Here is a 113,555-nt window from a genome sequence, read left to right on the forward strand (position 1 = left end):
CTTCCTGCACCTCCGCTGGTATCGCCTGCTCGACGACCGGAACGACCAGGACCTCGCCGCGATCTATCTCCGCACCGCTCGCGAGTTCTTCCGGCCGGGGGTACCCTCGCGTTTCGGCACGCACGAACCCTTCCAGGGGCGGTTCCCCCGCGACGACGACGCCCTGTTCGACACGATGTACCGCGAGTCCTGCTACATCGGCACCCTCATCCTCGCCGGCAAGCCGATCGAGCACGGGACCATCGACGGCTGGACCAACGACCTGAGCCGGCGCACGCAGACGATCGGGCTGAAGTTCGAGCTCGATCGGCTCGTGAAGCTCAAGGCTCTCGGCGCCGTCGAGTCGTTCGTGGTCGCCCTCGCCGAACGCACCGGCTCCTTCTTCGCTTTCGCCGAGGTCAGCACGAGGCGATACGGGACCGCGCAGCCGTCCATGGACGTGAACCTCGACGACCCGTGGAGCGGGCTGCCGACCGACCCGCAGTGGCTGACCTGGTTCGGGCCGGAGTACGCCGAGCTCGTCGCGCCGCACCTCGACCCCGCGCGAACGACGGCCACGGCGCGGGGAACCCTGTTGCGCTGGACCGAACACCCCGCCGAGGCGGAGGAGTTGCGCGCACTGAGCGGCGACCCCTGGATTCCCGCCGACTACCGGGGAGTGTTCGACCCCGCCGTCGACGAGCGATGCCGCAGGGCGGCCGCCGTCATGCCGGCGTCTCTGCGCTATCCCGCCGCGGGCTCGCCCCAGGCCCTGCGCATCGAGGCGCACTATGCGCGGGCGCGCGACGTGCAAGCCAGGTCGGGCGCGCGGCCGGGGGAGGGACGCCGATGACGCTCGAACAATCGGGTGCAGGTCCCTCGTCGACCGCGCGGGACTTCCTCTGGACGACGGGCGGCCCGTGGGTGTACGTCGGTCACGGCGAGCCAGGTCGCGAGAAATGGATCCCCTCGTGGTTCTACGCGGAGCCAGGACGGGACGACGTGTGCGTGCGCACCCTGCGCGGATGGAAGATGCGGTCCTACGAAGGACTCATGAACGAGTTCGGTGCCGCTCTCCAGTTCTTCGACGGCTTCGGCGAGAACTGGCCGGCGCTGAGCGATTGCCTCCGCTCCCTGGACGAATGGCTGCCGGCGAGTGCCTACGTCCTCGTCGTCGAGCGCGCGGAAGAGGTCCTGGTCGACGATCCGCTCGACCTGGAAGCGTTCTTGCGGACGCTGCACTTCGCAGGTGAATCCTGGTCGGAGCCGGTGGACGGTCCTGCGGTCCACGCTCGGCCGCCGACCCCGTTCCATGCACTGCTGAACGTCAGTGACGCGCATCCGGAGGGCATCGACCGCTTCGTCCGCGTCGCAGCCGGCGCACGCACCGACATCCCCCTGCGTGAGGGCGGCACCCGATGACGACAGTGGTCTCCGAGGGGTGGCACTGACGCCCCCGGGTCCGGCGACGGCACGGCGGTACGTCAGGATGGGGAGACGCGCACGGGAGGGGATGCACGGTGTCGTACGACGTTGAGGTTTACGGGAAGCGCTCGCTGCGACCGCGTGACCTGGTCTCTGTGATCACGGAGGACGCCGCGCTCCATGCCGACGTGACCGCGGAACCCGCGGGGATCTCGGCGGTGGTGCGCGCGCAGGGGGGCTCCCACTGCTTCCTCGTCGACGGACCGAGCCGCCGGGATCGCGAGGAGATGCCGGAGGGGCGGGCCGACCTCGCCGGGCGACGCGTGCACTACAGCATCTCCGTGGCGTACAACGAGGAGGTCGAGGCCAACACGGCCCTCGCCCTCGCGTTCGCGGCGCGGCTGGCCACACGGGTCGACGGCGTGGTGGTCGACGCGCAGACCGAGGATCCGCCCCCGCCCGCCGCACGTCCCGCGGAGCCTGAGCTGTTCCTGCACCTGGAGTGGTTCCGCGTCATCGACGAGCACAGTGCCGACTTCGCCGCGCACTACGTCGGGGCGGCCGAGGAGTTGTTCCCGCGGGCGCTGCCCCGGGCGTTCGGCCACTGGTCGCCGACGCTGAAGTTCGCGAAGGAAGGCGCAGCGGGGTTCGACCGGTTCTACCGGGAGGAGTGCGCCACGGACCGGATGCGGATCGCCGGACGCAAGCCGCTGGAGTACGGGTACCTCGAGGAGTGGTCGCATCAGCAGATCGGGGAGCGCCAGCGTCTCGGGCTGGTGCTCGACGCGACGACACTGGTGAAGCCACGTCCGGCCGCGGCCGTCGAGGCGTTCTTCGTTGACCTGGCCGCGCGCTGCGGCAGCTTCTACGCGTGCGCGGACGTGCGGCCGTCGAGATACCAGCCGCCGGTGGCGGGCGCGAAGTGGGGCGAGTGGACCGGGCTCCCCGTCGAGGCGCCCTGGTTGAGCTGGTTCGCTCCCGACTACGCCGAACTCGTGCGCCCGCATCTCGTCGACGGCGAGTTGCGTGAGTCCGCCAACGGCCTCCTCCACATCTCCCGCATGTCGCCGGCTCCGGAACCTTCGGAGGACCGGGATTCCTGGCTTCCCGAGGATTTCGTGCCCCTTCTCGGCGACCCCGACGATCGCAGGCTGGCGACGGCGACGGCGCGTGTGATGCCGGAGCGGCTCCGCTCGTCGAACCGCCTCGTACGGACGCGCTGAGCGTCCATCCCCACCGAAAGGCCAGCCATGCTGTCGGACTACAACCGCTCGGTCCTCGCGGAGATGACGCACGCGATGCAGCGGCTCGAGCGGGGCGAGTCGTCGCTGGTCGACGCGCAGTCGTCGCTGTCCGCGCGAGGGCCCCTGTTCGAGAACGACGGGTCGGGGATCCGCGATCTCGCCAGATCGATGACCGCCCGGATCGAGGACATCGCGGACCTCGACGGCGAGGATGGCCGCGACAGCGCGATCGAGTGCTTCGCGCGCTTCCGTCGTGAGGTCGAGTGACGCCGCCCTCAGCCGCATCCACCGCCGGAGGGGTGTCGGAGGCCGCCCGATAGGATGGGGACGCCCGAAGAGGGCCAGCTCATCGGCCGGTGCAAACCCGGCGAAAGCAGGGGAGAACCCATGCCAGGAATCGTGATCGTCGGCGTGCAGTGGGGCGACGAAGGAAAGGGCAAGGCCACCGATCTTCTCGGTGAGCGCACCGACTGGGTGGTGAAGTTCAACGGCGGCAACAACGCCGGGCACACCGTGGTCGTCGGCGACGAGAAGTACGCGCTGCACCTGCTGCCCTCCGGCATCCTGTCGCCCGGGGTCACCCCGGTCATCGGCAACGGCGTGGTCATCGACCTGGAGGTGCTGTTCTCGGAGCTCGAGGCCCTGTCGGCCCGCGGCATCGACGTGTCGCGCCTCAAGGTCAGCGCGAACGCGCACATCATCACGCAGTATCACCGCACGCTCGACAAGGTCACCGAGCGCTTCCTCGGCAAGCGCAACATCGGCACGACGGGCCGCGGCATCGGTCCCGCGTACGCCGACAAGATCAACCGCGTCGGCATCCGGGTGCAGGACCTGTTCGACGAGAACATCCTGCGCCAGAAGGTGGAGGGCGCGCTCGACCAGAAGAACCACCTGCTGGTGAAGGTCTTCAACCGCCGCGCCGTCACGTGCGACGAGATCGTCGACGACCTGCTGTCGTACGCCGAGCGGCTGCGCCCGATGGTCGCCGACACCGGCTACCTCATCGACCAGGCCCTGAACCGCGGCGAGGTCGTGGTGTTCGAGGGCGGCCAGGCCACCATGCTCGACATCGACCACGGCACCTACCCGTTCGTCACGTCGTCGTCGGCGACGGCCGGTGGGGCCTCGACGGGTTCCGGTGTCGGTCCCGGTGCGCTCGACCGCATCGTCGGCATCGTCAAGGCGTACACGACGCGCGTGGGCTCCGGCCCGTTCCCGACCGAGCTGTTCGACGAGCAGGGCGAGTGGCTGCGCAAGCAGGGCTTCGAGTTCGGCACCACGACCGGGCGGCCGCGCCGCGTCGGCTGGTACGACGCGCCGATCACCCGCTACGCCACGCGCATCAACGGCATCACCGACCTCGTGCTGACCAAGCTCGACATCCTCACCGGGCTCGAGCAGATCCCGGTGTGCGTCGCCTACGACGTCGACGGAGAGCGCTTCGACGAGGTGCCGGTGAACCAGACCGACTTCCACCACGCGAAGCCGATCCTGGAGTACTTCCCCGGCTGGAGCGAGGACATCTCGACCGCGCGCACCTTCGAGGACCTGCCGCAGACGGCGCAGGACTACGTGCTGGCGCTGGAGCAGATGAGCAACACGCGCATCTCGGTGATCGGCGTGGGCCCCGAGCGCGACCAGGTGATCGTGCGCCACGATCTGCTCGACTGATCGAGGGGAGACGACCGTGACGCGCTTCTGGCTCGGCGGCTACGGCCCCGCGATGGACGGCTCCGCCGAGGGCATCGGCGTGCTCGCGGGCGACGAGGGTCGCGAGGCGAGCACTCTCGCGTATCGCGGGGCGGTGACGGCGACCCCGTCGCCGTCGTGGCTCGCGCAGCACCCGGGTCTCGACGTGGTGTACGCGGCGCTGGAGGGTGATGCGGCCGTGCAGGCGTTCGCGCGCACGGGTGACACGGCCCTCGCGCCCCTGGGCGATCCGGTGGCGACGGGCGACGGCGTGTGCCACGTCGCGGTGTCTCCGAACGGGCAGACCCTCATCGCGAGCTGCTACGGCGACGGACGCGTGGTGCGGTTCGGCATCGCGGCGGACGGACGGCTCGTGCCGGCGAAGGAGGATGCGGCGGCGGCACTGCGCGCGGCGCTGTTTGGCGAGGGCGACCCCGACGCGGCCCCCGCGACCCCCGCGGGCGACGGTGTGGCCGCGACCGACCCCTACGGCGGACCGGACCGCGCCTCGCACGCGCACTCGGCCGCGTTCCTGCCCGACGGCCGCGTGGTCACGACCGATCTCGGCTTCGACCTGGTGCGGTTCTGGCGGTTGACCGGCAGCGGGCTGACGCTCGACCAGGAGGTCGTGCTGCCGCAGGGCACGGGACCGCGTCATATGGTCGTGCATCCGAGCGGGCACCTGCACGTGGTCACGGAGTACTCGTGCGAGGTGTTCACCCTGGCGGCGGCGGCCGACGGCACCTGGAGCGTGGTGTCGGCGACGACCGCGAGCCCGGTGGCGCAGGTCGGCAGTGACTTCCCCGCCGAGCTCGCCCGCACGCGCGACGGGCAGTTCCTGTACACGGCGCTGCGCGGCAGCAACACGATCGCGGCGCTGCGTGTGCGCGGCAGCGGGGAGGCGCTGGAGCCGGTGGCGCTCGCCGATTCCGGAGTCGACTGGCCGCGCCATCACCTCGTGTATCAGGGCAAGCTGCTCGTCGCCGGGCAGCGCTCCGACACGGTGACGCTGCTCGACCTCGACGAGCGCACGGGTGCGCCGCTCGGCGTGCGGCATGAGGCGCAGGCCCCGGCGCCCACGAGCATCCTCCCGCTGCGCTGAGCCGATGCGTCGCGGATGCGCGTCATCCGCTTGACCTCAAGGAAACTTGAGGTTCTACGGTCGACCTCATGACCACCGAGACCGGGCGCGCCGCGCCGTCCACGCCACCCACGCCACCCACCCCCCGCATCCTCGGCGGCGAGTACGTGTGGATCACGATCGGCGCGTGCGCCCTGGTGTTCCTCGGCGCGTTCGAGTCGCTGGCGGTGACGACGGTGATGCCCGCCGTGAGCGCCGACCTCGACGGCGGGCGGCTGTACGCGCTCGCCTTCGCCGGACCGCTCGCCACGAGCGTGATCGGCATGGTGGCGGCGGGCAACTGGGCGGATCGACGCGGTCCGGTCGCCCCGCTGTACTCCTCGATCGCGCTGTTCGTGGTCGGCCTCCTGATCGCGGGACTCGCGCCGAGCATGGAGGTGCTGGTGGCCGGCCGGTTCGCGCAGGGCCTGGGCAGCGGCGGGCTCATGGTGGCGCTGTACGTGGTGGTCGCCCGGGTCTATCCGCAGGCGCTGCACCCCGCGATCTTCGCCGGGTTCGCCGCCGCGTGGGTGATCCCCTCGCTGATCGGCCCCACGATCGCGGGCGCGGTGACCGAGCTGTGGAGCTGGCACTGGGTCTTCCTCGGCGTCGTCGTGCTGGTGCTCGTCGCGCTGCTGATGATCGTGCCGGCGCTGCGGGGGCTGTCGAACGAGGGTGACGCGGCGACGCCGTGGGCGGTCGCCCGGCTCGGCTGGTCGGTGCTGGCGGCGGTCGCGGTGCTCGCCCTGAACCTGGTGGGCGACGTGCCCGGCGTCGGCCCGGCGCTGGCCGTCGTCGCGGTCGTCGTGGCGCTCATCGCCGTGCGACCGCTGGTCCCGCGCGGCACCTTGCGGGCCGTGCGCGGCCTGCCGTCGGTGATCCTGGTGCGCGGTCTCGCCGCTGCCGCGTTCTTCGGTGCGCAGATCTATCTGCCGTATCTGCTCACCGACCGCTACGCCATGACGCCGACGGTCGCCGGGCTCGCGCTCACCGGCGGCGCCCTCGCGTGGTCGCTCGCCGCGACCGTGCAGGGGCGGATGGGCATGCGGCTGTCGAGCGTGACCGCGGTGCGCCTCGGGACGGCTCTCGTGCTCGGGGGGATCCTGCTGACGGTCGCGATCACCGCGTTCGAGGCGGACGCGGTGCTGATCGCGGCCGCGTGGGTGGTGGCGGGGGCCGGCATGGGCCTGATGAGCCCGCGGTCGAGCGCGCTCACCCTCGCCCTGTCGACCCCGGAGACGCAGGGGTTCAACAGCGGTGCGATGACGGTGGCCGACTCGTTCGGCAGCGCGCTGGCCCTCGCGGTGACGAGCATGGTCTTCCTCGCGCTGGCCGCCGCCGATCCCTTCCTCGGTGTGTTCGCGCTGGCGGCGCTGCTCGCGCTGGCGGCCGCCGTGCTCGCGCCGAGGGTTCGCGCCGGGGGTGCCAGCACGGAGGCGCGCGCGTGATCTGGCGACCCGGATCCTCCGCACGGCGGATCCGGGGAGCGCGGGATCGAGGAGAGCGGGAGAAGCGATGGCAGGCGGAAGCGGGAGGAGTGCGGACATGACGGGTACGGGCACGACGGGCACGGATGTGAGGGGCGGGAACGTGACGGGTGTGGAGACGACGGCCGCTCGGCGGGGTGGAGACGGCGCGGCGCCGGTGGCGACGATGGCGGCGATCGTGCAGCGCGAGTTCGGCGAGTCCGACGTGCTGCGGATCGAACGGGTGCCGGTACCGGAGCCCGGCGAGGGCGAGGTGCGCATCCGCGTCGCGGCGGCGGGCGTGCACGCGGTCGACCTCGATATCCGGCGCGACGCGGCGCCCCCGTCGATGCCGCGCCCCGTGCTGCCGATGACCCCGGGGCGCGAGGTCGCGGGGATCGTCGATGCGGTGGGTGCGGGCGTCGACGCCGACCTTCTCGGCGCGCGGGTGGTCGCGCACGTCGGCTTCCGCAGCGGCGGGTATGCGCAGTTCGCCCTCGCGGCGGCTGCTGCGCTCCACCCGGTGCCCGCGCACGTGCCGTTCCCGCAGGCGGTCGCGGCGATCGGCAGCGGGCGCACGGCGCAGCTCGTGTGGCAGGCGGCGCAGATCGGCGCGGACGACGTGGTCCTGGTCACCGGTGCCTCGGGCGGACTGGGCAGCCAGGTCGCGCAGCTCGCGCTCTCGGTCGGGGCGACCGTGGTCGCGCTCTACGGTGGCGAGGCGAAGCGCGCGGTGGTGGCGCAGCTCGGGCGTCGGGTCGAGCACTCCGCCGCGCGCCTGCTGCCGCTCGATGCGACCGACGACGCGTGGCCGGATCGTCTGACCGGCCTCCTGGACGGCGCGGTGCCGACGGTCCTGCTGGACGGGGTCGGGGGTCCGACGGGACGCGCGGCGCTCGAGTCGCTCGGGCGCGGCTCCCGCGTCGTGATCATCGGATGGTCGAGCGGCGAACTCCTCCGTGTCGACGGCGACGACATCGTGCAGAACTCGCTCACCGTGACCGTGCCGCTGGGCCGGGCCATCGCCGACCTCCGGGCGCTCGAGACGGCGGCCCTCGCGGCCGTGGCCGACGGGCGGGTCGACCCGCCCGCCGACGTGTTCCGGTTGACCGATGCCGCCGCCGCGCACGACGCCATCCAGCATCGCCGTCAGCGCGGAAAGGTCGTGCTCGTTCCCGACGCGGAGTGATTTGCGCGGAGGGCATCGGCCTCCCTACTCTGTTGAACGGTGTTCAGGTGAACACCGTTCAGGAAGGACACCCGATGACCCCCACCTCCCGCGACACCGGTGCGACGCTCGGCCGCATCGCCGTCTTCGCCGCCCTCATCATCGTGCTCGGCACGGTCGTCGTGCCGCTGCCCGGCGGGGTGCCGATCACCGCGCAGACCCTCGGCGTCATGCTCGCCGGACTCGTCCTCGGGCCGCGCGTCGCCCCGCTGTCGATCCTGGTCGTGCTCGCGCTCGCCGCGATCGGCCTGCCGGTGCTCGCGGGCGGGCGCGGCGGCGTCGGCGTGTTCGTGGGGCCGACCGCGGGGTACATGCTCGGCTGGATCGCGGGCGTCGTCGTGATCGGGCTCGTCCTGCGCACCGGTCGCCCGGCGTGGTGGCGGGTCGCGCTCTCCGCGCTCGTCGGTGGCGTGCTCGTGGTGTACGCGTTCGGCATCCCCGTGCAGGCCCTCGTCACGGGAGTGCCGCTCGACCTCACCGCGCTGTCGGCCCTCGCGTTCCTCCCCGGCGATCTGATCAAGGTCGCCGCGGCCACGCTGATCGTGGTGGCGCTGCGCCGGGCGTACCCGCGGGCGTTCGCGGACACGCGCGAGCGCGCCGCCGTCGCCTGACGTCGTCCGCCGCTCCGGTCGCCGTCGCGCGCCGACGCGACCGGAGCGTCTCGTCTCCGAGCAGTTTCGGCGCGGCGGGAACAACGCGCCCGTGACTCGACGTTCGTCATGAGCAAGACTTGCCTGACACGGGCGACGGAGAGGTGCGACGCATGACTGCCGACAAGACCGACGAGTACGACCTGATCGTGGTGGGTGCGGGGCCGGTGGGCGAGAACGTCGCCGACCGGGCCGTGCAGGGCGGGCTCACCGCCATCATCGTGGAGAGCGAACTGGTGGGCGGCGAGTGCTCCTACTGGGCGTGCATGCCGTCGAAGGCGCTGCTGCGCTCGGCGCAGGCGCTGCGGGCGGCGCAGCACGTGGCCGGGGCGTCGCAGGCGGTGACCGGCACGCTCGACGTGCGGGCCGTGTTCGAGCGCCGCGACAGCTTCACGAGCAACTGGTCGGACGACGGGCAGGTGTCGTGGCTGCAGTCGGCCGGCATCGACCTGGCGCGCGGCCACGGGCGTCTCACGGGCGAGCGCGAGGTCACCGTGACCGACGCCGACGGCGCCACCCGGGTGCTGCGGGCCCGGCACGCGGTCGCGATCAGCACGGGCTCCGACGCCGTGATCCCGCCGATCGACGGGCTCCGCGAGGCCTCCCCGTGGACCAGTCGCGAGGCCACCAGCGCCGAAGAGCTGCCGGAGAGCCTCGCGGTGATCGGCGGCGGTGTCGTCGCGGTCGAGATGGCCACGGCGTACGCCGCCCTCGGCTCGCGCGTGACCCTGCTCGCGCGCAGCGGGCTGCTGGGCGGCATGGAGCCGTTCGCGGGGCAGCGCGTGACGGCCGGCCTCGAAGAGCTCGGCGTCGACGTGCGCACGAACACCGGCACCACGGCGGTGCGCCGCGGCGACGACGGCGTGACCATCACGCTCGACAGCGGCGAGGAGGTCACGGCCGCCGAGGTGCTCGTCGCGACCGGCCGTTCGCCGCGCAGCGCCGATATCGGCCTGGAGGTCGTGGGGCTCGAACCCGGACGCTGGATCGAGACCGACGACACGCTGCGGGTGCCCGGGGTGGACTGGCTGTACGCGGTCGGCGACGTGAACGGGCGGGTGCTGCTGACCCACCAGGGCAAGTACCAGGCGCGGGCGGCGGGCGACGTGATCGCGGCCAGGGCGAACGGCGGCGAGGTCGACGACGCCCCGTGGGGCCGGCACGCCGCGACGGCCGATCACGCCGCGGTCCCCCAGGTCACCTTCTCCATCCCGGAGGTCGGCTCCGTCGGACTCACCGAGGCCGCGGCGCGCGAGGCGGGCACGGCCGTGCAGGTCGTGGACTACGACCTCGGGTGGGTCGCCGGCGCGAGCCTGTACGAGGACGGGTTCGCCGGGCAGGCGCGACTCGTGATCGACACCGACCGCGACGTCGTGATCGGGGCGACCTTTGTCGGCCCGGAGGTGGCGGAGCTCGTGCAGGCCGCGACCGTCGCGATCGTGGGCGAGGTGCCCATCGCGCGCCTGTGGCACGCGGTGCCCTCGTACCCGACCATCAGCGAGATCTGGCTGCGACTCTTGGAGGGCTACGGGCGCGACTCGGCGTGAGCCGGGCAATCCGATCCCGCGACCGCACCGAACACGATCCGGATTGTTTCTCATATTGACGACCCCGCGCGCAAGGCATCACCCGATGTCGGACGCGTCTTATACGCTCGAACCCACATCCGAGGAGGCAGGACCATGAAGGCTGTACTCGCAGGAACCGTGATCGCCGAGGCCGCACAGGACGACCTCATCCGCATCGAGGGCAATTGGTACTTCCCGCCCGCATCCGTCTCGCCCGACGTGCTCGTCGAGAGCCCCACGCCGTACACGTGTCCGTGGAAGGGCGAGTGCCAGTACTACTCCATCGAGGCCGACGGAGAGCTGCACAAGGATCTCGCCTGGTCGTACCCGCACCCGTACCCGTCGGCGTTCGACCGCGTCGGAAAAGACTTCTCGGGCTACGTCGCCTTCGCCCCGGGCGTCGAGGTGTCGGCCTGAGCCGCGCCCTCGCCCGCACGACCGTCGGAGAGAACCCCTCATGATCGAGTTCCGCAACGTCACCAAGCGCTTCCCCGACGGGACGCTCGCGGTGAACGACTTCAGCCTGGTGCTGCCGTCGCGCAAGACCACCGTGTTCGTCGGTTCGTCCGGCTGCGGCAAGACCACGCTGCTGCGCATGATCAACCGCATGGTCGAGCCCACGTCGGGCGAGGTCGAGATCGACGGGGAGAGCGTGCTCGCCGGCGACCCGGTGGCCCTGCGCCGCCGCATCGGCTACGTCATGCAGAACTCCGGCCTCATGCCGCACTTCAGCGTGATCGACAACGTCTCCACCGTGCTGCGCCTGAACGGCGTGAAGCGCAAGGAGGCGCACGAGCGGGCGCGCGAGCTGATGACCACGGTCGGCCTCGACCACGCTCTGGCCGACCGCTACCCGAGCCAGCTCTCGGGCGGGCAGCAGCAGCGCGTCGGCGTGGCCCGCGGTCTCGCCGCCGACCCGAACATCCTCCTGATGGACGAGCCCTTCGGCGCGGTCGATCCCATCGTGCGCGCCGACCTCCAGCAGGAGACGCTGCGGCTGCAGCACGAGCTCGACAAGACGGTCGTGTTCGTCACGCACGACATCGACGAGGCGTTCCTGCTGGGCGACCAGGTGGTCATCCTCGACAAGGGCGCCAGGGTCGTGCAGGTGGGCAGCCCGAGCGAGATCATCGAGAATCCGGCCGACGAGTTCGTCTCCGCGTTCATCGGCGCCGACCGTGGCCGCCGGGCGCTGCACCTCAAGCAGACGCCGCGGGGCACGGTCGTGGTCGACTCCGAGGGCCGCACCCAGGGCGCGATCGTCGATGCCCCGGACGACGTGGTCGACGAGGCGGCCGCGGCGAAGGCGGCCCCGTGAACTGGGCGGTCGACAACCTCGGCCTGATCCTCGACCTCACCGTCGCGCATCTGCGGCAGAGCGTCGTGCCGATCGTGCTCGGTTTCGTGCTGTCGCTGCCGCTCGGGTGGGTGGCCTGGCGCTACCGCCTGGTGCGCGGCCCGATCATCGCGCTCACGGGCCTGCTGTACACGATCCCCTCGCTCGCGCTGCTGATCCTCCTGCCCGCGGTGCTGGGCTACTCCGCGATCAGCGAGCCGAACCTCGTGATCGCCCTCACGATCTACGCGGTCGCCATCCTGGTGCGCGCGGTCGCCGACGGCCTCGACTCGGTGGACGACGACGTGCGGCAGGCCGCCACGGCGACCGGTTTCGCACCGTTCCGCCGCTTCTGGGCTGTCGAGTTCCCGCTCGCCGGCCCGGTGATCCTGGCGGGGCTGCGGGTCACGGCCGTCAGCACGATCTCGCTCGCTACGGTCGGCATCCTGATCGGCGTGCGCAACCTCGGGTACCTGTTCACCGACGGTCTGCAGCGCCGCATCATCGAGGAGGTCTTCGCGGGCGTGGTCGCGGTCGTCGTGATCGCCCTGATCGTCGACCTGCTGCTCCTCCTGGTCGGCAGGGCGCTCATGCCCTGGACGAGAGCGGTCACCAAGACGGCGACGAAGGCGGCGGTCGGCCGCACGGCGGCGATCGGATCGGCCGCATGAACCTGTTCGCGGAGGCCTTCGCGTGGCTGTTCTCGCCCGACCGCTGGCAGGGCGCGTACTCGCTGCCGGTGCTGTTCGGGCAGCACATCTACTACACGGTCGTCTCGGTGGTGATCGCCGCGGTGATCGCCGTGCCGCTCGGGTGGCTGATCGGGCACACGGGTCGCGGTCGGGAGATCGCCGTCGCGGTCTCGGGGGCGGCGCGCGCCATCCCGTCGTTCGGCCTCATGGTGCTCCTGGTGCTGCTGCTGGGCGTGCTGCGCACCCCGCTCGCGGCGATCATCACGTTCGTGCTGCTCGCGATCCCGTCGCTGCTGGCGGGCGCGTACACCGGACTCGAGGCCATCGACCGCCGGGTGCTCGACGCGGCGCGGGCCATGGGCATGACCGAGTGGCAGGTGTTCTGGAAGGTCGAGGTGCCGCTCGGGCTCTCGCTGCTCGTCGGCGGCCTGCGCTCGGCGCTCCTGCAGGTCATCGCCACGGTCACGATCGCCGCCTACGTGAACCTGGGCGGTCTCGGCTGGCCGATCATCCAGGGCATCCCCCTGCGCCGCTTCGATCAGGTGCTCGGCGGCGCGATCCTCGTCGCGGTGCTCGCCCTCATCGTCGACCTCCTGCTCGCCCTCGCGCAGCACGCCGCCGTCCCGCGCGGCGTGCGCACCCGTCCGCAGCGTCGCCGGGCCAAGGCGCCCGTCGCCGCGCCCGCTCCGGCGACCGCCTGAACCACAGCGCCACCGAGGCCGCAGCATCCGTCCGAACCACAGCATCCGTCCGAACCACAGCATCCGTCCGAACCACAGCATCCGCAGGTCCCAGAGAAGAGGAAGTCCCATGTTCACCGCACGCACGTCCCGCTTCGCCCTCGCCGGCGGCGCCGCGATCGCCGCAGCGCTCGTCCTCGCCGGCTGCACCAGCAGCAACCCGCTCGACACCCCCACGGAGGACTCCGGTTCGGGTGGCAGCGACACCATCGTGATCGGCTCGCAGGCGTACTACTCGAACGAGATCATCGCCGAGATCTACGCCCAGGCGCTGGAGGCGGCCGACTTCACCGTCGAGCGCAAGTTCAGCATCGGTCAGCGCGACGCCTACATGCCCGACGTGGAGTCCGGCGCGATCGACCTGTTCCCGGAGTACACGGGCAACCTGCTCGAGTACCTCGACAAGGACGCCACCGCCACCAGCCCGGAAGACGTCTACGCCGCACTGCAGGAGACCCTGCCCGACGGCCTCACCGCCCTCGACTACGCCGAGGCGACCGATCAGGACACCTACACGGTGCTGAAGAGCTTCGCGGAGGAGAACGGCCTCACCACGATCGCCGACCTGTCGAAGGTCACCACCCCGGTCACGATCGGCGCGGCGCCGGAGTTCGAGCAGCGCCCCTACGGCCCCGCGAAGGCCAAGGAGGTCTACGGCGTGGACCTGGCGTTCTCGGCCACGGGCCCGACCACGCTCGAGTCGCTGCTGGCCGGTGAGATCCAGGTGGCCGACATCTACTCGGCCGACCCGGCGTTCCAGACCGAGGACATCGTGTCGCTGGAAGACCCGGAGAACATCATCCTGGCGTCCAACGTCGTGCCGATCGCGTCGAGCGATGTGGCCGACGAGATCGCCGACGTGATCAACGGCATCAGCGAGAAGCTGACGGCCGAGGAGCTCGTGGCCCTCAACGTGCAGAGCACGGTCGACAAGAAGTCGGCGGAGGAGATCGCGAAGCAGTGGCTGGCCGACAACGACCTCGCCTGAGCTGAGCTCGACGGAAGCGCCCGGTCCCTCGCGGGGCCGGGCGCTTCCGTGTGCGTGCCGAGGCTAGGTGCGGGCGTCCTGGCGGGGAACCAGGACCTGCTTGATGATGATGAGGATCGACGCGGTCACGGGCACAGCGACCAGGGCGCCGAGCAGACCGAGCAGCGTGCCGCCGGCCAGCGCCCCGATGACCACGAGCGAGCCGGGCACGGCCACGGCGCGGTTCATGACCCGCGGGGTGAGCACATACGCCTCGATCTGCATGTAGACGAGGTAGATCGCGGCGAAGATCAGCGCCGCGATCGGGTTGGTGAACAGTGCGAGTCCCGTGCCGATGATCCAGAAGAGCACAGAGCCGACGAGGGGGATCAGCGTCACGCAGAACGCGATCGCGGCCATGAGCGGCGGGAACGGCAGGCCGAGCACCGCGTACAGGATGAGGGCGAGGGTCGCGTTGCAGAACGCCAGCACGACCATGCCCATCACGTAGCCGCCCACGGAGTCGGTGATCTGCTCGCTGATGTCGCTCGCGCGGTCCCGGTCGCGCGCGGGCGCCAGGCGCAGCAGACCCTGCTTCATGGCCGGGAGCGTCGCGAGGAAGTAGAGCGTCAGCACCAGCACCACGATCGCGCCGGAGATGCCGGAGGCGATCGAGGCGCCCACCGCGAGGGCTCCGCCGCCGATGGTGGCGAGGTTGCCGATGTCGGACAGGAAGCTCTGCACCTCGCCGACGAGGTCTTGGAACTGGTCGCCGAACTGGTTGTTGAGGGTCTTGTAGAGGTCGGTTCCGCTGAAGTCCTGGACCATGCCGGGGACGGACCGGACGAACTCGGCGATCTGGTCGACGACGATCGGGATGATCATCCACAGCACCAGACCGAAGACCACGATGAGGGCGACGATCGTGATGACGACGGCGATGGCCCGGGAGAGGCCGCGCCGTTCCAGGAAGCGCACCGCCGGATCGAGGCCGAGCGCGCCGAACAGGGCGAGCGCGATGTAGATGAGCACGGTGGACAGGTTCCACAGGGCGAGGCCGATCACGAACGCGCCGAGACCGCCCAGGGTCACCAGGAAGCCGAACACGAACGGCCGGTCGATGCGCGTCCAGAACGAGCGGCTGGGTGTGGTCGGCTCGATCACCACCGGACGCGGCGGGGTCGTGGTGGTCGCGGGAGCCGCGGCGTCGGGCGGTCCGGGGAGCGCGGCATCGACGGGTGCCGGGGCCGCGTCCGAGGGCTGCGGGAGCGCGTCGTCGTGGGAGGCGGGGGCCGGCGACTCGTCGTTGCTCATGTGCACACGATAGCGCTGGGCCCCCGCCGGTCAGGGGTGCCCCTCGCCCCTAGAGTGGGGGGATGACCGCCGTAGAGGATCCGAAGGCCGAGCTGCTCCGTCTGCGCGCCACCATCGACAACATCGATGCGGCGCTGATCTTCATGCTGGCCGAGCGGTTCCGCGCCACGCAGCAGGTGGGGCACCTCAAGGCCGAGCACGCGATGCCCCCGTCCGACCCGAAGCGCGAGGAGCAGCAGGTCGCCCGGCTGCGCGCGCTCGCCGAAGAGGCGCACCTCGACCCCGAGTTCGCGGAGAAGTGGTTCAACTTCGTGGTCGCCGAGGTCATCCGCCACCACACCGAGGCCGCCGAGAGCCGCTGACCTCAGCGGTCCCGCAGCATCCGGTCGCGCACCTCGCGCCGCAGCACCTTGCCGATGAGGGACCGCGGGAGCTCATCCACCGCGACGATCCGGCGCGGCACCTTGTAGGCGGTCAGCCGGGTGCGGCAGAAGTCGCGCAGCGCCTCGACGTCCGGCACCGCACCCTCACGGAACACCACGGCCGCCGCGACCTCCTCACCGCCGCTCGACCGCGGCAGGCCCACGACCGCGGCCGCCACGACATCGGGGTGGGCGTCGAGCGCATCCTCCACCTCGCTGGGCGACACGTTGAAGCCGCCCGTGATGATGAGCTCCTTGCGGCGGTCCACGATCGTCACGAACCCGTCGGGCGAGACCTCGGCGATGTCGCCCGAGCGCAGCCAACCGCCGGGGAGCAGCGCCTCGGCCGTCTCGCCGGGGCGCTGCCAGTACCCCTGGAACACCTGGGGACCGCGGATCAAGAGCTCCCCGCGCTCGCCGGCGGGGACGTCCTTCTCCGGGTCGTCGGGGTCGACGAGCCGGATCTCGGTGCTGGGGAACGGCACGCCGACGGTGCCCGGTCGTCGCGTGGGCCCCATGGGGTTGCCGAGCGCGACGGGAGACGCCTCGGTCATGCCGTACCCCTCCACGAGCAGTCCGCCGGTCGCGTCCTCCCAGCGCCGCACGGTCGCGACGGGCAGGCTCATCGCCCCGGAGATCGCGAAGCGCACGCGGGACAGGTCGATGGTGCCGCGTCCGGCCGCCCGGGCGAGCTGGTCGTAGATGGGCGGCACGGCCGGCAGGAACGTGGGCGGGCGCGTGCGGGCGGCCGTCGTCACCAGGCCCAGGTCGAACGTGGGGAACAGCACCACGGTCGCGCCGATGCTGAGCGCGAAGGTGAGGCACAGCGTCATGCCGTAGGCGTGGAACAGCGGCAGCACGGCGTAGAACGTCTCCTCCCCGTCACGCAGTCCCGGCACCCAGGCGCGACCCTGCATCGCGTTCGCGCGGAGGTTCGCATGACTGAGGATCGCCCCCTTCGGGGTGCCCGTCGTCCCGCTCGTGTACTGCAGCAGCGCGGTGTCGCCGAGTGCGGGCGCCGGCACGCGGCGGGAGATGCGGCCGTGACCGAGGAGCCCCTTCCACGGCCGTACGTGGCGTGCGCGCGGTGCGCCGGTGAGCTTGGCCCGCGACTCCCTGGCCTTCGGAAGGGGCAGTCGGAGCAGGAACCGCTTCGACCACGGCATCGCGGTCGTGATGTCGACGCTCACGATGTGGTCGACGCGCACGTCGTCGGGGAAGCCGTCGATCGTGTCGGCGACCTTGTCCCACACGATCGCGACGCGGGCACCGTGGTCCTCGAACTGGTGGCGCAGCTCGCGGGCGGTGTAGAGCGGGTTGTGCTCGACGACGATGGCGCCCAGGCGGAGCGCGGCGTAGAACGCGACCACATGCTGCGGGCAGTTGGGCAGCACGAGGGCGACCCGGTCGCCGGCGCTCACCCCGAGGCGCCGCAGACCCTCCGCCGCGTGGTCGATCTGCGCGCCGAGCTCGCGGTAGGTCGTCACCGCGCCGAAGAACTCCAGCGCGGGACGGCGGCCGTACCGGCGGACGCTCGCCGCCATCATCTGCGGCAGCGTCTGGGTCGGCTCGTCGATCTCGGCGGGGACGCCCTCCGCGTACGCGGCGAGCCAGGGGCGGGTCGAGAGACGGGAGTCGGTCATGTTCTCATCCTGCGTCACGGACGCGCATGGCGCGGCCCCCTTGACGGGGGTCAGACCGCGAGCACACGTCCGGTGATGACGCCCTCGACGGCGCGCACGTAGGCGCGACCCACCTCCTCGTCGGTGACGGGGCGGTGGCCGGGGAAGCTGTCGAAGTAGCCGGGGGAGTTGGCGAGCACGTCGGGGGAGACGGCGTTGATGCGGATGCCGCGCGGCGCCTCGGCGGCGGCGGTGAGCACGAACGACTCCAGGGCGCCGTTGGCCATCGCGGCGGCGGCGCCGGTGGCGAGGGGCTCCCGGGCGAGCACCCCGCTGGTCAGCGTGATCGAGCCGCCGTCGGCGACGACGGGAAGGGCCTCGCGCACCACGTCGAGCTGGGCGAGCGTCTTGCCCGTGAACGCCGCGAGGTAGTCGTCGCGGCTCAGGTCGCCGAGCGGCCGGAAGGGCACCGAGCCGACGGCCACCACGACCGCGTCGAGGCGTCCGGTGCGCGCGAACAGCTCGCGGATCGACGACGGGTCGGTCACGTCCACGCGCTCATCGCCGTTGCGGGAGGCTCGGATCACCTGGTGGCCGCGGGTCTCCAGGGTCGCGGCCACCACGCCGCCGATGCTGCCGGTCGCGCCGATCACCAGTGCCTTCATGGGTGCCTCCGTGGGGTCGCTTGCTTCCGCGCGCAGACGCGCACCGCTCGAGTCTTGCACCCTTCGCGACGGGAGGGTCCGCGAGGGCCAGGGTGTCGGCGGGACGGGCTCAGCGGGGGCTGAACGCTGCAGCGACCACGCGGGCGGCGGCCCCGCGCAGCACCGCGTCGTCGAGCGTGCTGGAGGCGACCGCGGGCCCGAGCGAGGGGTGCGACGCCGCGCGGACCGCGGTCGCCGTGGCCTCGACGAACGCGGGTGTGGCGATGTCGGACGGTCCGCTCAGCAGGATCGACGGAAGGTCGACGGCCGCGGCGATCACGGAGAGCGAGGTGCCCAGTCGCGCCCCGGCCTCGGCGAGCACCGCGTCTCGGTCTGCGCCGGGCTCGTCGAGACGGCGGCGCAGCGCGGGCGTCGACGCCCACGCGTGCACGCAGCCGTCGCGTCCGCACAGGCAGCGGTCGCCGGGGTCTCCGCCGGCGACGACGTGGGCGAGCTCGCGGGCGCCGATCGACCGCTCGACGGGCGCGCCGTCGTCGCCCACCACCCGGATCGCGGTGCCGATGCGACCGCCGAGGCGCACGAGCAGGAAGTCGGTGCCGACCGCGCCGAACCGCAGCTCCGCGTCGGCGACCAGGTCGGCGTCGTCGAACACGTGCACGGGCAGGGCGAGGTCGTCGGCCAGACGCGGCCCGAGGCCGAGGAGAGCGGGCGATCCGGACGGGGCGCCGATGCCGATGCCGAGCGGGGCGCTGCTCGCACGCCCGGCCAGGTCGACGGCGAGGGCGGCGATCGCGGTGGCTGGATCCGCGTCGTCCAGCGCGACGTCGGCACGGTGGTCGATGCGGCCGTCGGGGGTCGCGAGGGCGCCGGTGATCCGTCCGGGAGTGCTGAGGTCGAGGGCGATCACCTGCACGGCGCGCTGGTCGAACTCGAGCATGACGGCCGGCTTCCCCGGACGGGCGTCCTGGCTCATGCCGCTCTCGCGGATCACGCCGTCGTCGAGCAGGTCGCGCACGACCTCGGAGATCGTGGGCCGGGCGAGCCCGGTGAGGCGGGACAGGTCGGCGCGGCTCGCCGCCGCGTGCTCCATGAGGGTGCGCAGCACGAGGGCGCGGTTGCGCTCACGGATGGCGCGCGCGTGGGTGGGTGCCGAGACTCGTGCCCGGTCGCCGGGGCGCTCTAGGATCTGGGGGTAGTGCACGTCGTTCCTCCCCGCTCCGCCCGGACGACTAAGTTTAATGAATAAACTAACTGGGTCGAGCGTACGGAGCGCCGTGCGCGCTGTCAATCACCGCACCCACCCCCGGGGGACCGTGAGCATGTTCACCACCGACGACGCGCTGGACACCCAGGCCGCCGTCCGCCGTGCGAACCTGCGCCGAGCCCTGCAGCTCGTGTTCCAGGCGTCTGGCACCCAGACCCGCGCCGGCATCGCCCGGGCGACCGGGCTCACCGCCGCCACCTCCTCCTCGCTCGTCGCCGAGCTGATCGACAGCCGGCTGGTGGTCGAGGGCGAGCAGGCCGTCAGCACCGGCGGCAAACGCGCCACCACCCTGAGCGTCGACGGCGCCCACCACCTGATCCTCGTGCTCGTCGTGCAGCCCACCAGCGCGCACGTCGCCCTCGTCGCGCTCGACGGGACCGCGCTCGACGCACGCACGGTCGCCTACACCCCCGCGACGCGCGACCGCGTGCTCGACGACACGGTGGCCGAGGCGGCGGCCCGCTTCGGCGCCCGGCTCCTCGCCGTCGGCGTGCAGCTGCCCGGCACCACCGACGGGCGGACGGTGCTGGAGAGCGTGCAGCTGGAGTGGCAGGACGTGCCGCTGGCCGAGCGGTTCGAGGCCATCGCGGGCGCGCCCGTGCTGCTGCTCAACGACGTCGACGCGGAAGCCATCGCCGAGGCCGGGATGGACGAGACGCCGTCCGGATACCGGCTGTTCGTGCACCTCGGCGGCGGAGTCGGTGCAGCGGTCACCCTCGACGGCGAGCTCGCCCCGGGGCCGCGCGACCGTGCGGGCGAGATCGGGCACGTGCAGGTCGTGTTCGGAGACGCCGCGCGCCCGTGCCGGTGCGGCCAGCGCGGGTGCCTGGAGTCCGCCGCCGCGCTCGGGCCGATGCTGGGCGAGGACTTCACCGACGAGCTCGACCTCCCGGCCGTGCGCGCCCTCGTCGCCCGCGCCGACCAGGGGCAGATCGACGAGGGTGCCCGTGCGCTCGCCCGTGCGGTCAAGCTGATCAGCGCCCTGCTCGACCCGATCGAGGTCGTGATCGGCGGTCCGGCGACCGAGCTGGGACCCCGGTTCCTGGAGCGCGTGCGGGAGGAGTCCGGCTATCCGGCGCGGGGCACCCAGCAGCCGCCCATCCGCTACGCCGACCCCCGGGTCCCGCTCTCCGCCGGTGCCGCGCAGGCCGCGCTCACCGCCGCGCTCGGGGTGCGCTGGAGTCCGCAGCAGCTGCGCGCCGCCGCGGCCCCCCGCCCCTGAACCCGCCCGCGTGGGCTACTTCACGCTGCCCGCGGTGAGGCCGCCGACCAGGCGCTTCTCGATCAGCATGAACAGGATGATCACCGGCAGGATCGCGACGATCGAGACGCCGAACACGTACTGCCAGCTGGTCTCGTACTGACCCACGAACTTCGTCAGCGCCACCGACAGCGGCTGGTTCTTGTCGGTCGACAGGATCACGAGCGACGCGGCGAACTCGTTCCAGCAGGCCACGAAGGTGAACACGATCGCGGTGACGATGCCCGGCCACACGAGCGGCAGGTTGATGCGGAAGAGCACCGTCAGGCGTCCTGCGCCGTCGATCTGCGCCGCCTCATCGACCTCCTTGGGGATGCCCGCGAAGAAGGAGTGCATGATCCACACCGCGAACGACAGGTTGAACGCGGCGTTGATGAAGATCATCGCGGCCCACGTGTCGCCGAGGCCGAGCGTGGTGAACTGCCGGAACAGACCCGACGTGAGCACGGCCGGCTGCAGCATCTGCGTGACGATCACGAGGAACAGGAACACCATGCGGCCGGGGAACGTGAACCGGGCCGTGTAGTACGCGGCCGGGAGCGACACCAGCAGCACGAGCAGCGTCGCGAACACCGAGATGACGATCGTCGACACCAGGTTGTACGGCAGCGGCGTCTCGGGCGTCGACCACATCGTGAGGTAGTTCTCCCAGTGCCACTCGGTCGGGAGGTAGGTCGGGTCGACCGAGCGGATCTGCGCCTTGGTCTTCACCGAGCCGAAGAACATCACGAGGTACGGCAGCACGAAGATCGCCAGCACGAGGAATCCCGCGGCTGTGCGCAGGATCACGCGCGGCAGCGACACCTGGTCGGCGGTGTAGCGGCGCCGACGGCCGGGGATCGGCGGGGTGCGGCGACCACGGGAGTCGGCGGTGGTCACGAGGGCGGTCTCGGTCACGGTCATGATCAGACCTCCTTCATGGGCTTGACGATCTTCACGTACGCCGCGACGATCACGATCACGATGAGGAAGGCGACGACGGACAGGGCGCTGGCGACGTCGACCTTCTTCTGCAGCTCGATGTACTTGAAGATCAGGGTCATGATCGTGTCGGCGCCGTAGCCGGGGATCGACCCGGTCATCACCTTGAGGATCGGCAGCGAGTTGAACACGTTGATGATGTTGATGAGGATCGCCACGGCGAGGGCGCTGCGCAGCTGCGGCAGCACGATCGACCAGTAGGTGCGGGCGGGACCGGCGCCGTCCATCTTCGCGGCCTCGATCGCGTCGGCGGGCACGGCCTGCAACCCGGCGAGGATCGTGTACGTGGTGAACGGCAGCGACACGAACACGGCGATCACGATCGACCAGGTGAACGCGGTCGCGGGGTTCTTCGTCCACCCGTAGCCGACCGCGTCGTCGGAGAGACCGATGTCGTAGAGGAACTTGTTGAAGATGCCGAAGTACGGCTCGAGGCTGTAGTAGAACACCATGGTCGTCATCACGACCGAGGCCGCCCACGGCACGATGACGGCCATGCGCACGAGCTGGCGCCCGGGGAACGCCTTGTTGAGGATCTGCGCGAGCCCGAGCGAGATCACCACGGTGAGCGCGACCACCGACACGACCCACACGATCGTGCGGAAGAAGATGGGCCAGAACTCCGCGAACGTGAACACGGTGACGAAGTTGTCGAAGCCGACCGAGCCCTTGTCGAGCCCGGAGAGGGAGATGTCGCGCGTCGAGTTGAAGAACATGACGCCGGCGGGGAACAGCACCACGCCGATGATGAGCACCAGTGCCGGTGCGATCCAGGGCAGCGCCTGGAGGAGGTCCCGTCCGCCGGGGCGGCCGCGACCGGCGGCCCCGGCGTCGGGGGTGCGGGGGCGGCCGGTCGCCGCCCCCGCGAGGTTCGAGGATTCTGTGGTCTGGCTCATGGGATACCCGAACCTCTCCGTTCTGCGGGTCAGCCCGCGTCGACCTGCGCCTGGATCTCGGTCAGCACGTCCTGTGCCGGCTTCGACTGGAGCTGACCGAACAGCGACTTGAACGCACCGTCGGCGGCCGACCACTTCGGGTTCGTCGACGGGTAGAACTGCGCGTCGGGCAGCACGTCGAGGAACGGCTTGAGCGCCTCCTCGCCGGACAGCTTCTCGGCGCCGGACTTGGTGACGGGCAGGAAGCCCTCGGCCTGCACCCACGGCACGTACACGTCGGGAGCGTAGTAGTAGTCGAAGAACTTGGTGATCGCGTCCTTCTTGTCGTCGTCGTTCTGGAACGCCATCAGCTGGTCCATGACGCCGAGCGTGAACGGCGAGCCGTCCTTGGTCGGGATCGGGACGATCGAGTAGTCCAGCTCGGGGTTGCTGTCGGCGATCTGCCCGACCGTGGGCGGCAGGCCGACCTGCATGCCGATCTTGCCCTGGATGAAGATGTCCATCAGCGGGGAGCGCTGCGTGGAGCCCGGGTCGGCCTGGGTCGCACCGGCGTCGATCATCTTCTTGATCTGCTCGGCACCGACGAGGTTCTCGGGGGTGTCGATCGTGATCTCGGACGCGTCACCGAACGATCCGCCGCCGCCCCACAGCCACACGGCCGCCTCGGCCTGTGCCTCTTCCGAGCCGAGGGGCATGCCGTATCCGGCGACCCCGCCGCCGAGCGCGGAGACCTTGGTGGCCGCGTCGAGCAGCTCGTCCCAGTTGGTGGGCGCCTCGACGCCCGCCTGCTGCAGCAGGGTGTTGTTGACGAAGAGGGCGCGCGCGGAGGCGATGAGCGGCAGGGCGTAGGCCGTGCCGTCGATCTCGGCGTTCTTGATGAAGGAGTCCTGGAAGTCGGAGTAGACCTCGTCCGACACGACGTCTTTGACCGGGTAGAGCAGCTCGTCGCCGACGAACCCGGCGAACGGCCCGCCGTTGTAGATGTCGGGAGCCTCGCCCGCCTGGATCTTGGTGGAGATGACCTTCTCGAGGTTGTCCCACGACTGCACTTCGAGCTTCACGTCGATGTCGGGGTTCTCCTTCTCGAACCCGTCGATCACGTCTTCCCACAGCCCTTTCGTTGCGTCGGAGTAGCTGGGGACGAGCAGGTCGAGCGTGGTCTTGCCGTCGGCGTCCCCGCCGCTGTCGCCGCCCGAACCGCCGAATCCGCACGAGGCGAGCGACAGCGTGGCGACGGCCGCGACGGCAGCCGCCCCGAACCGCAGTGACTTCTTCATGGGCATTGCATTCCTCACTGTGTGTGCCGTGGTCGGTGGGCGGGCGAGCCGCCGTCCGACGGAGCGGGGGTGGTGCACAGTCGCAGAACACTCTTCACGCGACGGTGCGTGGTGATCGATCGCGGTGAGGGCGACCTCTCGGGTCAAGCCGAAGCTTGGGTGGAACGTACAGATTATTTGTCAGGCAAACAAACAAAATCAAGCATTCGCCCGATCTTGCTCGATGGTGGTGACATACTATGATCGAAACGCACCCGAAAGAATCACAAATACGCAACTACTCGTCTGAAAGGGTCGACCGATGACCGAAAACCTGCCCGGCGCGCACATGCGCGAAGAACTCCTCTCGCAGCCGGAGATGTGGCAGCGCGCCGCCGATCTCACCGCCGAGCAGGGGCGGCTGCCCGCCCGCGGGGCCAGGGTCGCGGTCGTCGGATGCGGCACCTCCTGGTTCATGGCGCAGTCCTACGCCGCGCTGCGCGAGTCCACGGGACACGGGGAGACCGACGCGTTCGCCGCCTCCGAGGCCTTCGTCGACCGCGGCTACGACGCCATCGTCGCCCTCACGCGGTCCGGCACCACGAGCGAGGTCCTCGACCTGGTCGAGCGCGTGCGCGGACGCGTGCGCACGGTGGGCGTGATCGGCGACCCCGACTCCCCGCTGGTCTCGCTCGTCGACGACGCCGTGCTGCTGCCGTTCGCCGACGAGCAGTCGGTCGTGCAGACCCGCTTCGCCACCACGGCCCTCGCCCTCTTCCGCGCCTCGCTCGGGGAAGACCTGAGCGGGGCGATCGCCGACGCGACCGCCGTGCTCGCCGAGCCCGAGGTCGACGCCGAGCTGCGTGACGCGGAGCAGTACACGTTCCTCGGACGGGGCTGGACCATCGGGCTCGCGCACGAGGCCGCCCTCAAACTGCGCGAGTCGTCGCAGTCGTGGACCGAGGCCTACCCGTCGATGGACTATCGCCACGGCCCGATCGCGATCGCCGCCCCCGGCCGCGTCACCTGGCAGTTCGGCGACGCCCCCGACGGGCTCGCCGACGAGGTGCGTGCCACGGGCGCCCGCTTCGAGCACCGCGCCATCGACCCCCTCGCCGACCTCGTGCGCCTGCACCGCACGGCCCTCGACCGTGCCCTCGCGCGGGGACTCGACCCCGATCAGCCGCGCAACCTCACGCGATCCGTCATCCTGGATGCATGACCCGCGCACGCACCGGAGCCGAACGATGACCCCGATCGACGGAGCGGACGCGATCCCCGACGTCGAGAAGGACGCCTCCGGCGAGACCCTCGCCGCGGTACGCTCGCTCGGCCCCGGTGCCCCGGCGCTCGCGTTCGACGTGGGCGGCACCGACATCAAGTCGGCCCTCTTCGACGCCGACGGCACGGCGCTCGGGCTGCGGCGCACCCCGACGCCCGTCGTCGCCGGCGACCGCACGCACGCGATCCTCGACCGGCTGGACGCGCTCGCCGCCGAGCTCCGCGACGCACACCCCGAGGTCGTGCCGCAGGCGGTCGGCCTCGTGGTGCCCGGCATCGTCGACGCCGACGCGGGCGTCGGGGTGTTCGCCAGCAACATGGGCTGGCGCGACGCCCCGCTGCGGGACCTCGCCCGCGAACGCCTCGGCCTGCCCGTCGCGTTCGACCATGACGTGCGCGCGGCCAGCTGGGCCGAGCACCGCCTCGGTGGAGCACGCGCCTACGACGACGCCGTGATCCTCGTCATCGGCACGGGCATCGCGGGCGCCCTCCTGGTGGGCGGACGGCCGTACACCGCGGGCGGTTACGCCGGCGAGATCGGCCACTCGCCCATCGCCGACGGCCCGGCCTGCCCGTGCGGCGCGCGCGGCTGCCTGGAGGCCGTCGCCTCGGCCGGTGCGATCGCCCGGCGCTATCGGGAGGCCACCGGGGTCGTGCCCGACGGCGCGAAAGACGTGATCGCCAGGGCGGCCGCGGGTGACGAGGTCGCCGCCGCGATCTGGGACTCCGCGCTCGACGCGCTCACGATGTCGCTCGCGCAGCTCACCGCGGTGGTCGCCCCCGAGGCCGTGGTGATCGGCGGGGGGCTCTCGCGCGCCGGAGGAGCACTGTTCGACGAGCTGCGGCGCCGCCTGGCCGCGCGGCTCAGCTTCCACCGGCTGCCGGTGCTCGTGCCCGCCGAGCTCTCCGGCAACGCGGGTCTGATCGGTGCGGCCCTGCGGGCCAGGGAGCTGACGTGATCCTCACCGTCACGCCCAACCCCGCGCTCGACCTGACCTGGCGCGTCGACCGGCTCGTGGAGGGCGGCACCCACCGCGCCGACGCGGGGGCCGCGCGGGCGGGCGGCAAGGGCCTCAACGTGGCCAGGGTCGCGCATGCGCAGGGCGCGCCCGTGCTCGCCGTCACGACCGCGGGCGGCCGCGTGGGCGCCGAGTTCGCGGACGAGCTGAGCGCCAGCGGCGTCCCGCACGTGCTCGTGCCCGTCGCGGCGGAGACCCGGCGCAGCATCGCCCTCGTCGACGAATCCGCGGGCGACACCACCATCGTGAACGAGCGCGGCGTCAGCCCCTCCGACGCGGAATGGGGGGCGGTGCTGGCCGAGGTGGTCGAGCGGCTCCCCGCGGCGGGCGTGCTCGTGATCTCGGGCAGCGTGCCGCCGGGCACCCCCGAGGCGCTGCTGCCGATGCTGATCGCCGTGGCGCGTGACGCCGGCGTGCCCGTGATCGTCGACACCTCGGGCCCCGCGCTGCTGCGGGCCGCCGACGCCGGGGCCACCGTGCTCAAGCCCAACGCCGCCGAGCTCGCCGAAGCCACCGGCATCGACGACCCGGTGCACGCCGCCCGCACCCTGCTGGAGCGCGGTGCCGAGCTCGTGCTGCTCTCGCTGGGCGCCGACGGCATGCTCGCGGTGACCGACGACGAGCTCGTGCACGCGCGACTCGACGAGCCCCTCGCGGGGAACCCGACCGGTGCGGGCGACGCCGGGGTCGCCGCCTGCGCCGTGCTGTACGCCGAGGGCGAGCGCGACCCCGAGACGGTGCTCCGCCGCGCGACGGCCTGGTCGGCGGCGGCCGTGCTCATGCCGCTCGCCGGCGACATCTCGCCCCGCTGGACCGCGCTCGCGCAGCACCTGCGCGTGACCCGCCCCGACCCCGCCCTGTTTCGAAAGGACCCCTCGTGACCCTCGTCTCCGCCAGAGAACTCGTCACCGCCGCCTCGGACGCCGGAACCGGCATCGGCGCGTTCAACGTGATCCACCTCGAGACCGCGGAGGGCCTGGTGCGCGCCGCCGCCCTCGCGGGACTCCCGGTGATCCTTCAGATCTCGCAGAACTGCGCCGACTATCACGGCGGCCTGGAGCCCATCGCGCTCGCCTCGCTCGCGCTGGCCCGCCGGGCGGAGACACCGGTCGCGGTGCACCTCGACCACGCCGAACGACCGGAGCTGGTCGACGAGGCCGTCGCGCTCGGCTTCGGCTCCGTCATGTTCGACGGCGGCGCGCTGCCCTACGACGAGAACGTCGCGCTGACGGCCGAGGTCGCCGCGCGCGCACACCGGGCTGGCGTGTTCGTGGAGGGCGAGCTGGGCGAGGTGGGCGGCAAGGACGGCGCGCACGCACCCGGAGTGCGCACCGACCCCGACGAGGCCAGGGCCTTCGTGGCCGCGACCGGGGTGGACGCCCTCGCGGTGGCGGTCGGCTCGTCGCACGCCATGACCGACCGCACGGCGTCGCTCGACCTCGACCTCATCGCGCGGCTGCGGGCGGCACTGCGCGGCGCCGGGGCGGCCGGGGCGGACGTGCCCCTCGTGCTGCACGGCTCGTCCGGGGTGGCCGACGCCGTGATCGCCGACGCGGTGCGGGCGGGCATGACCAAGATCAACGTCTCGACCCATCTGAACGGCTTCTTCACGCGGGCCGTGCGCGATGTGCTGGACCGCGACGAGCGGCTGGTCGACTCCCGGAAGTACCTCGCACCCGCCCGCGACGCGCTGGCGCAGGAGGCGGCGCGGATGCTGCGGCTGTTCGCGCTGCAGACCGACACGGCGGCCGCGGGATGAGCGTGGCGGCGACAGGGCCGCAGGCGCTCGCGGTCGGCCGTCACCACGGAGGTCGCGGGTTCCCGCCGCAGCACCCCTCCGGGAGCACGCGGTGAAGCGGGCGGCACGGCTGAACGCGATCCTCGACCTGCTCGCCGCCAGCGGTGAGGTCACGGTGGACGAGCTCGTCGACCGGTTCGGCGCCTCGCCGGCCACCACCCGCCGCGACCTCGACACCCTGGCCGAGCAGCGCCTGCTCACGCGCACGCACGGCGGTGCGGTGGCGCAGACGGTCGCCTACGAGCTGCCCATCCGCTACAAGAGCCACCTGCGCACGCACGAGAAGGCGAGCATCGCCCAGGCCGCGGCCGACCTGGTGTCGCCCGGCATGGTGGTGGGTCTCTCCGGGGGCACCACGACGACCGCGATCGCGGCCGCCCTCGCCGCCAGGGAGGACCTGGCCGCCGACGGCGGGGTCACGGTCGTCACGAACGCGGTCAATATCGCGGCACAGCTCGCTACGCGGCCCGACATCAAGGTCGTGGTCACCGGCGGCGTCATCCACTCCCGCACGTACGAGCTCGTGGGGCCGTTCGTGGAACAGCTGCTGCGCGGGGTGCGGCTCGACATCGCGTTCCTGGGCGTGAACGGCATGGACGCCGCGGCGGGTGCCACCACGCAGGACGAGCGCGAGGCCGCCGTGAACCGCATGATGGCCGAGCGTGCCCGGCGCGCGGTCGTGGTGACCGACGGCAGCAAGCTCGGCGTCGAGGCGTTCTCCGCGGTGGGCGGACCCGAGCTGTTCCACACCGTCATCACCGACCGCGGGGCCGAGCCCGCGCTGGTCGAGGCGCTGCGCAACGCCGGGTACGTCGTGCTCCTCGCCTGAGCCCGCGCGGCGGGGGCTCAGTATACTGAAAGTATGACCACGACGATCAAGGTGAGTGACGAGCTCCGCGATCGGCTGAAGGATCAGGCGGCTCGCGACGGGCTGACACTGGGCGCTCACCTCGCCCATCTCGCCGACGCCGAGGATCGCCGCCGACGCCTCGAGTCGCTGCGCACGGCGGTCGCCCTCTCCTCTCCCGAGGACGCCGCTTCGCATGCGGCCGAGACGGCGGCGTGGGAGCGGGTCGAATCGGCAGACGCCTCCTGATGGCAGACCCTGATCTCGCCCCCGGAGTGATCGTCTGGGTGTCGTTGGAACCGGTGCGCGGCCGCGAACGGGGCGGACACCGACCCGTCCTCCTCGTCGCCTCCGCCGGGTATCTGGACGCCGTCACCACCCTGGTGATCGGCTTGCCGATCACCACGACCGACCGTGGGTGGCCCAATCACATCCGCATCGACGGGCCGAGCGGACTGGACCGTCCGTCCTGGGTCATGACCGAGCAGCCGCGCACGCTCACGCGGGAACGGATCACGGGCGTCGCGGGGAGGGTGTCCGCGGACTGTCTCGCCTCCGTCCGGCTGTGGCTGGGAGACTTCCTCGACCTGTGACGGTGCTCCTCGCCTGAGCCCGCGCGGGCGCACCCCAAGGGCCCCGGCGTCCCCAGATCGCCGAGGCCCTGTGAGGTGTCGCGGCTGCATCCGCGGCTCCCCAGAGCAGTTGGTGTCCCTGTCGTGCGCGCTCCCCAGTGCGCTGTTTCCCCAGATCCGACGGCGCCTCCCTCGCGCCTCCTCCTTCGAGGCCCTTCGCCTGCGACACCTTCCGAAGAACAGGAGTCACCGCCTGCGGTTCTGATACACCGATTGGAGAAAAAGGTCAGAATCCGTCGCCGTGGCACTGGAACGGCGCGATCACGCCCGTCGTGACGGCCGCGGAGGCCAGGGCGTCCGCCGGTGCAGCGCCCTCGGTGAGCCCGGCGTGCACGGCCGCCAGCAGCTCGCACGCATCGTCGTCGGGCACCGCGACGGGTGCCGCGATCACGCACTCGGTGCCCGCGTGCAACCACACCCGCGTCATGCCCAGCGCCTCCTCCCCCCAGCGCACCGACGAGCGCCCCAGCTCACACGCCGACAGGATGACGGTGCGCGGCGCCCGCGGGATCAGGTCCACGTCGTAGCCGAACAGCGTGCCGTCGCTCAGCTCGAACCCGGAGAACAGGGGGTTGTCGACCGCGTGCCGTCCGTGCGCCGCGATGTGCAGCAGCTCCGCGTCGCCCGCGAGGGCCGTCACCGCACCCACCGTCGCCTCCGCACCCTCGTACACGCGCGTCGAGGCACGGTCCGTCCAGGCCGAGGCCGCACGCTGCACCTCCTCGCCCGCGCGGCGCACGCGAGGACCGGCGGCGAAGCCCACGACGGGCGACGCGGCGCGCGGTGCCCGGTCGGCTCCGAGCCACCGCGACACCGACGTGACGAGAGTGAACGGCAACCCGCGCATGCCGGGCAGCATGGCCCACGGCACGCCCCCGAGGATGCCGGGCACCGTGATCGCCACGCGCGACGCCCGCGGCACGGCCCGCCGCAGCGGTGCGAGCAGCCCCGCGTCGAGCAGCTCCAGCCGCGCGACGAGGGACCGCTGCGTGACCGCACCCATCGCACCGCCGCGGGTGAGAGCGGCCATGTCGAGGTCGGCCCGCAGCCCGTCGAGCGCCGCCCGCACCCGCGGCCAGTCCAGCTCCACGATGCGCGCCCGGCCCTCGGTCACCGCCACGGCGTGCAGCTCGGAGCCGGTGAAGACGTAGGAGAACACCGCGGTGTCGTGCGGGAGGAGTGCAGACGCCGCCGCCAGGCCGAGCCGCTCGCGCGCGGCGCCGGAGCCGGTCGCCGTCCACTGCCTCTCGCGCACCCGGTCGCGCAGCATCCGCACCCGCGCGTCGGTCGTCCAGTCGGCACCCGCGAGCTCTGCCCGCAGCATCCGCAGCTCCGCCAGGTCCGCCGCCAGGTCCGCGTCGTGCGGGGGCCGCACCGGCGCGACCTGCTGGCTGAGGTGACGGGCCCGCTCCGACCACTCGAACAGGGTCTCCGGGTCGCCGAGGCGCGCCGCCGCCGTGAGCCCGGTGAACACGAGGTCGCTCGCGTGCATCGCGACCGAGGCCTGCAGGTCGAGCGCGCCGAACGACTGCTGCCACGACGACAGCAGGTCGAGGCCCTCGCCCGCGGCCCGCAGCGCCGCCCGGTCGCGGCCTCGGTGCAGGGCCCTCGCTGCCCGCACCTCGTGGACGCGCAGCCGCAGGGGCGTGGGGGCGGACGCGGCGATGCGGGGCAGCCGCCCGGCTCCGTCGCGCCGTGCGGTCAGGCGCAGCGCCGTCGCCTCGGTGCGGAATCCGCTGCGGTCGAGGTCACGGGCGACACGCTCGAACTCCTCGGCCGGGATCGCCCGGTCGGGGTGGGCGCGCTGCCGTGCCTCCAGTCGCACGGCCTCGGCCCGCGCCGTCCACCCCGGTGTCGCGAGGGCGGTGAACCGTCGGGCGGCCAGACGTGCCGCGCGTTCGGCGGCCGCGGGATCATGGCGCAGCAGTGACCGCGCCAGGTGGAACTCCGCCTCGCCGCGCGCCTGCCGCATGCGCTGCGCCCCGAACTGCACGGCCACCCGCCCGAGCAGCACCTCCGCCTCGGTCGTCAGGCCCGCGTCGCGGAGCACCTCGGCCCGATCGAGGTCGGCGATCGCGGCGGCCAGGTCGCTCGCCTCCGCCAGGGCGGGGCGGGAGCGGGTCATGAGCGCGAGGGCGCCCACGAGGTCGCCGCCCAGCAGCGCCGCGTAGCCCAGGTTGTGCGTGGCCTCGGCGACCGGGCCGCGGGCGTCATGCGCCTGATACACGGCGAGGGCGCGGCGGAGGTCGGCGACGCACGCGTCGAGCTCGTGGCGCTGCATGCGCACGACCGAGCGGTTCATCAGGCAGTTCGCGAGCTCGGTGCTCTCGGTCCCCGCGGCGGAGAGCGCGTCGATGGCGCGGGAGAGCTCGGCCTCGGCCTCGGGCAGTCGTCCGCGGTGCATGAGCAGGGTGCCGAGCTGGCCGCCGAGCAGCGCCACCGTCTCGGGCTGCAGTCCCGCGCGCGCGAGGGCCGCCCGGCACAGTTCCTCGGCGGCCGCGGGGTCACCGGTCTGCGTCAGCACGTAGGCGCGGGTGCCGTCGATCCGGGCGCGCAACTCGGGGTCGTCGGTGCGCGCGGCCGCGGCGTCGAGGGCACGGCGGGCCTGCGCGAACCGTCGCGTGTTCGCCGCGTCGACGCCGCGCCGATGCAGCTCGCTCGCGGACAGGGGCATCCGTCCAGGATGCCGTGCCGCGACCCCGGTGGGGAAGAGTGCGGGTCAGCCGCGGTCGTGCGGATCGGGGAGCTCGGCGAGCACGGCGGACACGGCCTTCGCCGCCGCCGCCGGGGTCGCGCCCGCCACCGGGACGGCCCCGAGCTCCGCCGCGATGCGACCGGCGAGGTACGGCGCTGCGAACGACGTGCCGCTCCAGACCGCGAAGCCGCCCCGGTAGTCGTCGGGGTCGAGGGTCTCACGCACCAGTCCGTCGACGTCGGCCCTGGTCGCCGCCTGGGCACCGCCGACGAACGCGGGCGAGGTGCTGACGACCGCCGCGCCCGGGGCGTACACGTGCACCCAGGGCCCGACGTTGGAGAACAGCGCGACCGAGCGCGACGACGGGTTGAGGGCGCCGACGGCCACGTGCGGTGCGCCCTTGTCGGCGGGCAGCCCGTTGTCGGCTCCCGGCCACGGCCACAGCGACGCCGGGAAGGACGGCCGGTCGATCGCGTCGTTGCCGGCCGAGCACACGACCACGCAGCCGAGCTCGCGCGCCTTCGCCAGCAGCTCGTACAGCGTGCGGCTGAACAGCCCGTCGGTCGGGGTCTCGTGGTAGTAGCTGAGCGACAGGTTGAGCACGTCGATGGGGAAGCCCGTCTTCGGGTCCTCCCGGTGCCGGCGCAGCAGCTCCACCACCTGCGCCACGGTCTCCAGCAGGGTACTCTCGTCGACCACTCCGAGCGCGCCGGCCACCCGGATCGACAGGATGTCGGCGTCGGGTGCGGTCTGCCGCACGATCCCGGAGATGAACGTGCCGTGCCCGGCCACCGCGTCGATCTCGCCGTCGAGCTGCCCGTACAGGTCGGGGTAGCGTTCGGGGTCGGCGTCGTCGGTGAGCCCGACCGGGACGCCGTCGAGCTCGATGTGCCGCGTGACGATGTCGGACGGCAGCCAGGCGTGCTCGCCGCAGCCCGTGTCGAGCACCGCGACGACCGGGCGTCGTCCGCGCTTCGGCGCGGCGGCGCGCACCGGGGCGGGCCCCAGCCACGAGACGGGCTGCCGCGCCCCGCGGCCCGGCTCCAGGTAGTCGTCGCTGCCGCCGGTGCCCGCACCGGCGCCGCGCACGGGGTTGGTGCGGGTGAACGGGTTGGTGCGTGTGAACGGGTTCGTGCGCGTGAAGGGGTTGAGGCCGACCGGGTCGATCGACAGCACGTGCTCGAGGCTCGTGCGCGGCATGGTCGACCGCGACAGGCGCCGTGCCCGCTGCAGCACCCGCCAGGCGTCCGGCGCGACGGGCGACTCGCCCCTGGCCGGCTCGTCGGGCGTGGTCAGGCGCGCGCGCAGGAACCCGGCGACGCCCGGTACCAGCTCGTCGCCGCCGACCTCGCGCTCCGCCGATTCGATCTCGAGCCGCCAGCCGAAGGTGTCGGCGGCGTCGCGCAGCGTGCGCACCTCGCGGTCGTACGCCTCCTGGTCACCGACGGTGCGCGTGATCAGCAGGCGTTCGGGCAGGTACGCGGTGGGGAAGGCGCGGATGCCGTCCACGGGTTCCGTGCTTGGGTCGAGAGCGGTGCCGCGGCGGATCGATCCCTCCGCGCGGTCCTGCCACGTCCATCCCTGGGGCTGCTCCATCGGTCATCCTCTCCGTGCGGGCTCCATCGCCCGCCGTCACAGCTCGAACTGCGGGGTCTCCAGCGTGCGTTCCTCGTCGCCGTCGAGCGTGGTCAGCCGCACGCGGCTGAGCCCGGGCGGGACGTCGTCGAACTGGAAGCGCCCGGTCTCCGCGGGCGTCGTGGTGCGCGTGCGGTCGCCCTGGGCCAGCACGATCCGCGCGGCGGTGGTGTCGACCCAGCCGTCGACGCGGCGCCGTCCGGACGCGGTGGTGGTCACGTGCAGCAGGATGCTCGTGGTGCCGTCGCTGAACTGCAGCGTGAGCGCGTCGGCGTCTCCCCGCACGGCGCCGAGCTGCCCCTCCACGAGGGTCAGCAGCGCGTACTCGCGGTTGAGCCCGTCGGCGGCGACCGCGGCGACCATGCGGTCGATCAGTCCGGCCGGCACCGGGTCGACCTCGTCCCACACGGTGCGCAGGCGCGCGAACAGGCGGGCGTCGTCGTGATCGCTCATGAGCGTCCCCCTCCGGTGTGCGGCGCCGGGGCGTCGAGCAGGTCGCGCAGCTTGGCGAGGCACCGGCTGCGGGTCGGCCCGATGCTGCCGACGGGCATGCCGAGGTCGGTCGCGAGGCGGGCGTAGTCGGGGCGGTCGTCGAAGGCGATCACGCGGAGCAGGCGCTGGCACCGCTCGGTCAGGCGGCGCACGGCGAGCCAGAGTCGGCGGTTCTCGTCGCCGAGCGTCGCGTGGTCCTCGGCCGAGGCCTGTTCGGGCAGGAGGGTGTCGAGGTCGTCGGCCTCGGTCGTGTCGATGCGGCCGTTGGCCTTCGCGGCCTTCCACGCCTCGCGGCGGGCGGTCGTGGTGAGCCAGGCCGACACGGCGCGCGGGTCGGCGATCGAGCCGTGACCGCGGACGAGCCGCAGCCACGTGGTCTGCACCACGTCTTCCGCGAGGGTGCGTTCGAGCCCGTAGGCGCGGACGACGTGCCAGAGCACGGGCGACAGCAGTCGCACGAGCTCATCCATCGCGCGGCCGTCGCCTTCGCGCCATGCGCCGAACAGGTCAGCGGCACGTTCCCACCGTGCCCGGCCGTCGTCGGATGCAGGATCGAGGGGGGCGGCGCCGGAGGCACCGTCGATCATGAAGCCCATTGTGATCACACCTACCAGGAGCACGGCAAGAGCCCGGTGATACATGAGGGCGGGCTTTCCACAGCCGGATCGTGGATGGTATCGTTATTGATACCATCCACGATCATGGGATCTGTGGAAGGCCTCGTTGCACGCATGCGGGCGCAACCGAAAGGCGTGCGATTCGCCGACCTCGTGAAGGTTTGCAATCATCACTTCGGAGAGCCGCGGCAGCGCGGCACCTCCCACCGCGTGTATCGAATGCCTCGGGCAGGAGACCCGCGGGTGAACATCCAGAGCGATCACGGAACGGCGAAGGCCTACCAGGTCCGGCAGGTCCTGGCGGCGATCGACAGACTGAAGGGAGCGGGACATGTCGACAGTGAAGCCTGACCACTACGCATACCGCGTTCGATGGTCCCCGGAGGACGCCGCGTATGTCGGCACGGTTGCCGAGTTGCCTTCGCTGTCCTGGGTGTCGGAGGACCAGGGCGACGCGTTCCGGGGTATCCGACAGCTCGTCGCCGATGTGCTCGACGACATGACGGCGAACGGGGAGGAGCCGCCCGTGGCCATCTCCGACCGCTCCTACTCCGGCAAGTTCCTGGTTCGGCTCACACCGGAGGCGCACCGTCGGCTGGCGATCGACGCGGCGGAGCAGCACGTGTCGCTCAACCGCTTGGCCGTCAGTCGACTGATCGGCGCCTGACTCCCGCCCGCCCTCGCGCTACTCGGCCGCGAAGGTGGCCGCGTGCTCGGCCCACCGCGCCTCGACCGGGAGGGCACGCAGCGCGCGATTGCCGAGCGCGAGCGCGGCCGCGACCAGGCACAGGCCGGCGCAGACGAGGATCGTGCCCTCGCGGCCGAGCCAGGAGAGCCCGAACCCGGCGATCAGCGGGGCCAGGGGCATCGCCCCCATCGCGAGCACCCCGATGGCACTGTTCGCGCGGCCGAGCAGCCGCGAGGGTGTCGCGACCATGAAGTAGCCGAGGAGGGCGGCGTTCAGGGCGGGGAGCAGCAGGACCGACACGCCGAGCACCACCGCGATCGCCCAGGGCTCGCGCACCGTGGTCAGGGCGACCGCGCCGAGCGCGACGACGGCGAGGCCGCCCACCGTGAGGATGCCCGCGGGGACGCGTGGCACGAGCAGCGGCGCCAGCACGGCCCCCACCAGCATGACCGCGCCGATCACCGCGCTCAGGGTGCCGATCAGCAGCTCGGAGTGCCCCGCCTGCTGCAGCGCGTAGACGACGGTCGTGATGGCCGCGTTGAACCCGAGGTTCACGATGGTGAGGATGATCATCACGCCACCGAGGTCGCGGCGGGAGAGCAGCCAGGTGAAGCCTTCCCGCAGCTCGCGCCCCGCGTGGGGACGCAGGGCCGGCTCGTCCGCCGGCACGTCGTCGTCCTCGGCTCCGGTGTCGGCGATCCCCGCCCGTCGCGTCTGCCGGCGCAGCATCCAGGCGGTCACCGCGGCGACGGCGTGGCACAGCGTCATGACCGCACCGACCACCCAGCCGCCGAGGCCGAGGAGCAGTCCGCCGAGCGGGCCGCCGGCGAGCTGGAGCGCCGCGTCCCTGCCCTGGTTCGCGGCCTGGGCGCGGCCCATCGCCTCGTCGGGCACGATCTCCTTGAGCGCGCTCTCGCCGGCCACGTCGAACAGGCCGCTGCGGGCGGCGAGCAGCACGTCGATCACGAGCAGTGACGTGAAGGTGAGGGCGTCGCCGATCGCGAGCAGAGTGAAGGCGCCCGCGAGGACGATGCCCAGCAGGGAGCCGAGCAGCATGAGGGCGATGCGTCGGTGGCGGTCGGCGAGCACGCCCCCGGCGAGCGTGAGCAGCACGCGGGCGACGAGTCCGGCGGCGCCGATGATGCCCGCCTGCGCGGGGTCGTTCGTGATGAGGAGCGCCAGGAGCGGGACGGCGAAGCCGAACAGGGAGGCGGCGAGCCCCTTGCTGGTGTCGCTCACGAGCCAGGTGAGGTAGCGGGTGTTGCGCCACAGGCGGTGGGGGGTGGTGGCGGTGGTCATGGCTCGACCATAGATGCGCAACATAAATTGCGCAACTAGAGGTGCGCAATTGTCCGCCGATAGGATCGGGGCATGGCCGACGACGCGGGGACGAGCGCGGGCGACGACGCCGTCTTCATGACCTCGGCGATGCTGAAGGCGTACTCGCATCCGCTGCGCCGCCGGATCCTGCGCCTCATCGCGCGCCGCGAGCACCTGCGGGCCGCCGACATCGCCGCCGAGCTCGGCGTTCCCGCGAACAGCGCGAGCTTCCACCTCCGGGTGCTCGCCGACGCCGGACTCATCGAGGAGGCTCCCGACCGCGCGCGCGACCGCCGCGACCGGGTCTGGACCGGACGCAAGCGCGCCCTCAACCTCGGCGACCCGCAGAACCCGGTGGCCGATGAGGCGCTCGGCGGCGCGGTGGTCGCCGCCCTGGCGGAGGAGCACGGCGAGCTGGTGCGCCGCGTACTCGCCTGGAGCCCCGAGTACGTCGCCGGCCGCACGACCGAGGTACACGCGTCGTTCGTGCAGCGCACGATCCGCCTGACCGAGGCCGAGTTCGAAGGCGTGATGCGCCAGGTCAACGACGTGCTGTCGGCGGCCGACGACGCGCACGACGCCACAGACCCCGACGGTCGCTACTGGCAACTCGACATCGTCGTCGCCGACGACACCATCTAACTCACCCGTCGCCCTGGCTCACCCGTCGCGCTGACTCACGCGTCGCCGTCCGGGCGCTCGCCGCTGAGGATCAGGATCCGCCGCAGGTGCATCGCCGTCAGCACGCCGGGACCCATCGTGCTGCGCGCGTCGAACGTGCGGTCGTCCACACGCTCCAGCAGCAGGCGGGTCGCCCGCGCGGCCTCACCCCGCCGGCGGTGCGCCTCGCTCGAGCCGGGATCGGGTTCGGCGATCACGTCGGCCACCGCGTGACAGGCCGCCGACAGGGGCTCGGGCAGCGCGGGGTCGAGCGGGATGGCGGCGGGCCGGTCCCAGATGGTGTCGGCGGTCGCATCGGCGATGTCGCGGATCAGGTGGGCGATCCGGTCGAGCGTCGAGAGGTCCTCGTGGATGTGCGCTGTCCCCACGTGCCGGCGTCGCGCGCGTGGGTTGTACCGCACGCTCTCGTCGGCCTCGGCCAGCGCCGCCCGCAGATCGGCGGTGGTCTCGGCGAGGGACGCCGCGTCCTCCGCCCACTGCGCGGTCTCCGGCGGCCACGACTCCGACACCGCGTACCCGATGTCGTGCAGGTGCTCGCCCAGCTGCGTGCGGAAGGACTCCACTCTCGACGCAGCCGCCGCGGCGAGGGGAGCGGGCGCGATCAACAGGTTCACCAGGAGCCCGATCACCACGCCGACGGCCATCTGCGCCAGGTACCCCACCGAGTAGTCGTCGGCGTTCTGTCCCCCGATGATCAGCACGAACAGCGCGGCCATCGGCACGTACTCGCGTCCGGCGCCGAACCACCCCGTGCCTGACAGCAGCACGCCCAGACCCACCACGAGCGGGATGGTCCACCACGTCGGACCGACGGTGAGCACGATCAGGGCAGCCAGGCCGATGCCCGCGGCGAGCCCGAACAGCGTCTGCAGGCTCGAGCGCATCGAGCCCATCAGCGTCGGGTACATGCTCACCAGAGCACCGAGCGGCGCGTAGTACGGATACTCGTCGGTGACGCCCGGCATGTGCGGCGCGACGGCCCACGCGAGCCCGACCGCGAGCGCCGTCTTCGCCACGAGCAGCAGCCGCGGCGGTCGCACGGCGTCGCGCAGGGTGCGCGAGAGGTACGACCGGCGTTCGCGCAGGCGCAGGCGCGGGTGGTCGCGGAGGCGGCGTTCCTCGGGCGTCACGGCATCCTCTCTCCTCGGACGGGCGGGTTCTGCTCCTGGACGTTACGCGCGAACGGACGGCGGAGGAGTGGGGTTGCCTCCGCTGCGGTCTGCGGGTAGTGCCCCGGACGCCCGGATGCCGCGGCCCGCACCGAGTGCGCGGCCGCGGCATCCCTCGTGCCGGGTGGCCCGATCAGGGGATGGTCCGCCGGAAGGCGAGGAACGAGACGACGGTCAGGACGGCGGTGATCACCAGGCCCCACACGGCCAGGCCGAGGGCGCCGAGGTCCATGATCGTCGCGCCGACGTGGTTCCACAGGTCGAGCCGTGTCGCGAGGAACACCAGCCCCACCAGGATGAGCCCCAGGCCGATGCTCACGATCAGCAGCACCAGCTGACCCCAGCTCTTGTAGATCGTCGCGCCGGTGAAGCCGACCACGAAGAAGAACAGGGCGAGCGTGAAGAACACCACGAAGGCGCCCAGGGGTCCCGCGTCCCACAGCCACGGCAGGTAGAACAGGTAGCCGTTGACCCCCCAGCCGTCGGTGAGCATCTCGATGCCGCCGCCGATCAGGAAGAGCACGCCCATGATCGCGCTGCCGAGGATGGCCGTCAGCATCGTGCCGAAGAAGAACTCCCGGCGCGTGATGCTCATCGCCTGCGAGAACGGGAACGTGAGGGTCATCGCCGACATGCCCACCGCGAAGAAGTACCAGAGCGGCGCCTGGCCGCCCCCGCCGTACTTGGGGGTGTCGACGGGGATCATCGCGTAGATCAGGATCGAGATGATCGTGGCCGCGCCGAGGATCATGAGCGGGTACCAGATGAAGGTGCCCTTGTTGATCAGCTGCAGGCGGATGACGTTGAACGTGCGCATCAGCGGACCTCCTCCTTCACCGCACCGGCTCTGTCGGCGGCGGCGTCGTTCTTCTGGGTGAGCCGGACGACGAGCTGCTGCAGCGACACCGGCGTGAGGTCGAGGCCCGCGGCGACGACCGCGGAGCGCTCCTCGGGCGAGAGCCGGCCCATGACGGTGACCGAGGCCACCCGGCCGAGCTCGTCGCGGTGCAGGATCTCGCGGCCCTCCGCCCAGGCGTCGACCTTCGCGGCCTCGCCCACCACAGTCACCGCGCGGTCACGCACGGCATCGGTGTCCTCGTTCAGCAGGATCCGTCCGTTGTCGATCACGATGACCTTCTCGATGAGGTTCGACACCTCGTCGATCAGGTGCGAGGACAGGATGATGGTGCGCGGGTGCTCGGAGTAGTCCTCCACCAGGCGGTCGTAGAAGATCTGCCGGGCGACTGCGTCGAGCCCGAGGTACGGCTCGTCGAAGAAGGTGATCTCGGCGCGCGAGGCGAGTCCGATGATCACGCCGACCGCCGAGAGCTGTCCGCGCGACAGCTTCTTGATGGTCTGCTTCATCGGCAGCTGGAACTCCGCGATCAGCTCATCGGCGAACGCCTGGTCCCAGTTCGGGAAGAACAGGCTCGCGGCCTTGAACGCGTGCTTGGGGTAGGCGTCGTCCGGGTACTTCTGGCTCTCGCGCACGAAGCAGATGCGGCCGAGCACGTGTGCGTTCTCGTACGGGTGCTCGCCGAACACCTTCACGGTGCCGGACGATTCGAAGTTCTGGGCCGTGAGGATCGACATGAGGGTCGTCTTCCCGGCACCGTTGCGGCCGAGGAGCCCGTAGATCGAGCCCGCTTCGAGGGCGAGCGAGACGTTGTCGAGCGCCCTCTTCTCCTTGTAGCGCTTGGTGAGGTTCTGCACCTCGATGACGGCGGTCATGCGGGGTTCTTCCCTTCTGGGGTGGGGGTGTGTGCGGCGCGCTGCCGGAGCAGGTCCGCGAGGTCTTCCGCGCCGAGGCCCAGCGTGCGGGCCTCCGCGAGGAGCGGGTCGATGTAGCGGTCGGCGAAGGCCGCGCGGCGCTCGCCGAGGAGCAGGTCCCTGGCGCCTTCCGAGACGAACATGCCGATGCCTCGGCGCTTGTGGAGCACTCCCTTTTCGGTGAGCATCGCGACTCCCTTCGCCGCCGTGGCGGGGTTGATGCGGTAGAACGCGGCGAGCTCGTTCGTGGAAGGGGCCTGCGCCTCCTCGGCGAGTGAGCCGTCGAGGATCGAGTCCTCGATCTGCTCGGCGATCTGGAGGAAGAGCGGCTTGCCTTCTTCGATCACGAGTCCTCCGCTGGGTTGGTGGGTTACTTACTCGACTAAGTAACCATGTAACCCGCGCGTATGTCAACCCTCCGGATCGCGACGATCAGCTCCGGTCGTGCCGCGACTCGTGCCACTCCTCCACGATCTGCCGCATGCGCGCGGACAGGAACCGGAAGAACGCGGCCAGCTCGACCGCCCGCGCCTGCGCGTCGGGATCGTCGCCGTGCGCGCCCGCGATGTCGTCGATGTACTCCGCGAGCCGCGCGTACACGGGAAGGTTGCCCACGATCGAGCGGTAGAAGGGATCGTGCACGAACGCGTACCGGTCACGGCGCTCACCCGGCCGCGGGCGCCGCTGGATGAAATGCAGCTGCTGCAGGTAGCGCACCGCCCCCGACACCGCCGCGGGGGAGACGCCGAGCCGCTCGGCCAGCTCGGCCGCGGTGTACCCGCCCTCGGGCGCCGCGACCAGGGCCATCATCACGCGCGCCGGCATCCGCGGCATCCCCGCCGCCGTGAGCATCGCCGCCGCCTGCTCCGCCGGTTCCACGCCCCGGTGCTCGCGCTGCTGCTCGGCATCGCCCGCCGTCGCGTCCGACCCGTCGTCGGCGTTCGCGGCCTCCCCGCCCGGTGCCCGCGTCATCGCACTACCCGCCCGTCGCGAGCTCGCGCCGACGCATGAGGGCCAGGGCGCCCGCCGTGGCCCCGGCGACCACGAGCACGAGCCACCACAGCCCGCGCACGTCGACGCCGTCGCCGTCGACCACCGGGGTCACCGCGAACGGGGAGAGGTTCGCGCTCCAGTCCGGCAGCCCGAACAGCGGGCCGAACATGCCGAGCAGCGCCGCGAGCAGGACCAGGATCCACGCCACGGGGATGGTCGCGCGCGCCAGCACCACGAACACGAGGGCCGTGAGCGCCACGAACACCACCGCCGCGACCGCCTGTCCCGCGCCCGCCACGGCCACGATGCGATACAACTCGCTGTCGCCGTCGCGCGACCACACGCCGAGCCAGCCACCCAGCACGGCGGCGGCGACCACGATGAGCACCGCGCCCACGCCGACGATCACATGGTCGGCCAGCCACCGCACCCGTCCGGTGGGGGTCGAGAGCACGAGCTCGACCGTGCTCCGCGCCTCCTCCTGCCGCGCGCGCACCACGGTCTGCACCGCGCAGCAGGCCGCGAGGATGCCCAGCAGCGTGAAGAACACGGTCACCACGACCTCGTCGAGCCCGCCGGTCGCGCCGCCGATCTTCTCCAGGATGTCGGTCACGGCGGGATTCTCGCCCGCGATCTGGTCGACCACGCCGCCCAGGGTCGTGGCGAGCAGCCCGGTGAGCAGTCCGCCGACCGCCCACCCCACGACCGCGCCCGAGGTGAGTCGCCACACCAGCGCGTGCGGCGACGAGAGGGCGGGCCGCGCCGCGGAACGGCCGGGGCGTTCGGCCACGAAGCCCGCGTCCACATCGCGCAGGCCCTGCAGTGCCAGGGCCCCGGCGGCCAGGACGAGGCCGAGCGCCAGTCCCAGGACCGCGGGCCAGGCCGCATCGACGTCGTACGGGCGCGTCTGCTCCGCCCAGCCGAACGGCGACAGCCACGCAGGCCAGGCGCTCGCGATCGCGGTCAGCTCGTCGTTCGGGGTCCCGGCGGCGTTGCCGATGCCCCGGAGCAGGAAGGCGGCCACGAGCACCCACACAGCCGCGGAGTTCGCGCCGCGCGACGTGCGCAGCAGCTGCGCCGCGAGCAGGGCGATCCCGAGGAAGGCGACGCCGCAGGAGGCGGCCGCGGCGCCGGAGAGCAGCGAACCGGCGACGGGCAGCCCGGTCGCGAGCAGGGCGACCGCGGTCAGTGCACCCAGCACGACGTTGGCGAGGAGGCCGTGCACGATCGTCGCGACGGTGGGAAGGTGTCGTCCGGCGGGTGTCGCCCACACGAGCTCGGCGCGCCCCGACTCCTCGTCGCCCCGGGTGTGCCGCACCGCGAGGAACGTGCTCATGAGGGCCGCCAGCATCGCCAGCCACGGCAGGATCTCGAAGGCCAGGAACGCGCCCTCCGAGGTGCCGGACGGCAGGCCGCGGAACATCAGGATCACCGGGTTCGCGAGCGCCGCGGCCAGGATGTTCTTCCGGTCGGCCAGGGTCGAGTACGACTGCGTGACGCCCGCATACCCCGCGAACGCCATGAGCGCCGTCCCGAGGATCCACAGCGGCACCTGCACCCGGTCGCGGCGGATGCGCTGGCGCAGCAGCACCCCGAAGCGGTCCATCACGCACGACCCTTCGCGTGGCGGGAGCGCCGGGTGGACGGCTCCCCGTCGGACCCGCCGTCCTCCGCCGCCTCGAGCGTCGCGAGGTCGTCGCCGTAGTGCCGCAGGAACAGCTCCTCGAGCGAGGGCGGAGCCACGCGGAGGTCGGAGATCCCGAGCGTGGCGAGGGCGGGCAGCACCGCGGCGGTGCGGTCGCTGTCGACGGTGAGGCGGAAGCGGTCGTCGTGCACCGTGGCGTCGTGCACCTCGGGGATCGCGGCGACGCGGTCGAGCGGGACACCCGGGGCCGTGAACGACACGTCGCTGCGGGTGAGGTGCCGCAGGTCGGCGAGCGTGCCGGTCTCGACGATGCGCCCGGCGCGGATGATCGACACGCGGTCGCACAGCTGCTCGACCTCGCTCATGATGTGGCTCGACAGCAGCACGGTCGCGCCGTTCTCGTGGGCCCGCGCGACCTCGCGCTGGAAGATCACCGCCATGAGGGGGTCGAGCCCGCTGGTCGGCTCGTCGAGGATGAGCAGGTCGGCCGGCACGGCGAAGGCCGCGATCAGCGCCACCTTCTGGCGGTTGCCCTTCGAGTACGCGCGGCCCTTCTTCCGCGGGTCGAACTGGAAGGCCTCCAGCAACCGGGCCTTCTCGCGCCGGTAGGCGGCGTCGTGCGTGCGGGCTCCGCGCAGCCGGGCGAGCAGGTCGATGGCCTCGCCCCCGGAGAGGTTGGGCCACAGGCTCACGTCGCCCGGCACGGAGGCGATGCGCCGGTGCAGCTCGACGGCCCGACGCCACGGGTCCTCGCCGAACACGGTCACCGCGCCCCCGGTGCGGCGGGCGAGGCCCAGGAGGATGCGGATCGTGGTGGACTTGCCGGCGCCGTTCGGCCCGAGGAATCCGTGCACCTGACCGGACTCGACGCTCAGGTCGAGACCGTCGAGGGCGTGCACGTGCCCGTAGTGCTTGGTGAGGCTCTGGGTGGCGATCACGGTGCTCATGCGCGGGAGCGTACGCCCGCTTCACGAACTTGTGAATCCGGTGAAGCGGACGCATGCGGAATCCTTACGGCGCCCGCGTACAGTGGGCTGGTGCCGGAGTTCCCCTACGCCCGCCTGCGCCGCTGGCCCGACGTCGAGGCCGAGAACCTCCAGGCGCACGACGCCACCGACCTGCTGCTCGCGTCGCGGGCGCTCGACAGCGGGATCACCGGTGCCGAGATCGCCGTGATCGGGGACGACTACGGCGCGATCACCCTGCCGCTCGTGGCGTCCGGGCTCCGGGGGATCCGGGTGCACCAGGACCTCGCGACCGGGCGCCGCGCCCTCGCCCGCAACGCGGAGGAGCTGGGACTCGACGGCTTCACGACGCACGAGCTCGACGAGACGCTGCTGCGCGGGGCACGGCTCGTGCTGCTGCAGCTGCCCAAGGTCCTCGCGGAACTGGAGCAGATCGCAGATGCGGTCGCCCGCTGGGCCGCGCCCGACGCGGTGCTCGTGGCCGGGGGTCGCGTCAAGCACATGACCCTGGCGCAGAACGAGGTGCTGCGGCGGAGCTTCGGGGAGGTGCAGCCGCAGCGGGCCGAGCGCAAGTCGCGGCTGCTCGTGGCGTCGCAGCCGCTGGCCGTCCCCGCGCAGCCGCCCTTCCCCGTGCGGGCCGCGCACGACGGCCTCGCCCTGGTCGCGCACGGCGGCGCGTTCGCCGGACCCCGCCTCGACATCGGCACGCGCGTGCTGCTCGAGGCGCTCGCGCTCGACGGTTCACAACGCCGGAGAACCGCTCGCCCCGGGGCTGCATCCCCGCCGGAACTGCCGGAGAACGAGGGTTTCTCCGGAGTCGTGAACGCCGAGGATCCGCGCCGTGTGCTCGACCTCGGCTGCGGCACGGGCGCGCTCGCGGTGTCCTGGGCCCTCGCGCACCCCGGGGACGCGGTGACCGCGACCGATCGCTCGGCCGCGGCCGTGGCCTCGACCCGGGCGACCGCGGCCGCGAACGGCGTCGCCGACCGCGTCACCGTGACCCACGACGACGCCGGATCCGACCTGCCCGACGGGGCGTTCGACGTGGTGCTGCTGAACCCGCCGTTCCACCTCGGCAGCAGCGTGCACACGGGGGCCGCGACCCGGCTGTTCGAGGCCGCCGCGCGACTGCTCCGGCCGGGCGGCGAGCTGTTCACGGTGTACAACTCCGGCCTCGCGTACCGCCCCGAGCTGACGCGACTGATCGGGCGGACGGAGCAGCTCCGACGCACCCCGAAGTTCACCGTGACGCGCAGTGTGCGACGCCCGTGAACCCCCGTCGCCGAGATTGCTAGACGCTCGTACTATCCCCCGGTCAGCACCGGAAACCCGGGCCCGTTCCCGGCCCAGGATTTGTCCCTGACCGGCCATTTCGTTACGTTGGTCTGTGGGCCTGACGGCCCGAAGACCAGTCCGCGACCACGTCCTTCTTTCGATGAGCTGTGCTGCGAAGAGGCGTGGGCGTACGGTCGGTCCTCTCTGCGGCGGATCCGAAATCCACCGCCCGCGCCGCCACAGCGATGATGTCGAACGGCCTCGTGAGGATCACCCGGACGTGACCGAAGCAGGCTCAGCCACCCGAGGCCGAGCCGCAGGGGAAACGTGTCCGACATCGCACTCGAAGCGCGCCATCTGTACAAGGTGTTCGGGAGGAATCCGAACGCCGCCGTCCGCCGACTGAAGGCGGGTGAGAGCCGCGCGGCCGTCGCCGACGCGGGCACCGCCGCCGTCATCGACGCCAGCTTCACCGTGAACCGCGGTGAGATCTTCGTCATCATGGGCCTGTCCGGATCGGGCAAGTCCACCATCATCCGCATGCTCAACGGCCTGCACGACATCACCGACGGCACCGTCACGGTCGGCGGCGACACCATCACGGGCATCCCCGCGGGTCGTCTGCGTGAGATCCGCCGCGACCGCATCTCGATGGTCTTCCAGCACTTCGCCCTGCTGCCGCACCGCACGGTGGCCGCGAACGTGGCCTACCCGCTCGAGCTCAAGGGCGTCGCGGCGGCCGAGCGGCAGGCGAAGGCCGAGGAGATCCTCGCGCTCGTGGGCCTCGAGGGCCAGGGCGACAAGCTGCCGTCCGAGCTCTCCGGCGGCATGCAGCAGCGCGTCGGCATCGCCCGCGCGCTCGCCGCCGACAGCGACATCCTGCTGATGGACGAGGCGTTCAGCGCGCTCGACCCGCTGATCCGCCGCGAGATGCAGGAGCAGCTGCTGGAGCTCCAGCAGAAGCTGCACAAGACCATCGTCTTCATCACGCACGACCTCAACGAGGCCATGTTCCTCGGCGACCGGATCGCCGTGATGCGCGACGGGCGCATCGTGCAGATCGGCACGCCGGAGGACATCCTGATGGACCCCGCGAACGACTACGTCGAGCAGTTCGTGCAGGATGTGGACCGTGCCCGCGTGCTCACCGCCGCGAACGTCATGGAGCGCCCGCGCCCCGTGGTCGCCGAGACCGCCGGCCCGCGCACGGCCCTGCGCCAGATGCGCGACGCCTACATGTCGGCCACCTACGTGGTCGGCAAGGACCGCCAGCTGCTCGGTGTGGTCACCGACCGCGATGCGGTGAAGCTCGTGCGGCAGGGGGTGACGCGACTCGACTCCGTGATCAAGCCCGTGCTGCAGAGCGTGCGCGAGGACGACGTGCTCATGAACCTGTTCGTGCCCGCGGTGGAGTCGCCGCTGCCCCTGGCCGTGACCGACGCCGACGGGCGACTGGCGGGCGTGATCCCCCGCGTGACCCTGCTCGCCGCCCTCGGCCCCGGCCCCGGCTCGACCGAGGAGATTCTGCTGCCGATGACGCCCATGCCGCAGGCGGAGATCGACGCGGTGCTCGACGACGGGTGGACGGCCGAGCCGCTGCCCACGACACCGGAGACGGAGGAGGTGCGCTGATGGACGGATTCCGCATCCCCCTGGGCGACTGGGTCGCCGCCGGAGTCGACTGGATCACCGCGAACCTCGACGGTCTGCTCGACGTGGTGTCGTTCGTGGTGAGCTTCCTCGTGGACGGCCTCACCCGGCTGCTGCTCACCCCGCACTTCGCCGTGATCATCGTGATCGCCGCCCTGCTCGCCTGGGTCGTGCGGTCGTGGAAGCTCGCGATCGGCACGGCCGTGTCGTTCCTGCTGATCGTGGCGATGGACCTGTGGGTGCCCGCGATGCAGACCCTCGCCCTGGTGCTCGTCGCGGCGATCGTGGCGGTGCTGATCGCGGTGCCGCTGGGCATCTGGTCGGCGCGCAACGCCACGGTTCGGGCGGCCCTGAAGCCGGTGCTCGACTTCATGCAGACCATGCCCGCGTTCGTGTACCTGATCCCCGCGATCGTGTTCTTCGGCATCGGCGTGGTGCCGGGACTCGTGGCGACCGTGATCTTCGCGCTGCCTCCCGGCGTGCGCCTGACCGAGCTGGGCATCCGCGGCGTCGACTCCGAGACCGTGGAGGCCGGGCATGCGTTCGGCGCCACCCCCGGCCAGATCCTCCGCGGCATCCAGCTGCCCCTGGCGATGCCGACCATCATGGCCGGCGTCAACCAGGTGATCATGCTCGCGCTGTCGATGGCCGTGATCGCCGGTATGGCGGGAGCGGACGGCCTCGGGAAGATGGTGGTCGAGGCGATCTCGACGATCAACATCCCGAAGGGCGTCGAGGCCGGTCTGGGCGTCGTGCTGATCGCGGTCTTCCTCGACCGGGTCACCGCCGCGCTGGGGGCCCCGGGCGAGAACCGCTCGTCGCTGTGGGGCCTGTGGAAGCGCCGCCGGTCGGGCGCGGGACCGGGCGCTGCGCCCGCCGCCGCCGCGACCTCCACCGCCGCGACCCCCGCGTCGTCCGACGCCGTCGAGCCCGAGCTCACTCGCGCCTGACCCCACCCCACCGCGACGTCCCGCCCCGCCCCCGCCCACGCGCGGGTGCGGGGTGGGAAGGGGCCCGATCGGGGCGGGTTCCGGCCCGTTCTCCATCCCGCACGCCGCCCACCCGCTGTCCCGCGGCTCGTCCGCACTCCTGAAATCACATACGGAACGCAAGAGAGAGAAGCACATGAAGAAGAAGATCCTGACCCTCACCGCCCTGGGCGCCGCAGCAGCGCTCACCCTCGCCGGATGCAGCGGCGACGGAGCCGGTGGCACCAGCGCGGGCGGCGGCGACGCCGACGACAAGGGCACCATCACGCTCGGCTTCCTGCCCTCCTGGACCGACGGCCTCAGCACCGCGTACCTCCTGCAGGACCAGCTGGAGAAGATCGGTTACACGGTCGAGATGAAGACGCTCACCGAGGCGGGTCCCCTCTACACGGGTCTCGCGCAGGGCGACGTCGACATGTATCCGTCGGCCTGGCCCGAGCTCACGCACGCCGAGTACATGAAGAAGTACGGCGACGACATCGAAGACCTCGGCGCGTACTACGACAACGCCAAGCTCACCCTGGCGGTGCCGGAGTACTCCGATCTCACCTCCATCGAAGACCTGGCGGGCAAGGGGGCGGACTTCGACGGCAAGATCTACGGCATCGAGCCGGGCGCCGGCCTCACCGCGCAGACGCAGAAGATGATGCCCGAGTACGGGCTCGACGGCGAGTACGAGCTGGTGACCTCGTCGACCGCGGCGATGCTGACCGAGCTGAAGACCGCGACCGACAAGCAGGAGGACATCGTCGTCACGCTGTGGCGTCCGTTCTGGGCCAACGACGCCTTCCCCGTGAAGGACCTCGAAGACCCGAAGGGCGCGATGGGCGAGGCCGAGGGCCTGCACTTCCTCGGCACCAAGGGCTTCGCCGGGGAGTTCCCGGAGGCGGCCGAGCTGATCGAGAAGATCAAGCTCGACGACGAGCAGTACGGTGCGCTCGAAGACCTCGTGGTCAACGAGTACGGCGAGGGCAAGGAAGCCGACGCGGTCGACGCGTGGCTGGAGAAGTACGGCGACCAGTTCGACTGGACTGTCAGCTGAGCTGACCCGTCTCTGCACGAAGGGAGGGCTCCCGTCCGGGGGCCCTCCCTTCGAAGTCTCCCCCGGGCGGGGCTTGCCTTCGCGATTGCGGTGGCGGGTCGGCGTGCGCTTCACTGAACCCGAACCCCACCCGGCACGCGACACCCGAGGATGAGATGGCCACCGAGAGCACCACACCCCTCCGCGTCCGGCCGCGGATCTGGATCGGCCTCGTCATCTACCTGGCGTACGTCGCTGTCGTCTTCACCGTGCAGCAGGCGACCGGCATTCCCTACACGTCCCTCGGCGACAGCGGACGCGACCTCTTCCTGGGCGCCGGCCTGTCCCTCATCGTCGGAGCGGTGCTCCTGGCGATCACGACGAGCCTGCTCGGGTGGTGGCGTCCCGCCCTGTTCGAGCGGACGCGCGCCGCGCATCGCTGGCCGATCATCGCCCCGGTGCTGATGGCGGTGGCCCTGGGCGTGAACCTCGCCTCCACCGACTGGGCCTCCTACGACGGCGCCTTCTTCGCCGCGTCGATCGTCCTGCTGCTGGTCGGCTTCACCGAGGAGCTGACCACGCGCGGACTGCTGCTCGTCGGGCTGCGCAGCCGCCTGTCCGAGGTGTGGGTGTGGCTGCTGACCTCCGCGCTGTTCGGACTCATGCACCTCATCAACGCGCTCAGCGGGCAGCCCCTCGTCCCCACGCTGCAGCAGGTGTTCCTCGCCTTCGGCGCCGGCACCATCTTCTACGTCCTGCGCCGCGTGACCGGCAGCCTGATCTGGGCCATGGTGCTGCACGGGTTCTGGGACTTCTCGACGTTCGCGGTCGGGCACGGCGCCGCAGGACCGCTGGCCGGGCTGGGCCCTGTGCTGGAGATCGTCGCGGTGGTGGTGGCGCTGGTGGGCGTCGCGTTCGTGATCCGCGACGCCGACGAGCGCACCGCGACACCGTAGAGCACTCGTCCGCCGCGGGTGGCACCCCCCTTACGCTCCGCGGGGGAAGGTGCGACCATGACCGTTCGCGGACCCGGCCGGGCCCCGGCAACGGGAGAGGGAACCATGTGCACAGGACTGAGCTTCACCACCGCCGACCACTACTTCGGGCGCAACCTCGATCTGGAGTTCTCGTACCACGAGACCGTCACCGTGACACCACGGAACTTCCCCTTCGAGTTCCGACGGATCCCGCCCCTGTCGACCCACCACGCGATCATCGGCATCGCGACCGTCTCCGACGGCTACCCGCTGTACTACGACGGCACGAACGAGAAGGGCCTGAGCATGGCCGGACTCAACTTCCCCGACAACGCCTTCTACCCCGCGGAGGGAGCGGGCGGCACGGAGATCACCCCGTTCGAGTTCATCCCCTGGGTGCTCGGGCAGTTCGAGACCGTCGCCCAGGTGAAGGACGCGCTGCGATCCGTGAGCCTCGTCGACATCTCCTTCAGCGCGGAGTTCCCGCTGTCGCCGCTGCACTGGATCATCGCCGACCGGACCGCCTCGATCGTGGTGGAGAGCGTGCGTGACGGACTGAAGGTGTACGACAACCCGTGGGGCGTGCTCACGAACAACCCCACGTTCGACATCCAGAGCTTCCGCCTGAACGACTACCGGCACCTCACGCGCCGCCAGCCCGACAACACGTTCGCGCCGGATCAGTCGCTCGACCTGTACAGCCGCGGCATGGGCGGGATCGGGCTGCCCGGCGACCTGTCGTCGTCGTCGCGCTTCATCAAGGCGGTGTTCACCCGCATGAACTCGGTCTGCGGCACCACCGAGTCGGAGTCGCTGAGCCAGTTCTTCCAGATCCTCGGCTCCGTCGCCCAGCAGCGCGGGTGCGTGCAGGTGGGCGACGAGGAGAAGTACGAGATCACGATCTACTCGTCCTGCTGCAACACCGACCGGGGCGTCTACTACTACACGACCTACGAGAACAGTCAGATCACCGGGGTCGACATGCACCGTGAAGACCTCGACGGCACCGCGCTCGCCGTGCACCCTCTCGTCGAGGGGCAGCAGATCGCGATGCAGAACTGACGCGCCTCGGGCCCGTCGTCTCGATGCGCTCGCTCAGCGGCCGCCTGAGCGAGGAGCGCAGCCCTCGAACGACGGACGCAACCCCCTGACCGGCGTGCGGCGGCCGGCGTAGCCTGTGGCCGTGGACGGGTTCGCGGCGGTCGACTTCGGGTTCGCCCGCGAGGTCTTGCAGCGGGGCATCGCGGCGCTGTACGTGGTCGCGTTCGTCTCCACGCTCAACCAGTTCCGCGCCCTCCTCGGCGAGCACGGACTGCTGCCCGCCCCGGCCCTGCTCGACTGGGTCGCGCAGAAGAGCGAGCGACGGAAGCTGCTGCACCCCACGCTGTTCACGCGCTGGCGCTACACCGACCGGCGGCTCGTGGCGCTGTCGTGGGCCGGGATCGCGGTGGGCGTGCTGCTGGTCGCGGGGGTGCCGCAGCTCGGGCCGCCGTGGCTGCCGATGGTGTGCTTCCTCGCGCTGTGGTTCGGGTACATGTCGGTCGTGAGCATCGGGCAGACGTTCTACTCCTTCGGGTGGGAGATGCTGCTGCTCGAGGCCGGGTTCCTGGCGGCGTTCCTGGGGTCGAACGACCAGCCGCCGCCGGTCGTGGTGATCGTGCTGTTCTGGTGGCTGCTGTTCCGCCTGGAGTTCGGTGCCGGGATGATCAAGATCCGCGGCGGGCGCGAGTGGCGCGACCTCACCGCGATGACGTTCCACCACGAGACGCAGCCGATGCCGGGCCCGCTCAGCCGCCAGGCGCACCTGCTGCCGCGGTGGTTCCACAGGCTGGAGGTCATCGGCAACCACGTCGCGCAGCTGGTCGTGCCGTTCTTCCTGTTCGCTCCCGTCCTGTCGCTGTGGGTGCCGGGGCCGGTGCCGCAGATCGTCGGCGCGGTCGCCGGCGGTGTCGTGATCGCGACCCAGCTGTGGCTCGTGCTCACCGGCAACTTCGCGTGGCTGAACGCGGCGACGATCGTGCTCGGCTTCTCGGCGATCGGGCTGCCGGGGGTGGGCGCGGCCGAGGGGGCACCCGAGACGGCGCTGCCCTGGACCGTGTCGGGGATGCCGCTGTGGTGGGTCGTGGTGACCTCGGCCGTCGGCGTGCTGTTCGTGGTGCTGAGCGTGCCGGCCGTGCGGAACCTGTTCGCGCGGCGGCAGCTGATGAACGCGAGTTTCCACCGGTGGCAGCTCGCCAACGCCTACGGCGCCTTCGGCACGGTGACGCGGGAACGCATCGAGATCGTGGTGGAGGGGTCGGACGACGAGGAGGGGGTGCACTGGCGGGAGTACGGGTTCCGCGGCAAGCCCGGAGACGTGCGGCGCGTGCCGCGGCAGTTCGCCCCATACCACCTGCGGCTGGACTGGCTGATGTGGTTCCTGCCGCTCGGGCACTCGCTGGACGACTGGTTCACGGTGTTCCTGCTGCGACTGCTCGAGGCCGACGGCCCGACCCTGCGGATGCTGCGCGTCGACCCGTTCCACGGTGAACGGCCGCGATGGGTGCGGGCGGTGTCGTACCGGTACCGTTTCGCGACCCGCGCGGAGCATCGCGCCGACGGTGCCGTGTGGGTGCGCAGCGGTCGCCGTGTGATCCTCGGTCCGCTCGGCCTGCGCTGAGGACGGCGCGTTCCGGGGGCGTGAAGGAGACCTCCCGCCCTGAACGAGCGTCGGCGCGCTCGGCTCCTTCCGGGCGCGAGATCCTGCAGACCGCGCGGCCGGAGTCGGGCGATTCAGATGTCCTCGCCGACGGGCTGGTCGCGAAGCCGCCAGATGCCAGGCGGGGGCGCCGATTGACAGCCGGATCCATAGCTCCTATAAGAGCTACATGTCCGATCCGCGAGCGTTCGTCCAACACATGATGACGGACTTCTCGTGACCGAGCCCCGCAGTCAGGCGCGGTTCCCGCGCGTCCCACGGCGACGGTACGTCGCTGCGGGACTCTGGGCGGCGGCTCAGATCGTGGTTGCCGGCGGCGGCGTGCTTCTCCTCTTTCTCACTGCGATGCGAGGGGACGGGTGCGCGTTCTCATGCAGAGACGATGTCGCCAACGTCGTGATCGACGGCACGAAGGCGGCTCTCCTCGTGATCACGCTCATCGAGGTGGCCATGCTCGTCATCGCACTCATCAAGAGGGCCTCGCCGCATGTGATCGGTGGTGTGGCGATCGGTCTGAGTCTTGCCGTGATCACTGTCGCGTCCGTGCTCATGGTCTCCGCGTACCCGGTTTCCCCATGATGTGAAGGAGATCTCTGCCTGCCATACCGTGCGGCCGAGCGCAGCGAAACGCCCCGGCCGGGGTGCGAGACCCCGGACGGAGCGTTCCGTTCCGCTTGGCGACGATCAGCTGACCTTCTTCCGGTAGGAGATGATCGCGAACACGTAGGCGACCACGAGGATGCCGACGCACCAGGCGAGGGCGATCCAGATGTCATCGCCGACGGGCTGCTCGGCGAACAGCGCCTGGATGGTGTTGACGATCGAGGTGACCGGCTGGTTGTCGGCGAACCACTGCACGGGTGCGGGCATGGTGTCGGTCGGCACGAAGGCGGAGCTGATGAACGGCAGGAAGATCAGCGGATACGAGAACGCGCTCGCCCCGTCGACCGTCTTGGCGTTCAGCCCGGCGATGATCGCCAGCCACGTCAGCGCGAGGGTGAACAGCATCAGGATGCCGATCACTCCGAGCCAGGCCCACACGCTCGCCCCGGTGCGGAAGCCCATCAGCAAGCCGACGCCGAAGATGATCGCGAGGGTGATCGCATTCGCCGTGAGCGACGTCAGCACGTGGGCCCACAGCACGCTCGATCGGGCGATCGGCATGGAGTGGAACCGCTCGAAGATGCCGCTCTGCATGTCGGTGAACAGCCGGAACGCGGTGTAGGCGATGCCCGACGCGACCGCGATGAGCAGGATGCCCGGCAGCAGGTAGTTCACGTAGTTGTCGGTGCCGGTGCTCTGCTGGAGCGCGCCGCCGAAGACGTACACGAACAGGAGCATCAGCGCGATCGGGGTGACCGCGGTGGTGATGATCGTGTCGGGGCTGCGGAAGATGTGCCGCATGGAGCGGCCGGTGAGGGTCGCCGTGTCGGCGGCGAAGTGCGTGCTCATGCTGCGTCCTTTCGTGAGGGTCCGATCAGGGTGAGGAAGATCTCCTCGAGGGTGGGCTGCTTCTCGACGTACTCGACCTGCGCGGGCGGGAGCAGCTGCTTCAGCCCGGCGAGGGTGTCGTTCGCGATGATGCGGCCCTCGTGCAGGATCGCGATCCGGTCGGCCAGCTGCTCCGCCTCGTCGAGGTACTGCGTGGTGAGCAGCACCGTGGTGCCGCTGTGCGCGAGCTGCTTCACGACGTCCCACACCTCGATGCGCGCCTCGGGGTCGAGGCCCGTGGTCGGCTCGTCGAGGTAGATCACCTCGGGGTCGCCGACCAGGCTCATCGCGATGTCGAGCCGCCGCCGCATGCCGCCCGAGTAGGTGCCGACCTTGCGGCCACCGGCGTCCGTCAGGCGGAAGGTCGCCAGCAGGCGGTCGGCGACCCCGCCCGGGTCGGGCAGGTGCCGCAGCTTCGCGACCAGCACGAGGTTCTCGCGCCCGGTGAGGATCTCGTCGACCGCGGCGAACTGCCCGGTGAGGCTGATCTTCTCGCGCACGCCGAGGGGGTTCGCGGCGACGTCGACGCCCTGCACGGTCGCCGTGCCGGCGTCGGCCTTCAGCAGCGTGGAGAGGATCCGCACCATCGTGGTCTTGCCGGCACCGTTCGACCCGAGGAGGGCGAAGATCGATCCCCGCTCCACCTCGAAGTCGACGCCGCGCAGCACGTGCAGGTCTTTGTAGGACTTCTCGATGCCTCGCACCGAGAGGGCGGTGTTCGTCATGACTGCTCCTTCTTCTTCGCGTCCTCGACGGCCTTGGTCAGCCGGGCGCGCTCCTTGTCGACCCACTGGGTGCCCCCGTAGGCCTCGGCGTAGGTCTCGGCGAACTCGACCGGGTCGGCGCCGATGATGTCGTCGATCGGGGTGCCGTCGATCGCGGCGCGCTCCCACAGGTCGGCGAGGTCGAGGAAGATCTGCACCAGCGTGTCGCCGTCGGTGATCCCCCCGTAGTACATCGTGTAGCGGTGCTGGGCGTTGGCGACCGTGCGGTACGGCTCGGGCAGAGCCTCGATCCGCGCCTTCGCCTGCTTGTACTGCTTCTTCTGCTCGAGCGATCCGGTGAGCGCTTCGATCCACTTGGCGGCCATGTCAGTTCTCCTCGCTGGGGGTGTTCGTGTGAGTGGTGTTCAGTCGTTCGATGTGTGTCGTGAGGAAGTTCCAGGTGGTCCAGAACTCCTCCAGCTCCTGCCGGCCCGCGGCGTTCAGGGTGTACACCTTGCGGGGCGGGCCCTTCTCGCTCGGCACCTTCTCGACGTCGACGAGCTTCTTCTGCTCGATGCGCACCAGCAGGGCGTAGACGGTGCCCTCGGCGGTGTCGGTGAAGCCGTGGTCGCGCAGGCGCGTGGTGATCTCGTAGCCGTAGGCCGGCTGCTCGGCGAGGAGGGCCAGCACGATGCCCTCCAGGGTGCCCTTGAGCATCTCGGTCATCTGCTTGCCCATGTGGTCCCCCTCTCCTTCTCGGTTCAGTACTCAGTGTTGCTGGGTACCGGTACAAAGTAACACTGAGTACCGGTACTTAGCAACACCGAATACCGAACTTCTTCGGAGAGGTGCGACGGGGTCAGCTGCGCAGGTAGGCGAGCACGGCGAGGACGCGGCGATGCCCGCTGTCGCTCGACGAGAGGCCGAGCTTGGCGAAGATGTTGCCGATGTGCTTGCTCACGGCGGTCTCCGTGACGAACAGCCGCTCGGCGATCGTGGTGTTGTCGAGCCCCTCGGCCATGAGGCCCAGCACCTCGCGCTCGCGGGGGGTGAGGGTCTGCACGGGGTCGTCGGCGCGACGGCGGCTGAGCAGCTGCGAGATCACCTCGGGGTCCATCACGGTGCCCCCGGCGGCCACGCGGCGCAGGGCGTCGACGAACGCCGCGACCTTGCCCACCCGCTCCTTCAGCAGGTAGCCCAGACCGTCGGCGCCCGCGGCGAGCAGTTCCCCCGCGTAGCGATCCTCCACGTAGGCGGACAGCACCAGCACCGGGAAGCCGGGACGACGGGCCCGCGCCTCGGCGGCCGCCTTCAAGCCCTCGCTCGTGAAGGTCGGCGGCATCCGCACATCGAGCACCGCCGCATCGGCATCGTCGAGCAGCGCGAGGAAGCCCTCGGCGTCGGGCACGGCACCGATCACGTCGAAGCCCTCGCTGCGCAGCAGCAGCGCCAGCCCCTCCCGCAGCAGGGTGTCGTCCTCCGCGATCACGATCCGCACGGCAGCTCCGTCCTCAGCACGGTCGGCCCGCCGGCCGGGCTCGTCACGTCGAGCGTGCCCTCGAAGGCCTCGATCCGGCGACGGATCCCGGCGAGACCCCCACCCGGCCGCTCGACCGCCCCGCCGACGCCGTCGTCCTCCACCGCGATCAGCAGCAGCTCGCCCTCCCGCTCGACCCGCACCGTGGCGCGCGTCGCCGCGGCGTACTTGTTCACGTTGGTCAGCGCCTCCGCCACGACGAAGTAGCTCGCCGACTCCACCGCCGCCGGTACCCGGCCCACCCCGGCGGTCTCCAGCGCGCACGGCACGACGCTGCGCCCGGCGAGCGACGCGAGCGCGCCCTCCAGGCCCAGCTCGTCGAGGATCGGCGGATAAATGTCGTGCACCGTGCGCCGCAGACCGGCGAGGGCGTCGGCCGCGGCATCCTGCGCCCGCCGCAGCGGTTCTCCGACGTCGCCGCCCGTCTCCTGCGCACGCTCCGCGATCCCCAGCATCATCACCACGTTCACCAGCCGGTTCTGCGCCCCGTCGTGCAGGTCGCGCTCGATGCGGCGCAGCTCGGCCGCGTGCGCGTCGAGCGCCGCCGCCCGGCTCAGCGTCAGCGCGTCCACCCTGGCCGCCAGCCGTGACCGCGCGGGCGTCGCCAGCAGCGTCGCCGACACGAACGCGACCAGGCGGGCGACCGCCGGCACCAGGAACGCCGCGGCGATCGCGTAGCCGAGGGCCACCAGCGGCATCGTCCACGCGAGCTCCCACGACGTGACCGGATACGGCGAGCCCACCGGGTCGTCGGCCGGCGCGAACTGCCAGTACCACGTGACGGCGAGGGTGTTCACGGCCGAGACGGGAAGCGCGAGCGTGAGCAGCGACAGCCACATCACGGGGAACGCGTGCACCGTGAGCCACAGGGCGTCGCGGGCCGTGGCGCGCGAGAAGGCGAAGCGCAGCCGCTCATCGATCGTCGAGCCGCGGGGAAGCGTGCGTGCGAGCGGCGGAAGCTCCTCACCCCGCCGCCGGCCGATGCGCCGCCGGTTCACGTCGCTCCACCGGTGCAGCACCTGCACGGCCTGCGGCATCAGCAGCACGCCGCCCGTGATGAGCATGAGCGGCAACAGCACCAGGATCACGCAGAACAGCCCGAGGGAGACGACCGACGCCCCGAGCTCGACCCCCAGATACCCGGCGTCGCGCAGCCACCGGCGCCCCCATCCATCCTTCACCCTGCCAGTCTGCCGGAGCAGAGTGCGCGGCACGGTATAGCCAGCTCCACCATCGATCGGGGACCGGGCGGGATGGGGCCGCCCGCTCGGTGTTCCTAGCGTCGAAGCATGACCACCACACCCCCTGCGCCGCTCGTCGAGGCGGCACCGACCGAGGCGCTCCGCCTCTCCGGACTCGTCAAGGCGTACGGCTCCGGCGCCGCGCGCGTCACCGCTCTCCGCGGCGTGAACCTGGCCATCGCGAAGGGCTCCTTCACGGCGATCATGGGGCCGTCCGGCTCGGGCAAGAGCACGCTGCTGCACAGTGCAGCGGGGCTCGATCGTCCGACCAGCGGCACCGTCCACCTCGGCGGCACCGAGATCTCCGCCCTGAAGGCGCGCCAGCTCACGACGTTCCGCCGCGACCACGTCGGCTTCGTGTTCCAGGCGTACAACCTGCTGCCCGCGCTGACCGTGGAGGACAACATCACCCTCCCGCTGCGGCTGGGCGGACGCGCCATCGACCACCGGTGGCTCGAGACACTGCTCGACGCGGTGGGGCTCGCGGACCGACGCCACCGCCGACCCGCCGAGCTCTCCGGCGGCCAGCAGCAGCGGGTGGCCATCGCCCGCGCGCTCATCACCCCCCCGCACGTGGTGTTCGGCGACGAGCCGACCGGCGCGCTCGACTCGCGCACGGGTGCCCAGGTGCTCGACCTGCTCGCCCACACCGCGCGGGAACTGCACCAGACCGTGGTCGTCGTCACGCACGACCCCGTCGTCGCCTCGCACGCGGACCGGGTGGTCTTCCTCGCCGACGGCGCGTTCGCGGGACACCTCGACGGCGCCACCGCGCAGGAGATCACCGCCCGCATGAGCACGCTCGGGGAGTGGTGATGGCCGCCGCGTCGCTCGGCCTCGGACGGCTCGTCCGCGCCGACCTGCGCCACCACCGGCGCAGCCTCGCCGGAGTGTTCGTGGCGATCTTCGTCGCGAGCGCCCTGGTCACCGGGCTCGGCGTGCTCGTGGAGTCGGGCATCCGCGGCGGCCTCGCCCCGCAGCGCTACACGGCAGCCGAGGTCGTGGTGGGCGCCGCGCAGCAGGTCGACGTGCCGGAGGACCTGCCCGTGGCACTGCGCGAGCGTGCGCCGCTGCCCGCCGACGCCGCCCGCGAGATCGCGGAGCTGCCCGGGGTCGAGGCCGTGGTCGCCGACGTGACCGTGCCGCTCGCCGCCCCTCGAGCCCCGGATGCGACGGCGGTCGTGGAGGCGCACCCCTGGGCGGCGACGGCGCTCACGGGCTTCGCGCTCAGCGACGGCCGCGAGCCCGCCGAGGCCGAGGAGGTCGTGGTCACCGCGGACTCCGGGCACGCGGTGGGCGACACCCTCTCCCTCGCGCACGGCGGCGTGCCGGCGGACTACCGCGTCGTGGGCGTGGTGACCGCGCCCGTGCCGCCCGAGCGCGGGGCGGCCGTGTTCCTCACGGGCGACCGCATCGCCGAGCTCGACCCGCACGGCGGCGCCCCGCAGGTGCTCGGCGTGTTCGTGGAGGGCGAGGACGCGGAGGCCGTGGCGACCGCCATCGGCGAGACCCTGCCCGGGGTGGTCGCCCGCACCGGCGACGCCCGCGGCGACGTGGAGTTCCTCGACTCCGGCGCCGCCCGCACGATGCTCGTCGCGATCGGCAGCGCCTTCGTCGGCACGTGCATCCTCGTGGCGCTGTTCATCGTGGCGGGCACGCTGTCGCTGTCGGTGCAGGCGCGACGGCGGGAGTACGCGCTGCTCCGGGCGGTGGGCGCCACACCGCAGCAGGTGCACGCGCTGATCGCCCGCGAGGTGCTCGCGGTGGCCGCGGTCGCCGCGGTGCTCGGCCTGGCTCCGGGCTACCTGCTCTCGACGGTGCTGCAGACCGCGTTCGTGGCCGGAGGGGTGATCCCGGGCGACTTCGCGCTCGCCGTGAGCCCGATCCCCGCGGCCGGTGCTCTGCTGCTGGTGCTCGGCGCGGCGTGGGGCGCGGCCCGGATCGCGGCGCGGCGCCCCGCGCGCCTGGACCCCATCGAGGCGCTGCGCGAGTCGTCGACCGGGCCGGGACCCATCGGCCTGCCGCGCATCATCGCCGGGATCGTGTTCGCCGCCGCCGGGGTCTCGGTCTCGACCGTGCCGCTGGTGGTGCGCGGGGATGCGGCCGTCGGCGCCTCGGCGGGTGCCGCCCTGATGCTGATCGTCGCGCTGGGGCTGCTCGGCCCGTGGCTGGTCGCGGTCTGCGTGCGGCTGGTCGGCCCGCTGCTGCGTCGGCTCTCGGCGGCGGGCTTCCTCGCCGCCGCCAACACGGCGGCGGGCAGTCGACGGCTGGCGGCCGCGATCCTCCCCATCGCGCTCGGCATCGGGCTGGGACTGGTGCAGATCGGCGGACCGGCGATCGTCGCGGACGAGGCGGCGCAGCAGGCCCGCGACGGCGTCACCGCGGAACTGCGGGTGTCCGCGCCCGCGGGACTCTCGCCCGCGACGGTCGAGGCGCTGCGGGAGGCACCGGGGGTGACCGGGGCCTCGGGCGTGGCGCTCAGCGCGGCCGTGATCGACTCGCGCGACATCGAGGGCCAGCTCGAGCGCACCGAGTACGTGCTGCAGGGCGTCGACCCCGCGACCGTGGACGGGCTGCTCGACCTGCAGGTGCAGGAGGGGGCGCTGGCGGCACTCGACGGCGGCCGTGCCATCGCCGTGAGCGTCGACACCGCACACACCCTCGGGGTCGGCCTGGGCGACACGGTCACCGGGACGATGGGCGACGGCACGGCGCTGGACGCCACCGTGGTCGCGGTCTACGAGCGGGGCCTCGGCTTCGGCGCCCTCACCATGGACGCCGCGCACGTGCGCGCCCACACCTCCGCGGGGCTCGACGCGTTCGCCCTCGTGTCCGTGGAGGGCGACGCGGCACAGACGGCCGATGCGCTCGCGGCGGGCGGGCTGCTCGTCGCACCCGCGTCCGGGCAGAAGGCCGCCGGGGCGGATGCGGTCTCGCAGCAGGGCTGGGTGAACCTCGTCGCGCTGCTGGTGATCCTCGGGTACATCGCGATCGCCGTGGTGAACACCCTCGTGATGGCGACCGGTGAGCGCTCGCGCGAGCTGGCGCTGCTGCAGCTGGTCGGGGCGACCCGCGGCCAGGTGCGCGCCACCATGCGGGTCGAGGCGATCCTCGTCGCCGCGATCTCGATGGTGTTCGGCGTGCTCGTGGCGATCCCGCCGCTGATGGGGATGAGCTACGGCATCTCCGGACAGCCGGTCCCCGCGATGCCGGTCCTCGGCTCGCTCGCGATCATCGGCGGCATGGGGGCGCTGGCGCTGGTCGCCCTCCGCGTCGCGACGGGCGCGGCGCTGCGGCGTCGGCCGATCGAGGAGATCGGTTCGCGCGAGTAGTGCGGTGTGACGGGGGCGTCCGCGGGGCGGGCGTCTCCGTCCGCATCGGGCGAGGGGGATCCGCCCGCCGGGTGGGGTGAAAAGGCGGGGTGAATTCTCCCGGTCCGGCCGGGACGGAGCTGCGCACCCGGGCAGTCTGGCGGAGGCCCGGACCGAGTACGCCATACCCGATGGTGCTCGGCGGTCGCCTGAGGGGGCGGGGCTTCCGTGTGCGCGCACGCGCCGCGGACAGCGATGGATGGGGAGTGAAGTCGTGGGATTCCGTGATGCCCGTGAGCAGCGGCCGAGCCGCTGGAGCCGGACCAGGAAGCTGATCGGCGGTGTGGTGAGCACCGCGCTCGTCGCCTCGTCGATGATCGTGGTGGGCGGCACGCTCACCGCGGCGCCGGCCGCAGCAGCCGAGCCGTTCCTCTGCACGCCGGGAGCGGTGTACGTGCAGAGCACCTCCGAGGTGCGCGAGTTCGCGGTGAACGAGCAGGGCGGCGCCCCCGGCGACGGCGGCACGCTCAGCAGCATCAACCTCGGCGCGAACCACTCCAACAACGCGCTCGGGCTCTCGTCCAACGGACGCTACGCGTACACCGTCACGAACGCCGCCGGCAGCAAGATGCTCGCGAAGCACGACCGCGTGACCGACACCACCACGCGCACCTCGTTCTCGCTCAACTCCTCGGTCCTGCGCGGCGCCGTGCACCCCGTCACCGGCGTGTACTACTTCGCCAGCGGCACGATCAACGGCGCCATCAACCTGTACGCGTGGAACGAGAACGTCACCCCGCAGACCTACGTGCAGGTCGGCACGCTGCGCCCGACCACCGGCAGCAGCGCGTTCGGCGCCAACGGCGACATGGCCTTCAGCGCCTCCGGTCAGCTCGTGCTCGTGGCCGACAACTACATCTACTCGTCCGACCTGCCGAGCACGCTGCAGCCGAGCACCGCCACGATCGACGCCAAGCAGGTGCACGACATGGGCGCGGGCGTGCAGGGCAACGGCATCGCGTTCGGCAACCTCGGGCACATCTTCGTGTCGGTGTCCGGCGGCGGCAACCGCATCATCGAGGTGGACCTGCCCCGTGGGGCGACCGTGAACACCACGTCGCTGGGGAACTTCGGACCCACCGACATGGCCAGCTGCACGTTCCCCAACACCCTCACGCTCAAGAAGGACCTCCCGAACGGGCGCCAGGCCGACACCGACCAGTTCGCGCTGCGCGTGCAGTCGCCCACCGGCTACCAGGTGCCGCAGACCGATGCCACGACGCGTGGCGCGCAGCCCGGCCTGCAGCCCGACTACGCGGGTCCGGTGTTCACCAACCAGGGCGACACCTTCCAGCTCTCCGAGTCGCCCGCCGGCACGACCGACCCGACCCGCTACGACGCGTCCCTGGTCTGCGTGCAGGTCAACCCCGACGGCTCGACGACCCCGGTCGCGGTGACCGCCGACGGCCAGGTCACCCAGCCATCCGGTCCGCTGGGCACCGACGTCACCTGCACGTACACGAACCTGCGCCTCGCACCCGGCCTGGCCCTGCGCAAGACCTCGGATCCCGCGAACGGCACCGCCGTGACCGCGGGGCAGCGCGTCACCTACACGGTCGAGGCGGAGAACACCGGCAACACGCGCCTCGACCCGGTGACCGTGAGCGACGACCTGTCCGGCGTGCGCGCCGTCGCGACCTACCAGGGCGACGTGGCGACCGCGATCGACGGCGACCCGGTGACCTCGGGCGCCGCGAGCGTCGCGGGCGACGAGCTCGCCTGGAGCGGTGCGCTCGAGCCCGGACAGGTGCTGACCGTGACCTACTCGGTGATCGTCGACGAGGGCGTGGAGGGCGAGCGCATCGCCAACAGCGTCACCGCGTCGGGCACGCCCCCCGGCGGCTTCGACCCGATCGTCCCCCCGGCCGTCACGACCGAGCACCCCGTCGCCGGCTTCGAGCTCGTCAAGACCTCGTCGCCCGCCTCGGGCAGCACGGTCGAGCCCGGCCAGACCATCCAGTACACCGTGACCGGCACCAACACCGGCGCGACTCCGCTCGACCCCGCCTCGCTCACGGACGACCTCTCCGGCGTGCTCGCCCACGCCGCGTACAACGACGACCTCACGACCGCGATCGACGGCACGACCCTCACCACGGGCGGCGCGACCCTCACCGGCAGCACCCTCGCCTGGACCGGGGCCCTCCAGCCCGGGCAGACCGTGACCGTGACCTACTCCGTGACCGTGGGAGAGGACGCCTCGGGCGAGATCCTCCGCAACACCGTCGCGGGCTCCGGCACCCCGGTCACGCCCGACCCCGGCGACCCGACCGGGCCGCTGGTGCCCGGTGAGCCGATCGTCCCGCCGACCTCCACCACGGAGCACCCCGTGCTCGGCTCCGGCTTCACGATCTCGAAGACGGCCGACCCCGCGTCGGGCACCCGCGTCGACCCGGGCAGCGTGATCACGTACACCGTCACGGGCACCAACACGGGCGACACCGTGCTCGACCCGGCGACGATCACGGACGACCTGCGCGACGTGCTGGCCCACGCGAGCTCGAACGACGATGCGACCGCGACCCGCGGCGACGTCCGCGTGGCCGACGGAACGCTGAACTGGAGCGGCCGACTGCTCCCGGGGCAGGACGTGGTGATCACCTACTCGGTCACGGTCGACGCCACCGCGGGCGGCGAGCTCATCGCCAACACCGCCACGGGCGCCGCGACCCCGCTGATCCCCACGGATCCGAGCGACCCCGACAGCCCGACCACGCCTGGCACGCCGATCACGCCGCCGCCCGCCACCACGGAGCACCCGGTGAACGAGCCCGGCTTCACGTTCGCGAAGACGGTCGACCCCGCCACGGGCACCGCCGTCGACCCCGGCACCGTGCTGACCTACACGCTGACCGCCGCGAACACCGGCGAGACCGTGCTCGACCCGGTCGCGATCACGGACGACCTGTCCGGCGTGCTGCCCTCGGCGGCGTACAACGGCGACGCCGTCGCGACCATCGGCGGCGCGTCCGCGGGTGCCGTGACCGTCGACGGCGCGACACTCGCCTGGAGCGGGTCGCTCGCGGTCGGGGAGACCGTGACCGTCACCTACTCCGTGACTGTGACCGCAGAAGGCGTCGGCACCGTGATCGAGAACGCGGCGACCGCGTCTGCCACGCCGCCCGGCGGCTCCGTCATCACGCCGCCTCCCGGCACCACGACCACGCCGGTGAACCGTCCGGGCTTCTCGCTGTCGAAGAGCGCGGACCCGGCGACGGGCACCGCGGTCGACCCCGGCGCGGTCATCACCTACACGGTGACCGGCGTGAACACGGGTGAGACGGCGCTCGACCCCGTCGCGATCACGGACGACCTGTCCGACGTGCTCGCCCACGCCGCGTTCACCGGCGATGCGACCGCCACGATCGACGGCGTCCCGGCCACGGCTCCCACCGTGGCGGGCGACCGGTTGTCGTGGAGCGGTGCACTGCCGGTGGGTGCGACCGTCACCCTCACGTACTCCGTGACCGTGGCGGCCGACGCGGGCGGCACCGTGCTGGCGAACCGGGCCTCCGGCTCCGCGACCCCGCCCGGGGGCGTGCCGCCGATCGAGACGCCGCCCGCCACGACCGGGCACCCGGTCAACGCGCCCGGCTTCGAGCTGCGCAAGACCGCCGACCCCGCGGATGGCACCCGCGTCGACCCGGGCAGCGTCATCACGTACACCGTGACCGGCGTGAACACGGGTGAGACGGCTCTGGCGCCCGTGAGCATCGACGACGACCTGTCGGGCGTGCTCGCGCACGCCGACTACAACGGCGACGCGACGGCCACCGTGGTCGACGGCGTCGCGCCCGCCCCGGTCGTGGCCGGCGACGAGCTGACGTGGACGGGCGACCTCGCGGTCGGCCAGCGCGTCACCATCACCTACTCGGTGACCGTGCACGCAGACGCGGGCGGTGCGACCATCGCCAACACGGTCGAGGGCACGGCGACGCCTCCGGGCGGCGCGGTGATCACGCCCCCGCCGACGACCACGGAGAACCCGGTCGGCACCCCCGGCTTCACGTTCGCGAAGACCTCGGACCCCGGTTCGGGCACGGCCGTGGCGACGGGAAGCGTCGTGACCTACACGCTCACCGGCACCAACACCGGCGAGACCGGGCTGGACGAGGTGGTCGTGCGGGACGACCTGGCCGGAGTGCTGCGGCACGCCGACCTGCGCGGCACGGCGACGGCCACGGTGGGTGATCGCGAGGTGGCCGCCCCCGTGATCGACGGGACGGCGCTGCGCTGGACGGGCAGTCTCGCGGAGGGGGAGAGCGTCGTGATCACCTACGCCGTGACCGTGCACGCCGACGCGGCTGGCGCCTCGCTGCGGAACGTGGCCGTCGCCTCGGCCACGCCGCCCGGAGGGGAGACGATCACCCCGCCCGCCGGCACGACCGAGAACCGGGTGCTGACGCCGCTCGCCGTCACCGGCGGACAGCTGGCGCCCTGGGTCCTGGCCCTCGCGATCACCCTGCTGCTCGCTGGAGCCGCGCTGCTGATCGTGCGCCGTCGCCGCATGCAGGCCTGACGACCCCCCGCCGGCTCCCGGCCGCCGCCCCACGCGCGGCCGGGAGCCCTCGGGATCAGTCGGGGAGCAGTCCGTGCCGGGCGGCCTGCTCCAGCGCCTCGGTGCGATTGGCCGCGTCGAGCTTGCGGTAGATGCTGCGCAGCTGGGTCTTGAGGGTGTTCGGCGACACGCTCAGCTCGGCGGCGATGTCCGGCAGCGCCGCCCCCGAGGTGAGGGCGTGCAGCACGACCTGCTCGCGGGACGACAGTCGCGGCCGCGTCGCGAACGACGGCAGCGCGGAACGAGTGGGCAGGGGCGCGCCGCCGAGGGGGGCCAGGTCGGCGCGCACGGCCGCGAAGTCCTCGGCGCCGAGCAGGGCGATCGGGGTCCGCAGCTCCCGGTCGGCGAGCTGCGCGGCCAGCGCGTCGGTGGTCGGCTGCGCGGCGGCCGGGGTCACGCGGTGCAGGGCGGCGCTCTGCACGGCCGCGGCCTCCGCGCGTTCGCGAGACGTGGTCGGCTGGAGCCGCGTCTGCGCCAGCATGCGCACCGCCTCCGGCGCACGACCGTCGACCAGGGCCACCCTGGCGCGTTCCAGCAGCGTCGCGAAGCGGTCGCCCGGCGCGTCGCGCTGCTTGATGCTGCGGGCGGCCCGGACGTCGCCGAGCGCGAGGTGCAGCAGGATCCGCGGGCGGCTGAGGGCCTGGCGTGCGTGGGGTGTTGCCCCCTCGCGTCCCCGCATCCTGGCGAAGGACTCCAGGCGTTCGAGGCCGCCCGCGGCGTCGCCGTCGTGCAGCGCGATCCACGCCTCCACGGCGGCCATGGTCGTCCAGTGCTCGCTCGTCGCCCGGTGGGGGAGGAACGCCCGCACGTGCTGTTTCGCGGCGTGGAGGTCGCCGTCCTCGACCGCGAGCATCGCCTCGGCCACGCGGTAGAACGTGCCGCGGTAGCCGTCGAGCAGCTCCTGGCTGTGACCGCCGTCGCGGAGGAGGCCGACGAAGTGCCGCGCCTCGGGGAGGTCTCCGGCCCTGGCGTGGATCCCGGCGAGCAGGCTCATGGCGTGGAACCCGTTGCCGGTGCCCTGCGCACCGGCGAGAGCCGCGGCCTCCTCCAAGAGCCCCACCGCCTGTTCGCGGCGGCCTCCGTAGTACAGCGACAGCGCGAGGTGGGTGCACAGCAGCGGCATCTCCCGGGCGTAGCGGTGCCACTCGCTCTCGGGGGTCTCCGTGAACAGCGCGAGCGCACGGGCCGCGACCTGTCCCGCCCGGTCGGGCATGCCGATGACCCGCAGGGCCGCGCTCTCGGCCGTCCAGATGAAGAGGCGCTCGGTCGCCGAGAGGCGGGTCTTCCGCCCGTTCGCTGCCGAGACCGCCAGGCGCAGGAGCTGGAGTCCGCGTAGGCGGCGCAGCCGGTTGGCGTTGAGGCAGATGCCGAGGAGCATCGCCACGAGCGGCTCCTGCTTGAGGCGTGCGATCGGGAGGTCGCCGAGCAGTCGCACGACCGCCCTGCCGTCGTGGTCGAGCAGGTGGCTCCATCCCGACATGATCACGTGTGCCGCGAGGGCGAGGTCGTCCTCTTCCACGGCCAGACGCAGCCCCTCGAACGGAGCGCCCCGCCGCACGGCGCCCTCCACTGCGAGGCGCCGCAACCGGGGGATCTCGGCCGGGTGTGTGCGGCGGAGCTCGCGGCGCAGCAGGGTGCGGGCGTGCGGGGCCAGCCGGAACAGGCGGGGCTCACCGGGCTCCCAGTGCCCGAAGCCGAACACCTCGGATTCCTCGAGGGCGTTCACGATGTCGGGGTTGCCCGTCAGTGCGGCAGCGAGGGGGGTGTCGACGGCGTCGGTGATGCTGAGCCGGACGAGATCGTCGAGGGTCCGCTCGGCGAAGTCGCCCCGCTCGATGCGAGCCCGGAGGTAGTCCTCGATCGTCGTGGATGCCGCCTCGACGACGGCCGACCCGCCCCCGTGCAGTGCCGCCGCCCGGACGGCCGCGGGGAAGCCGCCCGTCGCCTCCTGGATCGCCTGGACCGTGTCATCGTCGACGGCGGGGTCGAGCATCGCGCGGATCTCGTCGTGGTCGAACATGAGCTCCTGCGGGCCGAGAAGCGCGGTGTCGATCACCAGGCGCAGCCCGGCGCTGTCGAAGGGACTGGGCCGGTTGGTCGCGACGACGAGTCGCACGAGCGGGAGCGCGGCGATCGTGCGACACAGGTCGAACACGCTCTCGCGGTCGAGCGCGGCGGCGTCGTCGAGCACGATCACCAGCGGCTCCGTGAGCGGGCACAGATGCTCGGTGACCGCGGCCCACAGCTCTCCGGGTGGCTCCGTCGGGGGGTCTGCGGGAGCCCTGCCCTCTGGCGCCTGTTCGCGAAGGGCGCGCAGCAGGGCCAGCGCGAGGTCGGAGCTGCTCTCACGCCCGCGGGTCACGGTGAGCCAGACCACGCGGGACGAGGTGACGAACGCCCAGCCGACCACCGCGGTGGTCTTGCCCGAGCCCGATGCCCCGCGGAGCAGCGTGAGCGGGGTGTCCGTCTCGAGGGCTGCGTTGAGCCGCGGTCGCCCGATCACGTTCGTCGAGACGCGCGGCAGATGCCTGCTCTCACGCGCGACGGAATCCGTCATGTCCCCTCCCCAGGTCCCCGCCTCCACAATATTCCGAAATGACGATCGGGCGGGTGACATGACGCCGCGGCGACGTCGGTGATCGGCCGGCCGCCGTGGCCTCTAGGCTCGGAGACGTGACGGACGGGCGGGCGAAGACGGTGCGACGCGTGCCGACCAGCGCCCTGCTGGTGAGTGCGGCGCTCGGTGCGATCCAGGCGCTCGTGTTCCTCGCGGTCGTTCCCGTCACCGGAGTGCTCGCGGCCGCCTCGCCCCCGGCCTACGCCCTGGTCGCCGCCGTGCACACGGCCCTGCCGTTCCTGGCGCGCGTGGTCACGCGCACGCCGGGCGCCGCCACGCTGACGGCGTTCGTGGCCGGGGCGCTCACGGTCGCGGTGTCGCCGATCGGACCACTCGGGCTGGTCCCGCTCCTGCTCGGCGGTCTGGTGCTCGACCTCGTGCTCCCGCTGCGGCGCGACGCTCGGGTGGGGGCAGGGCGGATCCTGGCGGCCGGGGCCGTCGCGGGGATCGCGCTGTTCCTGGTCGCGCTGCCGGTGTTCTCGCCGGAGCACCTGGTGCCCGCCGTGCTCGTGGCGACGCTGGCCGCGCGCGTGGTCGGGGAGGTCGCGGTCGCCGGGGTCGTGATCGCGGTGCGGAGGCTGCTGGCCCGCGCGGGCGTCGTCCGCTGAACATGCCCCGAATACCTATACCCCCTGCGGGTAGTATCGGGGCATGACCGATCGACGGGCGCTGCGCGGGGCACTGCTCGCGGTGGTGCTCGCGGGCGGAGTGCTGCTCGGGCTGCTCGGCATGCACGCGCTCGGGTTGCACGGCACCGCCGGGGCGCACGGCCCCGGTCGCGCCGCGGTCGTCGCGACGGCGTCCCAGGGCGACGCCGCCCACGACCGCCCGGGCTCCGCGGCCCACGACCGCGGCGACCGCGCCGCGCCGCTCGCCTCGCACGAGGGCAGCACCCCGCCGTCGCACGACCTCGCCGCGCCGTCGGCCGGCGGAGCGGACGGCGCCGCCGCGTGCGTGCTGGCCCTGCTCGGCGGGCTCCTCCTGCTCCTGCGCCACCGGGAGTCCCCGGCCCTCGCGGCACCGGCGGCCACGGTCGTCCTCCGCGCGCGCGGCACCCTGCCGATCCCGCGACCTCCGTCTCTTCACGTGCTCTGCATCAGTCGGACCTGAGGCGCCGTCGTGCGCCCGGGGCGACCGCGACCGCGTTCGCCCATCCGATCGAGAAGACCGAGAAGAGAGACCCATGAAGAATCGAACCACACGTACCGCGGCCGCCCTCGTGATCGCGGGGTCGCTCGCGCTCGCCGGCTGCGCGTCGAGCGAGCCTGCGGGCCCCGCCGACCACTCCGGCATGGACCACTCCCCGAGTGACGCCCCGGCCGCCGGGGCGAACGACGCGGATGCGATGTTCGCGTCGATGATGATCGTGCACCACCAGCAGGCGGTCGAGATGTCCGACATCGTGCTCGCGAAGGACGGCGTCGACCCGCGCGTGGTCGACCTCGCCGAACGCATCACGGCCGCGCAGGGGCCCGAGATCGAGCAGCTGCAGGGCTGGCTCGACGACTGGGGTGTCGACGCGGCCGACGCCGGCGCCATGGACCACGGCGACGGCATGATGAGCGACGACGACCTCGCCGCGCTCGAGGCCGCGACCGGGCCCGAGGCGTCGCGGCTGTTCCTGGAGCAGATGATCGTGCACCACGAGGGCGCGGTGGAGATGGCGGAGGTGCAGCTCGCGGACGGCGAGAACGCCGATGCCGTGGCGCTCGCGCAGGACATCGTCGACGCCCAGACGGCCGAGATCGCGGAGATGAAGGACATCCTCGCGAGCCTTTGACGCCGAGAGCCCCGCGTCGCCCTCGCGCGGCGCGGGGCTCACCCCTTCCCCCGCCGCCGGACATCGCCGCGAGGGCTATCGCTGATCCGGGCGCGGCGGAGTCCGCTCGGCCCTCCCGACGCGGCGCGCCACACGTCGCAGCGGGTGCGCGAGCCGCTGCCACAGCGTGGGGGCGGGGGTGTCGTCGGGAGCGGGCGGCGGAGCCACCGCGAACTGCACGAACTCCTCGGCGCCGTGGTGCACCACGCGGTACAGGGCCGTGCCGATCAGCACGCCCAGCGCGATCGACATGACCGACACGAGGGCGGCGGCGAAGTCGGCCAGGCCGTTGTCGGTCGCGAACGCCTCGGTCAGTCCGACCAGTCCGGCCGCCCCCGGCACGAGCAGCCAGAACGCCGGCAGGAACGTCAGCTGCGAGGGCGCCCCGTGCCGCAGCCCCGCGATCCAGAACACCACCGGGGTCACCGCGAGCGCGCCGACGAAGCCGCCCACGGCCGGATCGATGAACTCGGTGCCCGCCCACTGGCCCACGTAGGCGACCACGAGCGCGAGCAGCACCCATCCGAAGGTCGACGGCGGCGCCGAGAAATGGAGGTAGTTGCCCAGCGCGAACACGAGGATCCCCAGCAGCGGCACCCACCACGGCAGGAACGAGGAGGCGTCGAGCGGCTCGTACGAGTCGGACGACACCCCCACCACGGCACCCGCGGCGAGGATGCCGAACGCCAGCAGTGCGAGCTGCACGAACCCGTAGACCAGCCGCGACGCCCCGGAGATCATCTGGCCGGCGGCGAGCTCGACCGTCGCGGTGGTCAGCACCCCGCCCGGAAGGAACGTGACCAGCGGGGCGATCAGCACGCGGATCGGGTCGCCGACCTCCACGGCCTCCGCGAGCAGGAACACCGCGGTCGCGCACACGAACGCCGCCGCGATCGGCATGATGAGCTGCAGCGTGGGCGAGCGCACGAGCTTGAGCAGCCCGATCCCGAAACCGAGCACGAACGCGACGGTCGCGCCCTGCCAGGTGGGGGCGAGCAGCAGGGCGAGCCCGGTGGTGAGGATCGCGTGCCCGAGCGTGCGCGTGAACCAGCCGAGGCGCGGTCGCATCGCGCCGATCTCGTTGAGCCGCCGGATGCCGTCGCGCGGCGCGACCGCGCCGGTGCGGGCCTGCGCGATCAGCTCGTACAGTGCCGCGATCTGGTCGAAGCGGAACGACGCGTTGGTCGCGGAACGGATGGCGACGCGCTCCTCCTCCTCGTCGCCCGTCTCCACGATGATGATCGTCGGCAGCACCACGAAGTCGGTGTCGTCGCCGCCGGACGCGCGCGCCACCTCGGCGATCGTGTCGCGGATGCGGTCGACCGACTCCGCCGAGGCGTTCATCCCCTGCGCCAGCCCGAGCAGGAACTGGCGCAGCGCCGACCGGTCGACGACGTCGGTCATGTCACCCCACCGCGGTCATGTCACGCGAACAGGAACGACAGGGCGACGCCGACCACGATCGCGGTGCCGACGTAGACCAGGTTCGGCAGCTGGAACGAGTGGTCGACCACGAACTTGCCCATCTTGGTCGTGCCGGTCTGGTCGAACGCGACCGTGGCGACCTGGCTGCCGTTGGCGGGCAGCGTGTAGATGCCCATGGTCGCCGGCCACAGGCCCACCAGCAGCGGGGCGGGCAGCCCGATCGTGATGCCGATCGGCACGATCGCGTTCGTCGCGCTCGACTGGCTCGTGGTGAGCATCGCGACCGCGAACAGCGCCAGCGCGAACAGCAGCGCGCCCAGGAACGCCGACGACCCCGACACCACGGAGCCGAGTCCGTCGACGATGAGCGTCTGGTTCGCGGCGACGAAGGTGTTCGCCAGCCACGCGATGCCGAACAGGGCGATGGCACCGATGATGCCGGCGGGGAACGTGGGCTGCTTGGGCACGTCGGCCGCCTTCACCTTGCAGAACACGAAGATGAGGGCGGCGATGATGCCCATGGTGACCTCGATGATGACGGTCACGCTCAGACGCACGGGGTCGCCACCGTCATCGGTGCCGATCACCGGTCGCAGATTCTCGAACAGGCCGAAGAACACGATCACCGCGACGCCCGCGAGGAACAGCGATGCGGAGAGCACCGCGGTCTTCGGCAGCGTCTTCTCGTGCGCGTCGACGACCGGCGGCTTGATCTGCCCGTCCGCCAGGCGCTTCTGGTACTCCGGGTCGTCCTCCAGGTCCTTGCCGTGGCGCATCATCACGAGCGCGGCGACGAGGAGTCCCGCGATGGAGGCCGGCCACATGATGAGCAGCAGCCCGCCGAGGTCCACGCCCTGCGGCGCGAGCAGCACCACCATCGAGGCGGTCGCAGCCGACACGGGGGAGCACAGGATGCCGACCTGCGAGGCCACGGCCGAGACCGCCAGCGCCCGCTCCGGACGGATCTTCTGCTGGTACGACACGTCGTAGATCACCGGCAGCAGCGGATAGAAGATGTTGCCCGTTCCCGCGCCGACCGTGAACAGGAACGACATCGCGGGGGCGAGGAACACCACCGACTTGGGGCGTTTGCGGATGACCTTCGCCGCGACGGACACCATCCAGTCGATGCCTCCGGCGGCCTGCATGGTCGAGGCGGCCGTGATCACGGTGATGACGATGAACACCGCGTCGACGGGGGCGTTGCCCGGCGCCTCGCCGAAGACGAACACCAGCACGGCGACGCCGACGAGGCCCCACACGCCCAGGCCGATCCCGCTGGTGCGGGTGCCCATGAAGATCGCCAGGACGACGACGATCAGCTGGGCGATGAGGAGGAAGACGTTGTCGTTCATGACGATGCCCCGATCATCAGGATGGCCCGGTCAGGAGGAGGGTCCGGTGGCGATGGGCCCGGTGCCGGTGAGCACCTGCACGGGCAGCTCGGTCTCGACGATCTGCCCGTCCACCGCTTCCACCCGCAGGGCGAGGGGGTCGTCGACCGGGCTGATCGCCGTCACGAACTCGGAGTTCTCGAAGTGCAGCGACTGGAGGTTGCCCACCGCGTAGCCGGTCGACAGCTCCCCGCTGAGCAGGGAGGCGTGGAACAGCGGCCGGCGCTGGTCCTCGGCGTCGTAGTGCGGGCAGAAGCTGCCGTGCAGGAAGCCCAGGCCCTCCGGCAGCACCTGCAGCGTGGGGCCGTAGCTGTCGGTCGTGCCGCCCTCGAACCAGCAGATCCCGCCCGCGCTGCCGCCGGTGAACACCACGTTCGACGCCGGGTCCTCCCACATCTCGCGCATGATCTCGTCGAGTCCCTGCCGCTTCCACACGTCGAGCATGTTGGCGGTGTTGCCGCCGCCCACGTGGATCACGTCGAAGCCCTTCACGAACCCGGCGAGGTCGTCGACCGCACGGTGGAACAGCGGCAGGTGGTGCGGCGCGCACCGGTCGGAGTCGTACGTGGAGTAGAAGCTCACGATGTAGGCGGTGTCGTCGCCCGTCGCGGTGCCGACGAACAGCACCCGCGGTCTGTCCTTGCCGGTGAGTCTCAGGATGTAGTCGTGCGTCGGATCGTTCCGGCGCTCCATCATGGCCTTCCCGGCTCCGGTTGCGACAACGTGTGACATCGGTGACCCCCCGGTTCGACGGCTGCTCTCAGGCGTCAACATAGTGGTGAGGGACCCGGCGCGTCCAGCGCTCCTCACCCGCTCGACGTGAGGGACGGTGCGGCCGTCGGCGCACGCCATAGTGGGAGGGGACGTGTCGACGACGGCGGGAGGGCCCACGGTGGCATCGAGCGAGTTCGCGGTGTGCGCGATGTCCGAGCGCCCGGCGCTGTGGACGCTGGTCTGGCATCCCGAGACCGAACGGTGGGAGGCGCGCGACGCCGCGGTCGCGCTCGACCGGCCGTTCGCGCTCGCCGCACACCCGTCCGGCTCCCTGTACGCCGCGGGCCTCACCCCCGAGGGCGCGGTGCATCGGCTCACGCGCGGGCCCGGCGACGGCGCGGCCGACTGGGTCGTGCGGCAGAGCCTCGCCCTGCCGGGGGTGGAGCTGCCGTGCCGGGTGCGGTTCGACGCGGCTTCGCGGCGCCTGCTGATCCCCGGGTACGGGAACGGGGCGCTCGGGGTGGTCGACCTCGACCGGGACGGCGGCTTCGCCGCGGCCGCCCGAGTGGTCGCGTTCACCGGCGGTGGGCCCGACCCCGAACGACAGGACGGCCCGCACGCCCACGACGCCCTCGCGCTCGCCGCCGGCATCGGCGTGACCGACCTCGGCGCGGACGTGCTGCGCATCCTCGACCCGACGACCCTCGCCGAGCGGGCGCCGCTGGAGCTCCCCGCGGGCACGGGACCCCGGCACGTGGCCGACCTCGGCGGCGGACGGGTCGCGCTCTCGGGCGAGCTGGGCTCGACGCTCGTGCTGGCCTCGGTCACCGAGCGCCGCGTGCTCGACGTGCTGCCTGCGACCGCGCACGGCTCCGGCGGGTCGAACGCGCCCAGCACGGTGGTGCACGATCCCGTGCGCGGCCTGGTGCACGTCGCGAACCGCGGCGCCGACACGATCCTGACCGCCCGGATCGACGGCGACCGCCTGGTGCGCGTGTCCGAGGTGCCCGGCGGCGGCTCCCGGCCGGAACATCTCGTGCTCACCGGCCGGCACCTGCTGGCGGTGCACTCCGCCGACGGCGCGGTCGTGGCGCTGCGCCTGCGCGACGGGGTGCCCACGGCCGAGGTCGCCGCGGAGACCCGGGTGCCCGGCGCGATCTGGATCGAGCCGCTGCCGCCGCGGCGCTGAGCCGACGTTGCGGTTAGCGCTCGGGCAGCTCGGGCGCCGGCGGTTCCGGTGGCTCCGGCGGCTGCCCGCGGGCTCGGGCAGCTCGGGGCGCCAGCGGTTCCGGTGGCTCCGGCGGTTCCGCGCGGCGGGGTCAGGCGTTGAGGCGGGCGGCGCCGACCTGCGCCTCGAGCAGCGGCAGGGTGCGGCTGCCCGCGGGCGTCAGGCCGAGGGTGCGCGCGAGTTCGAGTGCGAGCGCCGCGTGCCCGGCCGCGTTCGGGTGGAACGGGTCGCCCATCAGGCCCCACGGCACCCCGCCGTTCCCCAGCTCGGCGTAGCGGGCGTACTGGTCGACCAGGAGCACGTCCTCCTCCGCGGCGACGCGCCGCACGGCCTCGGCGAACTCGGCGATCCGCGACCGCTCCGGGGCGTTGAGGCCGTCCACCGCGGGCGGCGTCTGCACCACCACGACCGCGTCGAGGTCGCGCGCACGCCGCACGAACTCCCGCAGCGACTCCGCATACTCGGCGGCCGAGAGCACGGGGCGCTCGCCGCCGGTCGACACATCGTTCGTGCCGATCATGAGGGTCACCACGTCGGGGTTCCAGGAGGCGACGCGGCGGTCCCAGTCGTCGAGGATGTCGGCGATGCGGTTGCCGCTGATCGCCGAGTTGATGACGATGTCGCGCACGCGGGCGAGCTCGCCGCGGATGAGCTCGTGCAGGTGCTCGGGGTAGCTGCGTCCGCCCTGCGTGTGCACCAGCCCGTGGGTGATCGAGTCGCCCGTGATCAGCCAGTTCAGCGGCGCCGGATCGGCCAGGGCGGCGGTCAGGCGCTGGAGGTCGGCGGTGGCGGAAGCGGGGGCGGGGGATTCGGCGTTCGGCACGGCTCCGAGCCTATCGGCCGACCACGGCGACCCCGGATGCGGGAGACTGGACGGATGACCTCGTCTGCGCTCGACCGTCTCCTCGCCCGCATCGCCGACTCCGGTCTGCTCGACGACCCCGTCGCGGAGAACGGCCTGGTGTACGGCCGCGCCGGGATCGACGCGGCGGGCGCCACGGTCTCGGTGAACGTCGATCCGGAGCTCGACGAGCACGACGAGGTCGACGATGACGCGCTGGTCGCCACGCTGGAGCGCGTGCTGTCGGTGAACGAGTCGCGGTGGCGGGCGATCGTCGACGAGGTCGCGTCGGACATCGACGACGCGGTGGACGACGAACCCGTGGTCGAGCAGATCGATCTGCGCGACGACCTGGAGGCCACGTCGGTCGTGGTGTTCGCCGATGCCGTGCTGCTCGCGTTCGTCGCTCCGAAGCAGTTCCCGGAGTCGCGCATCCTGGTGCAGCTCGACGAGGAGTTGGAGGTCGACGGCGTCGAGGTGCGTGCGCTCGACGGCTCCGAGACGATGGAGTTCGACACCCTTGACGACCTCCTCGACGAGATCAGCCGCTCCGACGAGGACTGAGCGCCCCCGTCATTCCGCGTCGAGCACCTCACGGAGCGTGGCGGCGAACGCCTCGGGCTGGCCCGCATAGCCGGACTCCCCGCCCAGGAAGCCGCCGTGGTGGCTGGGGAAGACGGTCGCCTGCTGGCCCAGCCGTTCGGCCAGCGCGAGCGCGGTCCGTCCGGTGTACCCCGTCAGCGACTCCTCGCCCACCGCCACCACGATCCGCGTCGGTGCCGCCTGTAGCGCCGCGATGTCGGGCGTGTAGTCGACGACCGCCCACGACCGCTCCGACAGCAGCGGATCGTCGCGGGATCCGTCGTCGTCGGCGGGCATCCCGAACGCGGCGGGGTCGGGCAGCGGCTGCGCGAGGAACTCCTCGGTGAACTCGCCCTCCCACGAGGTCATCGCCAGGAAGCCCGCCATCCCGGCGCCCCAGCCGCGGTCCTGATACGCGCGGGTGTAGGCGGCCCTGGCGCGGCGGGCGGCCTCGGCGTCGGGCAGCACCGCATCGATCGGCGGCTCGTGCGCGACCAGGGTGGCCACGTCGTGCGGGTGGGCGGTGACCAGGGCGAGCGCCGTCACTGCGCCGCCGCTGCTCGCGAACAGGTCGACCGGTCCGGCGCCGAGCGCCTCGATCAGCGCGTGCACGTCTTCCGCCTGCGTCTCCGGCTCGTTGGTGACGCCCCCGTCGTGCCGCACGCTGCGCCCCAGGCCGCGCGGGTCGTACGTGATGACGGTGCGGTCGGGGAAGAGCGCCACCTGGGCCTGGAACCCGCTGGCGTCCATCGGCTGGCCGATCATGACCAGCGGACGCCGCCCGTCGGCCGTGGGCAACGGGCCGTGCACGTCGTACACGAGATCCACGTCGGGCAGTTCCAGGGTGTGCTGCGTCATGTCGATCTCCTTCGCGCGTCCCCGTGGATCGTACGTGCCGTCACGGACGTTCCACCAGGGGCGGTCACAGCCACTTCTTGTACTTGAACACCCCGTAGAGGCCCACCGCGAACGCCGCCATCGCCCCGATCGCCATCGGGTACCCGAACGCCCAGTGCAGCTCGGGCATCACGTCGAAGTTCATGCCGTACACCGTGCCCACGAGCGTGGGGGCGAAGATGATCGCCGCCCAGGAGGAGATCTTCTTGATTTCGTCGTTCTGCGCCAGGCCCGCCTCGGTCTGCCGCCGCGCGACCAGCGCCGAGTGCACCGTGAGGGCGTTCTCCAGGATCGCGCGGAACGAGTCCACCCGCTCGTTGACGCGGATCGTGTGGTCGAGCACGTCGCGCAGCGACCGCTGCAGCTCCTCGTCGATGCGGTACTTCTCCGACCCGCGGCGGAGCCACTCCAGCATCCCGCTGAGGGGGTGCACGGCGCGCTGGAAGTTGATCACCTCGCGGGACAGCTCGTAGATGCGGCGGGACAGTGCGCTGTCGTCCGCGCCGTCGCCGAACAGCTGGTCCTCGATCTCGTCGATGTCGTTGAGCAGACCGGCGACGATCGGCTCGTAGCCGTCGACCACCTCGTCGAGGATCGCGTACAGCACGGCCTCCGGTCCCATCGCCAGCAGCTCCGGGTTCGCCTCCATGCGGGAGCGCACGGCGGCGAGGTTGGGCGACTCGGCGTGCCGGATGGTCACCACGAAGTCGGGCCCGACGAACAGGTGCAGCTCGCCGAACTCGATCGACTCCTCCTTGTCGCGGTAGCGGGCCGGGCGCAGCACCGCGAACAGGGTGTCGCCGTAGCGCTCCACCTTCGAGCGCTGATGCCCGGAGAGCGCGTCCTCCACGGCGAGGGGATGCAGGTCGAACTCGCGGGCGACGGACTCGACCTCCGCCGGGCTGGGGCGGTAGAGGCCGATCCAGGCGATGCCGCCCGCCGCGTCGAGCATGCGGTAGGTCTCGTCCAGGTTCCTCGGGGTCTCCACGCGACGTCCGTGGACGTACACGCCGTTGTCGATGAGCGCCATGATGCGGCTCCGTTCTCGCGAGCGCACGGCAGCGGAGGCTCCGTGCGCGGATTCGTCAGGGGGCGGGAGACGCCGCCGACGGCTGCGGAACAGGACGTGCGGACGCGGACCGGGAGGTCAACGCGAGAACGCAGGGAGTCGCGACGCAGCGAGGGCGGCGTCGTTACTATCGTCGGACATCGCCATCACCGCCTTCCGGACTCTCGGGGGTCACACGACCCGACGTGCCAGCATACTCCCGGAACCTGGACGGGGGCGCGGCAGTGGTTCGATCGTCCGGACAGGGAGACACATGAACGAGTTCGCCATCGGAGACATGGTGCAGATCACCGGATCGCCCATGACCGGCACCGTGGGCACCGTGGTGTCGTTCGATGAGAAGCGCCAGCGCTACCTCGTGCGCATTGACGCCATGACGCAGAACTACTACGCAGCCGGCGATCTGACCGTCTTCGCGCCCTGACCTGGCGACCCGGTCACGGCGGAGCCCGACCGGGACCGATCGCAGCGGCGGCTACGGGACGATCGCGTCGATGTAGCCGCCGTCGACCCGCACCGCCGCGCCGGTCGTGGCCGAGGCGAGCGGCGAGGCGAGATAGGCGACCATGTTCGCGATCTCCTCCGGCTCGATCAGCCGCTGCAGCAGCGACTGCGGGCGGTGCAGGCGCATGAACTCGCGCTGCGCCTCGTCCCACGGCAGGTCCGGGTCGACGAGGGAGTACACGAAGTCCTCCACGCCGCCCGTGTGGGTGGGCCCCGCGAGCACCGAGTTCACCGTGACGCCGGTGCCCGCCGCCTCCTTCGCGAAGCCGCGCGACACCGCCAGCAGCGCCGTCTTCGACATGCCGTAGTGGATCATCTCCGCGGGGATCACGACGGCGGAGTCGCTGGCGATGTCGAGCACCCGCCCCCAGCCGCGCTGCATCATGCCCGGCAGCGTCGCCCGGATGAGTCGCACGGCGGCGAGCACGTTCACCTCGAAGTAGCGGCGCCATTCGTCGTCGGAGATGTCGAGTGCCGGGGTCGCGCCGAAGATCCCGAGGTTGTTCACCAGCACGTCCACGTCGCCCGTGGCGTCGAGCACCGCCGCGGCGCCGTCGTCGGTGGTGACATCGCCCGGCGCGGGCACCAGGCTCCGCTCGGGATTCTCCTCCCGCAGCTCGGCGACCACCGCCGCGACCGTGTCGGCGCTGCGGCCGTTGACGGCGACGCGGGCTCCGGCGTCGGCGAGGGCCGTGGCGATGGCGCGGCCGATGCCCTGGGTGGAGCCCGTGATGAGGGCGGTCTTTCCGGTCAGGTCGATGCGCATGATGCTCCTCCGTGTCGGTGCTGTCTGCTGCAACACCACCGCGCCTCCATCCATGCCCGCGCCCGCCATGCCGCGGGCATGGGCCGTGGTGCCGGGTGCCGCGGGCGTGAGCCGTGTGCCGGGATCGAAAAGGTGCCGGGGGCGGGCTCCGCGGGGACGGTTTCGATCCCGCGTCGAGCGGGTGGGCCCGCCGCGGTGGTGCCAGGGTCGAAAAGGTGCGTGTGCGGTGCCCTGAAGGCGCGATTCTGACCCCGCATCGAGCGGGTGGGGGACCGGCTAGAGGTGCACGACCTCGCCGTCGCGGGCGGCGGAGGCCTGCGCGGCCTTCACGATCTCGACCGTGCGGATGCCCACACCGGCGTCGGGCTGCGGCTGACGGCCGTCGCGCACGGCACGCACGAACTCCTCCAGCAGCAGCGCGTCGAGGTCGGCGCCGACCGGGCTCCAGGTCTCGCCGTGCGCGTCGTGCCCGGCGACGCCCTTCGCGAACGGGCTCACGGTGACGGTGCCGCGCTCGGCGACGACCTGCAGCGTGAGGCCGCCCCACGTGGCCGAGCTCATCGGCCAGCTCCAGGAGCAGTCGATCGTGGCGACCACGCCGCCCGGGTACTGGATCGTGACGAGCCCGCCCGTCTCCACCGACAGCTCGCGCTGCGCGTGCAGCACCCGGTTCGACACGGCGCGCACGGACGCCGCTCGCTCGCCCAGCAGCTCGTCGAGCAGGTCGGCGCAGTGGACGACGTGGTCGACGAGCGCGCCGCCGCCCGCGAGCTCGGGGTCGGTGAACCAGGCCCTGTCCTGCGGGAGCTTGCCGTTGTTGATGCCGGTCACGCCGAGGATGCGCCCGAGTCGTCCGCTGCGCAGCTCGGCGATCGCGTCGCGCACCGCGGGGGAGAACCGCACGGGATAGGCGACCATGAGCAGCACACCCGCGGTCTCGCACGCGTCGCGCATGGCGATCGCATCCTCGACCGTGGTGGCCAGCGGCTTCTCGCACAGCACGTGCACGCCCGCCGCCGCAGCACGCTCGACGAGGGCGCGGTGCCGGGAGTTCTCGGCCGCGATCACGACGGCGTCCGGCTTCCACGCGAAGGCCTCGTCGTACGTGTCGACGTAGGCCACGCCCAGCTCGGCGGCGAGCTCGGCGCCGCGGGGAGCGTCGTCTGGCGCGGCCGCGCCGTCGGGGTCGGTCGCGATGAGCTCGACGCCGGGCATCTCCTTCAGCGCGTGCACATAGCTGAGGGCGTGCGTGTGCGCGAACGACAGGACGGCGATGCGCAGCGGGGCGGGGGCGGTCATCGGATGGCCTCCTCGGTGGCGGGCGCGGCGGGAACGGGAGCGGTGGAGTCGGCCGCGGCGGTCTCCCCGGGGAGGGCGACCGCGGAGCCCGAGGCGATGGAGGCGTAGGCGGCCTCGGCGACCGCGACCGCGGCGATCCCGTCGGCGGGGGCGACGCGCGCCGCACGGCCCTCGCGGATCGCGGCCACGAAGTCGGCGATCTCGGCGTAGTACGGGCTCTCCTCGGGCGACATCGGCGGCAGGTAGTCGGCGTCGCCCTCGGGCACCACGGCGTCGGTGCGGAGGGTGTGGTCCTCGGCGCTGTCGTACCGCAGACGGCCCGCCGATCCCGCGACCTCGACGCTCGTGCGGAACGGCATGCCGGGCTGCACCCAGCTCGCGTGCAGGTGACTGAGCACCCCGTTGCGGTGGGTGAGCACGACGTGCGCGGTCACGGGCGCGGGCACGCGGTCGTCCACCGTCGGCGGGTTCTGCACGGCGTAGACGCTGGCGACCGGTCCGGCGAACCACAGCGCCTGGTCGATGTCGTGGATCATGAGGTCGCGGATCACGCCGCCGCCCGCCCGCTCGGAGAAGAACCACCCGGTCTGCGGCGCTGAGCCCGCACGGCTGAACCGCTGCACCGCGAGCCCGCCCACGTGCCCGGCCTCGATGCCCGCCTTGATCTGCGCGTACTCGCCCATGTACCGCACGACGTGCGCGGGGAACAGCCGGACACCGGCGCGAGCGGCGGCCGCGGTCACCTCTGCGGCGGCCTCGGCGGTCGCGGCGAGCGGCTTCTCGCAGATCACGTCGCGACCGCGGGCGATGGCGCGCAGCGCGAAGTCGGCGTGGGTGCTGCTGGGCGTGACGATGTCGACCAGGTCGACCAGCTCGATCAGCGCGTCGACGTCGGCGACCAGCTCGAAGCCGTACTCCGCGGCGATCTCCTCGGCACCGTCGAGCGAGGTCACGTAACCCCGCACGCCCAGCGCCCGCCACGCGTCGGCGTGCACGCGGGAGATGCCGCCCGCGCCGATGAGTCCGACTGTCAACGTGCTCACTGCTTCTCCTCGGTGTCGTCGCCGGTGACCGGCTCGTGCGGCAGGGGGGTGATGGGCGGGGCGGGCATGTCGTCGATGCCGGAGATCTCGGCGGGGTGCCGCTGGAACGCGTGCACGACCGCACCGTGCGCGGCGGCTTCCGCGCCCAGTCGCGCCTCGGCGACCGGCACCTGGAACGGCAGCCCGAGGTGCCCGGGGAGCGCGGCCCGCAGCGGGTCGAGCAGCTGCTCGTGCGCCGCCGAGAGTCCGCCGCCGATGACGACCATGGCGGGATCGACCGTGAGGATCAGGGTGGCGATGCCGTGCGCGAGCTCGTCGATGAACGCGTCGAGCTCCTCGCGTGCCCCGGGGTCGCCCTCCCGCGCGAGGGCGAACACCTCCGCGGCGGTGGGGGCCGTGCGCCAGGGGATCTGCCCGGTCTCGCTGTTGAGTCCGCGGAAGGCCAGGCGTCCGATGTCGCCCGCCGCGTTGTGGATGCCGCGGCGGGGGCGTCCGCCGAGGATGAGGCCCATCGCGATGCGGTTGCCGACCGACAGGTAGATCACGTCGTCGACGAGCTGCGCGACCCCGAGGTGGTGTTCCGCGACCGCGGCGAGACGCACGCCGTTGTCGACGGCGACCGGGCACCCGAACGCGTGCCGCAGCTGCGATCCGATGTCGATGCCCGACCACTCGGGGATGACGACCGAGGTGGTCACGCGGCCGGCGTCGTCGACGAGCCCGGGGAGGGAGACGCCGACGGCGCGCACCTGCGACGCGGGGATTCCGGTCTCGGCGAGGGTGCCGCGGATGTGGGAGATGACGGCGGCGAGCTTGGCGGCCCCGTCGGTCTGCGCCGAGACGCCGGGGTAGCTGCGCTGGGCGACGACCGCTCCGGCCAGGTCGGACAGCACGACCCGCACGCTCGCGACGCCGATGTCGACGCCCACGACGGTGCCGGCGGCGGCGTGGAACGCGTATCGGCGGGCGGGTCGTCCGGCCCCTCCGCCGTTCTGCGCGGGCGCGTCGACCAGCAGCCCGGAGTCGCTGAGCACGGTCACGGCGTTCTCGACCGAGGTGCGGGAGACCTCCAGCGAGCGGGACAGATCGCTCACGGTCGCCGGTCCCGTGTCGCGCAGCTGGAGGGCGCAGCGCGCCACGATCGACAGCGGACTCGTCACGCCCATGTGCGGTGCCTCCTTCGTCCCCGTCGTTGGTGCGATCAAATTAGCACACCCGGTTCTCACATCGTGTTTTGTCGTTGACGATCGAGAAACACGCTGGAAACAAGCGTCTGAGAACTTGTACTTGACGAATTATCCCAGCCCAATGTCATAATGAACCGTACTCAGCACGGTTTACGCAAAGGAGCACCATGCGCGTCAGCAAGATCACCGGCGTCGTCGCGGGAGTCGCGGCCGCCACCCTGTTGGCCGGATGTTCGGCCGGCGGAGGCACCACCGCAGAGGGCGAGCAGGACATCACGGTCTGGCTCTACCCGGTCATCGCCGACGAGGCGGTGCACAAGGACTTCTGGGACTCGACCATCGAGGCGTTCGAGAAGGAGAACGAGAACGTCAACGTCTCCTACGAGATCTTCCCGTGGGCCAACCGCGACGAGGCCCTCCAGACCGCGATCGCGGCCGGCAAGGGTCCCGACGTCGTCTACCTCATCCCCGACCAGCTCGCCGCCTACCAGAAGTCGATCGCTCCGCTGAACGACCTGCTCAGCACGGAGCGTCAGGACGACCTGCTGCCCAACGTCAAGGACTCCGTCACCATCGGCGGCGACATCCTCGGCGCCCCCATCCTCACCAGCGCCCAGCCGCTCATCTGCAACGCCGCCGCGTTCGAGGCCGCTGGCGTGACCGAGTACCCCGAGACCTGGGACGACGTCGCCGAGATGGCACCCGCGTTCGTGGAGAAGGGCATGTACGCCCTGAACTACCCGGCGTCCGCCGAGAACACCCTCAACCTCACCTACTACCCGCTGCTGTGGCAGGCGGGCGGCGAGGTCTACACCGAGGACGGCGAGGTCGGCTTCGACAGCAAGGCCGGCGAGAAGGCGCTCACCTTCCTCACCGACCTGGCAGAGGAGGGCGCGCTCGACCCCGAGGCGCTCACCACCAACGTGCCGCTCGAGCAGACCGCGATCGCGCAGGGCAAGGTCGCCTGCACCTGGAACAACGCGGTCACCGAGGTCGCGCCGTTCTGGGGCGAGGAGAACGTGAAGGTGCTCGCGCCGCTCAGCGACAAGGAGTCCGTCGCGTACGGCACCGTCGGTTCGCTCTCGGTGCTCAAGGGCTCGAAGGCGAAGGACGCCGCCGCCGCGTTCGCCGAGTACGCCACCGGCGCCGACGTGGTCGAGCCGTACCTGACCGCCGCCGGCTACTTCTCCGCGCTCAGCACGACCGAGCCGCTGTACGCCGACGACCCGCTGCTCGGCGAGGTCGAGAAGTACGTGCCCGACACCACCGTCGGTCAGCTCGACGCCAGCTCCCGCGCCCTGATGGGCGTGCTGTCGCCCGAGATCCAGGCCGCCCTGCTCGGCCAGAAGTCGCCCGCCGACGCCCTGAAGGACGCCGCGGCCGCCGCAGCCCCGCTGCTGCAGAAGTGAGGCGACGGGGGCGTGCGGACACCCGCCGCACGCCCCCTCCTCTCCGCCCCCGACGTGAGGAAACGACAATGACGACGGCCACCACGGCACCCAAGCCCGCAGGGCGCGTCGCCCGGGTGCTCGCCCGGCGGGAAGCGCGCATCGCGTTCCTGTTCGTGCTCCCCGCCTTCCTGCTGTTCATCGCCTTCCGCTTCGGCCCGAGCATCGCGGGCGTGGCGCTGAGCTTCTTCGACTACGACATCTCCGGCGAGATCGCGTGGCGCGGACTCGACCACTTCCAGCGCCTGGTCGCCGATCCGCTGTTCTGGCGGGCGCTGGGCACCACCGTCATCTACACGGTGCTGGCGGTGCCGATCGCGCTCGTGCTGTCGACCGTGATGGCCCTCGGCGTGCGACGGGCCTTCCGCGGCGCCCGCTTCTTCCGGTCGATCTTCTTCCTGCCCGTCATCACCTCGCTGGTGCTCGCCGGCTCGATCTTCGTGTGGATCTTCTCGGCGAACGGCCCCTGGTCGGCCCTGATGGCCCCGCTCGGGCTGGGCGGCTCGTGGCTCGGCAGCACCGTGCTCGTGATCCCCGCGATCGTCGTGGTGGGCGTGTGGTCGCGGTTCGGCTACGGGATGATGATCCTCATCGCGGCGCTGCAGGACGTGCCGCGCGAGCTGGAGGAGGCCGCGCTGGTCGACGGCGCGAACGCCTGGCAGCGGTTCCGGTGGATCATCCTCCCGCACCTGCGCCCCACGTTCTTCTTCCTCGCGGTGATCGAGACCACCGCGGCCTTCCAGGTGTTCGACGTGATCTACGTGATGACCCAGGGTGGTCCGGCGAACGCCAGCTACTCGCTCGTCTACCTGCTGTACGACCAGGGCTTCCGCTACTTCGACTACGGCTACGCGGCCGCCGTCGGCGTCGCCCTGTTCGTCATGACCCTCGTGGTCGCCCTCATCCAGCGCCTCGTGATCGGAAAGCAGAAATGACCGCTCTCCTGCAGCCCCCGACGCAGACCGCCGCGCCGACCCCGCAGCCCGCGCCCCGCAAGCGCCGCTCGTTCCGCGCGCTGGAGCCCACCGGCTGGGGCGTGGTCGTGCGGTGGATCTGGCTGAGCCTCGCGGGCATCCTCAGCTTCTTCCCGTTCTATGCGATGGTCGTGCTGAGCCTGAAGCCCGGCATGGTCGTCGAGCTCCCCGGCTCGCTGCTGCCCTGGACGGACATCTCGTTCGACTCCTACGCGCAGGTGCTCGGCGGTCAGAACATCCTCGGCTGGCTGTTCAACACGCTCGTCTACTCGCTCGTGTCGGTCGTGGCCGTGCTGTTCCTCTCCGCGCTCGCCGGATACGCCTTCGCCAAGAAGCGCTTCCGCGGCAAGGAGGTCATGTTCTGGTCGTTCCTGGCGATGGTCATGGTGCCGTTCCACGTGACGCTGATCCCGACGTTCATCCTGATGGCGAACCTCGGCGGCATCGACACCTACTGGGGCCTGATCCTGCCGACGCTCGCGAACGCGCAGGCCGTGTTCCTGATGCGGCAGTTCATCCAGGGGCTGCCCGACGAGCTGTTCGAGGCGGCACGGATCGACGGTGCGGGGGAGTTCCGCATCTTCCTGCGGATCGTGCTGCCGCTGTGCAAGCCGATCCTCGCCACCCTCGGCATCTTCGTGTTCCTGTGGCACTGGAACGACTTCCTGTGGCCGCTCATCATCGCCAAGTCGAACTCGATGTTCACCCTCACCGTGGGCATCTCGTCGCTGCAGCAGCAGAACGTGCCGCTCAGCACCATGCTCGCCGGCTCCGTCGTGGCGCTGCTGCCCATCTTCCTCGCGTACCTGATCGCCCAGCGGTACGTGCAGGAGGGCGTGACCGGCACCGGGATCAAGGGCTGAGAAGAAGGGAAAGCACCACATGACTCAGCACAGCTTCGCCTCCGAGGCCGAGCTCGAAGAGGCCCTGGCCACGCCGAGCGACGCGCTCGTGGCCGACCTGGCACGCGGATCGGGCGACCTCGTGATCCTCGGCGCCGGCGGCAAGATGGGCCCGACGCTCGCGATGCTCGCGCGCCGCGGGATGGACGCGGCCGGCCGGAAGGACGACGCCGTGTACGCGGTCTCGCGCTTCGGCGACGCCGCGATCCGCGAGCGCCTGGAGGCCGCGGGCGTGACCGTCGTGCCGTTCGACCTGATCGAGAACGACGACTTCTCCGTCCTTCCCGACGCCCCCCACGTGGTGTTCATGGTCGGCGCGAAGTTCGGTGCGGCGACCAACGCGTCGTGGGCGTGGGAGGTCAACGCCGCCCTGCCCGACCGGGTGGCCCGCCGCTACCGCGACAGCGCGATCGCCGTGCTGTCCACCGGCAACGTGTACCCGTTCGTGCCCGCGTCGTCGGGCGGCGCGTCGGAGGACGTGACCCCGGCGCCGATCGGCGAGTACGCCCAGTCGTGCCTCGGACGGGAGCGGGTGTTCGAGTTCGGTGCGCAGGAGCGCGGCACGAAGGTCGCCATCATCCGCCTGAACTACGCGGTCGACCTGCGCTACGGGGTGCTGGCCGACATCGGCACGGCCGTGCACGCGGGCGAGCCCGTGTCGGTCGCCACCGCCAACGTCAACGTGATCTGGCAGGGCTACGCGAACGAGGTGGTGCTGCGCAGCCTCGTGCACGCGTCGACCGACCCGTTCGTCATCAACCTCACCGGGCCGGAGCTGCTGAGCGTGGAGTCGGTCGCCCGCGGCTTCGGCAGCCTGTTCGACCGCGAGGTCACGATCGTCGAGGAGCCGCAGCCGACCGCGCTGCTCAGCGACGCCCGCCGCTGCATGGCCCTGTTCGGCTACCCGTCCGTGTCGGCCGAGGAGCTGATCCGCATGCAGGCCTCCTGGATCGACGCGGGCCTGCCGATGATCGCCAAGCCCACCAAGTGGGCCGTGCGGGACGGGAAGTTCTGATGTCGTCGTCGTCCGCGGACACCGCGACCGTGCCGGTGCTGCGACCCGAGGCCGCGGCCACGCTCGCGCGCGGTGCCGTGATCCCCGCGCACCCGCTCGCGCTGACGGCCGACCGCACGCTCGACGAACGCCGCCAGCGCGCCCTCACGCGCTACTACCTCGACGCGGGCGCCGGTGGTGTCGCGGTGGGGGTGCACACGACCCAGTTCGAGATCCGCGACCCGGAGCACGCCCTGTTCGAGCCCGTACTCGCGCTCGCCGCGGAGGAGCTCGACGCCCGCGCGGGTGCCGAGGTCGTGCGCATCGCCGGTGTGGCGGGCGGCACGGCGCAGGCGGTGGCCGAGGCCGAGCTCGCGCGCGGGCTGGGGTACGACGCCGTGCTGGTGAGTCCCCGCGTCGCGGGCGCCGACGAGCGTGCCCTGCTCGAACGCGCCCGCGCCGTCGGCGAGGTGCTGCCCGTGGTGGGCTTCTACCTGCAGACCGCGATCGGCGGGCCCGTGCTCGGCCGTGACTTCTGGCGCGAGTTCGCGTCGATCCCCTCCGTGGTCGCGGTGAAGGCCGCGCCGTTCGACCGCTACCGCACGCTGGAGCTGGTGCGCGGGGTGGCGGCGTCCGGTCGCGCCGACGACATCGCCCTGTACACCGGAAACGACGACGCGATCGTCGCCGACCTGCTGTCGGAGTTCCACGTGGACTCGCCGTCCGGCCCGCGCACGCTGCGCTTCGTCGGCGGGCTGCTCGGCCAGTGGGCCGTGGGTACGCGGGCGGCCGTCGCGCTGCTGGAGCGGGCGCGGCAGGCGATGGACGGTGACGCCGAGGCGTACCGCGAGCTGGGGCTGCTGGCTTCCGACATGGTCGACGTGAACCAGGCGGTGTTCGACCCGGGCAATGACTTCCACGGCGTGATCGCGGGCGTGCACGAGATGCTGCGCCAGCAGGGCCTGCTCGACGGCACGTGGTGCCTCGACCCGGCCGAGGGGCTCTCGCCAGGGCAGGCGGAGGAGATCGCCCGGGTGCGCCGTGCCTACCCGGCCCTGAACGACGACGCGTTCATCGCCGCGCACCTCGAGGACTGGCTGCGATGAGCGCCGCGGCGCCCGCGGTCGTCGTGGCGGCGGTTCCGGAGGCGCTGTCGGCGGAGTTCTTCGCGCCCGCCGACCTCGAGCGCCTGCACCGTGCCGCGGCCGCCGCGGGCGGGAGGTTCGTGCGGGTCGAGTCGCTCGACGACCTCGACCCCGCCGAGCTGCGCGGGGCACGGGTCGTGATCACGAGCTGGGGTGCCCCGCCGTTCGACCCCGCCCTGCTCGCGCGTCTTCCGGCGCTGGAGCTCGTGGCGCACACGGGCGCATCCGTCAAGGCGTTCGCGACCGGGGAGCTGTTCGACCGGGGCGTCGCGGTGACCCAGGCGGGCGACGCCATGGCCCGCCCGGTCGCCGAGGTGTCGCTCGCCTTCACGCTCGCGCTGCTGCACCGGCTGCCCGAGCTGTCGCACGGGGTGCGCGCGGGCGGCTGGTACGACGCGGCCGCGGTGGGCACGCAGCACGAGATCCTCGGGGCGCCCATCGCGGTGATCGGCGCGTCGCGGACGGGTCGTGCGTACCTGCCGCTGATCTCGGCGCTGGGCGCGGAGCCGCTGCTGGTGGATCCCACGATCGACGCCGCCGCGGCCGCCGTCCTCGGTGCCGAGCTGGTGCCGCTGGACGAGGCGCTTCGTCGCGCCCGCATCGTCGCGGTGCACGCGCCGACGCTGCCCGAGACGCATCACCTCCTCGGTCGGCGGGAGCTCGCGCTGATGCCCGACGGCGCGGGGCTGGTGAACACGGCCCGCTCGTGGCTGGTGGACGAGGCCGCGCTCATCGACGAGGTGCGTACGGGCCGCCTGAGCGCCGCGGTGGACGTGTTCGACGAGGAGCCGTTCGGCGCCGACAGCCCGTTCCGCACCCTCCCCGGGGTGCTCGTGACGCCGCATCGCGCCGCTGGCACCCACGAGGGGCGGCTGCGGCAGGGCCGGATCGTGGCGGACGAGGTCGCGGCGTTCTTCGAGGGCCGACCGCTCGCCCACACGGTGGATCGCGCCGCGCTGGCGTGGATGGCATGACCGCGGTGATCGCGCGCGGGGACGACCCCGCCGGCTGACGCGGGGTGGATCGTCCGGGTGGGAGCCCGGGGTGCTGGGGTCGGGGGACTCGAGGGAGGACGCGGCTCGGCCGGACGGCCGGACGCCTGACCGCGGCGACGACGCCGCAAGGAGGATGAGCATGACCCAGCAGGAGATGACCGAGACCGCCGCGCTGCGCAGCAGGCGCATGCTGCTCGCCGGGTTCGGTGCCGCCGCGCTCGGCGGTGTCGCGGCGGCGGCCGCCCCGAGCGCCGCGCAGGCCGCCGGCCCCGTGGCTCCACAGGACTCGTCGGGCTCGAAGACCGTGGCGAACGCCGGCACGGCTGCGGCGCTCGCGGCTCGCAAGGGCAAGGACGGCGACCTGGTGCGCACGAGCGGCTACGCGGCTCCCGGCGACGGCGGCGCCGGCCTGTACCGCTTCGTGAAGAAGGACGGCCCTGCGGCCAACGGCGGCACGGTGCTCGCGGGGCCGAAGGGCGGCGTCTGGGTGCTGGTGCACCAGGGCACGGTGGACTTCCGGGTGTTCGGGATCATGGACGCCTCCGTCCCGGCCGACGACGCGCTGGACGCGCTGGTGGGCGACGCGAGCGTCCGCCGCATCGAGGCGTACTCCGACCTCAACTTCGTGCGCCGGCACCGGTTCACCCGTTCCAACCTGGCGTTCGACTTCCACCACCACCTCATGACCACACAGGGCATCGAGAACGCCGGCAAGGACGACCCGTTCGCCGCGGTCATGTTCTTCCGCGGCGAGGTGACCGAGGCGGTGCAGGAGGCGCGGCTCGGCGAGAACGTGCCCGACCTCGCCGACGTCTTCCCGGTCGCCGACTCCTCGTTCTTCGCGGTCGGCGAGTGGTACGCGGCCGAGGTGAACGCGCTCTCGGGTCGCTGGGAGCGCGAACTGCAGCGGCTCGTGCAGGTGACCCAGATCGTCGACGGCACGCACATCCGCGTGAACTACAAGAACGGCTGGCCGCTCGGCAAGGACCGCACCATGACGTGGCGGCACGTGAAGCCCGTGCAGGACATCACGGTGTCGAACCTGAAGTTCCTGGGCGGAGGGACCGACGAGTACACCGGCTCGCACCCGCTGGCGTTCGAGTACGCGGTGCGCTGCGACGTCGACCACATCGACGGCACCGCCACGTTCTGGCCGCTCATCCAGCGTCGCTGGAACACGTACTTCAGCACCGAGAGCTGCACGCTGAAGAACCCGACCTCCGTCACGTGGGGTGGCGCGGGCTACCTGACGCAGCAGATCTACTGCCTGTACGGGTACGTCGCCAACTGCCACACCGCGAACGCGCGGCACCTCAACGACTTCACGGCGAGCGCCTACTGCCTGGTGGAGAACTGCCACGGCGACGGCGACGACCAGGGCCCGTTCGTGACGCACGGGCAGTACGAGCACGACCTGACCTACACGGGCAACTCCGGCCTGATGACGTTCGCGAACTCGGGTGCCGCGTGGGGCTCGGCCGCCAAGCGCATCACGGTGCGCAAGCACGTGTGCTCGTGGTTCGTGGCGCGCGTGCGCATCACCGACCTCACGCTGGAGGACGTGCAGGTGATCGGCAAGCCGTCGCTGTCGGGCTCCGGCATGCTGTGGATCAACGCCGACGGCGCGCAGCTGCGCGGGTGCACCGCGTCGGACACCCTGATCATCACGCAGGCGTCGGACAACTCCGCCCGCCCGACCGTGATCGCCGACTCGCACATCACGTTCGTCGCTCCGGGCGACCTCACCAATGCGACGGTCACGACCCCGGTCACCTTCGTCGACACCGTGCTCACGAACGTCGGCGGCGTGAAGATCGGCGGGGCGGGCGCCGTGACGTTCCGCGGCTCGACCCTCACCGCCGCGGAGGACTCCGCCCCCCTCGCGTCGTCGTCCGAGCGGCTGCGGTTCGAGGGCGCGACCCTGCGCAACGTGCGGATCGCGGCGGCCAGGGGCGAGCGGCAGACGCTGGAGTTCGCGGGTGCGGACGTCGCGGCGAAGGGCGGCACGGGGATCGGGCGGACGGGCGCGGGCGAGCTGCACGTGACCCTGAGCGACAGCACCTTCCGCGGCGACGGCGGCACGACCCACGTCTCCCTCACCTCGGGCGCGACGCACTACCGCGCGGTCGGGAACCGGTTCGAGGGCGGCAGGCTCGAGCTGGGGGCCGACGCGTTCGGTGCCGAGTCGACGCTGCTGCACACCGGGAACGTCGAGGCCGGGGTGACTCGCACGGCCTTCCCCGACGCGGGCGACCGCGTGGTCGACACCGCGAATCTGCTGGTGTGAGGGTGCGCCGCGGGAGGACCGTTCGTCGGCTCTCCCGCGGCCGTCGGGATCGTATCGCTCTGGAATATGGGTAACGCGTTACATTCTGTCGCATAGGGTGGACACCGCTATCTGTTCGCAGGATGCACGAGGGGGAAAGCTCGGCCCGCATCCGAACCAGAAGAACCCGGTGACATCCCGAGAGATCCGGGCGGTCTTCCTGACCCTTCGAAATGATGAGATCACTACGTAATTCGATTCACCCTGTCCGCTCTACCCTGCTCGCCTCTCTCGCCGCCGTCGCGGTGATCGGCTCCGGTGCCATCGCGGCACCCTCCTCGGCCTCCGCCGCAGACGCGGCGTCGAACGCCATCGCCTCCGTGATCGAGAGGGGGTCGGAGTGGTCGTACTACCGGTCGACCACGGCGCCCTCGTCCGACTGGCAGACCGGCTCGTCGTCGTGGGACACCGCGAAGGCTCCGTTCGGCGCCGGTTCGCGGGTCGGACGCGTCGCGACGAAGATCCCGTCGTCGACCGACCGCCCGCTGTCGACCTTCTTCACCAAGAGCTTCACGCTCACCTCGGACCTCCCCGAGTGGTCGTGGCTCAACACCTGGGCCGACGACGGCATCGTGGTGTGGATCAACGGCACCGAGGTCGGGCGCAAGAACGCGCCGACGGGCGACATCACGGCGAAGAGCTACGCCACCGCCGCGCCGTCGACCACCTCCGCCCGCTCGAACCCGGTGTCGTTCTCGATCCCAGTGAACCTTCTCCACGAGGGCGAGAACACCATCGCGGTGCAGGTGCTGGCCAACTACCACGCGACCCCCAATGTGAGCTTCGACGCACACCTCGTGCGGGAAGACACCCCGTCGGGTCAGGCCGTGGCTCCCGCGCCCGCCCCGGCTCCGGCCCCGGCTCCGGCTCCGGAGGACGACTCCACGCAGGTCGCGCCGCCGGCGAGCGAGCAGGAACCTCCGGCCGAGGAGCCGGCTCCCGCACCCGAGCCGGCCCCCGCCCCCGCTCCCGCGCCCGCGCCGGCGACGGACGGGAGTGGGTCGGCGACGAGCGACCCCGACGCCTGCGGTGCCCAGGCGATGCTGGCCCCGTCGTGTGGCGCCCTGTGGGGCGTGTACGCCACCGAGGGCGGATCGAACCTCGTGACCTCGGTCACCGATCTCGAGGCCAAGGTCGGGCGCAAGTTCGACATGACCATGCGGTACCACGACTTCTCCACCCACGTGCATCAGGGGCAGTTCCCGGACGCGGAGGAGCAGACGCTGGGTCAGGACCGCACGCTGCTGTTCTCGTGGCAGTCGCGCGTCTCCGACACCAACACCATGATCGCGTGGTCGCGCATCACCAAGGGCGAGATGGACTCGTACATCGATTCCGCCGCCGACCGGGTCAAGGCGTTCGGCAAGCAGGTCATGATCGCGTTCGATCCCGAGTTCGACAACGGCCCGAACGAGGAGAAGGGCACGATGGCGGACTACGCCAGCGCCTACCGCCACATCCATGACCGTTTCGAGGCCAAGGGCGTGACCAACGTCGCGTGGGCCTGGGTGTCGACGGGGTACCTCGGCGACGGGAACGACGACCGCATCATGCAGGGCTACCCCGGAGACTCCTACGTGGACTGGGTGGGTTACGACCCGTACAACTTCTACACGTGCAACGGCACCGGGTGGACGACGTTCGCCGACAAGATCGATCAGAAGTACCACTTCTTCACGCAGGGCAGCCTGGGCACCAAGCCGCAGATCCTGTCCGAGTACGGCACCTCGTACAACACGTCCGACCCGGCGCTCGCGCAGGACTGGCACCGCGACATCCCCGATGCGCTCAAGGACTACCCGAACCTGAAGGCGCTCGTGCGGTTCAACTCGCCCGGTGCCCTGGGCACGGGGGAGAAGTGCACGCTCCAGATCGAGAACGGCCCCGGCATGCTCGAGTCGTTCAAGGACGCGGGTCTGGATCCGTTCGTGAACACACGCGGGAACTGACCCCGCGTCGAGCCGCTCCGCTCGACAGGACTGCGCCCCCTCGGGCGCCGGTGCCTCACACACCGGTGCGCGAGGGGGCGCTCCTCGTGTCACGACCGCGGGCGATCGCGTCCGCGGGATCCGGCGACGCGCGATCGGCGTCCGCGGGATCCGGCGACGCGACCGGCGTCCGCGGGGTCAGTCCTCGGCGGCGGGGAGTCCGACGAGCTCGGCGCTCCGCTGCCACAGGGCCTCCGCGAGCACGGGGTCGTTCGCCTGCGGGTTCACCCGGGTGGTGAGGACGCGCTCGTCGTAGTAGGCGCCGGAGGTCCAGGTCTCGCCCGGGGTCCCCTCGATGAACCACCGCAGGGTCGCCCCTCCGCGGTCGGTCCCGATCAGGAGGACGTGCCGCAGCGGCGACCGGTACACCAGCCGCATGATGCTGGACGAGTCCGCCGCGAAGTTCGTGCGGACCGTGCCGGGGTGGAACGCCACGGCGCTGAGGCCCCGCGCGTGGAACCTCTCGTGCAGGCTCTTCGCGAACAGGATGTTGGCGAGCTTCGCGTCGCCGTAGGCCTTGTTGGGGCTGAAGCGGCGATGGTTGTCGAGGTCGTCCAGGTCGAGGTGCCCGAACAGCCGGTGGCCCACGCTCGACGTGTTGATCACGGCGCCGCGCGCCCGGAGCAGGTGGGGCAGCAGCAGGTTCGTCAGCAGGAACGGCGCCAGGTGGTTCACCTGGAGCGTCTTCTCGTGGCCGTCGACCGTGGGGGTGCGGTCGCCGAAGATGCCGCCGGCGTTGTTGGCCAGCACGTCGATGCCGTCGTCGCCCACGGCCGCGTCGATGCGGGTCGCGAGGGAGCGGACGTCGTCGAGCCGCGCGAAGTCCGCCACGTGATGCTCGGCTCCGGTCTCCTCCGCGACGGCGCGGGTCTTCTCCGGGGAGCGCCCGACCAGGATCAGCCGATGCCCGGCGTCGGCGAGCTGACGCGCGGCGGCAGCGCCGATGCCGTCGGAAGCACCGGTCAGGACGATGGTGCGGCGGCCGGTCGCGGTCACTCGGCCTCCGCATCGACCGTCGGGGTGATGCGCTCGACAGCGCGCGTCACGTGCTCGGCGATCACGGCGCGGGCGCGATCGGGGTCGCCGCTGGCCACGGCGTCGATGATCTGCTGGTGGCTGCGCACGTGCTCCTCCTGCTCGGCGGGGTCGAGCGCGGCGTTCGCGGCCTGGATGAACCCGGCGATCCGACCACGCAGCTGGGCGCTGAGCTCGTCGAGGAACCGGTGCTCGGCGAGGTCGGCCAGCGTCTCGTGGAACAGCCGGTCCTGGCGCAGCACCTCCGCGATGTCGCCGGGCGCCGCATCGGACATCGCCTGGATGATGGCGCCGAGGCGTGCCGCCGACTCCTCGTTCCACCGCTCCTGCACGCGGATGGCCATGAACTGCTCGAGCACGATGCGCAGGCTCGAGATCTCCTCCAGGTCCTGCGCGGTGAGCTGGGCCACGCGGGCGCCGCGGCGGGGTTCGCGTGTGATCAGGCGCTCCTCGGCCAGGCGGGTCAGCGCCTCGCGCACCGGGATGTGGCTCACGCCGAGCCGCTCCGCGAGCTTGCGCTCCACCAGCCGTTCGCCCGGCGCGAGCTCGCCCGAGTGGATGGCGGCCCGAAGCTCGTCGGTGACCTGTTCGGCGATGTTCTGATCCGACACGCTGCGCATCCGGGGCCCTTCTCGGTTTCGCGCGGCCCGGTGCTCGTCGCGCGGGGCCTCTTCGCTCGCTCGATGCTATGGCATCCGCGACAGGACTGGACAGAACGACGCTGGTGCTAGATGCTATAGCAAAACCCAGCGATGACGAAGGAGTTGTCATGTCCGGCACTGACTCGGCCGCCCAGGAGCGCGCCGCCGACGCCGCGGTGGGAGCCGCGGCCATGAAGAAGGCGATCTGGCGGCTCGGCCCGTTCCTCGGACTGCTCTACCTCGTCGCCTACATCGACCGGAACAACGCGGGCTTCGCCAAGCTCGAGATGACGGCCGCGCTGAACATCACCGAGGCGGCGTTCGGCTTCGCGGCCGGCATCTTCTTCATCGGGTACCTCCTCTTCGAGGTGCCCAGCAACCTGCTGCTGGAGAAGTTCGGCGCCCGCAAGTGGATCGCGCGCATCATGATCTCGTGGGGCATCGTCGCCGCCCTCACCGCCTTCGTGCAGGACGAGACGCAGTTCGCGATCGCGCGCTTCATCCTCGGCATCGCGGAGGCCGGGTTCTTCCCCGGCGTGCTGCTCTACCTCACGCTCTGGTTCCCGCGGCAGTACCGCACGCAGGTGCTCGCCGTGTTCGTGCTGTCGAACCCGATCGCCAACGCCGTGGCCGCACCGCTGTCGGGCTGGATGCTCGAGCTCCACGGACTGTGGGGTCTGGACGGCTGGCAGCTGGTGTTCCTCCTGCAGGGCGTGCCCGCCGTGCTGCTCGCGTTCGTCGTGTTCTTCTGGCTGCCCGATCGCCCGCAGGACGCCCGCTGGCTGAACCCGGCCGAGCAGCGGTGGATCACCGACACGCTCGCCGCCGAGACGCAGGCCACGGAGCAGCGCCACGGCCGCCTCCGCCTGGGCGAGGTCTTCCGCAACGGGCGTCTGTGGACGCTGATCGTGCTGTTCTTCGGCGTCGTGTTCGGGGCGTACGGCCTGGGCATGTGGCTGCCGACGATCGTGAAGAGCATGGGCGACTTCTCCAACGCCACGACCGGATGGCTGGTGGCGTTGCCCAACCTCTGCGCGGCGCTGGTGATGCTGCCGTGGGAGCGCGCCGCGCGGAAGCAGGGCAACATCCCGCTCCAGATCGGCATCACGCTGAGCATCACGGCCCTGTCGCTCATCGCAGCGGTCGCGGCGCAGGGCACTCCGATCCTCGCGCTCGCGGCGCTGTGCGTCGGGATGTCCGCCCTGTTCTCGACCACGCCGCTGTTCTGGAGCCTGCCGCCCATGGTGCTCACCGGCACGGCCGCAGCGGCGGGACTGGCGTTCATCAACTCGGTCGGCAATCTCGCCGGGTTCGCCGGACCGTACGCGATCGGCTGGATCAGCCAGACCACGGGATCCGCCGTGTGGGGCCTGCTGCTCATCTCCGGGCTCACCCTGCTCGGGGCGACGATCGCGTTCGTGCTGAGCCGTCGCGCCGACTTCACCACGGCGCCCGCACCGGCGCCGCAGTCGGCGCCCGCCGCGCACTGAGCCGCCCGGATCGGCGGGCGTAACGAGAACGTAACCCCGCCGATCCGGTTCGCTCTAGACGCCCTCGCGCTTTTGCTACATGCTATAGCGAACACCCTTACCCGAAGCATCACCCGAAGCACCACCCGACACCTGGAGGCACCCATGTCGCGTCGTCGCGTCCTTCTCGGCGGAGCAGCGCTGCTCACCGCCGCGCTGATCACCGCTGGCTGCAGCACCTCATCCACCCCCGACGGCTCCGCCCAGGACGGCGGCACGCTCACCGTCGCCGCGGCCCAGGGCATCCCGCAGCTCAACCCGGCCATCCGCACCTTCGCGTGGGAGGAGGTGCTGTTCCCGCTGCTCTGGAACGGCCTCACCACCACCGACGAGTCCGGCGAGATCGTCGGCGACCTCGCCGAGAGCTGGGAGACCTCGGACGATCAGAAGACGTGGACGTTCACGCTCCGCGACGGCGTCACGTTCTCCAACGGCGACCCGTTCACCGCGGAAGACGCCGTGGCCTCGTTCGAGTACTACCTCGACCCCGAGACCGCCACGCAGGAGAAGAACAAGATCGACATGGTGACCGACGTCACCGCCCCCGACGACAAGACCGTCGTCATCACGCTCTCCGAGCCGATCGCCACGTTCGACGCCGGCATCGTCTGGGTCAAGATGCTCGACGTCGACGCGCTCGACACCATCGACAAGGAGCCCATCGGCACCGGTCCCTACATCGTCGACGCCTTCACACCCGACGACAGCCTCACGCTCGTGCCCAACCCCGAGTACTTCGGCGACGCCCCCGCGCTCGACGAGATCAGGATCGTGAAGGCCGCCGAGTCCACGGCTGCCGTGACCGGACTGCGCTCGGGCGACATCGACGTGCTGTGGTCGGTGCCGCAGGGCGACGTCGAGGGCCTGGAGGCCGGCGGCGACATCGCGCTCGTGAAGCCGGAGAACCCGAGCCAGTGGCCGTCGTGGGAGGTCGACACCACCTCCCCGCCGTTCAACGACGTGCGTGCGCGGCAGGCCCTCGCATACGCGATCGACCGCGAGGCGATCCTCGACGCCGCGTACTACGGCCAGGGCACGGTCTCCCCGACCAACAATGCCCTCGGCGAGGTGAACCCCTGGTACGGCGGCGACCTGACCGACTACTCCTACGACCTCGACAAGGCCAAGGAGCTGTTCGCCGAGGCCGGCGTGACCGAGGGCAGCACCCTCACCTGGTGGGGCGTCGCCGGACAGTACCCGGAGTGGAACACCAGCGGCGAGATCCTGCAGGCCAGCCTCAAGGAGATCGGCATCACCCTGAAGATCGACAACAACGACGTCGGCACCTGGGTCGACTCGTTCTACCCGGCGGGCAAGAGCTTCCCCGGCTACATCGTGCCGAACTTCCAGTCCACGCCGCCCGAGCCCGCCTACTCGCTGAACTTCTATCTGGAGGGCCGCTGCGAGTGCAACTGGGTCGACCCGGAGTTCCAGTCGGCCTTCGCCGCCGCCGTCGCCGAGCCCGACCAGGCCGCGCGTGCCGAGAAGTGGGGCACCGTGCAGACGATCATCAACCAGCAGGTGCCGCTGATCGTGCCGCTGCAGTCCACCGTGGTCACCGCGACCAGCACGAAGGTCGACGGCGTGTGGGTCGAGGGCGGCGGGCAGCTGCACCTCGAGAACGCGCAGCTGAAGGGCTGACGTGCTCCTCTCCGTCCTGCGGCGGGTGGCGATCAGCATCGCGATGCTGATCACCACCTCGCTCCTCGTGTTCGTGGTGCTCCGGCTGCTGCCGGGCGACCCCGTGATCACCCGTCTCGGCTCGACGCCGGGCGTGGACGCGGAGATGCTCCAGCGTCTGCGCGAGGAGGCCGGGCTCGACGCCCCGGTCATCGAGCAGTACCTGCGCTGGATCGGCGGCGTCGTCACGGGCGACTTCGGGCAGTCGTACTTCAACCAGTTCTCGGTGACCGAGCTCATCGCGCAGCGCCTGCCCGCCACGCTCGAGCTCACGCTGATCGGCATCCTGCTGGCCGTGCTCATCGCGACCCCAGCCGCCGTGATCGCCTCGCTGCGCCCGCTCGGCGTGGTCGACCGCGTGCTCACGGCCATCTCCACCGCGGGCATGGCGCTGCCGCAGTTCCTCATCGGCATCGTGCTGATCGTGGTGTTCGCCGTGCAGCTGAAGTGGCTGCCCGCCCGCGGCTACACGCCGTTCGCGGACGACCCGGCCGACAACCTCGTGCGCATGATCCTGCCCGCCCTCACCCTCGCCTTCGCCGCCGCGCCGCTGCTGATGCGGTTCCTGCGGGCGTCGATGGTCGAGGTGCTCGACGCCCCCTACATCCGCACCGCCCGCGGCAAGGGGCAGTCGGCGAGCGGGGTGGTGCTCGGGCACGCGCTGCGCAACGCCCTGATCCCGGGGCTCACCATGCTCGGCCTCATCGTCGGATACACGCTCGGCGGGGTCGTGATCGTGGAGTACGTGTTCGGTGTTCCCGGGCTCGGCTCGCTGGCGATCGACGCCGTGTTCAAGCGCGACTACGCGGTGCTGCAGTCGGTGGTGCTGCTGATCTCCGCCATGTTCATCCTCACGACGCTGATCGTCGACCTGCTCTACGGCGTGCTCGACCCGCGTCTTCGTGCAAGGAGCAGCCGTGGCTGACACCCTCACCCTCGCCCTGCGCTCGACCCGTCCGCGCCGCCGGCTCGCCGTCGCCTCGTGGATCCCCCTCGCGCTGCTCGCCCTGATCGTGCTGGCCTGCGTGCTCGCGCCCGTCATCGCGCCGTTCGACCCCGCGGCCCAGTCGCCCGACCGCTTCGCCGCGCCCTCGGCCGTGCACCTGTTCGGCACCGACGAGCTCGGCCGCGACCTGTTCAGCCGCGTGCTGTACGGCGGACAGCTCACCGTGTTCATCGCCGCCGGTGCCACGCTCGTGGCGATGGTGCTCGGCATCGCCTGGGGCATGGCCGCCGCGTTTGCCCGCGGCTGGGCCGACGAGCTGCTCATGCGCCTGGCCGACACCGTGATGGCGATCCCGCAGATCCTGTTCGCGCTGGTGTTCATCTCGGCGTTCGGCGCCGACCCCGTGAAGCTCGCCGTCATCATCGGCATCCTGCTCACCCCCACGACCGCGCGGCTGGTGCGGTCGTCGGTGCTGAGCGAGCTGCAGGAGGACTACTTCACCGCGGCCGTGGCCTTCGGCTCGAAGCGCAGCCGCCTGCTGTTCGCGGAGGTGCTGCCCAACGCCAAGGGACCGATCGTGGTGCAGGCCGCGATCAACGCCGCGAACGCGATCCTGCTGGAGGCGTCGATGAGCTTCGTCGGGCTCGGCATCGCGCCGCCCGAGGCCACCTGGGGCACCCTCGTGCAGCAGGGCTACCAGAAGATGTACCAGTCGATCGGGTACGTGCTGTTCCCCGCGCTGTTCATCTTCGTGACCATCTGGCTGCTCAACGTGCTCGCCGACCAGTTCGGCGGCGACCGGAAGGGGAAGGGCCGATGACCGACGCCGCTCCCGTCCTGCGGGTGCAGGACCTCACCGTCTCCTACGGCGACGTGACGCCCGTGAAGGGCATCACCTTCGCGGTGCGCCCCGGCGAGCGGATCGGCCTGGTCGGCGAGTCCGGCTCCGGCAAGTCGCTCACCGCGCTGTCGATCATGCGCCTCAACGACGGCGCGAAGCTCGGCGGCAGCATCCGGCTGCGCGACCGCGAGCTGCTGACTCTCCGCACGCGCGAGATGACGAAGGTGCGCGGCGGCGAGATCGCGATGGTCTACCAGGACCCGATGTCATCGCTGAACCCGGTGCGCACCATCGGGCACCAGCTCGTCGAGGCGATCCGGCTGCACGAGCGGGTGTCGCGGCAGGCCGCGCGTGCCAGGGCCGTCGAGCTGCTGACCGAGGTCGGCGTGCCGCTGCCCGAGGAGCGCCTGAGCCAGTACCCGCACGAGTTCTCCGGCGGCATGCGGCAGCGCGTCATGATCGCGATGGCCATGTCGTCGCGGCCCGCGGTGCTGATCGCCGACGAGCCCACCACCGCCCTGGACGTGACCACGCAGTCGCGCATCATCGACCTGCTCGACCGTCTCGCGGAGGACCACGGCACCGCGGTCGTGCTCATCACGCACGACCTCGGCGTCGCGGCCGGCTTCTGCGAGCGGATCCACGTGATGCGGCACGGGCGCGTGGTCGAGGAGGGCCCCGTCGACCGGATCTACGCCGCGCCCGAGCACCCGTACACGCAGGCGCTGCTGGGGGCCGTGGTCGACCTCACGGTGGACGTGCACCAGCCCATCCCGACCGTGGACGCCCTTCACCTCGCACCGCCCACCCCGGAACCGCACGGTGCGGGGCCATCCCACCCCCGGTCCGTGAGCGAGGGGCCCTTCGACGAGACGAAGGGCGCCGCCGACACGATCAGCGCGGTCGACCGGGCCCGGGAGTCGGGCGACGTGCTGGTCGACGTGCAGGGCGTGACGAAGGTGTTCACGCTGGGCTCCGGACGCCGCGTGACCGCGGTCGACGACGTGTCGTTCCAGATCCGCCGCGGCGAGACCGTGGGGCTCGTCGGCGAGTCGGGGTCGGGCAAGTCGACCGTGTCGAAGGCGGTGCTCGCGCTCGGCGGCATCGACGGCGGTGCGGTGGTGTTCGACGGGCAGCGTCCGCACGACCTGCGCGGCGAGGAGCTGCGCAGGCTGCGCCGCCGCATGCAGATGGTGTTCCAGGACCCGTTCTCGGCGCTCAACCGCCGGCAGACCGTGGCGCAGATCATCGAGGCGCCGCTGCTCGCCCACGGCATCGGCACCCGGGCGACCAGGGCCGAGAAGGTGCGCGAGGCGATGCACCGGGTGCGGCTGGACGAGGAGTTCGCGCACCGGCTCCCGCGCTCGATGTCGGGCGGCCAGTGCCAGCGGGTGTCGATCGCGCGGTCGCTCGTGCTGGAGCCGGAGTTCCTGGTGCTGGACGAGTCGGTGTCGGCGCTCGACGTGTCGATCCAGGCGCAGGTGCTGAACCTGTTGCGCGACCTGCAGTCCGAGCTCGGCCTGACGTACCTCTTCATCAGCCACGACCTCGCCGTGATCCGGTACATGTCGTCGACCGTCGCCGTGATGCAGCACGGGCGGATCGTGGAGGTCGGCGCGCGCGACGCCCTGTTCGCGAACCCGCAGCACGAGTACACGCGCAGCCTCATGGCCGCGATCCCGGTGGCCGATCCGGTGCTCGAGCGGCGCCGGCGGGCCGAGGCCGCGGCGCTCTGGCAGGCGCAGGGGGCGGTCACCGCGGTCGTCCCGGCCCCCACCGCCGCGGGAGCGCGCGGATGACACCGACGGGACACCTCGTCCCGACCCGCCGTCGATAACGAAGGAGTCGTCATGTCCGACACCACCACCGGCACCGAACAGGGTGTGCGCTCGACGGGGCGTCGCGCCCTGATGACCGGGCTCGGCGCCGTCGCGCTCGGTGCGGCCGGGTCCGTCGTCGGCGCGTCGTCCGCGCAGGCGGCCCCCGTCGCGGCGGGCTCGAAAGACGTCACGAGGGCGGAGACCGTCGCCGACCTGGCCGGGCTGCGGGCGCGTGAGGGCGAGCTGGCGATCGTCGCCGGGTATCACGCGCCCGGCGACGCCGGCCTGCTCGTGTACGTGGGGGCCGGTGAGGCCGACACCGCGGTCAACGGCGGCACGGTCGTCGCCGGCAAGCGCCACACGAAGTGGGTGCTGCTCCACGACGGCACGGTCGACTTCCGGGTCTTCGGCATCACCGGACCCGAGACGGCGGCCGACGACGCGCTCGACGCGCTGGTGAACGACCCCGCCGTCCGGCGCATCGAGGCCCAGACCGACCTGCTGTTCCAGCGGCGGCACGTCTTCACCCGCTCGCACATCGAGATCGACTTCGGCGGGCACCTGGTCACCACGGAGGGGATCGAGCCGAACACCGCCGACAACCCGTTCGGCGCGGTCATGTTCTTCACCGGGGCGGCGGCAGACGTGGTCGTCGAGCACCGGCTGACCGAGCCGTGGGCGGAGCTGACCGACGCGGTCGCGGTGCCCGACGCCACCCCGTTCGCCGTCGACACCTGGTGGGCGGTGCAGTGCGACGAGGTCGCCGGTGGCGGGCGGGACGAGCGCGAGCTGCAGCGGTTCGTGCAGGTGACGCAGCAGCTCGACGCCGCGCACATCCGCGTCGACTACCTCAACGGCTGGCCGCTCGACACCGGTCGCCGGCTCACCTGGCGCCGGATGGAGCCGGTCGTCGGGGTGCGCATCGCGAACATGCGGTTCCTCGGCGCCGGACCGTTCGACGGACCCACCGACGGGTCCTTCCCCGATCCGCGCGAGCGCACAGGGTCGCACCCGATCGCCTTCGAGTACGCCGTCCACTGCGACGTCGCCGACGTGCACGCCAGCCGCACCTGGTGGCCCGTGATCATGCGGCGGTGGAACACCCACTTCACCACCGAGCGCTGCTCGGTCGAGAACCCGCCCACCGTGTTCTACGGCGGCGCGGGGTACCTCACGCAGCAGATCTACAGCCTCTATGGGCGGGTCGCCGACTGCACGTCGTCGAACGCGCGGCACCTGAACGACCTCACCGCGAGCGCGTACTGCATCGTCGAGAACTGTCACGGCGACGGCGACGACCAGGGCGGCAACCCGTTCACGACGCACGGCCAGTACGAGCACGACCTCACCTTCATCGGCAACTCCGGGCTGATGGACATCGCCAACTCCGGGGCGCAGTGGGGCACGGCCGCCAAGCGCATCACGGTGCGCGACCACGTGTGCTCGTGGTTCGTCGCGGGCACGAAGATCAGCGACCTGACGCTCGAGAACGTGCGGGTGATCGGCCGCTCCACGTTCGACCCGCAGGCGACCATGACGATCAACGCCGACGGGGCCCAGGTGCGCGGCTGCACCGCCGGGCTGCTGGCGATCGGGCAGCGGTCGGCGCGGTCGTCGCGGCCGACGACGATCGAGGACTCCACGTTCGCGCTGCCGAAGGACCAGGTGCTCGTGCAGACGCCCGTCACGGTCCCGGTCAGCTTCGTGCGCTGCACCATCGGCGGCATCGACGGGACCAAGGCCCGCGGTTCGGGACCGGTCGAGTTCGTCGACTGCCGGCTGAGCGGCCCGGTCTCCGGCGCGCCGTTCGAACTCGGCGCGTCGCGGGTCACGATCCGCGGCGGTACCGTGCGCGACGTGCTGCTGTCGGCGACCGCCGTGCGCGACCAGCTCATCGCCGTGGAGGGCGTGGAGCTCGGCACCGAGCGGGCCGACGTCGCCCTGCTGTCGCGGGCGGCCGGCGACGGCGCCGTCACCTGGCGTCTGAGCGGCGTGACCTCGACGGTCGCGAACGGTGCGGCGCACGCCGACATCGGTGCGGGCGTGAACCACGCGCGCATCACCGGCTCCCAGTTCGTCGGGGGACGGTTGCGGCTGGCCGACGGGTTCGCGGAGCCGTCCACGCTGCTCTACAGCGACTCCGTGGAGCGCGGGGTCGAGACCACGGTGCCCGAGGCCGGGGACCGGGTGCTGATCGCCGACGTGCTGAGCGTGTGAGCGACGGCCATGATGGACGACAGGGAGGACCTGGAGTGAACGACACGGCAGCTGCCACGCGCCTCGGCGACCGCATCCGCGTTCCGCGCACGCGCGCCCGCATCGGTGTGGCCCGGCGCGACATCACGCCCCCGGTGGGCATCCGCGCCAAGAACTGGGGCCCCGCCGACTGGGAGCGCTCCGAGGGGGCGCATCGCCCGTTCGAGCTGACCGCGCTCGCGGTGATCGGGGCCGACGAGCGCCCGCGCGTGCTGCTCGCGGTCGACGGCACCTGGTGGCGCCGGGTCGCCGACGAGCAGGGGGTGCGCGGCGCGATCCTCGACGGTCTCGGCCTGGAACCCGACCAGCTCATGCTGTCGCTGTCGCACACGCACGCCGGCGCGGTGCTGTGCGCCGCCGACGCGCACCTGCCAGGGGGCGAGCTCATCCCCGGCTACCTGGAGGCGCTGTCCGCCGCCGGGGTCGTGGCCGGACGGGAAGCGCTCGACGGCGCCCGCCCCGGACTGATCGAGTGGACCACGGGCACCTGCACCCTCGCCGCGGAACGGGAGCTCGACCTCGACGGACGGGCGCTCGTGGGCTACAACCCGCAGGGCACCGCCGATGACACCGTGACCATCGGTCGCATCAGCGTCGACGGCCGGGTGCGGGCGACCCTGGTGAACTACGCCTGCCACCCGACCACGCTCGCCTGGCAGAGCCGTGAGGTGTCGCCGGACTACGTCGGGGCGATGCGCGAGATCGTCGAGGCCGCGACCGGTGAGCCGTGCCTGTTCGTGCAGGGGGCATCGGGCGAGCTGGCCCCGCGCGAGCAGTACACGGGAGACGTGACCGTGGCCGACCGGCACGGACGCTCGCTCGGACACGCGGTCCTCGCCGCGCTCGACGCCCTGCCGCTGCCCGGTGAGGAGCTGACGCTGGACGGTGTGGTCGAGTCGGGCGCGCCGCTCGCGATCTGGGCGGGGCGGCCGGTCGACGGCGGAGACGGGGCGCGCGGGGTCGTGGCGGCCGTCGAGCTCCCCCTGCGCGACCTGCCGACGCTCGACCAGCTGGCGGAGGAGTGGAAGGACATCGACCCCCGCTCCCGCGACGAGCGTCTGGGCCGGGCGCGGAACCTGCGCGACGGCTACATCGACGGGCCCACCGTGCAGCACCCGGTGTGGGCGTGGCGCTGGGGCGACGCGGTGATCGTGGGGCATCCCGGCGAGGCATACTCCCGGTTGCAGACGACGCTGCGGGAACGGTTCCCCGCGACGCCCATCGTGGTGATGAACCTGACGAACGGCCCGGGCTTCGTCTACCTCCCGACGCGCGAGGCCTACGACCGCGGCGCCTACCAGGCCTGGCAGACCCCCCTGGCCGCCGGGGCCCTGGAGCTGCTGGAGGCGCACGCGGTGACCCTCGTCGCGAGCCTGCTCGACGACTGACCCGCGGCCGCTACACTTGCTATAGCAAATCCCCGTCGTAGAGGAGAGACATGACCGCGCAGCGCCCCGTCGCCATCGTCACCGGAGGCTCCGCCGGCATCGGCTGGGAGATCGGACAGCGGCTCTCCGCCGACGGGTACCGCGTGGTGGCGACCGACCGCGTGCCCGGCCTCACCGCGGGCGACAACCCCGCCGGCATCCTGTGGCGTGAGCTCGACGTGACCGATCACGCCGCGGTCGACCGGGTGTTCGGCGAGATCGAGGCTGAGCTCGGGCCCATCGAGGTTCTCGTGAACAACGCGGGCATCCAGCGGCACCGCGGCATCGAAGACCTCACGTGGGACGAGTGGTCGGCCGTGGTCGACGTGAACCTGCACGGGGTGTTCTCCGCCCTCCAGGCCGCCGGGCGCCGCATGCTCGACCGCGGCGAGGGGCGCATCGTCAACATCTCGTCCATCTCCTCACGCGGTTCCGCGGGCCGGGCGCCCTACGCCACGACCAAAGCCGCCGTGATCGGGCTCACCTCCACCGCCGGGGCCGAGTGGGCGGCGCGGGGCGTGCGCGTGAACGCGGTCGCCCCGGGCTACGTCGACACGGGCGTCTTCCGGCAGGGGGTCGAGCAGGGCACGCTGAGCCTCGACACGATCCTGTCGCGCATCCCCGCGAAGCGCCTAGCCGACGCGAGCGAGATCGCCGCCGCGGTCAGCTTCCTCGTCTCCGACCAGTCGCGCTACATGAACGGCCAGACGCTGTACGTCGACGGCGGGTTCATGGTGGACTACGGCGTGCCCCTCGCGAAGAAGCCCGAATGAGCGCGATCGCCCGCGTCCACACCGCCACGGTGGTGCTGCCGCTGCCCGCGCCCCTGCAGCTCGGGGGCATGACGGTCACGCGCCGCGAGTACACCGCGGTGCGGGCGACCGCGGGTGACGGCACCACCGGCGTCGCGTACTGCCTGTCGCGCGAGGCGCCGATGGCCGAGATCGTGGAGCGGCTCGTCGCTTCGCACGCGGTCGGCACCGACGCGGACAACCCGGCGAGCACGTGGGAGCGGATGCTGCGGGGGAGCGCGATCGTCGGACGGGTCGGGCTCGTGCGCCGGGCCATCGGGCTCGTCGACATCGCGCTGTGGGACATCGCCGCGCGGCGGGCCGGGGTGCCGCTGTGGCGCCTGCTCGGCACGGGCGACGCTCCCCGCGACGCGATGCTCGTGGCCGCGTACCCGTCACCGCAGCGCACGCCCCGGGAGGTCGCGGACGAGGTGCTGGCCCAGGCGGACGGGTGGTCGCAGGTGAAGATCTCCCGCATTCCCGATCCGGCATACATGCGCGAGCTGCTGGCGCTGCTGAACGCAGAACTGCCCGACACGACCGGGCTGGTGGTCGACGTGGGCTTCGGCTGGCCCGACGCCGGCACGGCCCTCGCCGAGATCGCGCAGTGGGGCGACCCGCGCCTGGCGTGGCTCGAGGATCCGCTGCTGCCGGAGGACGCGGCGGGTGTCGCGCGGATCCGCCGCGAGTCGGGGCTGCCGGTCGCGGTGGGCGACGAGGTGACCGACCCCGCGGTGCTGAAGGCGCTGGTGGAGGTCGGCGAGGTCGACGCGCTGCGCCTCGACGTGGTCGCGATCGGCGGAGTCACCCCCGCACGGGAGCTGATCGCGTGGGCGGCCGAGCGGGGAATACCCGTGTCGGGCCACGTGTACCCCGAGGTGACCGCACATCTCGGCATCCAGGTCGAGACCTTCGCGCGCGGCGTGAACCCGTACGACCCCGCGCCCTCGTTCGTGACGGGCGGCCCGCGGTTCGACGGCGCCGTGACACCGAGCGATACGCCGGGCCTCGGGTTCGGGCTCGACCCCGCCGTGTTCCGATTCGAGAGGGACTGACATGACCGACTCCCCGCGCAGTGTCGTGGTCACCGGCAGCGGCAAGGGCATCGGCCGCGCGGTCGCCGAGCGCCTCACCGCCGACGGCTGGATCGTGGTGGGGCTCGAACGCTCCCCGGGCTCCGGCACGGTCGAGGCGGGCGTGCTGGCGGAGGTCGTGCTCGGCGATGCGTCCGACCGGGAGGCGCACGAGCGCGCGGCGACCGTGGCCCGTGCGCGCGCACCACTGGCCGGGTGGGTGAACAACGCCGGCATCACCCGGCGCACTCCCCTGCACGAGCTCGACGAGACCGCGGTGCGGGAGATCATCGGCATCAACGGCTTCGGCTATCTGTGGGGCTGCTCGACCGCGGTGTCGGCCTTCGTGGACCAGGGCCTGCCGGGGGCGATCGTGAACATCGGCTCGATCCACGGGCGGACGAGCTTCGTGGATCACGCCGCCTACGAGTTCACGAAGGGCGGCATCGATGCGCTCACGCGCAGTGTCGCGGTGACATATGGCGGTCTCGGCATACGTGCGAACACCGTGGCGCCGGGCGGCGTGCGCACCCCGCACCTGGAGGCGCAGATCGCCCGAGCGGCCGACCCCGCTGCGGAGGAGCGCGCGCTCGCGGAGGGCCCGCCGATGGGACGCATCGCCCGAGCGGAGGAGGTCGCCGCCGTCACCGCATTCCTGCTCTCCGATGAGGCCCCGTACCTCTCCGGTCAGTCCATCGCGGTCGACGGCGCCTGGACCGCGTCCTTCGGCGACATCGCCGTCGACCCCGCCCTGCGCGCCCGCTTCGACGCCTGACGCCACCGATTCCTGAGGGCCGTTCGTCTCGTCGCCGGTGAGGTGCCTGAGCGCCGTTCGTCTCGTCGCCGGCGTGGTGTCTGAGGGCCGTTCGTCTCGTCACCGGTGGGGTTTCCGAGCGATCCCCGCGTGACGACGCGCTCGCACCGATGTCCGGGGTCCGTGCGACGATCCGCTCGTCGACGGGAGAACGGATGCGTGGGGAAGCCACCGTGCTGCACGCCGACCTGGACGCCTTCTACGCGTCGGTCGAGCAGCGGGATGCCCCCGAGCTGCGCGGTCGACCGGTGATCGTGGGCGGCGGGGTCGTGCTGGCGGCGAGCTACGAGGCGAAGGCCCGGGGCGTCCGCACCGCGATGGGCGGTCGCCAGGCGCGGGAGCTGTGCCCCGACGCCGTCGTGGTGCCGCCGCGCATGGAGGCGTACTCCGCCGCGAGCACAGACGTCTTCGCGATCTTCCGCGACACGACGCCGCTGGTCGAGGGGCTGTCGATCGACGAGGCGTTCCTGGAGGTCGGCGGGCTGCGGCGCATCGCGGGAACGCCGGAGGAGATCGCCGTGCGCCTGCGGGAGCGTGTGCGACGCGAGGTCGGGCTCGCGATCTCGGTCGGGGTCGCGCGCACCAAGTTCCTCGCGAAGGTCGCCAGCGCCGTGAGCAAACCCGACGGTCTGCTGGTCGTGGAGCCCGAGCGCGAGGAGCAGTTCCTCCTGCCGCTGCCGGTCGAGCGGCTGTGGGGTGTGGGCGCGGTGACGGCCGAGAAGCTGCACCGCTACGGCGTGCGCACGGTCGGCCAGCTCGCGGAGCTGGAGGCGGCGACGGCGGAGCGTATGCTCGGCAAGGCCACGGGCGCGCACGTGCACGCGCTCGCGCGACTGCGGGATCCGCGCCCGGTCGACACCACACGGCGGCGCGGCTCGATCGGCTCGCAGCGCGCGCTCGGCTCGCGGCCGCGGTCGGCGGAGGAGCTCGACCTCATCCTCACGCAGATCGTCGACCGGCTCGCCCGGCGGCTGCGCGACGGCGACCGCGTGTGCCGCACGGTGGTGCTGCGACTGCGCTTCGGCGACTTCACGAAGGCCACCCGCTCCCGCACGCTCGGCGCGCCGACCGACCGCACCGCGATCCTCCTCACAGTGGCGCGCACCCTGCTCGCCGCCGCGCAGTCCGAGGTCGCCGACCGCGGCATCACGCTGCTCGGCCTCTCCCTGTCGCAGCTCGACCGCGCCGACCGCGTGCAGCCGGAGCTCCCGATCGACTGGGGTGACGAGGCGCGACTCGACTCGGTGCTCGACACCCTGCGCGACCGCTACGGTGCGACCTCCGTCTCCCGCGCCGCAAAGCTCGGACGCGACCCCGGCTGGTCCACGCCGATCCTCCCCGAGCATGAGTGACGGCCTCGGCCGAGGGCTGCCATGGTTAAGGCCAGACTTCACCCCCCGTTCTGGCTAGAAGTCGGGCTACACTGAGGGCATGCAGACTGTACCGCTGAGCGAGGCCAAGGACCACCTCTCGCGCCTGGTGGACCAGGTCGAGCGCGAGCACGAGACGATCGAGATCACTCGCCACGGCCGGGGCGCGGCAGTGTTGATGAGTAAGGACGCCCTGGAGTCTCTGTACGAGACGCTGCATTGGCTGTCGGAGCCGGGCACGCGACAGGATGTCGACGATGCGCGGCGACAGGCTGAGGCCGGCGAGCTGCGCAGCGCGGAGGAGACGATGGAGCGCTACGGGGTTCGGCCCCGGTGACCTGGACCACCGCTTTCGCTGACTCCGCCTGGCGCGACCTCGATCGGTTGCCGCAGAAGATCGCACAGGCCATCGTCGAGTTCGCTGTCTTCACCCTGCCCGAGAATCCGGAACGCATGAGCAAGCCGCTCGTCGACGAGTTCGAGGGCCTGCGCTCTGCACGCCGTGGGGACTACCGAGTGTTGTTCTTCCTCGGCGCGCGAGAGACGATCGTGGTCGTGCGCGCCCGGCACCGCCGTGATGCGTACCGCCCGCCCGCTCCGCACTGGGACTGACAGAGGCCGGTGGCCCGCGCGCCCCCCTCGAAACGAAGGAGATCTCACGCGATGAAGGAGGTCTCCGGAGCTCCGCTCCTTCATGACGCGAGATCTCCTGCGCACCGTGCGGCCGTCCACCGGCCGCATCGCCCACCGTGCGGACGTGTACCGCCGCAGGTGACCCCGCCTCCGCGCCTCAGGCCTTGAGCATCGACGCCCGCGCGATGCGGCCGTCCACCACGTCGAAGGTCGCGATGGTCTCGGTCGCGACACCCGCGTTGATCACCTGCTCCTGCGCCACGACCCACCGCGCGCCGAAGAGCACGCTCGACTCGATGACGCACGAGAGCTCGGGGTTCTGCAGCCGGGGTTCGTAGAACGCGCGGATGGCTTCGGCGCCGACGATGGGTTCGGGCGCGACACCGGTGATGACGGCGTCGTCGGCGTAGGTGGCGACGAACGCGTCGAGGTCGTGGGCGTTGAACGCGTCGAGCTGTGCCTGCACGGTGTCGTGCGCGGAACGGTCGAGGGCGGTGCGGTCAGTCAATGCGAACTCCTCCGTTGACGTCGTAGGTGGCTCCGGTGATGAAGCGGGCGCGCTCCGAGGCGAGCGACGCGATGATCCAGGCGACGTCCTCGGGCTGGCCGAACGCGCCGAGGGGGATGCCGGCTTCGAGCTTCGCGCGCCCCTCGCCCTGGAGCTGGTCGGTGATGGCGCTGGCGACAGGGCCGGGGGTGACGGCGTTGACGCGGATGCCCTCGGAGGCCAGGTGTCGCGCGAAGCTGCGGGTGATGGCGAGCAGCGCCCCCTTGCTGGCGGCGTAGTGGATGCCGGTCTGCAGGGCGCCGACCTGTCCGGCGATCGAGGCGATGTTGACCACCGACCGGTCGCCCTCGGCCGCGCGCAGCAGAGGGAGTGCCGCCCGGGTGAGCAGGAAGGTGCCGCGGGCGTTGGTCTCGAGGACGAAGTCCCACTCCTCGATGTCGATGTCGGGGTAGGGCGTGTAGGGGCAGACTCCGCCGTTGTTGATGAGCACGTGCAGCTCGCCCCAGGTGAAAGTGATGCGGTCGGTGAGCGCGTCGATCGATTCGGCGTCGCGCAGGTCGAGCCGTGACACCAGCACCTCGGCGGCACCGGCCGCCCGGCACTCCTCGGCGACGCGCTCGGCCTCGGCCTCGCGCCCGGTGTAGGTGATCCAGAGGGCGGCGCCCTCGCGGGCGAGTTCGAGGGCGGCGGCGGTTCCGATGCCGGAACTCGCGCCGGTGATGAGTGCGCGGCGAACAGTCATGCCTAAACGCTATAGCAAGAACGGGTCGCTGTCAGCCGCTGTACACCGCTTTGCTAGATGCTATAGCATCTCTCCCATGACTGCGCCGTTCATCCTCGTCACCGACTGCGACCTCCCGGGGACCGTCATCGAAGACACCCTCCGCGGCGCGGGCCTGCGCGCCGATCGCGCCGCCTCCGGCAGCCCCGACGACATCGCCGCGCTCGGCGCCGACGCCGAGGGACTCGTGGTGCAGTGGGCACGCATCGACGGCGACCTCATGGACCGGATGCCCAACCTGCGCCTCATCAGCCGCGTCGGCATCGGGTACGACATGATCGACGTCGACGCCGCCACCGCCCGCGGCATCGCCGTCGCCAACACCCCCAGCTACTGCATCGAAGAGGTCGCCGCGCACACCGTGGCGATGATCATGACCCAGGCGCGCGGACTCCCCGCCTACGACCGCGCCGTGCGCGCCGGCACCTGGAAGGCCGTGGACGCCCGGCCGCTCGCCGTGCGCCCCTCCACCACCACCGTGTCCGTGCTCGGGTTCGGTCGCATCGGCTCGCTGGTCGCCCGCGGACTCCGCGGCCTCGGCTTCCGGGTGCTCGTCGCCGACCCGTACGCCCCCGCCGACGCCGTGCGCGAGGCGGGCTGCGAGCCCGTCGAGATCCCCGACGCCATCGCCCGCGCCGACATCCTCACCCTCCACGTGCCGCTCACCGACGCCACCCGGCACCTGATCGACGCGGCCGCCCTCGCCACCATGACGCAGGGCGCCGTGATCGTGAACACCTGTCGCGGACCGCTCATCGACGAGGACGCGCTCGCCGCCTCCCTCCGCGACGGACACCTCGGCGGCGCCGCGCTCGACGTCTTCGCGGGGGAACCGCTCGCCGCCGACTCCCCGCTCCGCGACCTCGACCAGGTGCTGCTCACCCCGCACGCCGCCTGGTACTCCCCCGAGGCCCTCGCCGACCTGCCGGTGCACGCGGCCCAGAACATCATCCGGTCGTTCGCGGGCGAGTCCGTGCCGATCGTCAACCCGTCGTTCGCCGCCGCCCGCTGACCCGAAAGCCCGACATGGAACTCCTGCGCCTCGGCCCCGCCGGCCACGAACACCCCTACGTCCGCGACGACGCCGGGGTGATCCGCGACCTCGCGCCCCTCACGGCCGAGATCGACGGGGCGTTCCTCGCCGCCGACGGCATCGCCCGCACCCGCGAGGCCCTGCGCCGCGACGAGCTGCCCGTCGCCGACGTCGACGGCCTCCGCCTCGGCGCTCCCGTCGCCCGCCCGACCGCGGTCCTGTGCATCGGCCAGAACTACGCCGCGCACGCGGCCGAGTCCGGCGCAGAGCCGCCCGCGCACCCGGTGCTCTTCTTCAAGCACCCCAACACCGTGGTCGGCCCGAACGACGTGGTGCTGCTGCCGCCCGGTGCGGAGAAGGTCGACTGGGAGGTGGAGCTCGCGGTGGTGATCGGCAGGACCGCCCGCTACCTCCCGTCGCCCGAGGCCGCCCGCGACGTGATCGCCGGGTACACCATCTCCAACGACGTGTCGGAGCGGGCGTACCAGCTCGACGTCTCGGGCGGGCAGTGGTCGAAGGGGAAGTGCTCCGAGACGTTCAACCCCCTCGGCCCCGCGCTCGTGCCCGCCGACGAGGTCGACCCGCAGGCGCTGCGCCTCCGCTCCTTCGTGAACGGCGAGCCGCGGCAGGACTCCTCCACGGCCGACATGATCTTCCCGGTGCTGCAACTGGT

Annotated in this window: 106 protein-coding genes (2 of these 106 running past the window's edge); 66 read left to right on the plus strand and 40 right to left on the minus strand. The window is 71.9% G+C overall.

The window, feature by feature from the left end; all coding sequences use genetic code 11:
* From ACFWCH_RS06100 to ACFWCH_RS06170, 15 genes are all read left to right on the plus strand, one after another.
* Positions 1-832: the 3' portion of a hypothetical protein gene (locus ACFWCH_RS06100; protein ID WP_378803135.1), read on the plus strand. The gene continues 428 nt to the left of window position 1, outside the view; 832 of the gene's 1,260 nt are visible here — the last part of the coding sequence; its start codon lies off the left edge, out of view; its stop codon occupies positions 830-832.
* A 155-nt stretch (positions 833-987) separates the two neighbouring features.
* Positions 988-1,401, plus strand: a complete 414-nt coding sequence (locus ACFWCH_RS06105; RefSeq protein WP_247638075.1) for a barstar family protein — start codon at positions 988-990, stop codon at positions 1,399-1,401.
* A 191-nt stretch (positions 1,402-1,592) separates the two neighbouring features.
* Entirely contained in the window at positions 1,593-2,627 is a 1,035-nt protein-coding gene (locus tag ACFWCH_RS06110) for a hypothetical protein (RefSeq protein WP_378803136.1), read from the plus strand.
* A 27-nt stretch (positions 2,628-2,654) separates the two neighbouring features.
* On the plus strand, positions 2,655-2,915 hold the full coding sequence (locus ACFWCH_RS06115) for a hypothetical protein (RefSeq protein ID WP_136030839.1): 261 nt from the start codon (positions 2,655-2,657) through the stop codon (positions 2,913-2,915).
* A gap of 120 nt (positions 2,916-3,035) precedes the next feature.
* Positions 3,036-4,322 (plus strand): adenylosuccinate synthase, encoded by a 1,287-nt coding sequence (locus tag ACFWCH_RS06120; protein WP_136030841.1) that lies wholly within the window; start codon positions 3,036-3,038, stop codon positions 4,320-4,322.
* A gap of 16 nt (positions 4,323-4,338) precedes the next feature.
* Positions 4,339-5,442 carry a beta-propeller fold lactonase family protein gene (locus tag ACFWCH_RS06125; RefSeq protein ID WP_247638076.1) on the plus strand — a complete coding sequence of 368 codons (1,104 nt, stop codon included), beginning with the start codon at positions 4,339-4,341 and terminating at the stop codon, positions 5,440-5,442.
* A 68-nt stretch (positions 5,443-5,510) separates the two neighbouring features.
* Positions 5,511-6,908 (plus strand): MFS transporter, encoded by a 1,398-nt coding sequence (locus tag ACFWCH_RS06130; RefSeq protein WP_378803137.1) that lies wholly within the window; start codon positions 5,511-5,513, stop codon positions 6,906-6,908.
* A 97-nt stretch (positions 6,909-7,005) separates the two neighbouring features.
* Positions 7,006-8,115, plus strand: coding sequence for an SDR family NAD(P)-dependent oxidoreductase (locus ACFWCH_RS06135; RefSeq protein ID WP_378803138.1), 1,110 nt, complete (start codon positions 7,006-7,008; stop codon positions 8,113-8,115).
* 74 nt (positions 8,116-8,189) lie between these two features.
* Positions 8,190-8,765 carry a biotin transporter BioY gene (locus ACFWCH_RS06140; RefSeq protein WP_136037448.1) on the plus strand — a complete coding sequence of 192 codons (576 nt, stop codon included), beginning with the start codon at positions 8,190-8,192 and terminating at the stop codon, positions 8,763-8,765.
* 152 nt (positions 8,766-8,917) lie between these two features.
* Complete coding sequence (locus tag ACFWCH_RS06145; RefSeq protein ID WP_136037447.1) at positions 8,918-10,351, plus strand: NAD(P)/FAD-dependent oxidoreductase; 1,434 nt, start codon at positions 8,918-8,920, stop codon at positions 10,349-10,351.
* Between the two features lie 135 nt (positions 10,352-10,486).
* Positions 10,487-10,789, plus strand: a complete 303-nt coding sequence (locus ACFWCH_RS06150; RefSeq protein ID WP_136033303.1) for a DUF427 domain-containing protein — start codon at positions 10,487-10,489, stop codon at positions 10,787-10,789.
* Positions 10,790-10,829: 40 nt separating this feature from the next.
* A complete protein-coding gene (locus tag ACFWCH_RS06155) occupies positions 10,830-11,690 on the plus strand; it encodes an ABC transporter ATP-binding protein (RefSeq protein ID WP_136033305.1) in 861 nt (286 codons plus the stop codon).
* Positions 11,687-12,379, plus strand: coding sequence for an ABC transporter permease (locus ACFWCH_RS06160; protein WP_136033308.1), 693 nt, complete (start codon positions 11,687-11,689; stop codon positions 12,377-12,379). Before ACFWCH_RS06155 ends, ACFWCH_RS06160 begins: the two co-directional genes overlap by 4 nt.
* The gene (locus tag ACFWCH_RS06165; RefSeq protein WP_206252085.1) at positions 12,376-13,101 is read left to right on the plus strand and encodes an ABC transporter permease subunit; all 726 of its coding nucleotides are present in this window, start codon (positions 12,376-12,378) and stop codon (positions 13,099-13,101) included. Before ACFWCH_RS06160 ends, ACFWCH_RS06165 begins: the two co-directional genes overlap by 4 nt.
* A gap of 109 nt (positions 13,102-13,210) precedes the next feature.
* Positions 13,211-14,128, plus strand: a complete 918-nt coding sequence (locus ACFWCH_RS06170; protein ID WP_136033312.1) for an ABC transporter substrate-binding protein — start codon at positions 13,211-13,213, stop codon at positions 14,126-14,128.
* A gap of 63 nt (positions 14,129-14,191) precedes the next feature.
* Here the strand turns inward: ACFWCH_RS06170 and ACFWCH_RS06175 are convergent, their stop codons facing one another.
* Positions 14,192-15,421, minus strand: coding sequence for an AI-2E family transporter (locus ACFWCH_RS06175; RefSeq protein WP_378803139.1), 1,230 nt, complete (start codon positions 15,419-15,421; stop codon positions 14,192-14,194).
* Between the two features lie 62 nt (positions 15,422-15,483).
* Between ACFWCH_RS06175 and ACFWCH_RS06180 the strand changes: the two genes are divergently transcribed.
* On the plus strand, positions 15,484-15,783 hold the full coding sequence (locus tag ACFWCH_RS06180; RefSeq protein WP_136033320.1) for a chorismate mutase: 300 nt from the start codon (positions 15,484-15,486) through the stop codon (positions 15,781-15,783).
* Between the two features lie 2 nt (positions 15,784-15,785).
* Here the strand turns inward: ACFWCH_RS06180 and ACFWCH_RS06185 are convergent, their stop codons facing one another.
* The 3 genes from ACFWCH_RS06185 to ACFWCH_RS06195 all read right to left on the minus strand — a co-directional run bounded on the left by ACFWCH_RS06185 (position 15,786) and on the right by ACFWCH_RS06195 (position 19,331).
* Positions 15,786-17,486: a long-chain-fatty-acid--CoA ligase gene (locus ACFWCH_RS06185; protein WP_378803140.1), complete on the minus strand. Its 1,701-nt coding sequence runs from the start codon at positions 17,484-17,486 to the stop codon at positions 15,786-15,788.
* Positions 17,487-17,536: 50 nt separating this feature from the next.
* Complete coding sequence (locus ACFWCH_RS06190; protein WP_378803141.1) at positions 17,537-18,130, minus strand: short chain dehydrogenase; 594 nt, start codon at positions 18,128-18,130, stop codon at positions 17,537-17,539.
* A gap of 109 nt (positions 18,131-18,239) precedes the next feature.
* Positions 18,240-19,331, minus strand: coding sequence for an ROK family transcriptional regulator (locus ACFWCH_RS06195; RefSeq protein ID WP_247638083.1), 1,092 nt, complete (start codon positions 19,329-19,331; stop codon positions 18,240-18,242).
* 118 nt (positions 19,332-19,449) lie between these two features.
* Between ACFWCH_RS06195 and ACFWCH_RS06200 the strand changes: the two genes are divergently transcribed.
* Positions 19,450-20,616, plus strand: coding sequence for an ROK family protein (locus tag ACFWCH_RS06200; protein ID WP_247638084.1), 1,167 nt, complete (start codon positions 19,450-19,452; stop codon positions 20,614-20,616).
* 15 nt (positions 20,617-20,631) lie between these two features.
* On the opposite strand, the gene ACFWCH_RS06205 is transcribed toward ACFWCH_RS06200, so the two are convergent.
* Genes ACFWCH_RS06205 through ACFWCH_RS06215 form a run of 3 tightly spaced genes read right to left on the minus strand, consistent with a single transcriptional unit; the run spans position 20,632 to position 23,809 of the window.
* Entirely contained in the window at positions 20,632-21,558 is a 927-nt protein-coding gene (locus tag ACFWCH_RS06205; protein WP_205814344.1) for a carbohydrate ABC transporter permease, read from the minus strand.
* A 2-nt stretch (positions 21,559-21,560) separates the two neighbouring features.
* The gene (locus ACFWCH_RS06210) at positions 21,561-22,532 is read right to left on the minus strand and encodes a carbohydrate ABC transporter permease (RefSeq protein ID WP_136045098.1); all 972 of its coding nucleotides are present in this window, start codon (positions 22,530-22,532) and stop codon (positions 21,561-21,563) included.
* Positions 22,533-22,561: 29 nt separating this feature from the next.
* On the minus strand, positions 22,562-23,809 hold the full coding sequence (locus ACFWCH_RS06215) for an extracellular solute-binding protein (protein ID WP_136033332.1): 1,248 nt from the start codon (positions 23,807-23,809) through the stop codon (positions 22,562-22,564).
* A gap of 301 nt (positions 23,810-24,110) precedes the next feature.
* Here ACFWCH_RS06215 and ACFWCH_RS06220 point away from each other — a divergent pair, with 301 nt between their 5' ends.
* The 7 genes from ACFWCH_RS06220 (at position 24,111) to ACFWCH_RS06250 (ending at position 29,326) form a co-directional block, all read left to right on the plus strand.
* Entirely contained in the window at positions 24,111-25,010 is a 900-nt protein-coding gene (locus tag ACFWCH_RS06220; protein ID WP_136036140.1) for an SIS domain-containing protein, read from the plus strand.
* 25 nt (positions 25,011-25,035) lie between these two features.
* A complete protein-coding gene (locus ACFWCH_RS06225; protein WP_136033336.1) occupies positions 25,036-26,028 on the plus strand; it encodes an ROK family protein in 993 nt (330 codons plus the stop codon).
* Complete coding sequence (locus ACFWCH_RS06230) at positions 26,025-26,969, plus strand: 1-phosphofructokinase family hexose kinase (protein ID WP_136033338.1); 945 nt, start codon at positions 26,025-26,027, stop codon at positions 26,967-26,969. The genes ACFWCH_RS06225 and ACFWCH_RS06230 overlap by 4 nt, the downstream gene beginning before the upstream one ends.
* Positions 26,966-27,847, plus strand: a complete 882-nt coding sequence (locus ACFWCH_RS06235; RefSeq protein ID WP_136036351.1) for a class II fructose-bisphosphate aldolase — start codon at positions 26,966-26,968, stop codon at positions 27,845-27,847. Before ACFWCH_RS06230 ends, ACFWCH_RS06235 begins: the two co-directional genes overlap by 4 nt.
* Before the next feature lie 91 nt (positions 27,848-27,938).
* Positions 27,939-28,715: a DeoR/GlpR family DNA-binding transcription regulator gene (locus tag ACFWCH_RS06240; protein ID WP_247638087.1), complete on the plus strand. Its 777-nt coding sequence runs from the start codon at positions 27,939-27,941 to the stop codon at positions 28,713-28,715.
* Positions 28,716-28,748: 33 nt separating this feature from the next.
* The gene (locus ACFWCH_RS06245; RefSeq protein WP_136032253.1) at positions 28,749-28,982 is read left to right on the plus strand and encodes a hypothetical protein; all 234 of its coding nucleotides are present in this window, start codon (positions 28,749-28,751) and stop codon (positions 28,980-28,982) included.
* Positions 28,982-29,326 (plus strand): type II toxin-antitoxin system PemK/MazF family toxin, encoded by a 345-nt coding sequence (locus tag ACFWCH_RS06250; RefSeq protein WP_378803142.1) that lies wholly within the window; start codon positions 28,982-28,984, stop codon positions 29,324-29,326. The genes ACFWCH_RS06245 and ACFWCH_RS06250 overlap by 1 nt, the downstream gene beginning before the upstream one ends.
* Positions 29,327-29,591: 265 nt before the next feature.
* Here ACFWCH_RS06250 and ACFWCH_RS06255 read toward each other — a convergent pair whose 3' ends face one another.
* The 4 genes from ACFWCH_RS06255 to ACFWCH_RS06270 are packed head-to-tail and all read right to left on the minus strand — an operon-like array spanning position 29,592 to position 34,774.
* Positions 29,592-32,039, minus strand: a complete 2,448-nt coding sequence (locus ACFWCH_RS06255) for a CHAT domain-containing protein (protein ID WP_378803143.1) — start codon at positions 32,037-32,039, stop codon at positions 29,592-29,594.
* 45 nt (positions 32,040-32,084) lie between these two features.
* On the minus strand, positions 32,085-33,656 hold the full coding sequence (locus ACFWCH_RS06260; RefSeq protein WP_247982541.1) for a S8/S53 family peptidase: 1,572 nt from the start codon (positions 33,654-33,656) through the stop codon (positions 32,085-32,087).
* A gap of 36 nt (positions 33,657-33,692) precedes the next feature.
* Positions 33,693-34,148: a hypothetical protein gene (locus ACFWCH_RS06265; protein WP_206252075.1), complete on the minus strand. Its 456-nt coding sequence runs from the start codon at positions 34,146-34,148 to the stop codon at positions 33,693-33,695.
* Complete coding sequence (locus ACFWCH_RS06270) at positions 34,145-34,774, minus strand: RNA polymerase sigma factor (RefSeq protein WP_240744591.1); 630 nt, start codon at positions 34,772-34,774, stop codon at positions 34,145-34,147. The genes ACFWCH_RS06265 and ACFWCH_RS06270 overlap by 4 nt, the downstream gene beginning before the upstream one ends.
* Positions 34,775-35,135: 361 nt before the next feature.
* Here ACFWCH_RS06270 and ACFWCH_RS06275 point away from each other — a divergent pair, with 361 nt between their 5' ends.
* Complete coding sequence (locus ACFWCH_RS06275; protein WP_136032239.1) at positions 35,136-35,471, plus strand: type II toxin-antitoxin system HicB family antitoxin; 336 nt, start codon at positions 35,136-35,138, stop codon at positions 35,469-35,471.
* An 18-nt stretch (positions 35,472-35,489) separates the two neighbouring features.
* On the opposite strand, the gene ACFWCH_RS06280 is transcribed toward ACFWCH_RS06275, so the two are convergent.
* Positions 35,490-36,791: an MFS transporter gene (locus ACFWCH_RS06280; protein ID WP_378803144.1), complete on the minus strand. Its 1,302-nt coding sequence runs from the start codon at positions 36,789-36,791 to the stop codon at positions 35,490-35,492.
* A 72-nt stretch (positions 36,792-36,863) separates the two neighbouring features.
* Here ACFWCH_RS06280 and ACFWCH_RS06285 point away from each other — a divergent pair, with 72 nt between their 5' ends.
* A complete protein-coding gene (locus ACFWCH_RS06285) occupies positions 36,864-37,454 on the plus strand; it encodes a helix-turn-helix domain-containing protein (RefSeq protein ID WP_378803145.1) in 591 nt (196 codons plus the stop codon).
* Between the two features lie 35 nt (positions 37,455-37,489).
* On the opposite strand, the gene ACFWCH_RS06290 is transcribed toward ACFWCH_RS06285, so the two are convergent.
* From ACFWCH_RS06290 to ACFWCH_RS06320, 7 genes are all read right to left on the minus strand, one after another.
* The gene (locus tag ACFWCH_RS06290; RefSeq protein WP_247638092.1) at positions 37,490-38,623 is read right to left on the minus strand and encodes an aromatic acid exporter family protein; all 1,134 of its coding nucleotides are present in this window, start codon (positions 38,621-38,623) and stop codon (positions 37,490-37,492) included.
* A 172-nt stretch (positions 38,624-38,795) separates the two neighbouring features.
* Positions 38,796-39,479 carry a hypothetical protein gene (locus ACFWCH_RS06295; RefSeq protein ID WP_136032232.1) on the minus strand — a complete coding sequence of 228 codons (684 nt, stop codon included), beginning with the start codon at positions 39,477-39,479 and terminating at the stop codon, positions 38,796-38,798.
* Positions 39,479-40,393 carry an ABC transporter ATP-binding protein gene (locus ACFWCH_RS06300; protein WP_136036255.1) on the minus strand — a complete coding sequence of 305 codons (915 nt, stop codon included), beginning with the start codon at positions 40,391-40,393 and terminating at the stop codon, positions 39,479-39,481. The genes ACFWCH_RS06295 and ACFWCH_RS06300 overlap by 1 nt, the downstream gene beginning before the upstream one ends.
* Positions 40,390-40,779 carry a GntR family transcriptional regulator gene (locus ACFWCH_RS06305; RefSeq protein WP_136032229.1) on the minus strand — a complete coding sequence of 130 codons (390 nt, stop codon included), beginning with the start codon at positions 40,777-40,779 and terminating at the stop codon, positions 40,390-40,392. The genes ACFWCH_RS06300 and ACFWCH_RS06305 overlap by 4 nt, the downstream gene beginning before the upstream one ends.
* An 85-nt stretch (positions 40,780-40,864) precedes the next feature.
* Positions 40,865-41,404: a GbsR/MarR family transcriptional regulator gene (locus ACFWCH_RS06310; protein WP_378803147.1), complete on the minus strand. Its 540-nt coding sequence runs from the start codon at positions 41,402-41,404 to the stop codon at positions 40,865-40,867.
* A 4-nt stretch (positions 41,405-41,408) separates the two neighbouring features.
* Positions 41,409-43,031 carry an ABC transporter permease gene (locus tag ACFWCH_RS06315; protein WP_378803848.1) on the minus strand — a complete coding sequence of 541 codons (1,623 nt, stop codon included), beginning with the start codon at positions 43,029-43,031 and terminating at the stop codon, positions 41,409-41,411.
* On the minus strand, positions 43,031-44,017 hold the full coding sequence (locus tag ACFWCH_RS06320) for an ABC transporter ATP-binding protein (RefSeq protein ID WP_136032225.1): 987 nt from the start codon (positions 44,015-44,017) through the stop codon (positions 43,031-43,033). Before ACFWCH_RS06320 ends, ACFWCH_RS06315 begins: the two co-directional genes overlap by 1 nt.
* Positions 44,018-44,107: 90 nt before the next feature.
* On the opposite strand from ACFWCH_RS06320, the gene ACFWCH_RS06325 reads away from it, so the two are divergent.
* The 8 genes from ACFWCH_RS06325 (at position 44,108) to ACFWCH_RS06360 (ending at position 53,224) form a co-directional block, all read left to right on the plus strand.
* Positions 44,108-45,307, plus strand: coding sequence for a class I SAM-dependent methyltransferase (locus ACFWCH_RS06325; RefSeq protein WP_378803148.1), 1,200 nt, complete (start codon positions 44,108-44,110; stop codon positions 45,305-45,307).
* Between the two features lie 330 nt (positions 45,308-45,637).
* Complete coding sequence (locus ACFWCH_RS06330; protein WP_136032223.1) at positions 45,638-46,942, plus strand: glycine betaine/L-proline ABC transporter ATP-binding protein; 1,305 nt, start codon at positions 45,638-45,640, stop codon at positions 46,940-46,942.
* Positions 46,942-47,910, plus strand: coding sequence for a proline/glycine betaine ABC transporter permease (locus ACFWCH_RS06335; protein WP_206252067.1), 969 nt, complete (start codon positions 46,942-46,944; stop codon positions 47,908-47,910). Before ACFWCH_RS06330 ends, ACFWCH_RS06335 begins: the two co-directional genes overlap by 1 nt.
* A 175-nt stretch (positions 47,911-48,085) precedes the next feature.
* A complete protein-coding gene (locus ACFWCH_RS06340) occupies positions 48,086-48,991 on the plus strand; it encodes a glycine betaine ABC transporter substrate-binding protein (RefSeq protein ID WP_247638097.1) in 906 nt (301 codons plus the stop codon).
* A gap of 155 nt (positions 48,992-49,146) precedes the next feature.
* On the plus strand, positions 49,147-49,926 hold the full coding sequence (locus ACFWCH_RS06345) for a CPBP family intramembrane glutamic endopeptidase (RefSeq protein ID WP_247638098.1): 780 nt from the start codon (positions 49,147-49,149) through the stop codon (positions 49,924-49,926).
* Positions 49,927-50,031: 105 nt separating this feature from the next.
* Entirely contained in the window at positions 50,032-51,009 is a 978-nt protein-coding gene (bsh, locus tag ACFWCH_RS06350; RefSeq protein WP_136032217.1) for a choloylglycine hydrolase, read from the plus strand.
* A gap of 121 nt (positions 51,010-51,130) precedes the next feature.
* Complete coding sequence (locus tag ACFWCH_RS06355; RefSeq protein ID WP_378803149.1) at positions 51,131-52,606, plus strand: lipase maturation factor family protein; 1,476 nt, start codon at positions 51,131-51,133, stop codon at positions 52,604-52,606.
* A gap of 255 nt (positions 52,607-52,861) precedes the next feature.
* Positions 52,862-53,224, plus strand: coding sequence for a hypothetical protein (locus tag ACFWCH_RS06360; RefSeq protein ID WP_378803150.1), 363 nt, complete (start codon positions 52,862-52,864; stop codon positions 53,222-53,224).
* Between the two features lie 105 nt (positions 53,225-53,329).
* Here the strand turns inward: ACFWCH_RS06360 and ACFWCH_RS06365 are convergent, their stop codons facing one another.
* The 6 genes from ACFWCH_RS06365 to ACFWCH_RS06390 form a co-directional block, all read right to left on the minus strand.
* The gene (locus tag ACFWCH_RS06365; RefSeq protein ID WP_378803151.1) at positions 53,330-54,097 is read right to left on the minus strand and encodes an ABC transporter permease; all 768 of its coding nucleotides are present in this window, start codon (positions 54,095-54,097) and stop codon (positions 53,330-53,332) included.
* Positions 54,094-54,861, minus strand: coding sequence for an ABC transporter ATP-binding protein (locus ACFWCH_RS06370; protein ID WP_136045059.1), 768 nt, complete (start codon positions 54,859-54,861; stop codon positions 54,094-54,096). The genes ACFWCH_RS06365 and ACFWCH_RS06370 overlap by 4 nt, the downstream gene beginning before the upstream one ends.
* Positions 54,858-55,226: a DUF1048 domain-containing protein gene (locus tag ACFWCH_RS06375; protein ID WP_136032206.1), complete on the minus strand. Its 369-nt coding sequence runs from the start codon at positions 55,224-55,226 to the stop codon at positions 54,858-54,860. Before ACFWCH_RS06375 ends, ACFWCH_RS06370 begins: the two co-directional genes overlap by 4 nt.
* Position 55,227: 1 nt before the next feature.
* Positions 55,228-55,578, minus strand: a complete 351-nt coding sequence (locus tag ACFWCH_RS06380) for a PadR family transcriptional regulator (protein WP_136032205.1) — start codon at positions 55,576-55,578, stop codon at positions 55,228-55,230.
* Positions 55,579-55,699: 121 nt separating this feature from the next.
* Positions 55,700-56,338, minus strand: a complete 639-nt coding sequence (locus tag ACFWCH_RS06385; protein WP_136032203.1) for a response regulator transcription factor — start codon at positions 56,336-56,338, stop codon at positions 55,700-55,702.
* On the minus strand, positions 56,326-57,558 hold the full coding sequence (locus ACFWCH_RS06390; RefSeq protein ID WP_378803152.1) for a sensor histidine kinase: 1,233 nt from the start codon (positions 57,556-57,558) through the stop codon (positions 56,326-56,328). The genes ACFWCH_RS06385 and ACFWCH_RS06390 overlap by 13 nt, the downstream gene beginning before the upstream one ends.
* A gap of 108 nt (positions 57,559-57,666) precedes the next feature.
* Between ACFWCH_RS06390 and ACFWCH_RS06395 the strand changes: the two genes are divergently transcribed.
* The 3 genes from ACFWCH_RS06395 to ACFWCH_RS06405 all read left to right on the plus strand — a co-directional run bounded on the left by ACFWCH_RS06395 (position 57,667) and on the right by ACFWCH_RS06405 (position 65,508).
* Positions 57,667-58,434 carry an ABC transporter ATP-binding protein gene (locus ACFWCH_RS06395; protein WP_378803153.1) on the plus strand — a complete coding sequence of 256 codons (768 nt, stop codon included), beginning with the start codon at positions 57,667-57,669 and terminating at the stop codon, positions 58,432-58,434.
* Entirely contained in the window at positions 58,434-60,950 is a 2,517-nt protein-coding gene (locus ACFWCH_RS06400; protein ID WP_378803154.1) for an FtsX-like permease family protein, read from the plus strand. The genes ACFWCH_RS06395 and ACFWCH_RS06400 overlap by 1 nt, the downstream gene beginning before the upstream one ends.
* A gap of 253 nt (positions 60,951-61,203) precedes the next feature.
* Positions 61,204-65,508 carry an isopeptide-forming domain-containing fimbrial protein gene (locus ACFWCH_RS06405; protein ID WP_378803155.1) on the plus strand — a complete coding sequence of 1,435 codons (4,305 nt, stop codon included), beginning with the start codon at positions 61,204-61,206 and terminating at the stop codon, positions 65,506-65,508.
* A 55-nt stretch (positions 65,509-65,563) separates the two neighbouring features.
* On the opposite strand, the gene ACFWCH_RS06410 is transcribed toward ACFWCH_RS06405, so the two are convergent.
* Positions 65,564-68,104, minus strand: a complete 2,541-nt coding sequence (locus tag ACFWCH_RS06410) for a LuxR C-terminal-related transcriptional regulator (RefSeq protein WP_378803156.1) — start codon at positions 68,102-68,104, stop codon at positions 65,564-65,566.
* A gap of 116 nt (positions 68,105-68,220) precedes the next feature.
* On the opposite strand from ACFWCH_RS06410, the gene ACFWCH_RS06415 reads away from it, so the two are divergent.
* The 3 genes from ACFWCH_RS06415 (at position 68,221) to ACFWCH_RS06425 (ending at position 69,944) form a co-directional block, all read left to right on the plus strand.
* Positions 68,221-68,772, plus strand: a complete 552-nt coding sequence (locus ACFWCH_RS06415; RefSeq protein ID WP_168442881.1) for an ECF transporter S component — start codon at positions 68,221-68,223, stop codon at positions 68,770-68,772.
* 43 nt (positions 68,773-68,815) lie between these two features.
* The gene (locus tag ACFWCH_RS06420; RefSeq protein ID WP_378803157.1) at positions 68,816-69,274 is read left to right on the plus strand and encodes a hypothetical protein; all 459 of its coding nucleotides are present in this window, start codon (positions 68,816-68,818) and stop codon (positions 69,272-69,274) included.
* Between the two features lie 73 nt (positions 69,275-69,347).
* Positions 69,348-69,944 carry a DUF305 domain-containing protein gene (locus ACFWCH_RS06425; protein WP_136030517.1) on the plus strand — a complete coding sequence of 199 codons (597 nt, stop codon included), beginning with the start codon at positions 69,348-69,350 and terminating at the stop codon, positions 69,942-69,944.
* A gap of 75 nt (positions 69,945-70,019) precedes the next feature.
* Here ACFWCH_RS06425 and ACFWCH_RS06430 read toward each other — a convergent pair whose 3' ends face one another.
* The 3 genes from ACFWCH_RS06430 to ACFWCH_RS06440 are packed head-to-tail and all read right to left on the minus strand — an operon-like array spanning position 70,020 to position 73,534.
* On the minus strand, positions 70,020-71,387 hold the full coding sequence (locus ACFWCH_RS06430) for a threonine/serine exporter ThrE family protein (RefSeq protein WP_136030515.1): 1,368 nt from the start codon (positions 71,385-71,387) through the stop codon (positions 70,020-70,022).
* Between the two features lie 20 nt (positions 71,388-71,407).
* Complete coding sequence (locus ACFWCH_RS06435; RefSeq protein WP_378803158.1) at positions 71,408-72,763, minus strand: anaerobic C4-dicarboxylate transporter family protein; 1,356 nt, start codon at positions 72,761-72,763, stop codon at positions 71,408-71,410.
* 30 nt (positions 72,764-72,793) lie between these two features.
* On the minus strand, positions 72,794-73,534 hold the full coding sequence (locus ACFWCH_RS06440) for a peptidase E (protein ID WP_136030511.1): 741 nt from the start codon (positions 73,532-73,534) through the stop codon (positions 72,794-72,796).
* A 133-nt stretch (positions 73,535-73,667) separates the two neighbouring features.
* On the opposite strand from ACFWCH_RS06440, the gene ACFWCH_RS06445 reads away from it, so the two are divergent.
* A complete protein-coding gene (locus ACFWCH_RS06445; protein ID WP_378803159.1) occupies positions 73,668-74,705 on the plus strand; it encodes a lactonase family protein in 1,038 nt (345 codons plus the stop codon).
* Positions 74,706-74,835: 130 nt separating this feature from the next.
* Here ACFWCH_RS06445 and ACFWCH_RS06450 read toward each other — a convergent pair whose 3' ends face one another.
* Positions 74,836-75,567: an SGNH/GDSL hydrolase family protein gene (locus tag ACFWCH_RS06450; RefSeq protein ID WP_378803160.1), complete on the minus strand. Its 732-nt coding sequence runs from the start codon at positions 75,565-75,567 to the stop codon at positions 74,836-74,838.
* A 54-nt stretch (positions 75,568-75,621) separates the two neighbouring features.
* Here ACFWCH_RS06450 and ACFWCH_RS06455 point away from each other — a divergent pair, with 54 nt between their 5' ends.
* Positions 75,622-76,149: a cytochrome C5 gene (locus tag ACFWCH_RS06455; RefSeq protein ID WP_136030505.1), complete on the plus strand. Its 528-nt coding sequence runs from the start codon at positions 75,622-75,624 to the stop codon at positions 76,147-76,149.
* Positions 76,150-76,158: 9 nt separating this feature from the next.
* Here the strand turns inward: ACFWCH_RS06455 and ACFWCH_RS06460 are convergent, their stop codons facing one another.
* Both ACFWCH_RS06460 and ACFWCH_RS06465 read right to left on the minus strand, forming a co-directional pair.
* Positions 76,159-77,025 (minus strand): alpha/beta fold hydrolase, encoded by an 867-nt coding sequence (locus tag ACFWCH_RS06460; RefSeq protein ID WP_136030503.1) that lies wholly within the window; start codon positions 77,023-77,025, stop codon positions 76,159-76,161.
* A 64-nt stretch (positions 77,026-77,089) separates the two neighbouring features.
* Entirely contained in the window at positions 77,090-78,094 is a 1,005-nt protein-coding gene (locus ACFWCH_RS06465) for a magnesium and cobalt transport protein CorA (protein WP_136030501.1), read from the minus strand.
* A 292-nt stretch (positions 78,095-78,386) separates the two neighbouring features.
* Between ACFWCH_RS06465 and ACFWCH_RS06470 the strand changes: the two genes are divergently transcribed.
* The gene (locus tag ACFWCH_RS06470) at positions 78,387-78,557 is read left to right on the plus strand and encodes a hypothetical protein (protein WP_247982566.1); all 171 of its coding nucleotides are present in this window, start codon (positions 78,387-78,389) and stop codon (positions 78,555-78,557) included.
* 51 nt (positions 78,558-78,608) lie between these two features.
* Here ACFWCH_RS06470 and ACFWCH_RS06475 read toward each other — a convergent pair whose 3' ends face one another.
* The 4 genes from ACFWCH_RS06475 to ACFWCH_RS06490 form a co-directional block, all read right to left on the minus strand.
* Positions 78,609-79,403, minus strand: coding sequence for an SDR family NAD(P)-dependent oxidoreductase (locus tag ACFWCH_RS06475; protein ID WP_378803161.1), 795 nt, complete (start codon positions 79,401-79,403; stop codon positions 78,609-78,611).
* A gap of 276 nt (positions 79,404-79,679) precedes the next feature.
* Positions 79,680-80,702 carry a Gfo/Idh/MocA family protein gene (locus ACFWCH_RS06480; protein WP_136044206.1) on the minus strand — a complete coding sequence of 341 codons (1,023 nt, stop codon included), beginning with the start codon at positions 80,700-80,702 and terminating at the stop codon, positions 79,680-79,682.
* A complete protein-coding gene (locus ACFWCH_RS06485) occupies positions 80,699-81,745 on the minus strand; it encodes a Gfo/Idh/MocA family protein (protein WP_378803162.1) in 1,047 nt (348 codons plus the stop codon). Before ACFWCH_RS06485 ends, ACFWCH_RS06480 begins: the two co-directional genes overlap by 4 nt.
* A complete protein-coding gene (locus tag ACFWCH_RS06490; RefSeq protein WP_378803163.1) occupies positions 81,742-82,911 on the minus strand; it encodes an ROK family protein in 1,170 nt (389 codons plus the stop codon). Before ACFWCH_RS06490 ends, ACFWCH_RS06485 begins: the two co-directional genes overlap by 4 nt.
* 188 nt (positions 82,912-83,099) lie before the next feature.
* On the opposite strand from ACFWCH_RS06490, the gene ACFWCH_RS06495 reads away from it, so the two are divergent.
* The 8 genes from ACFWCH_RS06495 (at position 83,100) to ACFWCH_RS06530 (ending at position 93,665) form a co-directional block, all read left to right on the plus strand.
* Positions 83,100-84,341 (plus strand): ABC transporter substrate-binding protein, encoded by a 1,242-nt coding sequence (locus ACFWCH_RS06495; RefSeq protein ID WP_378803164.1) that lies wholly within the window; start codon positions 83,100-83,102, stop codon positions 84,339-84,341.
* A gap of 68 nt (positions 84,342-84,409) precedes the next feature.
* Positions 84,410-85,315 carry a carbohydrate ABC transporter permease gene (locus ACFWCH_RS06500; protein WP_136030489.1) on the plus strand — a complete coding sequence of 302 codons (906 nt, stop codon included), beginning with the start codon at positions 84,410-84,412 and terminating at the stop codon, positions 85,313-85,315.
* Positions 85,312-86,217, plus strand: a complete 906-nt coding sequence (locus ACFWCH_RS06505) for a carbohydrate ABC transporter permease (RefSeq protein WP_136030487.1) — start codon at positions 85,312-85,314, stop codon at positions 86,215-86,217. Before ACFWCH_RS06500 ends, ACFWCH_RS06505 begins: the two co-directional genes overlap by 4 nt.
* Positions 86,218-86,236: 19 nt before the next feature.
* On the plus strand, positions 86,237-87,271 hold the full coding sequence (locus ACFWCH_RS06510) for an NAD(P)-dependent oxidoreductase (protein WP_136036149.1): 1,035 nt from the start codon (positions 86,237-86,239) through the stop codon (positions 87,269-87,271).
* Positions 87,271-88,356, plus strand: a complete 1,086-nt coding sequence (locus tag ACFWCH_RS06515; RefSeq protein ID WP_247638111.1) for a dihydrodipicolinate synthase family protein — start codon at positions 87,271-87,273, stop codon at positions 88,354-88,356. The genes ACFWCH_RS06510 and ACFWCH_RS06515 overlap by 1 nt, the downstream gene beginning before the upstream one ends.
* Positions 88,353-89,369: a hydroxyacid dehydrogenase gene (locus ACFWCH_RS06520; RefSeq protein ID WP_378803165.1), complete on the plus strand. Its 1,017-nt coding sequence runs from the start codon at positions 88,353-88,355 to the stop codon at positions 89,367-89,369. The genes ACFWCH_RS06515 and ACFWCH_RS06520 overlap by 4 nt, the downstream gene beginning before the upstream one ends.
* 160 nt (positions 89,370-89,529) lie before the next feature.
* The gene (locus tag ACFWCH_RS06525) at positions 89,530-91,677 is read left to right on the plus strand and encodes a peptidase C14 (protein ID WP_247638112.1); all 2,148 of its coding nucleotides are present in this window, start codon (positions 89,530-89,532) and stop codon (positions 91,675-91,677) included.
* A gap of 284 nt (positions 91,678-91,961) precedes the next feature.
* Positions 91,962-93,665, plus strand: coding sequence for a glycosyl hydrolase (locus ACFWCH_RS06530; protein ID WP_247638113.1), 1,704 nt, complete (start codon positions 91,962-91,964; stop codon positions 93,663-93,665).
* A gap of 177 nt (positions 93,666-93,842) precedes the next feature.
* On the opposite strand, the gene ACFWCH_RS06535 is transcribed toward ACFWCH_RS06530, so the two are convergent.
* Together ACFWCH_RS06535 and ACFWCH_RS06540 are read right to left on the minus strand one after the other, a co-directional pair.
* Positions 93,843-94,700: an SDR family NAD(P)-dependent oxidoreductase gene (locus tag ACFWCH_RS06535; RefSeq protein WP_378803166.1), complete on the minus strand. Its 858-nt coding sequence runs from the start codon at positions 94,698-94,700 to the stop codon at positions 93,843-93,845.
* Positions 94,697-95,359: a GntR family transcriptional regulator gene (locus ACFWCH_RS06540; protein WP_378803167.1), complete on the minus strand. Its 663-nt coding sequence runs from the start codon at positions 95,357-95,359 to the stop codon at positions 94,697-94,699. The genes ACFWCH_RS06535 and ACFWCH_RS06540 overlap by 4 nt, the downstream gene beginning before the upstream one ends.
* A gap of 149 nt (positions 95,360-95,508) precedes the next feature.
* Here ACFWCH_RS06540 and ACFWCH_RS06545 point away from each other — a divergent pair, with 149 nt between their 5' ends.
* From ACFWCH_RS06545 to ACFWCH_RS06605, 13 genes are all read left to right on the plus strand, one after another.
* Complete coding sequence (locus ACFWCH_RS06545) at positions 95,509-96,870, plus strand: MFS transporter (RefSeq protein WP_136035293.1); 1,362 nt, start codon at positions 95,509-95,511, stop codon at positions 96,868-96,870.
* A 144-nt stretch (positions 96,871-97,014) separates the two neighbouring features.
* Complete coding sequence (locus ACFWCH_RS06550; RefSeq protein WP_136030061.1) at positions 97,015-98,550, plus strand: ABC transporter substrate-binding protein; 1,536 nt, start codon at positions 97,015-97,017, stop codon at positions 98,548-98,550.
* Between the two features lies 1 nt (position 98,551).
* Positions 98,552-99,514, plus strand: a complete 963-nt coding sequence (locus ACFWCH_RS06555; RefSeq protein WP_378803168.1) for an ABC transporter permease — start codon at positions 98,552-98,554, stop codon at positions 99,512-99,514.
* Positions 99,507-100,355 carry an ABC transporter permease gene (locus ACFWCH_RS06560; RefSeq protein ID WP_247638117.1) on the plus strand — a complete coding sequence of 283 codons (849 nt, stop codon included), beginning with the start codon at positions 99,507-99,509 and terminating at the stop codon, positions 100,353-100,355. The genes ACFWCH_RS06555 and ACFWCH_RS06560 overlap by 8 nt, the downstream gene beginning before the upstream one ends.
* Positions 100,352-102,175 (plus strand): dipeptide ABC transporter ATP-binding protein, encoded by a 1,824-nt coding sequence (locus tag ACFWCH_RS06565; protein ID WP_378803169.1) that lies wholly within the window; start codon positions 100,352-100,354, stop codon positions 102,173-102,175. Before ACFWCH_RS06560 ends, ACFWCH_RS06565 begins: the two co-directional genes overlap by 4 nt.
* A gap of 51 nt (positions 102,176-102,226) precedes the next feature.
* Positions 102,227-104,413 carry a DUF4148 domain-containing protein gene (locus ACFWCH_RS06570; RefSeq protein ID WP_378803170.1) on the plus strand — a complete coding sequence of 729 codons (2,187 nt, stop codon included), beginning with the start codon at positions 102,227-102,229 and terminating at the stop codon, positions 104,411-104,413.
* 35 nt (positions 104,414-104,448) lie between these two features.
* A complete protein-coding gene (locus ACFWCH_RS06575; RefSeq protein WP_378803171.1) occupies positions 104,449-105,840 on the plus strand; it encodes a hypothetical protein in 1,392 nt (463 codons plus the stop codon).
* Between the two features lie 50 nt (positions 105,841-105,890).
* Complete coding sequence (locus tag ACFWCH_RS06580; RefSeq protein ID WP_136035568.1) at positions 105,891-106,652, plus strand: SDR family NAD(P)-dependent oxidoreductase; 762 nt, start codon at positions 105,891-105,893, stop codon at positions 106,650-106,652.
* On the plus strand, positions 106,649-107,725 hold the full coding sequence (locus ACFWCH_RS06585) for an enolase C-terminal domain-like protein (protein WP_378803172.1): 1,077 nt from the start codon (positions 106,649-106,651) through the stop codon (positions 107,723-107,725). The genes ACFWCH_RS06580 and ACFWCH_RS06585 overlap by 4 nt, the downstream gene beginning before the upstream one ends.
* Position 107,726: 1 nt before the next feature.
* The gene (locus tag ACFWCH_RS06590; protein WP_378803173.1) at positions 107,727-108,518 is read left to right on the plus strand and encodes an SDR family NAD(P)-dependent oxidoreductase; all 792 of its coding nucleotides are present in this window, start codon (positions 107,727-107,729) and stop codon (positions 108,516-108,518) included.
* A gap of 194 nt (positions 108,519-108,712) precedes the next feature.
* On the plus strand, positions 108,713-109,909 hold the full coding sequence (dinB, locus tag ACFWCH_RS06595; RefSeq protein WP_378803174.1) for a DNA polymerase IV: 1,197 nt from the start codon (positions 108,713-108,715) through the stop codon (positions 109,907-109,909).
* 79 nt (positions 109,910-109,988) lie between these two features.
* Entirely contained in the window at positions 109,989-110,264 is a 276-nt protein-coding gene (locus ACFWCH_RS06600) for a type II toxin-antitoxin system Phd/YefM family antitoxin (protein WP_247638123.1), read from the plus strand.
* A complete protein-coding gene (locus ACFWCH_RS06605; RefSeq protein ID WP_206252039.1) occupies positions 110,261-110,539 on the plus strand; it encodes a type II toxin-antitoxin system RelE/ParE family toxin in 279 nt (92 codons plus the stop codon). The genes ACFWCH_RS06600 and ACFWCH_RS06605 overlap by 4 nt, the downstream gene beginning before the upstream one ends.
* A 178-nt stretch (positions 110,540-110,717) precedes the next feature.
* On the opposite strand, the gene ACFWCH_RS06610 is transcribed toward ACFWCH_RS06605, so the two are convergent.
* Both ACFWCH_RS06610 and ACFWCH_RS06615 read right to left on the minus strand, forming a co-directional pair.
* Positions 110,718-111,068 carry a nuclear transport factor 2 family protein gene (locus tag ACFWCH_RS06610; protein WP_136030040.1) on the minus strand — a complete coding sequence of 117 codons (351 nt, stop codon included), beginning with the start codon at positions 111,066-111,068 and terminating at the stop codon, positions 110,718-110,720.
* Positions 111,061-111,810, minus strand: coding sequence for an SDR family NAD(P)-dependent oxidoreductase (locus ACFWCH_RS06615; RefSeq protein ID WP_378803175.1), 750 nt, complete (start codon positions 111,808-111,810; stop codon positions 111,061-111,063). Before ACFWCH_RS06615 ends, ACFWCH_RS06610 begins: the two co-directional genes overlap by 8 nt.
* 76 nt (positions 111,811-111,886) lie before the next feature.
* Between ACFWCH_RS06615 and ACFWCH_RS06620 the strand changes: the two genes are divergently transcribed.
* Positions 111,887-112,861, plus strand: a complete 975-nt coding sequence (locus tag ACFWCH_RS06620; protein WP_378803176.1) for a C-terminal binding protein — start codon at positions 111,887-111,889, stop codon at positions 112,859-112,861.
* Positions 112,862-112,875: 14 nt separating this feature from the next.
* Positions 112,876-113,555, plus strand: partial view of a fumarylacetoacetate hydrolase family protein gene (locus tag ACFWCH_RS06625; RefSeq protein WP_136045984.1) — the 5' portion only. The gene runs 178 nt beyond the window's last position; only the first 680 of its 858 coding nucleotides appear in the window; its start codon is at positions 112,876-112,878; the stop codon falls past the right edge of the window.

This window comes from Microbacterium sp. NPDC060132 (genome assembly GCF_042729675.1).
Classification (GTDB): domain Bacteria; phylum Actinomycetota; class Actinomycetes; order Actinomycetales; family Microbacteriaceae; genus Microbacterium; species Microbacterium sufflavum.

Coding starts and splice junctions, on each gene's coding strand:
- ACFWCH_RS06520 (WP_378803165.1), top strand. CDS start 88,353: ATGAGCGCCGCGGCGCCCGCGGTCGTCGTGGCGGCGGTTCCGGAGGCG.
- ACFWCH_RS06210 (WP_136045098.1), bottom strand. CDS start 22,532: ATGAGCCAGACCACAGAATCCTCGAACCTCGCGGGGGCGGCGACCGGC.
- ACFWCH_RS06130 (WP_378803137.1), top strand. CDS start 5,511: ATGACCACCGAGACCGGGCGCGCCGCGCCGTCCACGCCACCCACGCCA.
- ACFWCH_RS06115 (WP_136030839.1), top strand. CDS start 2,655: ATGCTGTCGGACTACAACCGCTCGGTCCTCGCGGAGATGACGCACGCG.
- ACFWCH_RS06310 (WP_378803147.1), bottom strand. CDS start 41,404: ATGACGCGGGCACCGGGCGGGGAGGCCGCGAACGCCGACGACGGGTCG.
- ACFWCH_RS06465 (WP_136030501.1), bottom strand. CDS start 78,094: ATGGCGCTCATCGACAACGGCGTGTACGTCCACGGACGTCGCGTGGAG.
- ACFWCH_RS06335 (WP_206252067.1), top strand. CDS start 46,942: ATGGACGGATTCCGCATCCCCCTGGGCGACTGGGTCGCCGCCGGAGTC.
- ACFWCH_RS06380 (WP_136032205.1), bottom strand. CDS start 55,578: ATGGGCAAGCAGATGACCGAGATGCTCAAGGGCACCCTGGAGGGCATC.
- ACFWCH_RS06475 (WP_378803161.1), bottom strand. CDS start 79,403: ATGCGCATCGACCTGACCGGAAAGACCGCCCTCATCACGGGCTCCACC.
- ACFWCH_RS06580 (WP_136035568.1), top strand. CDS start 105,891: ATGACCGCGCAGCGCCCCGTCGCCATCGTCACCGGAGGCTCCGCCGGC.
- ACFWCH_RS06145 (WP_136037447.1), top strand. CDS start 8,918: ATGACTGCCGACAAGACCGACGAGTACGACCTGATCGTGGTGGGTGCG.
- ACFWCH_RS06150 (WP_136033303.1), top strand. CDS start 10,487: ATGAAGGCTGTACTCGCAGGAACCGTGATCGCCGAGGCCGCACAGGAC.
- ACFWCH_RS06300 (WP_136036255.1), bottom strand. CDS start 40,393: ATGACCGCCGTCATCGAGGTGCAGAACCTCACCAAGCGCTACAAGGAG.
- ACFWCH_RS06430 (WP_136030515.1), bottom strand. CDS start 71,387: ATGACCGACGTCGTCGACCGGTCGGCGCTGCGCCAGTTCCTGCTCGGG.
- ACFWCH_RS06265 (WP_206252075.1), bottom strand. CDS start 34,148: ATGAGCGATCACGACGACGCCCGCCTGTTCGCGCGCCTGCGCACCGTG.
- ACFWCH_RS06615 (WP_378803175.1), bottom strand. CDS start 111,810: ATGACTGTTCGCCGCGCACTCATCACCGGCGCGAGTTCCGGCATCGGA.
- ACFWCH_RS06455 (WP_136030505.1), top strand. CDS start 75,622: ATGACCTCGTCTGCGCTCGACCGTCTCCTCGCCCGCATCGCCGACTCC.
- ACFWCH_RS06285 (WP_378803145.1), top strand. CDS start 36,864: ATGGCCGACGACGCGGGGACGAGCGCGGGCGACGACGCCGTCTTCATG.
- bsh (WP_136032217.1), top strand. CDS start 50,032: ATGTGCACAGGACTGAGCTTCACCACCGCCGACCACTACTTCGGGCGC.
- ACFWCH_RS06200 (WP_247638084.1), top strand. CDS start 19,450: ATGTTCACCACCGACGACGCGCTGGACACCCAGGCCGCCGTCCGCCGT.
- ACFWCH_RS06590 (WP_378803173.1), top strand. CDS start 107,727: ATGACCGACTCCCCGCGCAGTGTCGTGGTCACCGGCAGCGGCAAGGGC.
- ACFWCH_RS06395 (WP_378803153.1), top strand. CDS start 57,667: ATGACCACCACACCCCCTGCGCCGCTCGTCGAGGCGGCACCGACCGAG.
- ACFWCH_RS06280 (WP_378803144.1), bottom strand. CDS start 36,791: ATGACCACCGCCACCACCCCCCACCGCCTGTGGCGCAACACCCGCTAC.
- ACFWCH_RS06490 (WP_378803163.1), bottom strand. CDS start 82,911: ATGGGCGTGACGAGTCCGCTGTCGATCGTGGCGCGCTGCGCCCTCCAG.
- ACFWCH_RS06460 (WP_136030503.1), bottom strand. CDS start 77,025: ATGACGCAGCACACCCTGGAACTGCCCGACGTGGATCTCGTGTACGAC.
- ACFWCH_RS06400 (WP_378803154.1), top strand. CDS start 58,434: ATGGCCGCCGCGTCGCTCGGCCTCGGACGGCTCGTCCGCGCCGACCTG.
- ACFWCH_RS06275 (WP_136032239.1), top strand. CDS start 35,136: ATGTCGACAGTGAAGCCTGACCACTACGCATACCGCGTTCGATGGTCC.
- ACFWCH_RS06505 (WP_136030487.1), top strand. CDS start 85,312: ATGACCGCTCTCCTGCAGCCCCCGACGCAGACCGCCGCGCCGACCCCG.
- ACFWCH_RS06270 (WP_240744591.1), bottom strand. CDS start 34,774: ATGATCGACGGTGCCTCCGGCGCCGCCCCCCTCGATCCTGCATCCGAC.
- ACFWCH_RS06410 (WP_378803156.1), bottom strand. CDS start 68,104: ATGACGGATTCCGTCGCGCGTGAGAGCAGGCATCTGCCGCGCGTCTCG.
- ACFWCH_RS06375 (WP_136032206.1), bottom strand. CDS start 55,226: ATGGCCGCCAAGTGGATCGAAGCGCTCACCGGATCGCTCGAGCAGAAG.
- ACFWCH_RS06190 (WP_378803141.1), bottom strand. CDS start 18,130: ATGAAGGCACTGGTGATCGGCGCGACCGGCAGCATCGGCGGCGTGGTG.
- ACFWCH_RS06500 (WP_136030489.1), top strand. CDS start 84,410: ATGACGACGGCCACCACGGCACCCAAGCCCGCAGGGCGCGTCGCCCGG.
- ACFWCH_RS06440 (WP_136030511.1), bottom strand. CDS start 73,534: ATGTCACACGTTGTCGCAACCGGAGCCGGGAAGGCCATGATGGAGCGC.
- ACFWCH_RS06620 (WP_378803176.1), top strand. CDS start 111,887: ATGACTGCGCCGTTCATCCTCGTCACCGACTGCGACCTCCCGGGGACC.
- ACFWCH_RS06245 (WP_136032253.1), top strand. CDS start 28,749: ATGACCACGACGATCAAGGTGAGTGACGAGCTCCGCGATCGGCTGAAG.
- ACFWCH_RS06180 (WP_136033320.1), top strand. CDS start 15,484: ATGACCGCCGTAGAGGATCCGAAGGCCGAGCTGCTCCGTCTGCGCGCC.
- ACFWCH_RS06120 (WP_136030841.1), top strand. CDS start 3,036: ATGCCAGGAATCGTGATCGTCGGCGTGCAGTGGGGCGACGAAGGAAAG.
- ACFWCH_RS06550 (WP_136030061.1), top strand. CDS start 97,015: ATGTCGCGTCGTCGCGTCCTTCTCGGCGGAGCAGCGCTGCTCACCGCC.
- ACFWCH_RS06215 (WP_136033332.1), bottom strand. CDS start 23,809: ATGAAGAAGTCACTGCGGTTCGGGGCGGCTGCCGTCGCGGCCGTCGCC.
- ACFWCH_RS06225 (WP_136033336.1), top strand. CDS start 25,036: ATGACCCCGATCGACGGAGCGGACGCGATCCCCGACGTCGAGAAGGAC.
- ACFWCH_RS06295 (WP_136032232.1), bottom strand. CDS start 39,479: ATGCGCACGTTCAACGTCATCCGCCTGCAGCTGATCAACAAGGGCACC.
- dinB (WP_378803174.1), top strand. CDS start 108,713: ATGCGTGGGGAAGCCACCGTGCTGCACGCCGACCTGGACGCCTTCTAC.
- ACFWCH_RS06220 (WP_136036140.1), top strand. CDS start 24,111: ATGACCGAAAACCTGCCCGGCGCGCACATGCGCGAAGAACTCCTCTCG.
- ACFWCH_RS06565 (WP_378803169.1), top strand. CDS start 100,352: ATGACCGACGCCGCTCCCGTCCTGCGGGTGCAGGACCTCACCGTCTCC.
- ACFWCH_RS06175 (WP_378803139.1), bottom strand. CDS start 15,421: ATGAGCAACGACGAGTCGCCGGCCCCCGCCTCCCACGACGACGCGCTC.
- ACFWCH_RS06495 (WP_378803164.1), top strand. CDS start 83,100: ATGCGCGTCAGCAAGATCACCGGCGTCGTCGCGGGAGTCGCGGCCGCC.
- ACFWCH_RS06185 (WP_378803140.1), bottom strand. CDS start 17,486: ATGACCGACTCCCGTCTCTCGACCCGCCCCTGGCTCGCCGCGTACGCG.
- ACFWCH_RS06165 (WP_206252085.1), top strand. CDS start 12,376: ATGAACCTGTTCGCGGAGGCCTTCGCGTGGCTGTTCTCGCCCGACCGC.
- ACFWCH_RS06510 (WP_136036149.1), top strand. CDS start 86,237: ATGACTCAGCACAGCTTCGCCTCCGAGGCCGAGCTCGAAGAGGCCCTG.
- ACFWCH_RS06255 (WP_378803143.1), bottom strand. CDS start 32,039: ATGCCCCTGTCCGCGAGCGAGCTGCATCGGCGCGGCGTCGACGCGGCG.
- ACFWCH_RS06340 (WP_247638097.1), top strand. CDS start 48,086: ATGAAGAAGAAGATCCTGACCCTCACCGCCCTGGGCGCCGCAGCAGCG.
- ACFWCH_RS06420 (WP_378803157.1), top strand. CDS start 68,816: ATGACCGATCGACGGGCGCTGCGCGGGGCACTGCTCGCGGTGGTGCTC.
- ACFWCH_RS06140 (WP_136037448.1), top strand. CDS start 8,190: ATGACCCCCACCTCCCGCGACACCGGTGCGACGCTCGGCCGCATCGCC.
- ACFWCH_RS06250 (WP_378803142.1), top strand. CDS start 28,982: ATGGCAGACCCTGATCTCGCCCCCGGAGTGATCGTCTGGGTGTCGTTG.
- ACFWCH_RS06540 (WP_378803167.1), bottom strand. CDS start 95,359: ATGCGCAGCGTGTCGGATCAGAACATCGCCGAACAGGTCACCGACGAG.
- ACFWCH_RS06155 (WP_136033305.1), top strand. CDS start 10,830: ATGATCGAGTTCCGCAACGTCACCAAGCGCTTCCCCGACGGGACGCTC.
- ACFWCH_RS06345 (WP_247638098.1), top strand. CDS start 49,147: ATGGCCACCGAGAGCACCACACCCCTCCGCGTCCGGCCGCGGATCTGG.
- ACFWCH_RS06135 (WP_378803138.1), top strand. CDS start 7,006: ATGACGGGTACGGGCACGACGGGCACGGATGTGAGGGGCGGGAACGTG.
- ACFWCH_RS06470 (WP_247982566.1), top strand. CDS start 78,387: ATGAACGAGTTCGCCATCGGAGACATGGTGCAGATCACCGGATCGCCC.
- ACFWCH_RS06170 (WP_136033312.1), top strand. CDS start 13,211: ATGTTCACCGCACGCACGTCCCGCTTCGCCCTCGCCGGCGGCGCCGCG.
- ACFWCH_RS06425 (WP_136030517.1), top strand. CDS start 69,348: ATGAAGAATCGAACCACACGTACCGCGGCCGCCCTCGTGATCGCGGGG.
- ACFWCH_RS06545 (WP_136035293.1), top strand. CDS start 95,509: ATGTCCGGCACTGACTCGGCCGCCCAGGAGCGCGCCGCCGACGCCGCG.
- ACFWCH_RS06260 (WP_247982541.1), bottom strand. CDS start 33,656: ATGGAGCAGCCCCAGGGATGGACGTGGCAGGACCGCGCGGAGGGATCG.
- ACFWCH_RS06525 (WP_247638112.1), top strand. CDS start 89,530: ATGACCCAGCAGGAGATGACCGAGACCGCCGCGCTGCGCAGCAGGCGC.
- ACFWCH_RS06480 (WP_136044206.1), bottom strand. CDS start 80,702: ATGACCGCCCCCGCCCCGCTGCGCATCGCCGTCCTGTCGTTCGCGCAC.
- ACFWCH_RS06365 (WP_378803151.1), bottom strand. CDS start 54,097: ATGAGCACGCACTTCGCCGCCGACACGGCGACCCTCACCGGCCGCTCC.
- ACFWCH_RS06600 (WP_247638123.1), top strand. CDS start 109,989: ATGCAGACTGTACCGCTGAGCGAGGCCAAGGACCACCTCTCGCGCCTG.
- ACFWCH_RS06205 (WP_205814344.1), bottom strand. CDS start 21,558: ATGACCGTGACCGAGACCGCCCTCGTGACCACCGCCGACTCCCGTGGT.
- ACFWCH_RS06320 (WP_136032225.1), bottom strand. CDS start 44,017: ATGAGCACCGTGATCGCCACCCAGAGCCTCACCAAGCACTACGGGCAC.
- ACFWCH_RS06435 (WP_378803158.1), bottom strand. CDS start 72,763: ATGAACGACAACGTCTTCCTCCTCATCGCCCAGCTGATCGTCGTCGTC.
- ACFWCH_RS06370 (WP_136045059.1), bottom strand. CDS start 54,861: ATGACGAACACCGCCCTCTCGGTGCGAGGCATCGAGAAGTCCTACAAA.
- ACFWCH_RS06315 (WP_378803848.1), bottom strand. CDS start 43,031: ATGGACCGCTTCGGGGTGCTGCTGCGCCAGCGCATCCGCCGCGACCGG.
- ACFWCH_RS06585 (WP_378803172.1), top strand. CDS start 106,649: ATGAGCGCGATCGCCCGCGTCCACACCGCCACGGTGGTGCTGCCGCTG.
- ACFWCH_RS06570 (WP_378803170.1), top strand. CDS start 102,227: ATGTCCGACACCACCACCGGCACCGAACAGGGTGTGCGCTCGACGGGG.
- ACFWCH_RS06515 (WP_247638111.1), top strand. CDS start 87,271: ATGTCGTCGTCGTCCGCGGACACCGCGACCGTGCCGGTGCTGCGACCC.